General features: G+C 59.2%; 84 protein-coding genes, 3 tRNA genes and 9 pseudogenes. 41 read left to right on the top strand and 55 right to left on the bottom strand.

The features are described from left to right. Window positions 1–296, bottom strand: a pseudogene (locus AC1DW2_RS32530) (ATP-binding protein); the annotation flags it as partial. Between the two features lie 783 nt (window positions 297–1,079). On the opposite strand from AC1DW2_RS32530, the gene AC1DW2_RS32525 reads away from it, so the two are divergent. Beyond that, window positions 1,080–1,502: a hypothetical protein gene (locus AC1DW2_RS32525; protein WP_080586612.1), complete on the top strand. Its 423-nt coding sequence runs from the start codon at window positions 1,080–1,082 to the stop codon at window positions 1,500–1,502. 364 nt (window positions 1,503–1,866) lie between these two features. Here the strand turns inward: AC1DW2_RS32525 and AC1DW2_RS32520 are convergent, their stop codons facing one another. Then, window positions 1,867–2,082: a hypothetical protein gene (locus AC1DW2_RS32520; protein WP_477007993.1), complete on the bottom strand. Its 216-nt coding sequence runs from the start codon at window positions 2,080–2,082 to the stop codon at window positions 1,867–1,869. A 191-nt stretch (window positions 2,083–2,273) separates the two neighbouring features. Between AC1DW2_RS32520 and AC1DW2_RS32515 the strand changes: the two genes are divergently transcribed. After that, window positions 2,274–2,561 carry a PilZ domain-containing protein gene (locus AC1DW2_RS32515; RefSeq protein ID WP_477007997.1) on the top strand — a complete coding sequence of 96 codons (288 nt, stop codon included), beginning with the start codon at window positions 2,274–2,276 and terminating at the stop codon, window positions 2,559–2,561. Between the two features lie 624 nt (window positions 2,562–3,185). Here the strand turns inward: AC1DW2_RS32515 and AC1DW2_RS32510 are convergent. Then, the gene (locus AC1DW2_RS32510) at window positions 3,186–3,563 is read right to left on the bottom strand and encodes a hypothetical protein (RefSeq protein ID WP_477007992.1); all 378 of its coding nucleotides are present in this window, start codon (window positions 3,561–3,563) and stop codon (window positions 3,186–3,188) included. Window positions 3,564–3,937: 374 nt separating this feature from the next. Between AC1DW2_RS32510 and AC1DW2_RS32505 the strand changes: the two genes are divergently transcribed. After that, the gene (locus AC1DW2_RS32505) at window positions 3,938–5,740 is read left to right on the top strand and encodes a flavin-containing monooxygenase (protein ID WP_477007991.1); all 1,803 of its coding nucleotides are present in this window, start codon (window positions 3,938–3,940) and stop codon (window positions 5,738–5,740) included. Between the two features lie 226 nt (window positions 5,741–5,966). On the opposite strand, the gene AC1DW2_RS32500 is transcribed toward AC1DW2_RS32505, so the two are convergent. Together AC1DW2_RS32500 and AC1DW2_RS32495 are read right to left on the bottom strand one after the other, a co-directional pair. After that, complete coding sequence (locus AC1DW2_RS32500; protein WP_477007990.1) at window positions 5,967–6,170, bottom strand: TOBE domain-containing protein; 204 nt, start codon at window positions 6,168–6,170, stop codon at window positions 5,967–5,969. A gap of 106 nt (window positions 6,171–6,276) precedes the next feature. Beyond that, window positions 6,277–6,482 (bottom strand): annotated as a pseudogene (locus AC1DW2_RS32495) (TerC family protein); the annotation flags it as partial. Window positions 6,483–6,519: 37 nt separating this feature from the next. Between AC1DW2_RS32495 and AC1DW2_RS32490 the strand changes: the two are divergent. Further along, on the top strand, window positions 6,520–6,921 hold the full coding sequence (locus tag AC1DW2_RS32490) for a hypothetical protein (RefSeq protein ID WP_477007989.1): 402 nt from the start codon (window positions 6,520–6,522) through the stop codon (window positions 6,919–6,921). Here AC1DW2_RS32490 and AC1DW2_RS32485 read toward each other — a convergent pair. Both AC1DW2_RS32485 and AC1DW2_RS32480 read right to left on the bottom strand, forming a co-directional pair. After that, the gene (locus AC1DW2_RS32485; RefSeq protein ID WP_477007988.1) at window positions 6,881–7,708 is read right to left on the bottom strand and encodes a universal stress protein; all 828 of its coding nucleotides are present in this window, start codon (window positions 7,706–7,708) and stop codon (window positions 6,881–6,883) included. The two genes, AC1DW2_RS32490 and AC1DW2_RS32485, sit on opposite strands and share 41 nt — an antisense overlap. Window positions 7,709–7,912: 204 nt before the next feature. After that, window positions 7,913–8,104, bottom strand: coding sequence for a hypothetical protein (locus tag AC1DW2_RS32480; protein WP_477007987.1), 192 nt, complete (start codon window positions 8,102–8,104; stop codon window positions 7,913–7,915). Between the two features lie 295 nt (window positions 8,105–8,399). Between AC1DW2_RS32480 and AC1DW2_RS32475 the strand changes: the two genes are divergently transcribed. The 3 genes and pseudogenes from AC1DW2_RS32475 (at window position 8,400) to AC1DW2_RS32465 (ending at window position 10,823) form a co-directional block, all read left to right on the top strand. After that, window positions 8,400–8,918, top strand: coding sequence for an Hsp20/alpha crystallin family protein (locus tag AC1DW2_RS32475; protein ID WP_085400515.1), 519 nt, complete (start codon window positions 8,400–8,402; stop codon window positions 8,916–8,918). Window positions 8,919–9,242: 324 nt separating this feature from the next. After that, a pseudogene (locus tag AC1DW2_RS32470) lies at window positions 9,243–9,650 on the top strand (helix-turn-helix domain-containing protein); the annotation flags it as partial. A 189-nt stretch (window positions 9,651–9,839) separates the two neighbouring features. Then, window positions 9,840–10,823, top strand: coding sequence for a zinc-dependent alcohol dehydrogenase family protein (locus AC1DW2_RS32465; protein WP_477007986.1), 984 nt, complete (start codon window positions 9,840–9,842; stop codon window positions 10,821–10,823). Window positions 10,824–10,832: 9 nt separating this feature from the next. Here AC1DW2_RS32465 and AC1DW2_RS32460 read toward each other — a convergent pair whose 3' ends face one another. Beyond that, on the bottom strand, window positions 10,833–12,662 hold the full coding sequence (locus tag AC1DW2_RS32460; protein WP_477007985.1) for a PHA/PHB synthase family protein: 1,830 nt from the start codon (window positions 12,660–12,662) through the stop codon (window positions 10,833–10,835). Here AC1DW2_RS32460 and AC1DW2_RS32455 point away from each other — a divergent pair. Further along, window positions 12,628–12,987 carry a cation-transporting P-type ATPase gene (locus AC1DW2_RS32455; RefSeq protein WP_477007984.1) on the top strand — a complete coding sequence of 120 codons (360 nt, stop codon included), beginning with the start codon at window positions 12,628–12,630 and terminating at the stop codon, window positions 12,985–12,987. The two genes, AC1DW2_RS32460 and AC1DW2_RS32455, sit on opposite strands and share 35 nt — an antisense overlap. Window positions 12,988–13,807: 820 nt before the next feature. Here the strand turns inward: AC1DW2_RS32455 and phbB are convergent. Further along, window positions 13,808–14,533 (bottom strand): acetoacetyl-CoA reductase, encoded by a 726-nt coding sequence (gene phbB, locus AC1DW2_RS32450; RefSeq protein ID WP_477007983.1) that lies wholly within the window; start codon window positions 14,531–14,533, stop codon window positions 13,808–13,810. 123 nt (window positions 14,534–14,656) lie between these two features. Between phbB and AC1DW2_RS32445 the strand changes: the two genes are divergently transcribed. From AC1DW2_RS32445 to AC1DW2_RS32425, 5 genes and pseudogenes are all read left to right on the top strand, one after another. Next, window positions 14,657–15,490, top strand: a complete 834-nt coding sequence (locus AC1DW2_RS32445; RefSeq protein ID WP_354239253.1) for a universal stress protein — start codon at window positions 14,657–14,659, stop codon at window positions 15,488–15,490. Window positions 15,491–15,543: 53 nt separating this feature from the next. Further along, window positions 15,544–15,840 (top strand): c-type cytochrome, encoded by a 297-nt coding sequence (locus AC1DW2_RS32440; protein WP_166106037.1) that lies wholly within the window; start codon window positions 15,544–15,546, stop codon window positions 15,838–15,840. A 209-nt stretch (window positions 15,841–16,049) separates the two neighbouring features. Then, the gene (locus AC1DW2_RS32435) at window positions 16,050–16,361 is read left to right on the top strand and encodes a c-type cytochrome (RefSeq protein WP_063982735.1); all 312 of its coding nucleotides are present in this window, start codon (window positions 16,050–16,052) and stop codon (window positions 16,359–16,361) included. 193 nt (window positions 16,362–16,554) lie between these two features. Further along, window positions 16,555–17,073 (top strand): annotated as a pseudogene (locus tag AC1DW2_RS32430) (efflux RND transporter permease subunit); the annotation flags it as partial. After that, window positions 17,070–17,381 (top strand): DUF3240 family protein, encoded by a 312-nt coding sequence (locus AC1DW2_RS32425; protein WP_085400502.1) that lies wholly within the window; start codon window positions 17,070–17,072, stop codon window positions 17,379–17,381. The pseudogene AC1DW2_RS32430 and the gene AC1DW2_RS32425, both read left to right, overlap by 4 nt. An 18-nt stretch (window positions 17,382–17,399) precedes the next feature. Here AC1DW2_RS32425 and AC1DW2_RS32420 read toward each other — a convergent pair whose 3' ends face one another. From AC1DW2_RS32420 to AC1DW2_RS32410, 3 genes are all read right to left on the bottom strand, one after another. Then, entirely contained in the window at window positions 17,400–19,688 is a 2,289-nt protein-coding gene (locus tag AC1DW2_RS32420) for a heavy metal translocating P-type ATPase (protein WP_208070084.1), read from the bottom strand. 256 nt (window positions 19,689–19,944) lie between these two features. Next, window positions 19,945–20,295, bottom strand: coding sequence for a c-type cytochrome (locus AC1DW2_RS32415; RefSeq protein WP_414643298.1), 351 nt, complete (start codon window positions 20,293–20,295; stop codon window positions 19,945–19,947). A gap of 26 nt (window positions 20,296–20,321) precedes the next feature. Beyond that, window positions 20,322–20,600 (bottom strand): hypothetical protein, encoded by a 279-nt coding sequence (locus AC1DW2_RS32410; protein WP_354113104.1) that lies wholly within the window; start codon window positions 20,598–20,600, stop codon window positions 20,322–20,324. Between the two features lie 155 nt (window positions 20,601–20,755). Between AC1DW2_RS32410 and AC1DW2_RS32405 the strand changes: the two genes are divergently transcribed. Further along, window positions 20,756–21,208, top strand: coding sequence for a pyridoxamine 5'-phosphate oxidase family protein (locus tag AC1DW2_RS32405; RefSeq protein ID WP_028153137.1), 453 nt, complete (start codon window positions 20,756–20,758; stop codon window positions 21,206–21,208). 150 nt (window positions 21,209–21,358) lie between these two features. Further along, window positions 21,359–21,715, top strand: a complete 357-nt coding sequence (locus AC1DW2_RS32400; RefSeq protein WP_038944690.1) for a c-type cytochrome — start codon at window positions 21,359–21,361, stop codon at window positions 21,713–21,715. A gap of 38 nt (window positions 21,716–21,753) precedes the next feature. Here the strand turns inward: AC1DW2_RS32400 and AC1DW2_RS32395 are convergent, their stop codons facing one another. After that, entirely contained in the window at window positions 21,754–22,476 is a 723-nt protein-coding gene (locus AC1DW2_RS32395; RefSeq protein WP_477007982.1) for a c-type cytochrome, read from the bottom strand. 599 nt (window positions 22,477–23,075) lie between these two features. Between AC1DW2_RS32395 and AC1DW2_RS32390 the strand changes: the two genes are divergently transcribed. Further along, window positions 23,076–23,354, top strand: a complete 279-nt coding sequence (locus AC1DW2_RS32390; RefSeq protein WP_028153140.1) for a hypothetical protein — start codon at window positions 23,076–23,078, stop codon at window positions 23,352–23,354. Between the two features lie 229 nt (window positions 23,355–23,583). On the opposite strand, the gene AC1DW2_RS32385 is transcribed toward AC1DW2_RS32390, so the two are convergent. The 3 genes from AC1DW2_RS32385 to AC1DW2_RS32375 form a co-directional block, all read right to left on the bottom strand. Then, window positions 23,584–23,790, bottom strand: a complete 207-nt coding sequence (locus tag AC1DW2_RS32385) for a hypothetical protein (RefSeq protein ID WP_085400494.1) — start codon at window positions 23,788–23,790, stop codon at window positions 23,584–23,586. A 102-nt stretch (window positions 23,791–23,892) separates the two neighbouring features. After that, window positions 23,893–24,456 carry a hemerythrin domain-containing protein gene (locus tag AC1DW2_RS32380; RefSeq protein ID WP_477007981.1) on the bottom strand — a complete coding sequence of 188 codons (564 nt, stop codon included), beginning with the start codon at window positions 24,454–24,456 and terminating at the stop codon, window positions 23,893–23,895. Between the two features lie 188 nt (window positions 24,457–24,644). Next, window positions 24,645–25,697, bottom strand: a complete 1,053-nt coding sequence (locus AC1DW2_RS32375; protein WP_477007980.1) for a medium chain dehydrogenase/reductase family protein — start codon at window positions 25,695–25,697, stop codon at window positions 24,645–24,647. 309 nt (window positions 25,698–26,006) lie between these two features. Here AC1DW2_RS32375 and AC1DW2_RS32370 point away from each other — a divergent pair, with 309 nt between their 5' ends. Beyond that, window positions 26,007–26,411 carry an EF-hand domain-containing protein gene (locus AC1DW2_RS32370; RefSeq protein ID WP_477007979.1) on the top strand — a complete coding sequence of 135 codons (405 nt, stop codon included), beginning with the start codon at window positions 26,007–26,009 and terminating at the stop codon, window positions 26,409–26,411. Between the two features lie 637 nt (window positions 26,412–27,048). Here the strand turns inward: AC1DW2_RS32370 and AC1DW2_RS32365 are convergent. The 7 genes from AC1DW2_RS32365 to AC1DW2_RS32335 all read right to left on the bottom strand — a co-directional run bounded on the left by AC1DW2_RS32365 (window position 27,049) and on the right by AC1DW2_RS32335 (window position 33,076). Further along, window positions 27,049–28,287: an efflux RND transporter periplasmic adaptor subunit gene (locus AC1DW2_RS32365; RefSeq protein WP_477007978.1), complete on the bottom strand. Its 1,239-nt coding sequence runs from the start codon at window positions 28,285–28,287 to the stop codon at window positions 27,049–27,051. A 2-nt stretch (window positions 28,288–28,289) separates the two neighbouring features. Then, window positions 28,290–30,290 (bottom strand): ABC transporter permease, encoded by a 2,001-nt coding sequence (locus AC1DW2_RS32360; RefSeq protein ID WP_477007977.1) that lies wholly within the window; start codon window positions 30,288–30,290, stop codon window positions 28,290–28,292. Next, complete coding sequence (locus AC1DW2_RS32355) at window positions 30,179–30,652, bottom strand: hypothetical protein (RefSeq protein WP_477007976.1); 474 nt, start codon at window positions 30,650–30,652, stop codon at window positions 30,179–30,181. Before AC1DW2_RS32355 ends, AC1DW2_RS32360 begins: the two co-directional genes overlap by 112 nt. 4 nt (window positions 30,653–30,656) lie before the next feature. Then, window positions 30,657–31,364, bottom strand: coding sequence for an ABC transporter ATP-binding protein (locus tag AC1DW2_RS32350; RefSeq protein ID WP_477007975.1), 708 nt, complete (start codon window positions 31,362–31,364; stop codon window positions 30,657–30,659). 47 nt (window positions 31,365–31,411) lie between these two features. After that, on the bottom strand, window positions 31,412–32,086 hold the full coding sequence (locus AC1DW2_RS32345; RefSeq protein ID WP_477007974.1) for a methyltransferase family protein: 675 nt from the start codon (window positions 32,084–32,086) through the stop codon (window positions 31,412–31,414). Then, the gene (locus tag AC1DW2_RS32340; protein ID WP_477007973.1) at window positions 32,086–32,340 is read right to left on the bottom strand and encodes a DUF2933 domain-containing protein; all 255 of its coding nucleotides are present in this window, start codon (window positions 32,338–32,340) and stop codon (window positions 32,086–32,088) included. Before AC1DW2_RS32340 ends, AC1DW2_RS32345 begins: the two co-directional genes overlap by 1 nt. A 76-nt stretch (window positions 32,341–32,416) precedes the next feature. Further along, window positions 32,417–33,076, bottom strand: a complete 660-nt coding sequence (locus tag AC1DW2_RS32335) for a Spy/CpxP family protein refolding chaperone (RefSeq protein ID WP_477007972.1) — start codon at window positions 33,074–33,076, stop codon at window positions 32,417–32,419. 358 nt (window positions 33,077–33,434) lie between these two features. Between AC1DW2_RS32335 and AC1DW2_RS32330 the strand changes: the two genes are divergently transcribed. Continuing rightward, window positions 33,435–34,823: a hypothetical protein gene (locus AC1DW2_RS32330; RefSeq protein WP_477007971.1), complete on the top strand. Its 1,389-nt coding sequence runs from the start codon at window positions 33,435–33,437 to the stop codon at window positions 34,821–34,823. A gap of 744 nt (window positions 34,824–35,567) precedes the next feature. Here AC1DW2_RS32330 and AC1DW2_RS32325 read toward each other — a convergent pair. Continuing rightward, complete coding sequence (locus AC1DW2_RS32325; protein ID WP_477007970.1) at window positions 35,568–36,791, bottom strand: OpgC family protein; 1,224 nt, start codon at window positions 36,789–36,791, stop codon at window positions 35,568–35,570. An 844-nt stretch (window positions 36,792–37,635) separates the two neighbouring features. On the opposite strand from AC1DW2_RS32325, the gene AC1DW2_RS32320 reads away from it, so the two are divergent. Further along, on the top strand, window positions 37,636–38,613 hold the full coding sequence (locus AC1DW2_RS32320) for an AraC family transcriptional regulator (protein WP_477007969.1): 978 nt from the start codon (window positions 37,636–37,638) through the stop codon (window positions 38,611–38,613). A 770-nt stretch (window positions 38,614–39,383) separates the two neighbouring features. Here AC1DW2_RS32320 and AC1DW2_RS32315 read toward each other — a convergent pair. Together AC1DW2_RS32315 and AC1DW2_RS32310 are read right to left on the bottom strand one after the other, a co-directional pair. Next, window positions 39,384–40,202, bottom strand: coding sequence for a BA14K family protein (locus AC1DW2_RS32315; RefSeq protein ID WP_477007968.1), 819 nt, complete (start codon window positions 40,200–40,202; stop codon window positions 39,384–39,386). A 110-nt stretch (window positions 40,203–40,312) separates the two neighbouring features. Then, window positions 40,313–41,248, bottom strand: coding sequence for a class I SAM-dependent methyltransferase (locus AC1DW2_RS32310; RefSeq protein ID WP_477007967.1), 936 nt, complete (start codon window positions 41,246–41,248; stop codon window positions 40,313–40,315). Window positions 41,249–42,356: 1,108 nt separating this feature from the next. Here AC1DW2_RS32310 and AC1DW2_RS32305 point away from each other — a divergent pair. The 4 genes and pseudogenes from AC1DW2_RS32305 to AC1DW2_RS32290 form a co-directional block, all read left to right on the top strand. Continuing rightward, window positions 42,357–43,370 carry a helix-turn-helix transcriptional regulator gene (locus tag AC1DW2_RS32305; protein WP_081369135.1) on the top strand — a complete coding sequence of 338 codons (1,014 nt, stop codon included), beginning with the start codon at window positions 42,357–42,359 and terminating at the stop codon, window positions 43,368–43,370. A gap of 169 nt (window positions 43,371–43,539) precedes the next feature. Next, window positions 43,540–43,890 carry a hypothetical protein gene (locus AC1DW2_RS32300; protein WP_166344282.1) on the top strand — a complete coding sequence of 117 codons (351 nt, stop codon included), beginning with the start codon at window positions 43,540–43,542 and terminating at the stop codon, window positions 43,888–43,890. 199 nt (window positions 43,891–44,089) lie between these two features. Then, a complete protein-coding gene (locus AC1DW2_RS32295; protein ID WP_477007966.1) occupies window positions 44,090–44,503 on the top strand; it encodes a hypothetical protein in 414 nt (137 codons plus the stop codon). A 1,064-nt stretch (window positions 44,504–45,567) separates the two neighbouring features. Then, window positions 45,568–45,748, top strand: a pseudogene (locus AC1DW2_RS32290) (transposase); the annotation flags it as partial. Window positions 45,749–45,761: 13 nt separating this feature from the next. Here the strand turns inward: AC1DW2_RS32290 and AC1DW2_RS32285 are convergent. The 5 genes and pseudogenes from AC1DW2_RS32285 to AC1DW2_RS32265 all read right to left on the bottom strand — a co-directional run bounded on the left by AC1DW2_RS32285 (window position 45,762) and on the right by AC1DW2_RS32265 (window position 49,610). Then, window positions 45,762–46,331 (bottom strand): TetR/AcrR family transcriptional regulator, encoded by a 570-nt coding sequence (locus AC1DW2_RS32285; protein ID WP_477007965.1) that lies wholly within the window; start codon window positions 46,329–46,331, stop codon window positions 45,762–45,764. Window positions 46,332–46,637: 306 nt separating this feature from the next. Next, entirely contained in the window at window positions 46,638–47,474 is an 837-nt protein-coding gene (locus tag AC1DW2_RS32280) for an enoyl-CoA hydratase/isomerase family protein (RefSeq protein ID WP_477007964.1), read from the bottom strand. A 189-nt stretch (window positions 47,475–47,663) separates the two neighbouring features. Further along, window positions 47,664–47,836: pseudogene (locus tag AC1DW2_RS32275) on the bottom strand (transposase); the annotation flags it as partial. A gap of 203 nt (window positions 47,837–48,039) precedes the next feature. After that, on the bottom strand, window positions 48,040–48,867 hold the full coding sequence (locus AC1DW2_RS32270; RefSeq protein WP_477007963.1) for an alpha/beta fold hydrolase: 828 nt from the start codon (window positions 48,865–48,867) through the stop codon (window positions 48,040–48,042). 125 nt (window positions 48,868–48,992) lie between these two features. Then, complete coding sequence (locus AC1DW2_RS32265) at window positions 48,993–49,610, bottom strand: glutathione S-transferase family protein (RefSeq protein WP_477007962.1); 618 nt, start codon at window positions 49,608–49,610, stop codon at window positions 48,993–48,995. Between the two features lie 321 nt (window positions 49,611–49,931). Here AC1DW2_RS32265 and AC1DW2_RS32260 point away from each other — a divergent pair, with 321 nt between their 5' ends. The 5 genes from AC1DW2_RS32260 to AC1DW2_RS32240 are packed head-to-tail and all read left to right on the top strand — an operon-like array spanning window position 49,932 to window position 54,732. Further along, the gene (locus AC1DW2_RS32260) at window positions 49,932–51,107 is read left to right on the top strand and encodes a branched-chain amino acid ABC transporter substrate-binding protein (protein WP_477007961.1); all 1,176 of its coding nucleotides are present in this window, start codon (window positions 49,932–49,934) and stop codon (window positions 51,105–51,107) included. A gap of 60 nt (window positions 51,108–51,167) precedes the next feature. Next, entirely contained in the window at window positions 51,168–52,079 is a 912-nt protein-coding gene (locus AC1DW2_RS32255; RefSeq protein ID WP_477007960.1) for a branched-chain amino acid ABC transporter permease, read from the top strand. Between the two features lie 3 nt (window positions 52,080–52,082). After that, complete coding sequence (locus AC1DW2_RS32250; RefSeq protein WP_477007959.1) at window positions 52,083–53,243, top strand: branched-chain amino acid ABC transporter permease; 1,161 nt, start codon at window positions 52,083–52,085, stop codon at window positions 53,241–53,243. Further along, a complete protein-coding gene (locus AC1DW2_RS32245) occupies window positions 53,240–54,016 on the top strand; it encodes an ABC transporter ATP-binding protein (protein WP_477007958.1) in 777 nt (258 codons plus the stop codon). The genes AC1DW2_RS32250 and AC1DW2_RS32245 overlap by 4 nt, the downstream gene beginning before the upstream one ends. Further along, window positions 54,013–54,732 carry an ABC transporter ATP-binding protein gene (locus AC1DW2_RS32240; RefSeq protein WP_477007957.1) on the top strand — a complete coding sequence of 240 codons (720 nt, stop codon included), beginning with the start codon at window positions 54,013–54,015 and terminating at the stop codon, window positions 54,730–54,732. The genes AC1DW2_RS32245 and AC1DW2_RS32240 overlap by 4 nt, the downstream gene beginning before the upstream one ends. Here AC1DW2_RS32240 and AC1DW2_RS32235 read toward each other — a convergent pair. Next, on the bottom strand, window positions 54,683–55,921 hold the full coding sequence (locus AC1DW2_RS32235; protein ID WP_477007956.1) for a GlxA family transcriptional regulator: 1,239 nt from the start codon (window positions 55,919–55,921) through the stop codon (window positions 54,683–54,685). The genes AC1DW2_RS32240 and AC1DW2_RS32235 overlap by 50 nt on opposite strands. Before the next feature lie 228 nt (window positions 55,922–56,149). On the opposite strand from AC1DW2_RS32235, the gene AC1DW2_RS32230 reads away from it, so the two are divergent. Beyond that, window positions 56,150–56,545 (top strand): hypothetical protein, encoded by a 396-nt coding sequence (locus tag AC1DW2_RS32230; RefSeq protein ID WP_477007955.1) that lies wholly within the window; start codon window positions 56,150–56,152, stop codon window positions 56,543–56,545. Between the two features lie 228 nt (window positions 56,546–56,773). Here AC1DW2_RS32230 and AC1DW2_RS32225 read toward each other — a convergent pair whose 3' ends face one another. From AC1DW2_RS32225 to AC1DW2_RS32205, 5 genes are all read right to left on the bottom strand, one after another. Further along, window positions 56,774–58,168, bottom strand: coding sequence for a M20 family metallopeptidase (locus tag AC1DW2_RS32225; RefSeq protein ID WP_477007954.1), 1,395 nt, complete (start codon window positions 58,166–58,168; stop codon window positions 56,774–56,776). A gap of 34 nt (window positions 58,169–58,202) precedes the next feature. Beyond that, window positions 58,203–59,330 (bottom strand): ABC transporter ATP-binding protein, encoded by a 1,128-nt coding sequence (locus AC1DW2_RS32220; protein WP_477007953.1) that lies wholly within the window; start codon window positions 59,328–59,330, stop codon window positions 58,203–58,205. Continuing rightward, on the bottom strand, window positions 59,327–60,469 hold the full coding sequence (locus AC1DW2_RS32215) for a M24 family metallopeptidase (protein ID WP_477007952.1): 1,143 nt from the start codon (window positions 60,467–60,469) through the stop codon (window positions 59,327–59,329). Before AC1DW2_RS32215 ends, AC1DW2_RS32220 begins: the two co-directional genes overlap by 4 nt. A gap of 104 nt (window positions 60,470–60,573) precedes the next feature. Continuing rightward, window positions 60,574–62,370, bottom strand: a complete 1,797-nt coding sequence (locus AC1DW2_RS32210; protein WP_477007951.1) for an ABC transporter permease subunit — start codon at window positions 62,368–62,370, stop codon at window positions 60,574–60,576. 7 nt (window positions 62,371–62,377) lie between these two features. After that, window positions 62,378–63,490, bottom strand: a complete 1,113-nt coding sequence (locus tag AC1DW2_RS32205; protein ID WP_477007950.1) for an ABC transporter substrate-binding protein — start codon at window positions 63,488–63,490, stop codon at window positions 62,378–62,380. Between the two features lie 133 nt (window positions 63,491–63,623). On the opposite strand from AC1DW2_RS32205, the gene AC1DW2_RS32200 reads away from it, so the two are divergent. Then, window positions 63,624–64,106, top strand: coding sequence for an Lrp/AsnC family transcriptional regulator (locus tag AC1DW2_RS32200; protein WP_477007949.1), 483 nt, complete (start codon window positions 63,624–63,626; stop codon window positions 64,104–64,106). 26 nt (window positions 64,107–64,132) lie between these two features. On the opposite strand, the gene AC1DW2_RS32195 is transcribed toward AC1DW2_RS32200, so the two are convergent. Continuing rightward, window positions 64,133–65,329: a diaminopropionate ammonia-lyase gene (locus AC1DW2_RS32195; RefSeq protein WP_477007996.1), complete on the bottom strand. Its 1,197-nt coding sequence runs from the start codon at window positions 65,327–65,329 to the stop codon at window positions 64,133–64,135. Between the two features lie 249 nt (window positions 65,330–65,578). Here AC1DW2_RS32195 and AC1DW2_RS32190 point away from each other — a divergent pair, with 249 nt between their 5' ends. Further along, window positions 65,579–66,790: an aminotransferase class V-fold PLP-dependent enzyme gene (locus tag AC1DW2_RS32190; protein WP_477007995.1), complete on the top strand. Its 1,212-nt coding sequence runs from the start codon at window positions 65,579–65,581 to the stop codon at window positions 66,788–66,790. Between the two features lie 100 nt (window positions 66,791–66,890). Here AC1DW2_RS32190 and AC1DW2_RS32185 read toward each other — a convergent pair whose 3' ends face one another. After that, complete coding sequence (locus tag AC1DW2_RS32185) at window positions 66,891–67,286, bottom strand: thioredoxin domain-containing protein (protein WP_477007948.1); 396 nt, start codon at window positions 67,284–67,286, stop codon at window positions 66,891–66,893. A 505-nt stretch (window positions 67,287–67,791) separates the two neighbouring features. Here AC1DW2_RS32185 and AC1DW2_RS32180 point away from each other — a divergent pair. Continuing rightward, window positions 67,792–68,031: pseudogene (locus AC1DW2_RS32180) on the top strand (hypothetical protein); the annotation flags it as partial. 53 nt (window positions 68,032–68,084) lie between these two features. On the opposite strand, the gene AC1DW2_RS32175 reads toward AC1DW2_RS32180, so the two are convergent. Both AC1DW2_RS32175 and AC1DW2_RS32170 read right to left on the bottom strand, forming a co-directional pair. After that, complete coding sequence (locus AC1DW2_RS32175) at window positions 68,085–68,270, bottom strand: hypothetical protein (protein WP_477007947.1); 186 nt, start codon at window positions 68,268–68,270, stop codon at window positions 68,085–68,087. Between the two features lie 264 nt (window positions 68,271–68,534). Continuing rightward, the gene (locus AC1DW2_RS32170) at window positions 68,535–69,065 is read right to left on the bottom strand and encodes a PRC-barrel domain-containing protein (RefSeq protein ID WP_477007946.1); all 531 of its coding nucleotides are present in this window, start codon (window positions 69,063–69,065) and stop codon (window positions 68,535–68,537) included. A 2,049-nt stretch (window positions 69,066–71,114) separates the two neighbouring features. Between AC1DW2_RS32170 and parS the strand changes: the two are divergent. The 5 genes and pseudogenes from parS (at window position 71,115) to AC1DW2_RS32145 (ending at window position 73,341) form a co-directional block, all read left to right on the top strand. Then, a pseudogene (gene parS / locus AC1DW2_RS32165) lies at window positions 71,115–71,600 on the top strand (type II RES/Xre toxin-antitoxin system antitoxin). Further along, a pseudogene (locus AC1DW2_RS32160) lies at window positions 71,597–71,975 on the top strand (RES family NAD+ phosphorylase). The pseudogenes parS and AC1DW2_RS32160 overlap by 4 nt, the downstream one beginning before the upstream one ends. 338 nt (window positions 71,976–72,313) lie before the next feature. Beyond that, on the top strand, window positions 72,314–72,445 hold the full coding sequence (locus tag AC1DW2_RS32155) for a hypothetical protein (protein ID WP_477007945.1): 132 nt from the start codon (window positions 72,314–72,316) through the stop codon (window positions 72,443–72,445). Between the two features lie 272 nt (window positions 72,446–72,717). Then, the gene (locus tag AC1DW2_RS32150; RefSeq protein ID WP_477007944.1) at window positions 72,718–73,005 is read left to right on the top strand and encodes a hypothetical protein; all 288 of its coding nucleotides are present in this window, start codon (window positions 72,718–72,720) and stop codon (window positions 73,003–73,005) included. A gap of 213 nt (window positions 73,006–73,218) precedes the next feature. Beyond that, window positions 73,219–73,341, top strand: a tRNA-Arg gene (locus AC1DW2_RS32145). Window positions 73,342–73,789: 448 nt separating this feature from the next. Here the strand turns inward: AC1DW2_RS32145 and AC1DW2_RS32140 are convergent. The 8 genes from AC1DW2_RS32140 to AC1DW2_RS32105 all read right to left on the bottom strand — a co-directional run bounded on the left by AC1DW2_RS32140 (window position 73,790) and on the right by AC1DW2_RS32105 (window position 79,945). Further along, window positions 73,790–74,293 carry a hypothetical protein gene (locus tag AC1DW2_RS32140; RefSeq protein ID WP_477007943.1) on the bottom strand — a complete coding sequence of 168 codons (504 nt, stop codon included), beginning with the start codon at window positions 74,291–74,293 and terminating at the stop codon, window positions 73,790–73,792. Window positions 74,294–74,558: 265 nt separating this feature from the next. Then, on the bottom strand, window positions 74,559–75,497 hold the full coding sequence (locus tag AC1DW2_RS32135; protein ID WP_477007942.1) for an NmrA family NAD(P)-binding protein: 939 nt from the start codon (window positions 75,495–75,497) through the stop codon (window positions 74,559–74,561). 87 nt (window positions 75,498–75,584) lie between these two features. Further along, window positions 75,585–76,406, bottom strand: coding sequence for an alpha/beta fold hydrolase (locus tag AC1DW2_RS32130; protein WP_477007941.1), 822 nt, complete (start codon window positions 76,404–76,406; stop codon window positions 75,585–75,587). A 117-nt stretch (window positions 76,407–76,523) separates the two neighbouring features. Continuing rightward, window positions 76,524–77,534, bottom strand: coding sequence for a nitrilase-related carbon-nitrogen hydrolase (locus AC1DW2_RS32125; RefSeq protein WP_477007940.1), 1,011 nt, complete (start codon window positions 77,532–77,534; stop codon window positions 76,524–76,526). Window positions 77,535–77,648: 114 nt separating this feature from the next. After that, a complete protein-coding gene (locus AC1DW2_RS32120; protein WP_477007939.1) occupies window positions 77,649–78,047 on the bottom strand; it encodes a hypothetical protein in 399 nt (132 codons plus the stop codon). 162 nt (window positions 78,048–78,209) lie between these two features. Beyond that, on the bottom strand, window positions 78,210–78,584 hold the full coding sequence (locus AC1DW2_RS32115) for a hypothetical protein (RefSeq protein ID WP_027568291.1): 375 nt from the start codon (window positions 78,582–78,584) through the stop codon (window positions 78,210–78,212). A 42-nt stretch (window positions 78,585–78,626) separates the two neighbouring features. Further along, on the bottom strand, window positions 78,627–79,076 hold the full coding sequence (locus AC1DW2_RS32110; protein ID WP_477007938.1) for a hypothetical protein: 450 nt from the start codon (window positions 79,074–79,076) through the stop codon (window positions 78,627–78,629). Then, on the bottom strand, window positions 79,073–79,945 hold the full coding sequence (locus AC1DW2_RS32105) for an alpha/beta fold hydrolase (RefSeq protein WP_477007937.1): 873 nt from the start codon (window positions 79,943–79,945) through the stop codon (window positions 79,073–79,075). The genes AC1DW2_RS32110 and AC1DW2_RS32105 overlap by 4 nt, the downstream gene beginning before the upstream one ends. A gap of 147 nt (window positions 79,946–80,092) precedes the next feature. On the opposite strand from AC1DW2_RS32105, the gene AC1DW2_RS32100 reads away from it, so the two are divergent. Further along, the gene (locus AC1DW2_RS32100; RefSeq protein ID WP_477007936.1) at window positions 80,093–81,049 is read left to right on the top strand and encodes a GlxA family transcriptional regulator; all 957 of its coding nucleotides are present in this window, start codon (window positions 80,093–80,095) and stop codon (window positions 81,047–81,049) included. A 167-nt stretch (window positions 81,050–81,216) separates the two neighbouring features. Next, window positions 81,217–82,188, top strand: coding sequence for a GlxA family transcriptional regulator (locus AC1DW2_RS32095; RefSeq protein WP_477007935.1), 972 nt, complete (start codon window positions 81,217–81,219; stop codon window positions 82,186–82,188). 99 nt (window positions 82,189–82,287) lie between these two features. On the opposite strand, the gene AC1DW2_RS32090 is transcribed toward AC1DW2_RS32095, so the two are convergent. The 4 genes from AC1DW2_RS32090 to AC1DW2_RS32075 form a co-directional block, all read right to left on the bottom strand. Beyond that, the gene (locus AC1DW2_RS32090; RefSeq protein ID WP_477007994.1) at window positions 82,288–82,698 is read right to left on the bottom strand and encodes a tyrosine-type recombinase/integrase; all 411 of its coding nucleotides are present in this window, start codon (window positions 82,696–82,698) and stop codon (window positions 82,288–82,290) included. Next, window positions 82,605–83,207: a hypothetical protein gene (locus AC1DW2_RS32085; protein ID WP_477007934.1), complete on the bottom strand. Its 603-nt coding sequence runs from the start codon at window positions 83,205–83,207 to the stop codon at window positions 82,605–82,607. The genes AC1DW2_RS32090 and AC1DW2_RS32085 overlap by 94 nt, the downstream gene beginning before the upstream one ends. Window positions 83,208–83,360: 153 nt before the next feature. After that, the gene (locus AC1DW2_RS32080; RefSeq protein WP_477007933.1) at window positions 83,361–84,593 is read right to left on the bottom strand and encodes a type II toxin-antitoxin system HipA family toxin; all 1,233 of its coding nucleotides are present in this window, start codon (window positions 84,591–84,593) and stop codon (window positions 83,361–83,363) included. Beyond that, on the bottom strand, window positions 84,593–84,973 hold the full coding sequence (locus AC1DW2_RS32075) for a helix-turn-helix domain-containing protein (RefSeq protein WP_477007932.1): 381 nt from the start codon (window positions 84,971–84,973) through the stop codon (window positions 84,593–84,595). The genes AC1DW2_RS32080 and AC1DW2_RS32075 overlap by 1 nt, the downstream gene beginning before the upstream one ends. Window positions 84,974–85,328: 355 nt before the next feature. Between AC1DW2_RS32075 and AC1DW2_RS32070 the strand changes: the two genes are divergently transcribed. Continuing rightward, window positions 85,329–85,466: a hypothetical protein gene (locus tag AC1DW2_RS32070; RefSeq protein ID WP_477007931.1), complete on the top strand. Its 138-nt coding sequence runs from the start codon at window positions 85,329–85,331 to the stop codon at window positions 85,464–85,466. Between the two features lie 56 nt (window positions 85,467–85,522). Beyond that, window positions 85,523–86,935, top strand: a complete 1,413-nt coding sequence (locus AC1DW2_RS32065) for an esterase/lipase family protein (protein ID WP_477007930.1) — start codon at window positions 85,523–85,525, stop codon at window positions 86,933–86,935. 636 nt (window positions 86,936–87,571) lie between these two features. Here the strand turns inward: AC1DW2_RS32065 and AC1DW2_RS32060 are convergent. Further along, window positions 87,572–87,637: transfer RNA gene (locus AC1DW2_RS32060), tRNA-Glu, on the bottom strand. A 413-nt stretch (window positions 87,638–88,050) separates the two neighbouring features. After that, window positions 88,051–88,127, bottom strand: a tRNA-Met gene (locus AC1DW2_RS32055). Between the last annotated feature and the right edge of the window lie 412 nt (window positions 88,128–88,539).

Raw genomic sequence — 88,539 nt, 5'->3', positions numbered from 1 at the left:
GCGACGAAAGTGAGGAAAGCCGGAAACCGGGACCTCATCCCTGCCATCGCCGCATTGCACCCCTTGCTATCTTTCGCCTTTATCGCAGGGAGTTCGGACAGCGCAATCAGGACCTGCCGAATGCCCTGAACGATCTGTTGCTGCTGTTCGGCGGCGAGCTTAGCGAGACCGAGCGCCTGATTCTGTACGTCCACTTGGCGCGCGCGTCGAAGGTTAACTTCGTTGTACGCCTGAATCGAGATAGCGGGCAATAACGCGACTGCGACAAGCGCCAACAGGCGCGACAAGATGGTCATTCTCTGCCGTATTCAAATCGTCCCGGAGCTTGCTGTGCATTTCAATCCCAATGGGAATACGCTTATAGGCGTTCGTCATTCCAATCACGATCGTGAGAACCACGAGTGACCGCTCGTTGAACATGCGCGGCGGCGCGAGCTTCATCCGCGCCCGCTTTCAAATGACACATGTTGCATCTTCGCCCCTGCAATCCCGCCCTACTCGCGAGCGCCATGACATCGCGCGGTGGTACAGCCAAAATCGACAATCTTGTTACTGTTTTTTTGAGCGGGCATCGCGCATCTATCTGCCAAGACCAACGGCAACTCGGATGTAACTTCGGCCTGTGGCACGACGGTTCGAATGCGTCGGGCGCGATCGCGCCACGGCGTCGGAATATTGCGTCGGTAATTTAGATCAAACCTACTTTGCTTAAAGCACCGCCTTGCTCATGATCGCTCATGAAATGCCAGGCGATCACAGATCCGATCTGGACCGCGCCAGCGATACCGGCAAGCGCCGGTACTTCATGGCCCAACCATCCTGGAAAAGCTGGCGGTGATGGAGTTATGGTCTAACGAATCGGCGGATGTGTTTCGATAACGGAAGGAGCCGCCTGGATCGGTTCCGTTACAAGCGCTTTATCTTGTCGAAGTCTGCCTTTGACCCTCCAGGCACGATTAACCTTGGCGGTTAGGCTTACCGAGCAAGCATCTCCGCGAGAAGCTTGACGACCGATCTATGAGCCGTTGGCCAGAACCGATAGATTGCAAGGATTGAGTCGTTGCGTTCGAGTGGCGCGCGTGAGTTTTCAGCTTTCCATTTTGAAGATTTTGGCAGGGCAGCCAGACGGCCGGGGAAACCTTGAGCTTATCAAGCTGCATCTCGCGGTTTTCTATACGAGCGGCCCTGAATGGACGTTGCGTATGAAGCGTCTCGCTGAACTTGCGCCGGATCTTGATGCGTTCAGCCAAGGACTCATCACTCGTGAACGCGGCGCATGGACTATCACGAACCAAGGACGCGACTTCCTTGCCAAACTCGAGGAGGCTGCCTTGGGTGCAACGCCGGCCATACGGCCCCCCGACCCAGCCGAGCCGGTTGAGGTCGAGCAAGCCTCGCCAATAGCTCCGCCAGCGGCGGCTTCTCTGCCGAAAGTACTGGAGCGATCGCACGGGCGCCCCCAAGGCAAACACCGCAAGAACCATCGCAAACGATCGGCTTAAGTCGCGTAATTGCGCGAGTGTTGTTCGGATACCTTTGTGGGCGAACCTAAGAACCAAATCACCAGATCGGCGTTATCCCGGCACTATGGAGCCGTTTCGCGGAGGTCTAATGATGGACCCGAATCGAGCAGCTTTAGTCCTATCTGCTATCGCTCTGGCCATCGCCATTGGATCGGCAATCATGTCAGAGCGCCTCGATACTCGTACGGCCAGCAACGACGCACCTCCCGGAACGGTAGGCCTCGCTAGGCCACACCCGCCGCTGGACCGTGCGGCAGGTGAACCGATACAAACGGTAGGCGGGCCGCCTGGCGCGAGTATTCGGCAGCGTCACTGACCGAACACTGGCCACCCAGCGAGAGCGCTACCGAATCTCCTTGATGTGGCCGGTGCTGTCGACGATGAGCGACCGCTCCGTACCCTCCTTGATTGCTCGGTAGGTCTTGATCTTGCCGCTCGGGACCTCCTGAATCTGCGAATAGCCCGCGGCACGTAGCTTGGCCTCAATCTCCCCCTGCGTCAGGGCGAGCACAGGCGAGGACGCCCCCACCGTTACAACAATGGCAATGACTGATCGCATCGTTCGCCTCCTGGCTCCGCCAGAGGATGCGATGGCTCCGACCGTTTTTGGCGGCACGCACTGTCTCACTGAAGTTCGCCAATTTTCGCTAGCGATTAGTCGAGCTGCAAAGCGCGAATCGCTAACTCTTGTTAATCATTGGGGCACACGCTCTACGTCAGATATTTCATACTTCTATTTTCTTGCCGCGCATGGCCTTTGGTCGAAAAAAATCGGACCGTGTTCAATTTGCCCATCAGCACGCCGTCAGCTTGATGGCTGTGGTTGGCACTTGGAGCCGAGTCTGCGTTCTCAAAGACATTTCGGCAACGGGGGCAAAGCTAGAGGTTGAGGGCTCGACCGACGTCCTGACCTCGCGAGAGTTCTTCCTAGTTCTATCGTCAACGGGCCTCGCATTTCGTGGCTGTCAGTTGGTCTGGTTGGATGGACCAGCCGCTGGCGTGCATTTCATCCACGATAAGAGGAAGTCGGCGTCGTGAGCGCCATGCTGCAAAACATGGAGCTGATCGTCCAGCGCAGCTTGCCTACTCTTGACGTAGAGTCCCTTGAATGTTGTGAGGCCAAAGAAGCACTTTTCCGAAGCAAAGATGGCTTTGTGCTCTATCTAACAGATGGAGCCCCACCGCCTCTTGGTAGGGAGCGACTGGTCCCATTGAGTCTTCGTCAGGCACTCCTCTGGCTAAACGAAAACCAACTCTCCGAGGCTGGGTCTTTCTGGGCATAGCGGAGAGCAGCTTAGCTGCAATACCGGCAAAACCAAGTTTGCGTCTGGGCCCAACCCGCTTAAGCAGCTCGCGGAGTTGCGGATGGAGCATCCCCGCGCGAGACCGCAATCGCATTGAAACTACCCAAGCATATCATTCCTTAGCTCCCATGTTCATTGGGACGGCTAGCTTGGATCGATCGCCATCGGCGGCCACTCCGGATCCTGCCTTCAAATCACTTCCGCCGATGCTGTTGGCTTACGTTCTCAACCAGGCCCTGATCACGATCCGCCACCGGGTGCTGTTCTGGGAGCGTCTCGGACGGGTTGAGGCACGCTTATTGCTCCCTGCCCTCACGCGACGCGCATCAACTCGGCGTCACGCCAATGCTCGACCCGCCTACTTGATCGTCGCGTGCACTGTGATGACCGATGTGCCAGAAGCCTTCGGCCCCTTGCCCGTTGCTTTGATGGCAAAGGTGTCACTTCCTTTGTATCTGGCCCTCGTCCTGTACTCGTAAGTCGCAACGTCGAGCTTCTTCAGTTTGCCGTGTGCTGGCTTTTGCGAGATTTCCGAGCTACTTGCCGCGCCGCGCAACGTGATCGGGAAGATGCAACTGTCCCCAGACGCGACGCTGATGTCGCCAGTCGAGTTCTCGCCCCAATCCGCCAATTCCATTGATCTGGAACATTCCGAAGCCGCCAGGACGATAGAAACATAAGCTGGGCTGGAAGCTCCCGCGACAAGCGCCAGAGTGGCAAGGCTAGACAATCGCATCGTTGATCTCCCGGATCATGCCGCACCTTAGCGCGAATCGATGAGCAGTAGTTTCGTTGATTTCAGTGGGGGACTGGCATCGGGTTGCAGTCCGCCGAATCATGGCGGTCGTGAGCTGTCCGGGGTAGAGCGGACATGCTCTGCCCCTCCGTTACAGGAGCCTGCGGGCCAAATTCCGGACGCATGCACCGCAGCAAATAGAGCTCTTAGTCTACCCCATCGCCGGTGGGCAAAGCGGCGTTGTTGCAGGCGAGCGCTGAGAGGCACTGAAGCCGACCGGGAACCCTGCCGCGCGAGTCTGGATTCCCGCGATGGTTGGGGTAAGGTTACGCTGCCTGCGTAGAACAATTGCAAACAACACCCGGGAGGAAGTGATGCTCGACACCACACTTAGTGCGCGCGTCCAGGTTTTCCTCGACAAGTTTGAAGCTGCGCTTGCGGCCGGCGATCTCGACGCCGCCGCAGGAATGTTCGCTCCGGAATGCTACTGGCGCGACCTCGTTGCCTTCACCTGGAACATCAAGACCATGGAAGGCCGCGATCAGGTCCGCGACATGCTCGCGCATTGCCTCGCGCATGTGAAGCCGCGCAACTGGAAAATCGCCGAGGGTGAAACGCCAACCGAGGCCGGCGGCGTGACCGAATCTTGGATCACGTTCGAGACCGAGGTCGCGCGCGGATATGGACTCATCCGCCTGCAGAACGGTCAGATCTGGACTCTCTTGACAACCATGGCCGAACTGAAGGCCCATGAGGAAAAGGCTGGCTTCAGCCGACCGCTCGGCGCCAGGCATGGTGTCAATCCCGGCGCCAAGACCTGGAAGGAACTGCGTGACGAGGAAGTCGAGCAACTTGGCTTCAAGAGCCAGCCCTACGTGCTTGTCATCGGCGGCGGACAGGGCGGCATTGCGCTCGGGGCCCGACTGCGCCAACTCGGTGTGCCGACGATCATCGTCGAAAAGAACGCACGCGCCGGCGATTCCTGGCGCAACCGCTACAAGTCGCTCTGCCTGCACGACCCCGTCTGGTACGATCACTTGCCCTACATCGATTTCCCCAAGAACTGGCCTGTGTTCTCGCCCAAGGACAAAATCGGCGATTGGCTGGAAATGTACACCAAGGTCATGGAGCTGAACTACTGGTCGAACACCACGGCCAAACGCGCCAGTTGGGACGACACCAAGAAGGAATGGACCGTCATCGTCGAACGCGATGGCAAGGAGATGACTCTGCGGCCCAGGCAGCTTGTGTTCGCGACCGGCATGTCGGCCAAGCCGAACATGCCGAAAATCAAAGGCATGGAAACGTTCAAGGGCGAGCAACACCATTCCTCACGCCATCCCGGCTCCGGCGGCTACAAAGGCAAGAACAAGAAGGTGGCGGTGATCGGCTCGAACAATTCGGCCCATGACATCTGCGCTGCGCTGTACGAGGCCGGCGTCGACGTAACGATGGTGCAGCGTTCAACGACGCACATTGTGCGCTCGGATTCGCTGATGGAGAGTATCGGCGATCTTTATTCCGAACGCGCCGTCCGCGGCGGAATGACGACGGCAAAGGCCGATCTGATCTTCGCTTCACTGCCCTACCGGATCTTGAATCAGTTTCAAAAGCCGGTCTACGACAAGATCCGTCAGGACGACGCCGCTTTCTATGCCGGGCTGGAGAAGGCCGGCTTCAGGCTCGACTTCGGTGACGACGATTCCGGGCTATTCATGAAATATCTGCGCCGCGGCTCGGGCTATTACATCGACGTCGGCGCCTCACAGCTTATCATTGACGGCAAAATCAAACTGTTCGCTGGACAGGTCGAGGAAATCACGCCCAACGGCGTCAAGCTCGACAACGGCAAGGAATTGCCGGCGGACGTGATCGTCTATGCCACCGGCTACAGCTCGATGAACGGCTTTGTCGCCGATCTCGTGAGCCCGGAAATGGCCGACAAAGTCGGCAAGGTCTGGGGCCTCGGCTCGAATACGACAAAGGACCCCGGCCCATGGGAAGGTGAGCAGCGCAACATGTGGAAGCCGACGCAGCAGGAAGGCCTATGGTTCCACGGCGGCAATCTGCATCAGTCGCGACATTACTCGCAATTCCTTTCCCTGCAGTTGAAGGCGCGCTACGAGAGCATCCCGACGCCGGTCTACGGCCTGCAGACTGTCCATCACAAGGCCTGAAATTGCCGAGCGCACAGCGGGGCTCGCGGATTGCGAGCCCCATGCCATTTCCGGGTCTCCGCACTCGCCGGCGCAATGGCCGCCTTGTCAGCGCGCAGCAGAAAGGGCTCGGGAATGGTTAGGCCAAGTGCCTTCGCACTCTCCGGGTGTCATCGAAGCTGGTGACAGGGAGGTCACCGGTTCTGAGAGAATTCCCCTCGCCAGTGGAATTGACCAACTGCCGCCGTTAGGTGGCCGCCTCGGTCTGCCCGTCGAAAACATGAAGCCTAGAGGGCCGCATGGCAACGCGCAGCTTGTCGCCCACCCTCACCCTCGCGGTCGGCTCGACGCTCGCCACCATGATGCTCTCGCCGACCTTCATATCGAGCAGGATTTCCGAGCCAAGTTGCTCGACCACCTCAATCACAGCATCGAAGGACGGGGCCGCCACGAGGCGGCTCTTTCTGTTGAGAAAGACGATCCCTATCTCCGCATCATGCGTTACCGCGTTCGAATTCTGCCTGCCGACTTAGAGACACCTAGGGTGAAACAGCACCTTATATCGACGCAACCTCGATGACATCCAACATCCCGCGAAAGACCATCTCACCCGCCACATAAAGGATGACGGCTAGGCCGACGTAAGCAATCCATCGATGAGTTTATGCTCGCGTGCTGCCCCTGCCATGGCCAGAACGTTGTCGAGAGACATGGAAACGTCGGCCACGACAATCTGCCAACTCGCTTGAGCGAGTGTTTTGCGAGCTTTGCTGCCTGCAAGCAGTGCGTGCGGCGCCGGTATGTCGACCAATGGCAAAGACAAATCGGGGCGTGTTCGCATTCGATGCTCAGCTGCCACGGAGAGCGGCACGTGCTCTGCCCCAAAGACCTTCTATTTAGACACGGTTGAGAGCGCAGTTCTCAGTGGTTTGCGGGCTGAATTGAGCGCGCCGAAAGTTATTGCGGAGTTGGCCCTTCGCGACATATTGCAGCGCCACGCAATCTCGGTTGTGAACGAGGCGTCGCAGAAGTTGACGGACAGCCGCTATTGCAGAACACGACGCTTGAGACCCGAAGTCGCGGTCCCGGATGGTCCGGGCTGCCCATTCACAGCCGTGTCCCACATCGAGCTTCGCCCTTGCTCGGCCCGAGACGAGCGTTTCAATGCGACATTATCACCCAGCAAGGTGGCCGCCCGATGATAGTCTTGGTCGCGCCGCCCCAGACCCATTCGCTCAACCGATAATGACCGTAGGCCCCCATGACCAAGAGATCCGCGCCTCTAACTTTGACCTCCGCCTCAAGTATCTTTCCGACGGAACTGCCATCAATCCGCACCGTTTCGAAGCTTGCGCTAATGCCATGTTCGGCCAGATGGCGGACCACTGCCGCACCCGACTGCTGCTCCGCCAGGGTGTTGCCGTCGGTCGCTGTGATGATCTGCACATCGCGAGCACGGCGCAGCATCGACAGGGCATCGCCAACGACTCTTGCAGCCGGCGCGCTATGGTCCCAGGCAACGATAACCCGGTCGAAGTTGACAGGCAGCTCGGCGGCGAGTTCTTCCGGGCACAACAGAATCGGTCGACCTGATTGAAAAATCAATCCCTCGATGACCCTTTCCGCTTGGTCATCGTCCGGCTTGACCGGAACTATCGACAAATCCTTCTGGCGTGCGCATAGCGCAAGGTGTTTCGGAGCATCCCCCGCTCTCAAATGCGCAACCCTCTGTACGTTGCGTACCCCGACCTCGGCGACGGCGGCATCGAACGCTTTCAATAAGCCTTGCGCATCCGTAGTGTTTCTGACCTCGGCGGGGAAATCGGCCGAGATCATGACTTGCGGCCGAACAGAGACATCCTCTTCGACAGCCAGCGCAGTGATCTCGGCGTCGAAACTCGCCCCCACACTTACGCATTTCGCAATCGCTGCAATTAATCTTGGGCTTGGGTTCCCAAACAGCGGCAAAAGCATATCCTTGATAGCCATTAACGCTTCTCCGAGAATAGCCGTATTCTAGCTGATCCCAATGTAGCCTATTTGACGCAGGTCAACCCTTGCCCGACTTCGTGTATATGGTCGCCTGCGGCGAAGTCTATGCCAGCAATCGGTGCGATTTTTGAGCGCCGCCTACACAAAATCAGAACTTCACTGGGTAGCGCGAGGCGCTGACCGCACTGGAGCTACCAGTATCTATCGAGAGTCTGCAGCCCGAATTTCATGCCTCACACTCAATACCTCCTCGGAAACGCTCATTGCCTCGATGCTGCTCTCCTGGAAGCCGAAGGCGACGACCGAGTTGCGCACCTGCTGCCAGATCGCATCGAAGTTCTTCTTGGTCTCGGCGACCTCGGTCGCTTCGACCGGACCGTTGCCGGACGGCACGCAGTGTTACTGAAAGCGCTGGAAGACAGATCCATCGACCGATAGTTGCCGTCGACAGCGTCGAAGCCGGTTGCGAAGACCAACACATCGAGCTTGTGAAGCAACGCAAGCTCACTGGGTACGCTCCCGCCTCATAGGTCAACCTCGCTGACGCGCACCCTTTGCTTGCGGGCTTCCTCATCATGACCGGCCTTTCCGCCTCCAAATAACCCAGCCATTTTTGCGCTACATCAAGGCCGGCGCGAGCGGGCGGAGCACAATTTCGGATATTTCTTCAACCTGTGGGAGAGAGCAGATGAGCCTTCCGAGATTGTGGACCACCAGCCAGGAACCTGCGTTCGACCCGTTCAGGGCCATGCGACGCGAAGTGGAAGACGCGCTTCGCGCTTTCAATCAGGGTTCGTCCTCTCCCAGTATTGGGGCAGGCGAGCCGGCAATCAATGTGGCTGAAACCAAGGATGCCTTCGAAGTGACCGCCGAACTTCCCGGCGTGGACGAGAAAGATATCAAGGTCAGCCTGGACGGCAACCAGCTAGTCATCTCCGGCGAGAAAAAGGCGGAGAGCACGAAAGACGAAAAGAACTGGCATGTCGAGGAGCGCAGCTACGGCTCCTTCTATCGATCGATGTCTCTGCCTTTCGAGCCGGAAGACGGAGCCGTCGAAGCTCATTTCGACAAGGGCGTGCTGCATCTCGCTATCAACAAGCCCGCCAAGGCCGTGAAGACCACCAAGACCATCGATATCAAGACAGGAGCTCCACCGAGCGCGAACCCAGTATCGGATAAGGCCACGGCGCCCGGCAAGGCTGCCTAGTCCTGTACAGTCTTCGTAACAAACCGGAGAGCCGGACCAGACAAGCTGGTTGCGGTCTCCGGGGTTTGTCATTCCCGTTCTTCCGATGCCGTGATGAGATCCGCGGCGGGCTGCGCTGTCGGTCTGAAAGAGCCGCCTGCTGCGCTTCTACGATACGACGAGAGCTCCGATGAAAAGCCAGTTCACTCGATTGACGAGCCCGAGCAGGGGTAGTCGAGATTGCGTATTTCACGGACATCCCGGCCCCACACCGAGCCAGCGCGTAAGTCTTTCGACCAAGCCTCCCGCGACCGAGTGCAGAGTTGACGCCTCAAAGCCTTCAGCGCAACGGATCGGCTTGCCGTCGAGGCCATCATCGACACCACGGGGCGCCTGGTGAAGTGCGCGAGCCTCGAGAAGGCCGCCGGCACCGGCATCCAGGTTGCCCGCAAGCTCTGGACGATGACCGCCTCCGAGCTGCGCCACGCTGATAATCACATGCTGCTGCTCGGGCGCAAGACTGCGATGGAGCGCGTCGCCATCTCCCTGCTGGAGATGGATCGGCGCCTCGCCGTCGCCGGCATGATGGCGCTGCCGATGTGCCGCCGCGACATCGGCGACTATCTCGGCCTCACGCTCGAGACCGTGTCGCGTGCGCTGTCGCAGCTTCACGTCCAGGGCATTCTCGGCTTCTCCCGTGCCTGCCAGATCGTGCTGCGCAACCGCCAGCGCTTGCACACTCTCGACGCCTGATCACTCAAGTTACGGGCGCGGTCTATTATCCGCTGAGCGGACTGTTGCCGCTTCTCACGCCACTGGTTGCGATCGCGTCTAGAGCCTGCGGAAGCCGCCTGTTGCGCCCCCTTAGCGGACGGCGCACACTGGCACTAAATCCACCAGGTACGACTGCACGATGCATTACAAGCCGTAACGGAATGCGACATGTACGCGATGGTTCTCTCCGCCCGCGGCGCGCCGTTGACGTTCCAGCAACGACCCGACCCGATCCCCGCCCCCCGCGAGGTCCGCGTCAAGGTCAGTGCCTGCGGCGTATGCAGGACCGACCTGCACGTAGTGGATGGCGAGCTTCCCGGAATTCCCTATCCAATCATCCCGGGGCATGAAGTCGTCGGCCGAATCGATGCGATAGGCGCGGGCGTAGACGAGCTGAAGCTGGGCATGCGTGTAGGTGTTCCCTGGCTCGGCCACACCTGCGGCCAATGTTTCTATTGCCGCGCGGACAAGGAAAATCTCTGCGATCGTCCCAAATTCACCGGCTACACCCGCGACGGCGGCTTTGCTAGTCATCTCGTTGCCGATGCCAGATTTTGCTTTCCGCTTGGCGAGCGCGGCGATGACGCAGCCCTTTCGCCTCTGCTCTGCGCCGGACTAATCGGCTGGCGATCCTTGGCGATGGCAGGCGATGGCAAGACGCTCGGCATCTATGGCTTCGGCGCTGCCGGCCATATCGTGGCGCAGGTGGCGCGTGCACAGGGACGGACGGTCTACGCCTTCACCCGTGGCGGCGACCAGGACGCACAGCGACTTGCGCTTTCCCTCGGCACAGACTGGGCCGGCGCCTCGGAGGACATTCCGCCGACCGAGCTCGATGCCGCCATCATCTACGCACCGGTCGGGGCATTGGTGCCGCTTGCCTTGCGCTCGGTGCGCAAGGGCGGACGCGTTGTGTGCGCCGGCATTCACATGTCCGACATTCCGACGTTCCCCTACCATATTCTCTGGGGTGAACGACAGATCGCATCGGTTGCTAACCTGACCCGAAAGGACGGCATCGATTTCCTCGCCGCCGTGACGAAGGCCAACATTCAGACCCACACGACGATATTTCCGCTCTCCCAGGCCAATGAAGCGCTCGCCTGTCTGAGGGAAGGCAAGCTCGTTGGCGCAGCCGTTTTGCGTCCCTGACGGCCGCGTCTACTGCTCAAGCACGTAAGAGCCCGGCGCGTCATCCAAAGGCGCGCTTTTTTCTGCCGCGCCCGCCGGCAAGGAGGCCGAAACGGGCTGACCGGAATGCGCGGCGAGAAATCGCGTCCACTCGGTCCACCATGATCCCTCGTGAGACGGCGCGCGCTTGATCCATTCGTCCGGGCCGAGATAGGGATCATGAGCCTTCTTTGCGAGCACCTGGTAGCTATGCCCTTCCTCGCTTGGTGGCGCGACGATGCCGGCGTTGTGCCCGCCGCTGGTCAGGACGTAGGAGATGTCTGCATCGGCAAGAAAATTGATCTTGTAGGTCGATTTCCACGGCGCGACATGGTCGCGTAACGTGCCGACAACAAACATCGGCATGTGCAGATCCGAGAGTGAGACCGGCCTACCATTGACTTGATAGCGCCCCTCGGCGAGATCATTGTTGAGGAACAGCCGCCGCAGATAGTCGGAATGCATTTGATACGGCATACGCGTGGCATCGGCGTTCCACGACATTAGCTCACTTGGAGCGGCCCGCTCTCCGACCAGATAGTCTCGCACGACGCGCGACCAGAGCAGATCATTGGTCCGCAACATCTGAAAGGCCCCGGCCATCTGCGCCGTTCCGAGCAAACCTTGCCGCCACATCATGTCCTCCAGGAACGCGACCTGGCTTTCGTTGATGAACAAGGTAAGTTCGCCGGCTTCCGTGAAATCGGTCTGCGCCGCGAGCAGTGTCGCTGTTCGCAGGCAGTCGGGTCGCTCGCGAGCCAGCCTGGCTGCCGCAATCGACAACAGCGTGCCGCCGAGGCAATACCCCGCGGCGTGAATGGCCTGTCCAGGCCGAAGCGAGTTGATGGCGGCGATGGCAGCATCCACGCCGAACTCGCGGTAGTCTTCGAGGCTGAAATTGCGATACTCAGGCGTTGGGTTCTTCCATGAGATCATGAAGACGGTGAAACCGCTTTCGACCAGATAGCGGACGAGAGAATTGCGCGGCGACAGATCGAGAATGTAGTACTTCATGATCCAGGCAGGCACGATCAGAACGGGTTCGGGCCGCACGGTCGGCGTCGTCGGAGAATATTGGATGAGCTCGATCAGCTCGTTGCGATAGACGACTTTGCCGGGTGTGATCGCAACATCCTTACCCGCGACGTAAGTCTGATCGCTCCTCAGCCTTGCACCGGCGAGCAGAGCCTGCCAATCCTCGACAAAATTGTGCAGGCCGTAGACGAAATTGCCCCCGCCGGTCTCCATGATCTTGCGCAGAACCTCGGGATTGCTGATGGCGAAATTCGTCGGAGCCACCGTATCCAGGTATTGGCGAAGCGCGAAGTCGGCGATTGCCGCGTTCGAATGGGCCAGTCCGTGAATGCCGATCGTCGTCGAATGCCACCATTGTTGGGTCAGCAGGAAAGCCTGGGCCAGGAGATTGAAGGATGGCAGCTCCCAATCTGAGCCCGTGAAACGGCGGTCGTTCTCCGGCGGCCTGATCACGGACCAAGGCTGGAACATCGCATGCCTCGGCACCATGGCATCGACAAGATCAAACGCATTCTGGATCGCCCGGCCGGCAAGACTGGCCTGTTTACCGGGTGAGGCCAGGAGATGCAGTTGCCAGTCGGCAAAAGCCAGGGCCAGCGCTGCCGGCGAGACGCCGCCGGTAAAACGCGCCAGCGCCGCGTGGAAGGATCGGTCGATGGCATCGACGGCTGCATCGGAGCCGAACGGCTGCGCTGGCACCATTGCCTCAGTAACCGGGGGCTCGACGGGGACCTGGTCAGAATTCGAAGCTATGGGAATGCGGCCGACGGATGCTGGAGGCGGCATGGTGAACTCCTTTGGCCCCCCGCAACCTAACCATGTTGTCCGAGACCGAATTGAGCTGCATCAACTCGGAGATCGAGCTGCCTCTTACCTTCCTGACCAAGTGACCAACAGGCCGGCGAGCCCTTCGATGATCGAGCAGTCTAGCGCGGCCAAGGCTTTGGCCGCCGCCGAGTTCTGGCAGACGCCAAAGGACGCCCTCTACAGCGCGCTCGACTCCGGCCCCAATGGGCTATCCCAGGTCGAAGCGGGCCGGCGCCTCGCGATTTTCAGAGCAAACCGCGCTAGCTCCTCTCAAAGCCGATCGGTCCTGCGCAGGCTTGGCTAACGCCTTTGGAACCCGTTGATTGCGATGCTAGCTGGCTGCCGCGCTCGTATCCGGACTAAGCGGCGATGTCGGCAGTTTCGCAATCATCGCAACCGTGCGGTCCTTATCTCTCACGCTCGATATCGTTCAGGAACATCGCGCCGAGCTGACGACCGAAGCATCGCGGGAATCGGTGGCCATTCAGACCTCGTCGTTCGGAATGAAGGACATCACGCTTGAAGTGCATGTCGATCCGAAGGGGCGACCTTGCGATCGCGTTCTGAGCCTTGCACACCTCAACAGCACCTTTCAGGCAGGAGTCAGAAGTCCCCTCGATGATGCGATATGCGATACTCTCAGCGAGGGACGGCGGCAGAGATGGCTGGGTTCGTCTCTCGGAAGTGCCGTTCGATTTCGAGCGAAGGTGCCCTGCCCGTGCTGATGCGCAGAACGGCGAACACATGCTGATCGCAAAAGGAACTCCGGAATCCATCCTTGCCCGCTGCGTCGCCTCGTCAAATCGATCTGCACGCAGATCCTAGTTATTTTCTTTATCCGGTCTCGTCGGATGCCGCGGCGCGTAAATCACCCCCATATCATCCTGACCGCCACGTCTCTCGGCGCTTTCGCTGCCGGCGTGGCGCTTGTGCTCGGGCCATGGGGAGGACTGTTCGGCTTTACCGCTCCCTCCGCGGCACTGCTGGCCGCGATAATCGGTATCGAGGCCGCTTGTCTCGTACGGCGGAGATTGCCAAGCGCCTGGCGGTTTCAAATCCGTAAGGCTCGGGAGTGAACGGCTCGGGCGAGTTAGAAACTTTGAGGGTCGGGGACCTGTCCATGCTCAACTCACGTACTGGCCGCCATTGATCGACAGCGTCGACCCGGTGATGAATCCCGCCTCTTCTGCTGCCAAAAACAGGACAGCGCGCGCAATCTCTTCCGGTCGGCCGAGACGGCCGACCGGAATCTGCGGCAGGATGCTCTTCTCCAGAATATCCTGCGGCACGGCATCCAGCATCTCGGTATGGATATAGCCGGGGCAGACGGCGTTTACCGTGATTCCGAGACGCGCCGTTTCCAGCGCCAGCGCCTTGGTGAATCCAAGCTCGCCGGCTTTGGCCGCGGAGTAGTTTGTCTGGCCGAACTGGCCTTTCTGTCCGTTGATCGACGAGACATTGATGATTCGGCCATACCGTCTTGCGCGCATGCCGTCGATCACTTGTCGACACATGTTGAACACACCGTCGAGATTGGTGCGGATCACGGCATCCCATTGCGGCTGGGTCATCTTATGAAACGTGGCGTCACGAACGATGCCGGCATTGTTGACAAGAATGTCGATTGGCCCGACTGACGCCTCAACGGCCTTCACTCCGGTAGCGCAAGCGTCGAAATCACCGATATCCCATTGATGGGCTGAGATGCCTGTTCGGCTCGCGAAGGCTTTGGCGGCCTCGGCATTTCCGGCGTAGGTCGCCGCTACGAGGCAACCCTCGCCCTGAAGCGCTTGAGATATGGCGGCGCCAATGCCTCTGGTACCGCCAGTTACCAATGCCACCCGCGCCATATCTAGAACTCCCGCCCTATGGTCAAAACGATACCCGGGGCGCCGGCTACCGCTTTGACGTGCGTCAAGGCTCTCGATGTCGACCTGTGCTGCTCTTCAGCCCGATCGGAACGGGAGGCACGCATGTTCAAGGACTTACTGGTGCATATTCCTACGGAGCGCTCACCGCGGCCTGCCATCGACGCTTCTGTTTCTCTTGCAATGAGTGCTTCGGCACATCTGGATGCAATTGCAACAGGATATGCTTCGACGAACGTGCCGTTTCTTGCGGAAGGCGGCGCAGCCATCGCATCGTCCCTGCAATTCGAGTATGAACGTGCGCTGGAGCGAGCCGAGGCAGCGCTGCGCGTCTTCGAGGTCGAGGCGAAGAACGCCCTGATCAACTATGGAAGGTACGCACTGAACGGAACTCTCGCCGACGCGGTTGCGAAAGCTGGTGCAGCGGCGCGCCTCTATGATCTGACGATCGTGTCACAAGGCGACCCCGAGGGCGACACGTTTGACAACCGGCTTCCGAAGGAACTGCTCTTGCAGGCGGGTGGGCCCCTGCTGTTCATTCCCTATACTTTCCGGGGTGCGTTCAAGGCGGCACGCGTCGGCATCTGCTGGGACGGCAGCCGCCTTGCCGCCCGCGCCTTGCGGGACGCGATGCCATTTATCACCGACGCAGCCGCTCTGACGACCATCACCCTCAATGCATCCGAGGTACCGCCCGATGCATCGCCCGAACGCCTCCTGACACATCTCGCGCGGAAGGGCTTGCCGGCGAAGGCCGTATCGCTTCAGGCCGACCGTAGCGATCTGCAAGCGAGCATCCTGTCGATCGCTGCGGATGAAAGCCTCGACCTGCTGATCATGGGCGGTTACGGCCACTCTCGACTTCAGGAAACGGTATTCGGCGGGGTCACGCAGGAAATGTTCCGCAGTATGACAGTTCCAGTCATGATGTCGCACTGATGGAGCACTACGTGAGGACGCATCTCGGAACTGGACGTGCCGTGGCAGGCGCCATGCTCGTTGCGGGTTTGTTTTTCTCCCCTAACCCAACCGCAGCTTCGAGCGTCGAGCAAGGCCGACGTCTTGCGCTGCTGTATTGTGCGAAGTGCCACTCGACCGACAAGGTCAGCCCAAGCCCCCTCAAGATTGCTCCACCGTTCAGGACGTTACACGAGCGATATCCGATCGAGATGCTGCAGGAGGCCTTGGCCGAGGGCATCGTCACTGGGCATCCGGCGATGCCGGAATTTCAATTCGATTCCGACCAAGTCGGCGATTTCATGGCGTTCCTGAAGACGTTGGAGCAATGAGCTATCAGACGTGCGCGATCGAGAGAAGCCTTGGTCAAAATTGGTCGGACATCGTCCCGGGCTGCCTTGCCGTAACGCGCGGCGAGCGATCGATCAACACGCCGGTCCACGACGACGGGGCGCCGCTTATCTTTCTGCTGCTTCACGTGGAAGACGTCACCGGTCAGATTGTCCGCCGACAATAACGCTCGATCCTTGGGGACCCTCGCATGTCGAAAGCATTCAGATTGTCGTCCGCCACGATTTGCGCGCTTGCGATCGTGACACCGGCCGCAGCGGCCGACGCGGATCACGGCAAGGACATCGCAAAGCGTTGGTGCGCCGCGTGCCATCTCGTCGAAAGTGGCCAGACGAAAGCCTCCGACCAGGCGCCGCCGTTCTCCACCTTCGCGAAGATGCCCGATTTCGACCAGAACAAGCTCGCTTTCCTTCTACTCGCACCGCATCCGAACATGCCGACGCTATCGCTGAACCGGACGGAAATCGCGGATCTCGCGGACTACGTCCGCACACTCAAGTAGGGCACGGCCCACCGCCGCCGCCAAGGTTCGAAGCCCGGGTTGAGATGGGTCAATGCGGAACTTCCGATGCACGGATAGAGTCGAAAGCGTGCCGAGCGGCGCGAGCGCGCTCAGGTGCCGTTCTTCGACGACACCGGCCGGGAGAACGTCGTTGTGATTTCCCGCCGGTCTACGGCGCTGCAGCCGGACCTGTTTCCAGCAGCGCGCCGCCGCGCGGCTCTCTGTCGTGGTGCCGGTCGTCATCGGCCTGATCTTCGTGCTGCTGTTCACCACATTTGGCTCGGTGCGCCATGCCCTGCTGGTGCTGGTCAACATCCCCTTCGCGCTGATCGGCGGCGTGTTCGCGCTGGTCTCAAGCGGCGAATATCTGTCCGTTCCGGCGTCGGTCGGATCCATCGCGCTGCTCGGCATAGCCGTACTGAACGGCGTCGTGCTGGTCTCCTATTTCAACCAGCTACGCGCTCACGGCCTGAGCGAGGGTCGCATCGTCGTCGAAGGCGCCATGCGAAGACTGCGGCCCGTTCTAATGACGGCCAGCATCACGGCGCTCGGATTGATCCCGCTGTTGTTCGCCTCCGGTCCGGGATCTGAAGTGCAGCGACCGCTGGCCATCGTCGTGATCGGGGGCCTGGTCTCGTCGACAATGCTGACGCTGATTCTGCTGCCGATCCTGTATCGCCGCTACGGCGGCGCTGCGAAGGGGGCCAAATGACGAGCGTGTCCGTCTGCCTCACGCTGATCCTGCCGCGCCAGCTTCGCGACGAGCTCTTCGACTATCTCAGCGAACAGACCGATCTGGTGAGGGGTTTCACGGCCTCCGATGCTGCCGGACACGGCACCGCCGTGCGGCTCCAAAGCATGGCCGAGCGCGTCAAAGGGCACGCCAATCAGGTCATCGTATGGATTGTCCTACCACGGAACGATGCCGCGCGCCTGCTCGACCGGGTTCGGGCTTCGTTCACCGGCACCAACCTCGTCTATTGGATTCTGCCCGTGGCGGAATTCGGCACGATCGACTAACCGACATCGCCAAGCTGCTCAGTCCGCCGCCACGGCTTCGTAAATATCGTCCTCTTGGGCCGTATGCATGCGCACCAGCGTTTCGATCGCCTCGATCACACGCTGGGCATCTCGAATAAGATAGCGGTCGATCTTTTCTGACGGCAGGTCGGCCGCGATCCGTGCGAGCAACCGCGCAAGGTGCAGGATCTCACGATGCGCGCGGCTCATGGCAGAGAGGCCGTGGCGTTCGCGCAGCACCTCCGCAATTTTCGGATAGACGCTGCCCTCGTCCTCGCGCTCGTGCTTCACTACACTGCCCTGAACGAGGCGATCAGCCTCTTCGATCAAGGCCGCAGCGGCGTCTGGCGGCACATCGTCGATCGCATCGACGATCTTGCGCAGTCGGTCGAGATCCCCGAACAGCGCCTGATGGTCGTGATGCAGTGCTAGGCCCTCCTCTGCGGATATCCGGCGACCGGCGCTCCCATGGGCTGGAGTGAGCGCCCGCAGCGCATTCAGGATGACGGCAACATCGATCACCTCCTGCACGATCGCCGCCGGCACGGGATCCAGCCAGCCAACGGTAGCGGCCACCATGGCAGCTATCGACAATCCCATGCCAATAATGACGCTTTGGAGAGCGATACGCCGTGCACGCTGCGCAATTATGATCGCTTCGCCGACGCGATCAAGCCGATCGGTAAGGATGACCACATCCGCCGCCTCGGACGAGGCGCTCGCGCCGCGTGCGCCGAGCGCGACCCCGATATCGGCCACGGCCAGTGCCGGGGCGTCATTGATGCCATCACCGACCATGATGGTCGGATGCAGCCGCTGTTCAGTGCGCACCGCCTCGACCTTGTCCGAGGGAACGCGGTCAGCCAGCACGGCATCGAGGTCGAGCGCTGCTCCGATTGCCTGCGCCGCTGCGGCACGATCGCCTGTGACCATGACCATTCGTACGATGCCCGCATCGCGCAGCAGCCGGATCGCTCGCGGCGTATCAGCCCGCAGCTCGTCGGCCAGCAGCAGCGCACCGATCGGAAGGCCGTCCACGGCGACAAAGACGATCAGCGCCGAGCGCCACGATGCGCGCCGGATTGCCCGCAGCTCCCACGGCGACAGCTCGGCATGTGAGCGAAGCAACTCTCGCGAGCCCGCGGTTACCCGGCGGCCGTCGATCAGGCCGGACAAACCGGTGCCCATGGTTTCTTTGACCTGTTCGGGCGCTTTGAGCTTGAGGCCGCGATCGACGGCCGCAGAGACGACGGTCTTGGCGAGGACGTGATGCGAGGCCTGCTCAAGCGAGGCCCCAAGCGTGAGGACCTCGTCCGGATTTTCCCCCGGAGCGACTTCAACCGAAAGCAACCGCGCACCTCCAACCGTGAGAGTGCCGGTTTTGTCGAAGAGCACGGTGCGCGCACGAGCCAGCGCCTCCAGTGCCCCTCCTCCCTTGACTAAGATGCCGCGACGGGCCGCTTGCGCTACGCCGGCGATGAAGGCGACAGGTGCGGCCAGAATCAGGGGGCAAGGCGTTGCCGCCACCAGCACAGCGAGGCTGCGGGTCAAATCACCGGAGATCCACCACGCCAGGAAGGCGGTGACGAGCGTCACGGGAAGAAAGATCAGCGCATAGCGATCGGCCAACCGCACAAAGGGGGCCTTCGCAGTTTGCGCCGCCGTCACCATGCGCACAATACCAGCGTAGGTACTCTCGCCAGCCGGTGCGGTAACGGTCAACTCGAAGGTCTCACCCGCATTCAGCGAACCGGAAAGAACGGCGCTGCCGCGTGTCTTCTCGACCGGGATCGGCTCGCCCGTAACCGCGGACTCGTCGATGGTCGCCATGGCCGAACGGACGATGCCGTCGACTGGCACGATCTCGCCGGCCCGTACCAGGAGCTCTTCGCTGACCAAGACCGCCTCGATCGGAACCTCTTCGATCCGCTCGCCAGTCTTGCGATGTGCCCGGCGCGGCGCACGATCGACCAGTGACCGCAGGTCGTGCTCAGCCCGCGCGATCGCGATATCCTCCAGTACGTTGCCACCGGAATACATCAGCGCCACCACGGCGCCGGCAAGCGGCTGGCCGAGCGCCAATGCCGCGCTCATCGACAGGAGCGCAATCGCGTCCACTCCCAGTCGGCCGCCCAGCAAGTCCCTGACGATCGAGACCGCCAGTCCACCTATCACGGGTGCCGTGCCGATTGCCCATGCGAAATCGGCCAGATCAGGACGGCCGGCAGCTCGCGCAAGGATACCCGCGGTTAATCCCGCGATTGCGATTGCAACCAGAGTCCATCGTAGAACCCGCTCAAACGACATGATCTCATTCCAACACTACCTGCATCATTCTCTTCCGAAACAAGCTCCGTTGCTTGAGCAGAATCAATGACAAGTCTCGAACACTCGCCTCCAACGAACGCAGCCATTCGCAAGGCGCCGATGAGCTAGGTCAAAATCTTTCCGAGGGTTCTGGCAGATGCTCTCAAGAGGACGACCACTGGGTCTCCGGCTTCACCCAAAGATGCTGTCTATTGTCCTTGAACGAATATTTTGGTCTCCTGGAGATGCTCAGACCTCATCGCGGCGGAGATTGTTTCGGCTTAGTTGGTTCCTGAATTGACTTCATGTAGTTTAGGACAGCCTCTGCATCGTCCCTGTTGAAGCGGAAGGTCGGCATGGAGGGATGAATGCTGCTATAGCCATCCTGTAGTCGTTGCAGGAAGTCGCTGTCATAGAGTTTGGTTTCGCTGAAGCTGCGAAAGGGCGGCGCTTGCCTGTTGGGACTCGCGCCGGTCCTACCAACTGAGTGACAGCGGGCGCACAATTGTTGCAACAGCTCTTTGCCATGTTGCTGCTCCTCATCGCGCGCATGGGCGCAGGTGCTCGACCCGAGACCTATTGTCGAAAGTATCAGCAAGCATCGCATCATCGCAGTCGTTCCCGCGAAACAGTTCACCAACGCGAGGTAGCCTTGCCGTAGACGTAGAGCGCAACCAGCCCGACGGTCACCACCGTCGAGAAGATCAAGATATTTCGATCCCAATCGACTCGCTCCTTCTCGGCTCTTCTGAAAGCGAGAGCCGTGAATAGGGCTTTCAAGGCAAATCGGCGCATCGAAGCAGCCCTCCCAGTCCACACGATGTCACCGCCGTTCAAAGCCAGCTTGATGCAGCTCAAAGCATGAGGTCGGTTGGCGATGGGGCCCGCTATCGCGACAAGCATAACTGCCAAACAGCGCTCCCTCCGAGAGCGATTGGCGCAATTGCGCTCAGGCGTATGGCAGGCCCACTGCGCCTACGCTTGGCGGCCGGCTTCCTCGATACTTGACCTGCCTCAAAACGTACACGCTAGTTCGGGGCTAAACTGGTCTAAATCGGAGGCGACCAATGGACGAAACGTTCAGGCGGAAAATCCTTCGGCTTCTGGATCAGCACCGGACGACGAGGATCGCTACCCTACGATCTGACGGCTGGCCCCAGGTGACCACTGTCGGCTACGCCAATGATGGGCTCGTCATCTATTTCCTTTGCGGAGCGGACAGCCAGAAGGCAGCTAACCTGGCGAAGGACGATCGGGTCTCGCTAACGGTGGATGACGATCCCACGCAAGTGATGGACATCGTGGGCCTATCGATGGCGGCACGCGCGAAGCTCGTAACGAATCCCGCCGAATTCGAAAAAGCCTTGCGCCTCCTGATCTCGCGGTATCCGAACCAGAAGAGCCTTGATCTCCCCATGCCGAACACTTCGGAGGTCTGCGTCTTCCGCCTGACACCCACGATTGTCTCCCTGCTCGACTACTCAAAGGGATTTGGACATACCGACCTGATCGCGTGCTAAAGCGCCGCATCCTGCGCTAAGGGCGGGTGCGCTCGGTCATTCTGCTTTCTTTCGCCAGAACGGCTGATCGGCAGGCGGTTTTGGCGATGAGATGCCCGCTGGCGCTCGCGCGGTTGCTGTGAGTGCCCCAACCGCGAGTTGAGACGGAACATGTTCCGCAGCATGCGAGTCAACATCAGCCTCGTGATCCTGATCGCGCTATTAGCGTTGTTTCTCGTCCGCGTGCACAAGGCGGACGGATCTAAACTTGCTGCAGACAGCGCGTTTGAAGGACGTCGCCTCGCGGAAGCATGGTGCAAGCCGTGTCATGCAATCGAACCGCACATGCCGGGAATGTCGGATCAGGCACCGGGCTTCGCGTCAATCGCAAACAGGTATGGAACGACGGCACTTTCGCTGAAAGTGTTCCTGAAGACCAGCCACCAGAACATGCCGAACCTCGTCATCGCGCCCGATCAGGCCGACGCTCTCGCGAATTACATCCTTAGCCTAAAGACTCAAGACTAGAACGCTGATCGGCGCGACCATGACCCTAAGCTCAGATCTTAGCGAGCCCGGTCGGCTTGCACGGTCTCGAAGAACGCAACGATCGCATCGATCTGGTATTCGACGAGCTTTGGCTTAAGCATTGCCTGGTTCGGGCCTACGCGACGGTGGTTTGACGTCAATAGCTCTCGGAGATAGTTGGCTGAAAAAGATGGCCGGCTGGCAATTTCGCTGAAGCTTGGCGCGGGGACGCGAAAGGCTGGTGTTTCCCTTGAAGCATCCGAGACAATGTGACAGAGGCCGCAGGTCCCGCGAGCGAGCGCGCGACCCTGCGCGATCTGATCCGCGAACAGCTGATCGCTGAACGGCGAGTTAACCGGCACCTGGATGGTGATCGAACTGTATCCGCTGGCGCGGTGGCAGGCATTGCATCCGTTCGTGAGATCCGAGTAAGCCTTGGCGAAAGCTGCACCATCCTTCTGTTGAATCGCGCGATCCAGAGCTTGCAGCTGTTCGGTAGTTTGGGACGAGCGCAGGCCTTCGGAGGGAGTCGGCGTTGCCTTCTGCAAGCTTGCCTGGATTTGTCGAAGCTCATAATTCGCCAAGTCCCAGTTGCCTAGCTTTCCGGCCAACCATAATTTGATGTGTTGGAATTGTATCGCGATCATAAGGTCGGACAGTTGGGACGACGTGCTGCCAGCCGACAAGTTCACCTGTGCTCCCGCATTAAATTGCGGGAGCATGGCGACAATCGCGGCGACCATCAGCGTCCGAAACTTCATGCCAGCGCTCGAGATGATGAGGCGATGCATTAACCAAGGACATCGAACGATTTCCTTGTCGATCCGCTCAAGCGGAACTGATCAGACGAGCAGGTTCGTAAAGAATGGTTCGGTGATCCCAGCGACTGACGACTCTGTCCCATCAGAAGCGACGGGGGTGACAAATTCGCTCTTGCAGATCCAGCAGCGCCAGAGCTCTTGCGCCTCCTGAGCATTGACGCGTTCGTGCCACTCGAGGTGTACTAACCTGGAACCACAGCGAGGGCATTTTTCATCATGCGGTGTTGAGACCGGTGCCATATAGAACCTCCCTCGTGTCCGATGCGCAGCATGCGATCTTGGCAGTATGGCGAAATGATCTAGATCAACGATTTGCTCGTTCTTCCGGCAGCTGACGTGGAGGCGACCTTTGAGTTGCGCCTCGGCGAAATTGCGGATGATCATAGAGCCCCCTTACGGCGATTGGAGCATGCGACATCCGTTGTTGAGCTGGATCAATGCGGACCCGAGGAATTGGGGTTTGTAAGCATGCCGACCTCCTCTTCAGAAGCCCGGGGTTGATTTGCATTTCGCTCCGCGACGTCGACAGGAGAGCCACGATGTCCAGCAAAATTCATGCCGACGATCTGACCGCGGTTGTGCGCTACGCGCTCGAAACCACCCGTGCCACGATTGTCTGTCCTTTCCACGATCGGGTTATCATCCGCGTCGGCGACGATGCCGCCGAGAGCCATGCCTTTGAGCGGGCGAAAAGAATCATCAAGAGCGATGGCGAGTTCTGGGCATCGGACGTCCTCAGGGAAGAATTCGGCCGTCAACTCGGCGCCGCCACAGATGGCCGATGCCCGGAGTGCGATCGGAGAGATCCCGGCACCTGAAGACACGGCCCGGACTTGACTCGCGGTCTTCACTCACCACGGTGCCGGACGATCCAACAGACTTCGCGCTTCGCAATTCCATCTGCTCGCCCGCGCCGCCCATCCCAGCGAACAACAAAGTGGGATCGAGTCGGAGGGTTCCGCGCAAACCGTGGCCGCAACCAGCCGGATCGCCAGTGCGGTACAGGCGAGAACGAACAAGAGCGACAGCCACGATTAGATTAAATGATTAGGCTTCGACGTACGGGACGGCGAAGTTGTCGCACATTGAGGTGAACGCTTGTTTTGCTTCAGCACTCTCGAAGCAAAAATGCGTCCCTTTGTCGCCACGGTCTATCCACCAGTCGATTTGTCGTCCTCGTGCAATGCGGAACGCTTCTGCACGCAATTGATCTAATTGCCTTCCGTAGGCTCGAACAATCACACAATCTGCCATTTGGACGCTCCATCAACTAGCCAACCCCACTGGGCGTCAATTCCTTTTGGCGTTTGCCTTGAAGCATTTTGATCAGAAATCATGCGGCCCTTGACTGCACTTCTAGTGCCGTTCAGCTTCGGACTCTTGCTCCATCCGCAAGATGCGCGCTCGTAGCGCGTCGAAGGTTTCTTCAGCAGCCTCGCTAAACAGCGGATCCTCATGATTCGTTGAGGCCGAAGCGATCTCAGTCCAATCTGAAGGCTTTAGAACCCTAAGGGCGGCGGGGAAGAAATCGCGGTCTTCGATCATGATGTGACGCCGCTCGCTCTCTACGAAATCGCGAACGATGTTGTCCACATTTTGCCGAAGAATCTCCCGATCCGCCAGAACACTGTCGATCGCCTGAGCGACGCGGYGCAAACGCTGGGTCCCTTTTTGGTGCTCAAGCGTTAGATCGCCAACCCTTGCCGCCGCAGCTGGATCTCGAAGCTTTAGCTTGGCAAAGACCAATTCTTCTTGGGGATGATGATACAGCTCCGGATAGAGCTCGAAGTAGCTGATGATCGCGCGAATGACCTCATAGTCGGGGTGGCCCCCGCGATCGAAAATCTCAAGCTCGCGCTCAAGCACGGCGAGCAGCATCTCAATGTTGCGGTGTTCCCGGGATAGACGCTCAATGATCATTGCGACCTCCAATGGACCATTGAATGATGGAAGCTATCTTGAAAGCGATCCCAGTTTCTTGCGCTAGATCAAACACGGACGACCGGCCGTCGCGTCGTCTGGGACGACATACTGCTTTCTCGAGGGTCGAGGTAGCCGCGGACCGCGGCAAGACCGAATGCGCCTGACGGCACACGAGGTCTCGACGTCTACACCGTGAGCTCGCGCTCTCGTTGATGGCGCGACGGCAGATCTGGGCACAGCACGAGCTTTCCTTCCAGACCGCCCGCTTCCAGACGCCGGTGCGCCTCAGCAACTTCAGCGAAGGAGATTCGCTCGGCAACGCGTGGCTGAATGGCGCGAGCCGCCAACATTTCGAAGAGCCGCGCCAAATCTTCGCGGAACCAGGCCGGATGTCGCGCCCGCATCAAATTGATCGAGTAGAAGTAGACCCGCCTGCCGCCGGACAACCACCCCAATACATACAGGCGCGCCGTCCACGTCAAAATGCTGAACAGGCTATGGTGCGCCTGTACACCCGCCGTGTAGCCGTAGGCACAGAGCATGCCGCCCCGCTTGAGTGCCGCCAACGAGCGGCGACAGCCATCCTCTCCAATTCCGTCGAACACGACATCGAACCCGCCTGGCACGACCTTCGTAAAGTCTTCGCGCTGGTAATCGATCGGCGTGCCGCCCAGTTCGCGCACCAATGCGGCGTGATCCCCACGCGCCGTGCCCCACAGCTCAAGCCCCGCCATCCTGCCGAGCGTGAGCAGCGCCTGGCCGACAGCGCCAGCCGCGCCATGCACGAGGACGCGCTGCCCCCGCTTCACGCGGGCCGCGCGGTGTAGGAGTTGGTAGGCGGTTGTCCAGCTTAGGATCAAGGCGGCCGCCTCCGCCACGTCTACGCCTGGTGGCACGCGGGTCGCCTCCCCGGCCCGGAGGGTTCGGTAGGCGGCATTCGAGCCCACCACGGTCATGTCAGCTACTCGGTCGCCAAGCTTGAAGCCCGTCACGTCCGGTCCCAGCTGATCGATTTCCCCGACAACGTCGTAGCCCATCACGAAAGGCGGCTTGAGAGAAATCGTTTGCGGATAAAGGTGACGCCGGATCACCACATCGGTGAACACGACGCTCGACGCAAGCACGTGAACTCGCACCTCGCCTCGGCCGGCCGTTGGAAGAGGAGCGTCGACCACCTCCAACCCGTCAGGATCGCCGAAGTACCTGATCTGAATAACCCGATTGCGCAGCTCTCCCACAGCGGATTTCCTTGGCTCATGGGGTATTCCGCGGCCGCTCTGGCCGTCCTCGGTAGCGCTAAATCATCGCCCATTAGCCTGCTTTGGCATTGAGGAGGATCAATGCGTCAGCCCAGCTTTCCTTCTCGTCACTAGAACCGCTTGGTTTATACAGATTTTGCTCCTTCGCGAGCTTACCCCCCAACGAAAGCCCGCTTTGCCCTGTCGTAGTGTGTGCGGGGTGCGTAGGCGAAAGCTGGGACCAGAGGATCAATATCACTCTTGCCGAATTTAATGGAGAAAGGCCAAACGTTTCGGAGGAGGTTCGAAATGTACACGCGCGCTTTAGGACTCACGATAACTGCTCTCATCCTGACGTACGGCGTTGTCGGTGCGATTGCACAGGACCGAATGACACCCCAGCCAGATCAGCAACAAATGCAGTCCCATCCCAGCGGCCAGGCAGGCGCGAGCACGATGGGGCAAGGCGGCATGATGGGGCACGGAATGATGGAAGGACGTATGATGGGGCGCGGCATGATGGGCGGGAGCGCGATGGGATCACCTTTTATGATGCGTATGATGTTTGCTCTGATGGACGCCGATGGCGATGGGACCATCTCACTGCAGGAGTTTCAGGCAGCTCACGAACGGATTTTCAAGGCAATGGATAGCAATAAGGATGGCAAGCTGACCCTGGAGGAGATGCAAGCGTTTATGCATGGGACCAGGTGATCGGCTCCGCGCGGATGGCGCGTTGTCGCGTCCGCCATCCGCCCGAAGAAACGAGCCTTAAGCTGTCAGGTCCATGATCCGCATAATCGCGACCACATTATTGTACGCCTGTTCTTTCGTGCCTTGTTGCAGGTCCAGACAAAATTCTTCTTGCCTTAAAGGTCTTTCCCTCCGCTCAAGCCGAAGCTCCCCTTCGGTAATATGGCGGACCATAGCATTCATCATCGGGGACCCATAGTCTTCGACCGCGGCTCCACAATGATATCGCACATTCTTAAAACCTGGGATCAGGAATGGTGTCTCGCGTTCACATTCACGCACCACGACACCTGGCCAAGGGCGTCGTATCCAGCGCGCAGAGTTCGCGGTGAACGGTGGTGCGAGACCGAAAAGAGAACGGTCTCTAAGGGAGCATTCCCGCCGATAGCACCAGTGCTGCTCGGTTGCCCGTACGGTGATTTCGGCACGTCCCGCTTCAAGGGCAGCGACATTCCACGTCACCTGACGCAGCCGGGAAACAGGTGGGTCCGCACAAAGATACGACTGCCATGCACTCCCGAAGTGGGACTGCGGCTCCTTAGCGGAGTTGGGCCCATCGCCGGCGTGCGGGTCCCTCCCAACGTCCGCTTTGCGCTAGTCATGGTGCGCCTCGCTGCGCAATCCTGCTTCCGTCGGCAATTCGGTCGCTTGGATGTACGACGACGCGATCCCCCGCGGTCAGTCCAGACACCACCTCGGCGAACCGGTTATTGCGGTGACCAATATCAACTGGCTTGGCCCGCGCACGACCGTTCTCATCGGCAAAAACGGCCCACTGATCACCCTTTCGGAATAGGGCGCTTACCGGCACGGTCAGGACGTCCTGAGCGCTCCAAGTGGTCACGTGGACCGCGACACGGTAATCGTGACCTAGTTGCGACCAAGCCTGCGGCGGGTCATTGAAATCGACGGTTACCCGGACCCGCTGTTCCTCAATCCCTAGCGCCGAGACCTTCAGGAAGCCAGCGGGGTCCACACGCACGACCTTCCCCTTAATGGGCTGCCCGCCCCAGCCGTCGATTCGGACCGGCGCGCCCACCTTGATCTGGACGGCGTCCGTCGAGAGCAGGTCCGCCACCACCTCCAGATCAAGAGGATTGCCGATGTCGACGAGGGGCGTCCCAGGCAGGACCGTCGCCTCGCTGTCCTGGATGATCTTCAGCACCCTTCCGCTCGCCGGCGCGAGCACCCTGACGCAGCACGTTGGCTCCGCCGATGGGGAGGCATTGGCCGGGTCCATCAACCGCGCCGCGAGGCTGGTGCGCACCGCGCGACGCATGTCGACCTGAGCCTTGGCACTCGCCAAAGCGGCCTCGTTCGTGGCCACATCGAACTTCGCCTTGTCGAATGCTTGGGTGGAGATGGTCTGCGTCCGCGAGAGCGTCTGCGCCCGCTGGAATTCAGTCCGCGAGAAATCCAGGGCAGCTTCGATCCGCTGCACCTCGGCCTCTTGCTGCTGGATGGCGGCGTCCGCAGCCAAGACCTCGGCTTGAAGCTGGTCCCGCGACCGGACGTCGATGAAGCCGGGTAGCGTCGGCTGCATTAGGGCAATGACGGTCTGGTTGGCGACCACCTCGTCGCCGACGTGAAGCGAAGGTCCCTTCTCGCCGAGCGGATGCGAAATTCTAAGTACCTTCCCAGCGATGGGCGCCGAGACGGTGTAGATGTGGCGGACATGGGTCTTGCCGTCGTCGTCCGCCGTGACTTCGATCGGGCCCTTTGCGACGGTGGCGAGATCGACGAGAACCGGCCGGGGCCAGGCGAACCAGGCCAGCCCTCCCGCGATCGCGGCTAGGGCTGCAGCGCCGATAATACGTTTGGTCCAGTCTGCCGGCATGGCTAGTCCCTCGTCTTGAGGACCGCGACGAGGTCCAGTTTGTCGATGCGTTCGCGCATGACCGCTGCGGAAGCGATCGCAGCCAGTACCACCACGCACGTGGCGACGACATAGGTCGAATGCTCGACCACCAGCCGGACACGCATCAGCTCGCCGGCGAGGTTCGTCTTCATGACCCACGCTAGCCCGTAGCCCATCACCCAACCGGGTGGCTGGGCGACCAGCGTCAGAATGGCGAGCTCGAGCAGGAGAATTCGCAGCACCTCACCGCGAGTGAAGCCGAGCACGCGCAAGCTTGCCAGCTCCCGCGCCCGTTCTGATAGCGAGATCCGGGCGTTGTTGTAGACGACGCCGAACGCGATCACGGCGGCAAGCCCGGTGTAGATGCTCGCCATCGTCGTGACGAGCAGCGCGACGGTCTTACGGAAGTTTGCCAGCGACACGCGCTGCAGTGCCACGCCGCCGACCGTCGGCATGGACTTTACCGCCGCGTAGAAGTCCTCCTTTCTTTTCTCGTCGAGGCTGAGGTTCACGCTGTTCACGACGGGCGCCTCACGCATCAGCTTGCGGAGCGCCTCGATGTCCATCATCCCCCTGATGCCGAAGTAGTCCTTGACGGTCGCCACGATCGGAATCGTCACGGTGCGTCGGGCGCCCTCCAGCAGATCGACCTCGACGGTATCGCCGGCCCCCACCCCGAGGATGTGACCGAGCATGCTGGAGATCGCGAGACCCGTCTCCGGAAGCACGACCGGTCGAAGATCGACGTCGATGAGGCGCCGCAGATCGGCATCGGCGGGCCGGCCGCTGATCGTGATCCGCCGTTCGACGTTGCCATAACGGATCCGGACGGGCACCTCGCGGAATGGCTCGGCGGCGAGAACGCCCGGGAGCCTGTTCACTTGCTCCACCACGTTCTTGATCCGCTTCTCGGAAAAGCCGATGGTCGCGTCCTGCCGGTCAGCGAGGAAGTAGGTCACGTCGATCAGTTGCTCCATCGTGTCCCGCGTGAACAGCGAGACGACCAGGATCGCGGTGGCCAGTGCCATCCCAAGTGCCGTGAAGGCCGCCCGGACCGGATGCCGCGCGATGTTGCGGACCATCATCAACGTCGGTTGCGACACGATCTGGTCGAGCTGGATGCTCGACGGAAGCAGCCGCCGATAGACCAGAGGGGCCGGCGGTTGCATGGCGACCGCCGGCGGCAGCTTCACCACCTCGCGCAGCGCCGGCAGCGCGCCGATGGCGGCGGCGGCCGCGCTGAGGGCGCCGGCCGTGACGTACAGATCCGGCGCCTTCGCGAAAACTAGGAATGGGAAGTGAAAGAAGTCTCCGAACAGCGCGGTGATCCATAATCCGAGCCAAGTCCCGGTAACGCTGCCCAAAACGATCCCCGTCGCGACAATGAGGGCGACGAACTTGAAATAGTGCAGAACGATGCTGCTGTCGGCGTAGCCTATCGCCTTAAGAAGACCGATCTGCTCGCGCTCGAGCGCGACCAGCCGGCTCAAGGTGAGATTGACCAGGAAGGCGGAGACCAGAAGGAAGATCGGCGGCAGCGTGCGGCTCATGTTGTTGAGCATGTCGAGTTCATGATCGAGCCACGCGTGCGAGGTCTGGTCCTTCCGGCCGTGGGCCGCCTGCCCGCCGTAGGGATCGAGCAAGTCGTCGAGCCGCGAGATCACCTCGCGCTCCGAAGCGCCGGGCTGCAGCTTCACAGACACCGCGGAGAAGGCACCGTCGAGATCGTAGACGCTGGCGAGCGCCTTTTCGGACGTCCAGACGATCGCGTAGCGGCGATCGTCCGGCATAAGGTCGCCCGGTCCGACCGTGTAGACGAACTCGGGGGACAGCGCGATGCCGACGATGACGAGCTCGCGCTTCCTGCCGTTCAGGATGGCCGCGAGCCGCGCCCCCTCCGAGAAGCCGTGAGCGCGGGCGAACGGCTCGTTGACAACGACTTCCTCCGTCCGTCCCGGCTCCGGAAGCCGCCCGGACCGCATGTAGAGCCGATTGAGATGCGGCTCGTTGTTGTCGGGCAGCGAGACGAACTGCCGCTGGCGGGCTCGGAGAAGCCTGGAATGTCCAGCAGCGCCAGCTTGGCAATGCGCGCATCGACGGCGGCGACGCCGGGGATCTCGCCTATCCTGTCGGCGAGCGCCTTGGGCGCCCGCTTCGCCTGAGCGAACACGTCGCCGAAGCCGTAACGTTCATAGTACGCGATCCGCGTCTCTTCGAGAGACTGATGCGATCCGACCGCGAGCACCAGCGTCGCAACGCCCCCTCCGACGACCAGCGCGACGGCGAGCACCTGGGCCCAGAGCCGCCTGACGTCCCGAAGCAGCTTGATGTCGAGCGCAGTCATATCGTCACCAGGTGAGCTTGGCGGCTTCGCGTCGGGTCTCGTTCTTCCGGACCCGAGAAATCCCGCCGTCGGCGAAGAACAGCACCCTGTCGGCGACCTGCTGGATGCTCGCGTTGTGCGTAATGATGACGGTGGTGGTCCCGAGCTGCCGGTTGACCCCGAGCAGCGCCTCGATGACGCGAATGCCGGTCTTGGAGTCCAGCGCCCCGGTTGGCTCGTCGCAAAGCAGCACCGCGGGGCGCTTCGCGATCGCACGCGCTATGGCGACGCACTGCTGCTCGCCGCCGGATAGCTGGGCGGGAAAGTGATGCATCCGCTCTTCGAGTCCGACGAGCGCGAGGGCGTCGGCGGGTCGCATCGGGTCGTTGGCAACCTCGGTGACCAGTGCAACGTTTTCATACGCGGTGAGGCTTGGCACCAAATTGTAGAACTGGAAGAGGAAGCCGACGTGGTCGCGGCGATACATCGTGAGGTCGCGCTCCTCAAGATCCGTCAGGTCCTGATCGCGAAAGAACAGCCTGCCGCTGGTCGGCCGGTCGAGACCGCCCATGATGTTGAGCAATGTCGTCTTGCCGCTCCCCGAAGGCCCGAGCAGCACGACCACTTCCCTCTCGGCGATTTCGAGGTCGACGTTGTTGAGGGCATGCACCATCACCTCGCCCGAGCCGTAGGTCTTGGTGAGTGCCTTGGCGATGAAGACGGGCTCGCTCATCGACTTCCTTTCGAGCTAACCGTCCGACGGCATCTCCCGCGTGAAGGTCAGCCGTGACGATGGCCGCGGGAAGAGCCATGACCGAACAGTCGCCCAAGACGGGGAATGAACGCCGGTACATCTGCTGCGTACCTCGGGTAGGCCTCGCCGAACTCGGTCCGAGCCTCAAGTTCCTCGTCGCGTGCCAGCTTTACGTACATGACGTGCAACACCGGAAACATCGCGAGCGTGAGGATCGTCGGCCACTGCAGCAGGAAGCCGAACATCACCAGGATGAAACCGACGTACTGCGGGTGCCGGATGTAGCTGTATGGGCCGCTGGTCGCCAGGCGGCGGGTCTGCTGCGCGTCGTACAAAACCCTCCAGGCGGCCGAGATCAGAATGAAGCCGGCGGCGATGAAGACGAAACTTAGGATGTGGAACGGTCCCGCGTGCGGATTTGCCCTCCAGCCGAACATCACCTCCAGCAGGTGGCCAGCGTCATGCGAGAACCAGTCGACATTCGGGTAATGCGACTGCAGCCAGCCCGAAAGGAAGTAGATGGTGAGCGGAAAGCCGTACATCTCCACGAACAGCGCGACCAGAAACGCGCTGAAGGCGCCGAACGAGCGCCAGTCGTGGGAGGTCTGCGGCTTGAAGAAGCTGTAGGCAAACAGAATGAAGACCGCCGAATTGAGGATGACGAGGCTCCAGAGGCCGTACGCGGGGGCGGCATCGTGCATCAGTTGCCTCTCCCATCACTCGATCGACCGTCGCCGTGATGATGGCCGTGTCCTCCGTGCATGAAGAAGTGCATGAGTGGGCAGGCGAGGAGCGGCAGCCAGAGCAGCAACCCGAGCACGTGAGCCCTGTGTTCGGTGAACAGGAGCGCGCCGGCGATGACCAGGAATCCTACCAGGACCAAGCCGGCCTTGGCTTTGGTTGACATGCCCTCTTGAGGGCGCCCTCCGTACCCGGAATGATCCTGTACCGACATCCGCGGCTCCTGTGGTTTATAGGAGCATAGGAGCGCCGTTGCCATCATTGTTGAGGCAAATCAACGGCTCGTAGTCTCAATTGCCGTCCATCCGCATGGAGCCTATCCGACGGCTCTGCATCATCGGCATCATGCCCATCTGCGGCGCGAGCAGTTCGTCGGCAGCCTTCTGCTGCTCTTCGGAAAACGTGGCGACTAGGTCCGAAAGCGCCGACTTCATCGACCGGGTTCCTTCCAGTCGCGCCGCGAGCCACTTTTCCTGCAACGTAAGCTTTTCGAAGAGACCTGGCGACCCGGCGCTCTGTTGAGACATCATCGAGCCGCGCATGTCTCCCAGTGTCTTGGCTTTGGTCCGCAGCGCGTCGGCGAACGCGTTCCAGGCGGACTGCTGTGCGTCGGTTATCTTGAGCTCCGTCCGGAGGAACGCGATCCGGCCCTCCACGTGATCAATCGTCTCCATGCCGCCCATTCCGTCGCCGCCAGACTGCCGCATCATGCTCATCATCCGCATCATGTCGGACATGGGCATATTGCCGTCCGTCATGCTTATCATGCCGCCGCCCATGCCCTGCGAGGGGCCCGTACTGCGCGGCGTCTCCGGAGGAGCAGTCGACTTGGCCGCCGGCGCCTCTTTTTGATCCGGATGATGGGCCTGATGGTCGGCGGGTGATTGAGCGAGTGCGGGGTAGCTCAGGGCGGTAAGCAGCAGCGCTATGGTCAGCGTCGGGATTCGCATCGCCCTCTCCTTCGGGTCGGCATTTGATGCAATAATGCCGATCTGGATCGAGGCCGACTTGATGCAAGTCAACCAAGGCCGGCTGCAGGGAGCTTACAAGACATCACCACCGATCTCTTGCACGTCCGCTACGGGCCATTCGCGACATTCTAGCGGTGCGCCGACGAATTCCGGTCTACCCCGATAGGCAGACATAACGCATTCGTGAACCTCGCCACAGGGCGACCGCTGTCCTTGCGAATGAACACAAGGGACGGCAGGGGCGACCAACCCTACAGCGGGAAGACTTGCCACAGCGCCTGCCTCGGCTGCATGTCAGGACGTTCGAGGCAGCATTCCCGTTCCGGGGAGGCGCGATATGCTGCAGTTGAAAGACAAGGTCGGACGGTTCGCGACGACAGGGCGCAGCTGCCAAAACTGGAAAAAAGATCAGGAGCTGGTCATTTCGCTGCTCAACAAGATCGCCATTTCCGACGGCGGCGCCGAGAACACGCTTAAACCGCAGATGGTCGTGACCGGTTATGCCAGCGACGGCCTTTACAACTCGATTCTGTACTTCCAAAAGAAGAACTTTCCCGGCACGCCTGACGGCTATGTTCGGCCTGCCGGCCCGACATTCAGTCGGCTCGTTGAACTGTCGACAAAGGCGACTGCTAAGCCCGCCCTGCCAAAGGGCCAATGGGACGCAATCGCGACTCCTTCCGTCGATGCTGCACTTCGCAAAGGCCTCATCGACGATTCAAAGCTGGACTACGCAGAGATCGTTGACATCATCCGGGCTACCGTCGCAGACGGCATGGTCACCGCATTCGAGCTGGACGACCTGACCACCATTGCGAACACCTCCAGAACGCTCTCCCCCACCTCGAAAAAGCTCATCACGCTCTTCGTCGGAGAAGAATACAAGGAGAAGCGCGGGATCGGACCGTACGACCTCAATTCCGACCAGAAAAAACTAGCCGCGGAAATGGTCTGCGATTTCCTGAAAAACACGAGGACGACGTTCTTTCCGAAGCTCGACCCACACCGCGTCGGCATAGGTATTCTCAGGCGCATTGCGAAGCCGAGCCTCATCAATCAAGATCAGGGAAGTCTGTGCGGGCCATCCGCCCTGATGTTCGGCTACGCGTCCGACAAGCCAGGGTCTTACGCGCGGTTCGCGATCGATCTCTATCAGAAGGGGCAGGCGAACCTTGGCCGCCTGCTGATCAAGCCGGGAAAGGATGTGAGGAACTTCACGCCACCCTGGTCACTGGACCACGTCGATTGGCTGACATGCGCCTCCATACGCGATTCGGAGAACTGGTTCCTCGATTTCGACGACACAGGCAAGATCAGCGATCTTGCGGGTGTCACCCTGCCGAGCGAAATGGAGCAATGGTTTCGCAAGGCAGGATACCGGGACGTGCGGGAGAATACCAACATTTCGCGATACAACAAAGACATCGACGATGTAAACGAAGCCAACCGGCTGCTCGACAGCGGATATCGCGTATGTCTTTTCATAAGCGCCAATATGATCGACTATGACGACCAGTCCGATAGAGGCTCCGCGTTTACAATGCACTGGGTCGTGCTGCGCGAGAAGATACAAGTGATGAACGGATACGTGAAGGCGAAGGTCTTCTCATATGGCGATGGAGACTACGTGATACCGCATCCGCAGGAAAAAACCGGTGCCGTCAAGCCCCTCGCCGTTCGGGACTTCCTTATGAATTTTTATGGGTACGTTGCCGCCAAGGGGTGACCGGGGCCAGAAGCGCCGAAGGCATCATCATGCTGGTCACGCACGAGATGGCCTTCGTCCGATGTCTCGACCTGCGTCGGCTTCATGAATGCCGGCATCACGGCCGAGGATCGGCACGCCCGAGGAAACCATCCGCCAGCCGCGCAGCGAAACGGCTGAAGGTTCTTGAGCCGATTTCACGAGGCGCACCGAGGCTTGTACTCGCAGAACGCCCGGCAGTCAGGGCGCGTATGAGGTCCGCTGTGCCCCTGATAGCGGCGCAATAGCGGATCTCAGCAGAGGTCGGCTTTGGGTCATAAGCCRTCGACGACGACTACGGAGGGCGACTGCCGCTTTAGTCCCGATAGCGGACATAGTGAGTGCCCTACCCCATGCGGCAACAGCCCCTTCGAAGAAGATGGGTCACCGTCCGCGATTCGAGAGTGAAACATTTTGCCGCGGGCGTGGCGGAAGTACTGATAACTGCGGCAGGTACTTCTCCTTTCCCTGTTAATAAGCGCTACCAACTCGTTCTGGGGGAAGGACTGCGTCAGTCAGGCTCCCAACGCAACTTGAGCGGCAAGCCGGTCTCGGACGAGAGACGCTCGGCCAGTGCATGCGCCTTGTCGGCGCTGCCGAGGACAGTAGCCATGTCCGACCAGCTGATCGATGAGTGCATTGCGGTTATGAAGGCGCTCCGCACCCAGGCTCTCTTAGTCCAAGTCCGAAACGGGTCAAAAGCCGACACCGTGACCAATACGACAGCTAAGGGCCAAGAGCTTCCCTGCGCGCTCCATCCGCAACCTGCCAGCTAGAGAATACGGACCCGATCTTCTCGGTCGATTGCGTCCACCCGGGGTAATGACCGCGTCTGACGCTGATCCGGTTCAGCAGCATCGCGACGACGATCATCGCCAGGATTCCAGCAAGACTGAGCACGACCTGCATCGCAGGCCGGTCCGAAATGTCAAGCAGCGTCAGGTGGCTGGCCAGCGCCAGGAGGACGCCGAGACAGTAGATTGGCAGCGAATTCTCGCCGCAGCACCTCGCGCAGCGCATGACTGGCGTCGATAGCCCGCGCCAATCGTGAGGAACGAACCGTAGCACCACAATTGCAAGAGCCAAGAAATGCAGCAGCCGGAACGGACTGAGATTCGATTTATCCAGCGGGAAGACCAGGGTCGTCAAATTTTGCGGGACCAGCGGTTTGCCGCTGCAACTCAGCGTCAGGACCAGGCCAAAAATCAGATAGACAACAGCAAGAGTAAGCGTCGTGCGCGACGTCACCCAGGGCCAGACCCTCTCCCCTTCGATGACGCACCACGCGCCCAGCACGATCAAAAGCTGCCAAGCCAACGGGTTGAAGAACCAGGCGCCGTTGGGCCAGGCTGGAACGCTCCAGCCGAAGATGTGCACGAGCGCATAAAGCAACAGCGAAACACCAAGCGTAACGTTTGGTGCACGCAGCAGCAGCCACAACAGCGGCGCGAACAACACGTGAAAGATGACGAAAGTCGGCAAGACGTCGGTGTTGACAGGGCGATATTGCAGGATTGCGGCATGCGCAAGCGTCGCGCCCGGATGATCGAGCAGAATCCGCGTATTGCTCTCGTCGGCAAGCCGATCGCTGCCCGCGAGGTAGACGAGGACGGTGCAAGCGAGCGTGAGCAGCAGAAACGCGGCATAGATGTCCCATCCCCGCCGCAGCGAACGACCAATCATGCCGCTCCAGCCCTCGCGCTGACGTGCCCTGCCGTAGGCCAGCGCGCAGGTCACGCCCGAAATGAACATGAATATTTCGGCGGCATCGCAGAAGCCGTAGTTGCGCGGTGTCAGCCAGCTTCCGATGTTGTTGGGAACATGATCAAGAAAGATCCACCATAGCGCGAGCCCGCGACAGACATCGACGCGCAGGTCGCGGCCAGCCCCCCTGAACTCCGGCGGAGTTTCGCCGATCAATCGCTTCGAGGTGTGAGTTCGATCGTGCATCGGTTGGACCTGCCGGCGTACTCGCACATCGGTCGATGAGAGGCTCTGCTGCTCTGGGCTGGGGTGCCGAGCGGGGTATCCGACCAAACGATGCGGTTACGAGCCCGAGCTACCTGATGGTTGGAGGCTCTTTCGTTGGCCAGCCGGTGCTTTGATTGCCTGGGCCGGAAGGTTCGCCGTCCTCCCAAAACGTTTGCAATATGTCGTCGCTGGCAACCGGTATCAGAAGCTGCTTCCGCATTTCGGCGAGGCGGGCACGACAATACTCACGGTAAAACATCTCGACTAGGGTGGACATGATCGAACCCTCGCTTGATCATCACCATTGACGATAGATTTCGACCATTTCAACCGGCGGTAAATATCAACGGCGCCGGAGTAGTTTGTGTCCGACGAACTCGGATGACGACGATGTGGCCGACGAGGCGCGACACGAAATCGGTATCAGAGAACGTCTAGTGCTGCAGGACAGTCTGTCCGCGGATCGTTGAATTCCATCAATCGCGAGAGTCATAGAAGCGGAGCTTACGGGTTCACCCCGCCAAGGATATCTAAACTAGATCCGATAACGGCAATCAGAAATAGAGCCATCACGACCGCCTCCTCTTAAAGGAGATTTTTTGACGCCACGGCCTTCGCAATCACTATAGACCTAATTTCTGGCCGCTAAGTGAACGAGTTCACATCAGCATTGAACTTAGCTGAGCGAGACTAGCAGGCCAATGGCGTAGCTTCTTGGACTCTTGCGCACAGATCAAACAAGTTCGGTGCGCGAACTGCAAAATGCAGATACCGGTGAGTTTGTCGCATTTGATCCCGATGTCCAACAAGGCTGGAGGTCCCCATGTCTATGGACGCAGCCGAATTCGTATCACATCGATTCTCGACGCGGGAGTTTCCGGAGCGGATGCGAATCCCGCTATGGCGCGAGGACTTTGGGCGAGGCATAGTCCACGCTGATATTGAGCCTCTATCGAACGCACCGTTTCAGGCCTACGCAACGCTGCAAGCGATCCGAGGTTTGCGCAGGCTCGCGCTGAAAGGCTCCCCTATGCGTTTCAAGCGCTTGCAGGCGAGCATCGCTGATGGTGATGACTCGATCGGAGTCATCCTCTGTTCTCCCGGCAAAAGTCAACTATCGCAGCGCTGTCAAGAAATCGAGCTTCACGCCAGCGACGCCATCGCAATTCTGCATTCCGAACCGGTCACCGTCACCTATGTCGACGGATTGCTATTCGGTCTTGCCGTACCGCGCGACGCGCTTGCACAGCGCGTGACGAACGTCGAAAGCCGCGCCATGCGGCCGATTTCTCACCGAAGTGAAGCGCTCCGACTTCTCATGGCTTATCTCAAGTCGGCATTTACTGAGAGTGTTCTGGCCACCCCGAAGCTGCGAGATGCGGTCGTGGCTCACATCCACGATCTCCTGGCGCTCGCAATCGGCGAGTGCGCTCCCTTGGGCGAGAGCAGTGCGAGCGCTGTCGTGACTGYGCGCCACGACGCCGCCCTCGATTACATCGAGACACACTTTCAAGAACCAGGGCTCAGCGTCGAGATGGTAGCTCGTTGCCAAGGCATCTCACCTCGCTATCTGCAGCGCCTGATGGCATCATCAGGATCATCGTTCACCGGGCACGTGAATGAGTTACGCCTCCAACGAGCGCTCAAACTGCTGACCGAGCCCAGCGCCAGCGCGCGGCTAATTTCCGATATCGCCCTAGAGGTCGGCTTCTCGGATGTTTCGCATTTCAATCGCTTGTTCCGAGCTCGCTTCGGCGATTCGCCGCGTGGCGTTCGTTGCGCCCGAAGGGATCCCAGCTGATCCATCTGCCCCAGATTGGCGCGTGCGCGTGACGGTCACCAATGAAGGCCGCCAATTCGTTCGCAGCTTTTGCGCCGCACGATACTGCAGGCTGTCCTCGCCCCGGCAAAGCTGGCTGCTCTCGGGCGCGTCAATGCCCCAGAGCCGGATGCGCGCTCCGTGGATTTTAAGAGTGTCGCCGTCGATGATGCTGGCTTGGCCGATTAGGTCAACAGTGAAAGCTGCGCTCGTACACGCCACGAGCGACAACAAGGCGGCGGCGCAATATCGCAAGGCCGCTAGGCACAAATCCAAATGATCACCAGCGTTATCGGCAGGCTGATACCTAATGTGCCACCAATCAGCAACGCGAACGCAGAAAGCAAATTCCCATCAGGCTTTGCTGCTCGGTCGGACATAGCCCGTTACTCCATCGAGCTGCCCCGAGAGGAGGCTGAACGGTTATGGTTAAGGAAAGGTTAATTCGCCTTTTTTCTTAGCGAATGCTGGGGCTTATGCGGCAGCGCGATTTTCCTTATCCTCACCCCGCATCACGATCTTAAGCGTGTTGTCCGGCAATGGCCGCTGCAACGCCTTGGCCTCATCCCACGGCGCGCGCATCCAGACATCGCGTTCTTCATCGGTGGTCAGGATCAGGCCTTCGCATGGATCGACAAGACGACACGTTCGGTGACGTCGTCGGGAAGCCGCAGCAGACGAGTGAGGGCGGCTGCATCTCGCTGCCATAGCGGCAGGTCAGCTAGACTTGTTGCCGAAACACCGCCCCGCACTTATGGGCAGGAACGCCGCCGTCCGTCATAGCCGATGTAAGTCCCGGAAGCCGGATCGTAGGTCTGAAAGTGCTGGCAGCCGTAGCCCCCGCGCGGTTTGTGTTCAACGCGAGCTGATTCGCCTGGTTTAATCGCCGATTTGCTGTTCTCCGTGGCCACGTCCGGTTGACCTGCGGTCTGGGCGGGGTTCACGAAGGCGGCGTAGCTGTTTGCCCAGGCAGGCAAGGAGACACTGGGCCTCTCTTCCACAACGGCAGGTTTCTGTTCCATGGAGCGCCGCGCGTCCGCCAGTTCGGTTGCAAGCGCTTCGGCCCTGTCGTGCTCCTGCTGCAGAGACTGCCACAGTACCGCCGTCGCGCTGTCGACCGCTTGGCTGAACTGGTGCGCCTCGCCGTTGGGCATCGACAGCAGTTTCCCGACGTACCGCCATGCCTTCACAAGTTCTTTTTCGAGCGCCTCAGCCCTGGCGTGCTCTTGCTGCAGAGACTGCCGCAGTTCCGCTGTCGCGCTGTCGACCGCCTGCTTGAGCTGCGCCGCCTCGTCGCCCTTCGAGAATGGCGTCTGTTGCGCCATGACCGGCGGGACGATCGTGATGAGCTTAGATAACTCCTGCTGAGTGGCGTATCGTGCCACATAGGCGACGACGTCGGCGTTGAGACAGAACCCGATGAGTGCCGCCGCGACGAGGGTTCGGGCGATCCAGGAAATTGCAAATCCCCGCCGCGCGTGTGACGCCTCGAGGATGACGACGTTTGGTGCGGTCTTAATCGTATGGCGCATGTAAACCACCGCCGGGTTATCAGGCCATTGCTTCTTCACTTCGCCGGAAGCCTAACCCCACCCGTTGTGCGCCTCAAGTTTGGTGTTACTCCTCGGTGATAGCTCCGGTTGCCCGGCGATGCGCCGCCCCGAGCGGGAGAGGCAAGCCGCTACCGATTGCGGTGGACAACGTGCCGGACACAACGGAGGCCCCCGCGTTGACGCGCTCGCGTCGAGGTCGATGATGGGACGCTTGGTCCACTGCGGATGCGTTTCCCAGGATGGCTGATGGGCACGCAGTGCCGGGTGCGTGATTTTCGAGTTCCAATCGTACAGAGATAGTCGCGCGGCATGGCTAACCCGACCGGCGAGCGGTGCTTCTCATGCATCGCGATGAAGTCTCGCTGAAGTGCCGTGCGCCTTTCAGGGTCGAGCGACGCAGCCAGCGTTTTTGTTGGACCATAGCCAGTCACAAATATGTCCCATACCGTTTGGCCGCTCGGCATGCGGAGTACCGTGGTGCCAGGTTCAAAGGCCAGATCGAATGTATCGCCAAGCAATTCCCGAACGCGGCCTTCCCGGCCCCACGCGAATGGCGAAGGAGGAGGATTGTCAGGCGGTGGCGGCATGTATGGCCGCATTGTCTGGAATATTTCTTCAACCGCGCTGCCAGGCAGCCAAGTGACCAACCCCAGTCGCCCGCCCTTGCGCGTGACACGTGCCAACTCGGCAGCTGCAGCCTCGGGGCACGAGACAAACATGACACCGAACGTCGAAGTCACACAGTCAAAGCTTTGATCCGGAAATTCCAGCGCTTCGGCATCGCCGACCTTGAAGTCGATCTCCGGTGCAATCAGTTTCGCCGCCTCGATAACGCCTTCACCAATATCGATACCAGTCACCTTTGCGCCTCGATTAGATAACCGCCGCGCAGTCCAGCCCGTGCCTGTCGCAACGTCAAGGATGCGCTCTCCCGGTTGCGGCCAGATTCGATTCACGACGTGATCAATGGCGTCTGCTATACTTTGGCTCACGGTATCGTAGGACGCGCCGCCGGAACCCCAAGTCGCGGCGGGTTTGAGGTTATGAGCAAGAATTTGCGCCATGAAATTTACTCCTCGATCTCGATGGAATAATCAGCTCAGTCGCTTGAGCCCGGCGTGATGAGAACATTGGCACGCAAGACGAACCTCAACCACAGTTTACAAATCGGTTGCGGCACAATGTCTCAGTTCAAGGTAGACCGCCTAGCGCGATGATGAGCGCGCGTCCGAAACAGATGCATGTCCTCTGCAACTGCAACCACGGATTTTCTCGCGCCAGATAATCTCGATAGGTTCGGCCGCACGGTCCCCGCGCTTTTCGTCGCCCTCCATAGGACCCTCGACCATCCTGTCGTGTCCGTGCGATGCACGACGTGGAAGCTATCGCGTCCTGCGAGGACATCAGTTTTGACGCATCCGCTAAATTGGGTCTGGATCGCTGCTACATGCCAAATTGATTATAGCTGCGCACGCGCGCGTCATTGGTTGTGAGGGGTTCAAATCATGACGAAGCACTTTTCGAGGCGCATCATGACTGATGTGCTCGTAGTCCTAGTATCTGTAGTGATGATCACGATTGCAGTGACATTTTTGGGCGATCCCATTCGGGCCCGCATCGCTGCTTCTATCCCAACCCCATTCGATCTTGCGATGGTCAAGACACTCGCAACCGCTGAACCGAGCAAACTGAGCCTTCCGCGCGCGCAACCGAGTTGCCGGCTTCGTTCCGCTCCTCTGCAATGGAACGTAGACTGGCTTCTCCGGCCGCCCGCAGCTCGCGGATGATGTGGGCTTGCTAAAGAAGCAAGCCGTCTCGGTTGGCGGCCTTTAGGCACGACGTTTTCTTCACCTTTTGAGGAGTGACGCCAGTCGTATCGGCTGTGGATCACACATGCGCATCCTGAACGTTGCTCACGCACATTCTTCGTGCCCTTGCGGCATTTCGCGCATCATAGCAACCTCGATGCGAACCGTGTCAGCATCGAAAGCCTGACGGGAAATTCCTCATCTTTTTCTTGAGGTCCCTACCTCCATTTGTAATCCACCTCACACCTGCAGCGAAGCTGCGGTCCGATATTGTCTCAGTCTTGGCGTCATTCGAGGAATTTACAGATTTCGTTCGGGCGCTCAGTCGTTCTTGCGTGGTTGGGCACCGAAACGGGAGGCCGGCATGCCAACGTCATCTCCCCTTGTGCGATGGTCGACTGAGATGCTGCCGGAGCGAACAAGGTTCTCCACGTTCCGTGAAGAGTTTACGCGGCTGAACCTCGCCTTGGACGTGATAGATCACAGCGGCGGCCGCCCGCGTATCAATGTCACCTACTTGCCGCTCGGCCCGGTTGGCGTTTGTAGCATTGTCACCACGCCGGTGGAGTTTATCCGTCACAAACGCCACCTCAAGGATAGCCGTGACCAATTCGGACTTAACATCGTCGAAGCTGGCCCGGTCCAATTTGCAAATGCTGGCCAAGAACATGTCTATGATGCCGGCGCCGCTTGTTTGGTTGACCGGGGAAGGCTGCTGCGAGTATTTGGGTCGCGCGGCGCCAGCGTCAAATTCGTGACCGTGCCGGCTGCCGCCCTTAGGTCGCTGGTTGCACAGCCGGAAGATCTATCAGGTCGGCCGGTGCGTCCTGGACCGGCGCTTCGCCTGCTCCACCTCTACCTGCAATCGCTCGCATCCTTCAAAGAACCTCCGTCATCAAAACTCGCCTCCACCGTCGGCACACATCTCCTCGATCTTGTAGCCGCGACGCTCGGGCCGACCGTCGAAGCTGCAAACCTCGTTACGGAGCGTGGTGTGAAGGCCGCCAAGCTGCAGGCGATCCTGGCGGAGGTCGCGCAACGCTTCGGCGATCCCAATGTCGATCTGAACAATGTTGCTGGAGCGCTCGGTATGTCGCGGCGATACGTGCAAAAGTTGCTCGAAGAGACCGGAAAGTCGTTCACCGAGCACCTTGCAGCGTGTCGGCTTGAGCGTGCCTTCGCGATGTTGACTGACCCGCACCATCTGCATTTGGCCATCATCGATATCGCGTTTGCAGTCGGCTTTGGTGATGTTTCTCATTTCAATCGCTCGTTCCGCCGACACTTCGGCGAGACGCCATCAGGCGTGCGCGCCGCATCGATGGTGCGGCAGAAGTCATCCTGCGCCTCCTCACAATGCGCGGGCGAAGGCCGCTGAAAACGCGGACAGTTCGACCTCGCGGGACGGCAGGCAGCGCGCACCGGGCTACAGGGCTGAAAGAGTTCCTTCACCTTGATCTATGGAATACGCGAACTGGCCATAACCGGGACCGCATCGCGTTGAAGAATGAGACCGTCGCTGCTGGGGGCCAAACGGAGACAATCCGATGAACACTCGGACACTTGCTGCAGCGCTCGTGGGAGCAACTCTGTTCGGCCTTACCGCTGCGCAGGCCGCGCCGAAGCCCAAGGCGAAACAGGCGGGCGCGGTCACGGTCACGGTCACCGTGACGAACTCGCGCAAAGCGGATCTAGTCCAGCTGGAGGCGGCCAAGTCCGGGTCGCCAGACTGGAAGGAAGTACTCGGCCCGCTGAAATCCGGCAAGCAAGCGTCGGCTAAACTGCCACAGGCCAGCGATTGCCGCTTCGATCTGCGCGGGACGTTCGACGACGGCCAGTCGACGGATGCCTCCGGCATCAACGTCTGCGCCGATAAGACGCTCAACCTGACCGATTGACACAGGCTCTTTTATCGCGCTCCGCATCAGCACGACGTGGCAGACGGCAGGCGCAAGTGGCTCCGGAGAGAAGAGCACGTCTTTGGTGCTCTCGAGATCAGCCACTATCGACCGAAAGAGCGTCCGAACAGCGTGCGCATCGTCCATCCAAAGAATGACGAGGAAGCCTGGTGGCCGCTTTTCGATGAGACCGGCGACCTTGTTCCCGGAGCTGATGGCCGAGCTGAATGAAATCAAGCAGACGACCGTGTCCGGCCTGGTCTTTCGACGCGACCATTCGCACCGGAGGTCACCTACCCCGCTGCCATGGATCACAGCCAAGCAGGATCTTCGCTACCTGCGCGGGGTCGTGAAAAAGATCGTTCACGCTGCCGATCTTCGGGAAGAACTGTCCTTTACATCATTCCGCCACGGCGGGTTCACCGAGGGCGCCGACAGCGATCTGACGGACGCTGAGCTCAGGGCCGCGGGCCGCCATCGCTCATCGCGGCAGTTGCCGACCTATGCAAAGCGCACACGGAAACAGCTAATTTCCGGCACGAAGAAACGGCGTGAAGAAAAGTACAAAGACAGCCGGTTTGTCGGAATAGCCATGACCCGTCTGTCGGAATGACGACCGTGACAAACCCCTAAGCTATTGAAAAGTTTGGTGGGCGCACCACGGCTCGAACCTGGGAATCGGCAGCCGGACAACCACAAAGCATCGCACGGCGCTTCTGTTCCCTGCTCGATCTCACGACAACGATTAGGCGAATCCTTCATGCGCTAGGCGAACGAAAGAGAGCCCGTCCAGCCCGTCGTAGTTGCAGACACCACTTTTCAGCAAGGATTCGATTGCCGTCGGGTCGGAGATGCGTGCTACCGATTTGCTACGAGACCGTTCGCGAGTTTTCTCGCGCAGCCTAACTGCCTGATACTACGATGGAATCGTGGTAGCGGGAGACCGCTACATGGCTAAACCCACTACTGTGGAGGCGCTGTTCTCTTACCGGAGGGCAGCTTAACTCCCGACCTTGCGGCTTGATAGCCCGCCAGAAGCCGCCGTTCTTACGCGGTCCACGCACGCCAGTGCGTCGACGTATAATTCACGATTCCGACGGAGCCGCTGATTAAGAGTCAGCGACCGGTAGAGAACAATCAATGACTTACTGGTCGCACCACTGGGCTTATCTGGCCGAAACTCGGCATTCGTCGCACGATCATTGTCGCTGCACTGCCTGATATCTGAACACGCACTACTCCGACTTTGCTGGGCCAACTGGGACTACAAGGCCATGGATCGATAGGTTCAAATCGAGGACGCGCAGCCATCTCAAATTGCTATTTGAGGCGATGGCCTGAGCGCGCGGATCGGTCGGCCGATCCGTCGGCAATATGAGAACCGACGACATTGTTTGTGGATATGGGCGGAAGGTCGGGAACGTTCTGCGAACACGGCGTCCCGAACGCAGTGACTATCTCCTAAGTTGTTGATTTTTCTTGTCGTGCCAGGTGTTTCCGCCACGTTTTGTTCACGGTCGTTTCACCCCATTCGTTGCGATTTCGTTGCGGAGCTCTGAGAGAGAACGGCCGTCTCTGTTGCATGCCGCGTCTCTTGGAGGCTTGCGTTCTCTCGATGCCGGCGGACCCAACGGCAAAGATGACAAGTGGCGTTCGAAACCTGTCCGACGATGCATCAACAACCCATCACGGGCGCTCAAACATCCGCTCGACAAGCATCTCTATGCCCAGCGCTATCTCGTCGAATGTTGTTTCTCCAAGCAAGCAATTCCGCCGCGTCGCAACCCGCTCCGAAAAGACAGCCCAAAATTACCTCGCCGTCGTCACTCTCGCAGCCATCGTCTTATGGCTGCGATAAGTGCCCACACTGCCTAGAGCTCCTTGAGTGCCGTCGCGGTCTCTGAGAGGATTTCGTCGGACAGGCCCCCTTCGCCGATTGCTCGTGCCATGGCAAGGGCACCAACCAGTGCGCTGAGCACCAAGCAGGCGCGACGTCGATCGCCAGCGGCGTCCGTACCCGGCGTCAACCCGGCCAGAAGGTCGAGGTACTGCTCGACCTGGCGTCCGTAGGCCGAGCGGGTTCGATCATCCGCGCGCGAAATGCCCTCGGCCAACCCGGCCACTGCGCATCCGGCCTCAGGGTGGGCGCGGTGGGCTGGACTGAGGTAGTCGTCGACGATCGCTTCGAGCGCCAGTCTGCCACCTTGGCCGGACGTAGCCACAGTCCGCGCACTTCCCTGAGCCAAGGCGCGTTCCACCGCGGCGCCGACCAGTTCATCTCGGGATTCGAAATGACGGTAGAAGCCGCCGTGCGTCAGGCCGGCTTCCCGCATCAGCTCCGCTACTCCGACACCGTTTATGCCACTGCGGCGCATTTGAGCCGCAGCGATGTCGACGATTCGATCGTGGCTTGCCGCCTTGTCAGCTTTCGAACTACCCATGAATGGACCTCCGGCCCCGATGCGACACCAGTTATTTGGTAACGATCCAGTTCAGGCGAACGTACGCCAAGGCTTCGGCCCCCCAGCAGGGGAATCGCATGTGAAAAAACGCAAGGAACGGTCGACACTTGTGAACGATCAGCAAGAAAGGCGTCGCTCGGCTTTCGTCGTTCGATTCCGTTTTGTTCTCGATCCGATTCCGCTGCTGGTTCGTGCTGCGCGAATTTACCGCTGACTAAAGTGCAGAAGAGAATCGAGAATTTCCACATGCGATAGCCCTGCCCCCCAGGGGGGCCGATGTTGGTGTCATTGGGTTTCGGTGCTGAGATTGCCGAGGTGATAACCCATGCGTGGCTCGAAGTCAGGACCCACTTCGTCGCGCTTTTGCGCTATCCGGGCTCCCCGCTCAGGGACCGTCGGCCAAGAGAACGCGTTGAGGAAAGCGTCCTGTGTCTCCATCAGGTCCTCAGCGGACGGCAGGGTTCTACGGTTGATCAGCCGCTTGGCCTCGGCGAGCGCAGGCTTGTCGAACGACGCGATGCGCCGGGCGAGGTTGTCGACGTGGGCGTCGAGTTCATCATCGGGGAGTGCGCGGTTCACCCACCCGTAGTGCGCTGCCGTTGCTGCGTCGAAATCGTCACTGCCGAGGACGATTTCGAGTGCCCTGGCCCGTCCGACGAGAAGTGGCAGGCGCTCGGTCGCGCCACCACCAGGGAACACGCCTGCCCCGACTTCGATCTGAGCGAAGATCGCGCGCTCCAGGCTGGCAAAGCGCATATCACATGCCAGAGCAATCTCAGAACCGCCGCCGCGCGTGCGACCCCGAATCGACGCGATGGTCACGACCGGGGAGCTGGTCAACCGTGTCGTGGCATCGATGAACGTCGGCAGACCAGTCGGCCCCGGTGTCAGGGGAAAATCGGCGAACCGGGAGACGTCGTAGTGATTGACGAAGAAGTCCGGGTCAGCACTATCGAACACAACCACCCGCAAGGTGTCATCGGACTCGATGCGACCGACGATCTGCTGCAGCTCGATGAGGGTCTCCGGATTGCAAAAGTTCAGCGGCGGATTGTTGAAGGTCACCCGCCAGTATCCCGGCGCCGCCTCGGTGATCGTGAACTGGGTCAGTGGAGTACTCATCCGAAAGATTCCTTCGTTCTAGGGCGCTGAGCACCGGACGTGTCGGGTGCGCAGACCATCTGGTCGACAAAGAGGATGACAGTCATCATCCTCTTTGTCAACGACGCGACCGCATCGAGGCCACCGGGCAACTGCTACGGATCAAACGATGCGCCTCGATGTGCGACCGGATTCGGCTACCCGCTAAGGACCGTAGCGCTCCGGCAGGTCGCGCCACGGCGTGCCGGACCGCAAAACGAAGAAGATGCCGTTGAGAACCTTGCGACGTCCGGCCGTGGTCGGCCGTTCTTCCTGCCCTCGGCTCCCGGCAACAGCGGGGCGATGATCGACCACTCGGCGTCCGTCAGATCGAAGCGTGCCATCGAGGCCTCTTTTTGGAAGCCTTGAATCATTCCGCCCACTCAACAGCAAGGGGTTTGAGCACAGAACCTAGACCGGCTGACCGACACTGTGCGGAGCACCATCAGCACCAACCTCGGCGATCCTTTAATGTGAAGTCGGCGCCCCTCAAGGAGGGTATTAGGAGTTGCTCGATCGGTCGTTTGAAGGGAGTCTTTTAGGCAACTCAGGCCGACTTCGGTCGGCCATCTTCGCCCCGCATGATGGACTGAGCGAACGAGACCAGCACAGCCGCGGCTTCAGACACTTTCTCTGGAAGCAATGCATGGCCAGCACCATGAATGATTTCCAATATGGCCAAATGGCCTACGCGATCCCGCAAGAATTGCTCCTCGGGCACGGGTGCAATCTTGTCAAATTCCGGGGCGACATAAAGTACCGGGAGCTTTTTGCCTACTTCGGTCCAACTGCTGTCAGCTGTCGCAAATGTCGCCGCGAGCTGAAATTGTGAGACCTCTGTGTACCAGCCGGGCAACCATACCGAAGCATCATGCCCTGGAGCGAAGAAGTCGCGCTGCAAATAGAATAGGCGCTCCGCCTCCGGCTTGGAATTATCGGATACGACGTTCACCGAAATCAACAGTTCGGGCGAAATCGTGCTGCCGATAATGGCCGCGAGAAGTCCGACAGATTTCGTCATCGATGGCCAATGATGAGCGAGTACCCGCGCGACCCAGTTGCCGAACGCGTGGCCGACGACAACCAACGCTTCCGGCTTTTCCGGCGCGCAATCAGCTTCGATAGCAGCGACAACATCGGCGGCAAGATCGATCAATGTGATCCCTTCGGTCGGCCCTGAACTCGCGCCTATGCCGCGTGGCTGAGGTCGTAGAACGCGAAATCCCGCCGCAGCAATCATTGGCGCAATCTCATCGAAATCGCTTGCACCTCTCGCCAGCGAGGGGAGCAGGACGATACGAGGGCCCTTGCCTTCCACAAACAGCTCGACCTGACCTTCCTGGGTCGGAATCAGCTTACGCTCGGGTTTCGACATTTTTGATCCTTTCGTTTGTGACAGCCGGGATAGTGTTCTTAGATTGGCAGCTCAATTCAGTGTAGGATGCGGCGGCGCGGCCTCACCACTCGCTTGTTACTGACGTAACATCTGTCGCTTCTTATCTAAGGCTTCGGGCTATCGAAAAATCTGGTAGCGGCCAACGATGGTCGCGACTGTATCGATTGCTGCCAGCTCGACAGAGCCGGGTACTTCTCTCGCCAACCAAGCGCTGGAAACCGAAAGTCAGCGTATTCAGCAGCGATGGCCAGCGTAATGGATGGCAAGCCAAACGGCTTTTGTGAGAGTCCCTCGACTGTCGCCTCCAGTTTTGCCCAAATCATACCTGTCTTCAGGTTGAAGGCATTAATGAGAGCAATTTGCGGTGCCTCCTTGCTGGACTCGATACGCCATTGCACCAGCAGGTCGAGAAGTCCGTTGCACAGAGAGTGCTGCCGAAGCTCTTCAATTCGTCGCTCCGCCGAGGATGGAATGAGTTTCGCCCCTCCAGCCATCTGATCGAGGTACTCGATGATGACGAGGCTGTCGTAAAGCACGGTCTCGTCATCCAGAACGAGCGTTGGGAGCTGCCCAAGCGGATTGTATGCCAATAAAGCGCGGTCGGGCTTGTTTGGCGCAACGCGGGTCGGAATGGTTTCCAACCGGTCGCTTAGGCCGAGCTCGTGTGCGCTCACGGTGACTTTTCTTACGAATGGAGATGTCGATGACCAATATAGTCTCATGAAGAAAACCCCGATCGGCTGTTATCCGGAACGTTGATCGATGCTCGCCCGTGACCATTTCTCTCTAGTCTCTCTAGCGAAGGGGTCGCCGCGCTCACGCGAGGTGCAGGTTACCTGGTCGACCACCAAGGCTACTTTCGCCCGAGCGCGACAGTCTCGATAGAATTCGGAAGCCGGGGGGATATGAAAGCCTCGCCGTCGTACCTAGTGACGTCGCAATCATCCAAATTCAGGTGCGCATTCGTCCTATCGCGCTCGGTTCGGAGCTCGGTACGGTCAAAGCCGGTCAGCCAAAGCCGGTCATTACAGCGAGGTATCTGGATGCGTTTCCTAGCAAAGTGCGTCATCGCCGCGGTCATCGGCAGTTCGGGCGTGGCAATCTCTAATCGAGCGGACGCCAAGGAGACGGTTAAGATTGCATGGGTAGGGCCGTTGACGGGTGCCCTGTCGGCTTATGGCTTAGGTGGCCGTAACTCCGCCGAACTGGCAGTCCGAGCAATGAACGCGAGTCCAGAGGCCAAGTATGAGTACGAGCTTGTGGCGCTCGACGACGAATGTAAACCGAACGTCGGGGTCCAGGTTGTAACCAAGGCAGCGGTCGACAAGTCGATTATTGCGGCAATCCCGTTCTATTGCTCTTCCACCGCCATGGCCGCAATTGACATTTTCAATCGTTATAAACTGCCGATGGTTGTATGGGCCGCTGTCCTTCCAGACATTACGTACGGCAACAACTATCCCGAGATTCATCGCGTAACTGGCGCTCTGATCGGTCAGAACAAAGTCGGCGCGAAGTTCATGAAAGATGCGGGCTATAAGACCTTCGTCGCCTTTGCCGACTCGACCGACTTTGGAAAGTCCACAACGAAATACTTCAGCCTCTATACAGGCGAGGAAGGCAACCAAGTCCTTGCAGCCTTCAGCGTTCCGCCGGATCAGCAGGATCTTTCAGCTGAGCTGACAAAAGTCAAAGAGCTGAACCCTGAAGTGGTTTTCTTCGGAGGATTGGTCCCTCTCGGCGCCAGGCTGAGAACGCAAATGGAGAAGTTGGGGATCAAGGCGCAATTCGAAGGTAATTCCGCGATCATGGGTGATGCCTATATCAAGGCAGTGGGCCCAGAATTGGCAGAAGGCACTATCGCGTTCTACGACAGCCCTCCTCTGTCGCAAACGGCCGGCGGCAAGTTCTTTACAGAAAAATACGAAGCAGCTGGCTTTAAGGAGGCACCCGAGGCTTACGGCCATTTCTCTTACGCCGCGACGACGCTTGTTTTAGAGACGATCGAGAAGGTCGGGCCAACGCGAGCTGCAGTGACCGCGGAGCTTCGTAAGACAAAAGATCGCTCGTCCATCGTGGGCCCAATCACGTTCGATGATCACGGCCAAAACATAACACTTCAGACCACCAAATACATCGTCCAGGATGGCAAGTGGATCGTCTGGGAAGACAGCGAATATGCGAGCGGCAAACGAAAGCTGAAGAAACCACAGCCGTAAGCCGATGCCCGCAATAGCGCCTCGCTAATCTCCATCGCTTGAACATGGCAGCAGGATAGTATGGCCACCTGGATCCAACACATACTAAACGGCCTCATGCAAGGCACCGTCTACGGTCTTGTGGCGATGGGATTCACGATCTTCTTTGGCGTGATGAACGTAATCAAGTTCTCACATGGAGACGTCTTTACGTTCGGCGCATTTGCGGGCCTCGTTGCCGCTTGGTTCGCCGACGCAATGGGCCTGCCAGTCGTGCTTCAACTCGCATTTGGATTCACAGCTGCAATCCTATTCGCCGGTACGTTGGGAGCCCTCATTTCCCGAGCGCTAATTCTTCCCCTGCGCGATGCACCGGCTGTCAACATGCTTCTTATGACCATGATGGTGGGAACAGCAATACGCGAAAGCATTCGGTTGTTCTTTCCCAATGGGTCCAATCCGCAACGATTCCCTTCGTTGTTGCCGCCGGGTGGATTTGAGTTTCTGGGAGCTCATGTGAGATGGGACGGAATGCTCCTGATTGGTGGAGGGGTCGGATCAATCGCGCTCGTCTATCTAATTATCAATAGAACGCGGTTCGGCTTGGCGATGCGTGCGGTCGCCGAGGACTCCGAGACTGCCAGTATGATGGGAATTAATTTCGAACGTATTGCGCCTCTTACCTTCGCGCTCGGATCCATGACTGCGGGGTTCGCCGGCGTCATGTACGGACTCTACTACAGTGAGGTAAGCTACAGCATGGGCCTGTTGCTGTCTGTTATCGGCTTCTCAGCTGCAATTGTCGGGGGGTTGGGAAACATTTGGGGAGCGATACTCGGAGGGTTTCTCTTCGCTGCCCTGCAGACGCTGGTTGTCGCGGCGACGCCATCTCTCAGTGAGTACAAGAACGTAATAGGGTTCGCGGTAATGATCATGCTCATCACCTGGCGGCCAACCGGCTTATTGGCAGAGCGTACCGGCGAGCGAGTATAAACTATGTACAAATTTGGTACGGTACCGAGGCGAATTGCAGCGCTGCTGACTACGATAGTTGCGGCGACTTGCGCTTTATCGGCAGTCATTGAGCTAACAGACGAGAGGCTATTCGTTCTTGCGTTGCTGGTCGCAATCGCTGGGACGTGGCTCGCGCATCGCACGGGATTGCTCGCTACAGCCGAACTCGCTGCTAAGGAACAGCCACACTTGCTTCGTGCGGCTCTCCTGGTGTCAGCCGTTGTTCTGATCGTCGTCTTGCGTGACGATACCTTCGGGTTGCTGATGCTCGCGACCGTTCTGATCTACGTTCTCGCTTGTTTTGGTCTTACGATCCAAATGGGATTCGCTGGATTGACGAATTTTGGTGCTGCAGCATTTATGGGGGCCGGTGGCTACACAGTAGCTATGCTTGCTCGCCTCGGCGATGTTCCAGGCCTGATATCTTTGGTGTCTGCAGGTGCTGCGTCTGTCCTGATTGGCTTTGTGCTATTGGCTCCTGTTCTTCGAACTCGAGGACACTATGCGGCGCTAACCACGCTCGCGTTCAGCGTTATGTTCACCGTCTATGTGGACGCAAGTGATGTGCTCGGTGGGCCACAGGGGATTAAGCTTCCAGGACTGATACTCTTCGGTTGGGATTTTAGTCGAGACATCCAATTGGGAGCGTATACGTTCGGGTCCTACGCAAACTATGTCATTTTGACCGGCGGCTTTGTCGGATTATCCGGGCTGCTGATCGGCTTGATGAATCGATCATGGATTGGCGTGTGGCTGGATGTTGTGCGGCTAGACGAGACAGCAGCATCGATTTTTGGCTTGCGTGTCTGGTATTGGAAGCTGCTCGCCTTCACCCTGGGAAATTTCCTCTTGGGGCTCGCAGGTGCAATCTATGCGCAAATGACCGGCTTTATAGCCCCAGCGAATTTCCAGTTGGGCGACAGCCTGGCGATTGTATCAATTCTCATATTGGGAGGAGTTGGAAACATATGGGGCATCCTTCCCGCGACGCTTTTGGTCGTGCTCCTACCTGAGAAACTCCAAATTGTTCAAGAGTATCGCTTCCTCATATTCGCGTTGGTAGTGATATTCGTCCTCATCGTTCGCCCTTCTGGGATATTGCCTCGACGAATGCGGCGGTTGCAGGAAGGTGCCCCAGCATGAACGATACGATCCTAGCCACGTCTGGTCTGACCGTTCGATTTGGGGGCTTGTGTGCGCTCAACGAACTCGATGTATCCATTTCAAGGGGGGATGTGATCGGTCTTATTGGCCCTAACGGGTCGGGAAAGACCACGTTTTTCAACACCATCAGTGGGCTGGTTCGCTCGAGTTCTGGATCAATTACTTTCGAGGGTTCTGACACCACGAAAGTGAAGGTTGATCAACTCGCCTCGCGGGGCCTGGCTCGGACATTTCAGCGATCGCGGCTTTGCCTTCCACTCTCGGTCTTCGATAATGTCGCTGTTGGAGCTCAAGAACGCATCTGTAGCACGTTGTGGCACAACATTTTGCGAAGACCTGCATTTCACACGGAGCTTCGACAACTAGCGGAAGACGTCGAAGATTTGCTTTCCAACTTCGATCGTGGCCTGGCGAAGAAGATGTTTAAGCAAGCTGAAACGCTCGGGATGATTGATCGCAGACGAGTTGAGATTTGCCGAGCTCTTGTTGGCAGGCCTTCTCTGCTTCTGCTGGACGAGCCATCTGCGGGAATGACCCATGACGAAACAAACCAGCTCATGGATGAAATCTTGGCCATAAGACCAAAATTCGGAAGCCCTACGATAATCATCGTTGAGCACGAGATGGGGCTCATCGAGCGTGTAACCGACCACTGTATCGTCTTGAACTACGGTCAAAAGATTTGCGAAGGAAAGTTCAGGGAAGTGGCGGCCGATCCCGCCGTCCGACGCGCATACCTGGGGCACTCATGAACCCGATCCTCACCGTTCGCGGAGTTCACACTGCCTACGACAGCGTCGACGTTCTGACGGGTGTCGATTTGGATGTTCTGCCGGGACAGATAAGCTGCATTCTCGGTGTGAATGGAGCGGGCAAGTCGACTTTGATCAGATCAATTCTGCGGCTCACACCGCCGAGAGTCGGTACAATCACCTTCAATGGAAACAATCTCGATAGATTGAAAACCCACGAGATTGTTCGGCTCGGTATTGGATGTATACCGGAAGGTCGCCGTATCTTCGGTCGAATGACCGTTGAAGAAAATTTGCGTGTCGGGGCTTATACTGAGCGATCCAATACCAAAATTCGCGAGAGTCTGGAGCGAGTGTTTCACATATTTCCGCGGCTGAAGGAGCGCGAGAAGCAGGTTGCGGGAACACTCTCAGGCGGCGAGCAGGCAATGGTGTCGATCGGACGCGGACTGATGACGGACCCTCACATGCTCATCATCGACGAGCCGTCGCTGGGTCTCTCTCCTCTCTTTGTGCAAGAAAACTTTAACGTCATTCGCGAGATCGCAAAAGCCGGAGTCACGGTGCTCTTGGTTGAACAGAACGTAAATCAAACCCTCGCTATTGCTGACTATGGATACGTTCTACTCCAAGGCCAAGTCATCGTGAAAGGGTCGGCAGACTCCCTTAGGTCAAATCCTGAGGTTCAGCGTGCTTACTTCGGAGGGCTGCACTAGGAACCTGATGGCCACCATTATTATACGTCGCGAAGATAGATCCAGGCGACGGTTGATCCGAAAGCTTCATTCGGGTAGGTGAGCCAACAACAGAGTGAGCCAGATTAGCGTACACTGACTCTCTCGATCGCGATAAGTCCGAATCCTGATCGCCCTTTGCAACCCTTTCGTAGAGCGATGCCCATCGGGGCGAAATAACGTCGCCCACACTTACCTTTGACTGTCGTGCCTTCGTTGGCGTTGTTGCAAATTGAGTTCGAAAACATCGATTGAAGTGCGAGCTATCGGAGAATCCGGTAACCGACGCAACTTCGGTGATTGACTTCGCGGTATTCAAAAGAAGCCAATAGCCATAACCGAGTCGAAGATGACGGCAGTATTGCTGGACCGATTGCTTCATCTCCTGCTGGAACAGGCGTTCGAGCTGCCGCTTAGACGTTCCCAGAGATGATGCAAGAGCTTTAACTTTCGTCGGCCGTCCAGGATTTCTTTCTATAATCTTCAGTGCCCGGAGTACTCTCGTATCGAGTTCTGTCGTTCCGGAACTCTGCTTCAACTCGGGCGCAGGGACAGAAAGCTCTTGCGGTGCAGGCAGGTCGACGCCGATAGCGGAGTAATGACGTTCTAAGAGCCATGATCCGAGCTCCAGCGCCGCTAGCCCTCCCGCACAGCTCACTCTCCTGCCGCTCACCACCAAGTTGACGCCTGAGATTTGCTGCACCTCCGCGAAACGCGTATCTCGGTCAGTGCCGCGATACCAGTCTGTTGCGCAGGGCAGCCTATCAAAAAATCCGGCTTCGATTAACACGAACAGTCCCGAACCAGCTCCTACAAGAGTTGCGTTGTTCATATCGGCGCTGGTTAATGCTTCCAGAATTGATCTGCGATTCTCGATGGGGACCGCTGTCCTCCCGCCTATCACGAAGACGTAGTTACAGGCGCGGGCGGCGTGCAGGGGCGCGGTCGGGGGCACTTCGACACCACAGGTCGTTTGAGCTGGCTTCTGTCCTAAAACCAGATACTCAAAGTCGATCCCGACGGCGGCTGCGGGGTCGGTACAATGCTTCAAAATGTAAACCAGGGCTGAGTACGAAAACATCGTGAACCCTGGAAGGAGGATGAAGCCAACTTTCACACGCCGGCGCACCAGCTTGGTGGGTCCGGCCTTCACACCCGAAACCGGCATCATCGTGGACTCTCCTGCCATAGAAGCCGCTAATCGTAGCAGCAATGGTGTCTTCGCGTATACTCTTCGGGTGCTCGCAACCGCTTGTCGAATAGACGATTCATGTACAGCAAAAACGATGCCAAAAGGCCGGTGATTAAGGTTTCTGGCCGGTCTACCACCGCCTGAAGACAAGACGCGGTCCTGGGGCGATCCGGCAGCGGTGCTGAGACCGCGAGTGCACATCAAGTTGTGCTTAAAATCGTTGTCGTAAGCTGCCGCTGGAATTCGGTCTACGCAAAAGCGGGCATCATGGTCGAACGCCCGGGGACCGCCAAGCACACGGTAACATTGGCCTTTCAGTCGATCAACGAAGCTATTTCACGCCTTATGCACGGTAAATGGCTTGCGCTGCATCCACGCACGATTGCCGGGCATCAGCGAAAGAAAATGATGCCGGATAAGGATTTCGCCGTCTTGGAGGGGAGCGACCTTTGCGGTCCGAAACTCGAAATGCTCCGCGCCCAACTTATCGACCGGACGCCGACCGTTCGCAGCAATTCGCGCCGCAATATCGGCTGCGGGAACAGGCCTTGTAGCAGCGCCTGCTCGATTCGGTTCGAGACGGCAGCCTCAAGGCTCGGCTGAGCCGGGTCAGGCTGGCAACAATTGCAGCTCTTGCCACCAAAGCCATGATGGTCCGATGCATCACCCATGTGCATTGCCCCTTCAGCGTCCGCACTCGAAGATGGCGCTCGGCGCCGCCTTGACGGAGCTTGGCGCATCAGTCGGGAAGCGGTACTTCGAAATGCGCAAGGGCCTTCGCAGAAAAACAATCACCCGCGCCACGGCGCCAGCAAAGCGCAGCCGATCAGTTCATCCTCGTCGGACTGGAGGAAGGGTATCTGGCTCACCTAGGTCCCAATATAGCCCCGCCATGATCTCCAGAGCCTCGCGTGCGAGCCCGATCGGCAAGTGCTCGTTGGCTGCATGTTGCTGGCATCCCGGATAGGCGTGGGGCACCCATAACGTGGGCAGATTTAGCACTTTGGCAAAGATGTCGTTCGGAAGCGAACCGGCGAAATTGGGCAAGATTGCCGGCGATTTCTGCGTCGTCCGGGCGATCGAGGCTTGGGCCCACCTAGCCCAAGGATCCTCAGGATCGAGGCGCGTGGCAGGAAAAACACCGTCGTGGGGACTTGGCGTCACCTGGACCATGTCGAGGCCGGACGTCACGAGGTGCCGCCGAAGCGCCGGCAAAATGTCCTCCTGATCGACGCCGACCACGAAGCGGAGCTGGCAGCGCGCCCAGGCACTCGCGGGAATAGCGTTGACCGGCGCCTGCGGATTTCCGCAGCTCATGGCTAGAACATCAAACGAGCACCAGCCATACACCTGCTCTGCCGCAGTCAGTCCCGGCTCCCCCCAAACCGGATCGATCTCAGGTCCTCCAGGTCCCCCGTCAATCACACAATCGGCAAGCACCGGCCGGACGGACTCAGGCAGCCCACTTGGAAGCCATTCTGGAATCAGGATGCGGCCGGTCGGAGAAACGATCGTCGCCAAGGCATGCGCGAGCTGGATTGCAGGATCGGAAAGCAGACCGCCCCAATTGCCCGAGTGATACGCGCTCTCGCGCGCCTTAATTGAAATGTCGAATGTAACACATCCGCGCGAGCCCAGGAATATTGTAGGCCGATGCTCGGACAACCGCGGTCCATCGGATGCCATGAAAAGATCGGCGCTCAGGAGATTCTTGTGCGTCAAGCAAAGTTCGCGGAGGCCGGGCGAATCGACCTCTTCGCCCATCTCGATGATGTATTTGAGGTTGAATCCCAGACGACCTCTGGTCTTGAGGACAGCGCGGAGGCCGGCAATGTTGATGGCATGCTGCCCTTTGTTGTCTGCGACACCCCGGCCATACCAGCGATCATTGAGCTTTGCGAGGCGCCAAGGCGACGTTCCTGCGGCCCACGACTCGTCCATTCCTCTAACCACATCGCCGTGCCCATATCCCAGCACCGTCGGCAATGCTCCATCTTCTCTGCGCTCTGCATACAGAAAATGCGCGCCTGCAGCAGTCAAATGCTGGCAATCGCAGCCGAGCTCTTCAAGCATGCAGCGGAGTTCGTCGAGATATCCGACAATCTGAAGTGCTCGCTCCGGATTCTGACTCTCGGAAGGAATGGCGACGAGGCGCGAGAGAACGGTCTCGAAGTCTCCAGAATCGAGATGGCTGCTCGCGCGCGAGATTGCAGCGTCCCTGCACATTTCGGGCGGCTCCTCGCACGCCATCAAGGGGAGCTCAACGGGCGGCCGGAAACACGCGGGTATGCGCAGCCTCGATCTCAATGCGGACCCGCTGACCGGATTGGAACAGCGGCCGTCCTGGCTTGACCGGAATCCGCGCGGTCAGCCTCAGCTCGCCCACTTGCACCAAGACGCTCTGGTTGGTGCCCGTGTACGCGGACTCCAGCACCGTAGCCGTGGCCTCGTCATCTATCTCCAAACGGATAAATTCGGGGCGAACTGCGAGTAGCCCTCGATCCTGCTGAGAAAGCACTTGCTCGTTGCGCACATCAACCCACAGGCCGAGATCCGGTGTTCCTACTGCAACACTCTCACCAGACCGGCGTAGTTCGGCGGGCAAGAAGTTTGTCTCGCCGATGAAATCAGCGACGAAGGCCGTAGCCGGCTCCTCGTAGAGCTCCCGAGGCGATCCGAACTGCTGCAGACGACCATGCTCAAGAACGGCCACGCGATCGGCCATAGACAGGGCTTCTTCCTGATCGTGGGTGACGAAGATGATGGTGCTGCCTACCTCTTTATGGATCAGTTTGATCTCCATCTGAAGCTGCTGTCGAAGCTTGCGATCCAGCGCCCCGAGCGGCTCATCCATCAACAGGAGGGGCGGCCGGAACACCAATGCACGGGCCAGTGCGACACGTTGCTGCTGCCCTCCCGACAGCTGGCTTGGGAGCCGCGCGCCGTAACCCTCGAGTGCGACCAGCCTCAATGCCTTCGTGACCTCACGTTCGACGTCACGGCCGCTCATGCCGCGTCTGCGAAGAGGGTACGCGATGTTCTCCGCGACGGTCATGTGTGGGAACAGTGCATAGTTCTGGAACACCATTCCAAAACCGCGGCGATGTCCGGGAACATCGTTGATCCGGACGCCATCCAGCCTAATATCGCCCGAAGAAGGCGTTTCGAAGCCCGCGATCATCATGAGGAGCGTGGACTTGCCAGATCCACTGGATCCGAGCAGCGCCACGAACTCGCCAGGCCGCACTGACAACGAGACGCCATCGACTGCTTTCACCGAACCAAACATCTTGGTGATCGCGTCGACCGACACCGCGCCCCGCTTATCCTTGCTGGACACAGAAATATTAGCCGAATGATCGGCGGTCACCGCAGCTGTGATTGTCATCTTGCGTCCGTTTCGAATATCTGACGTGGCGTCTTGGTCAGTCGTTCGCCTCCGGTCCTGGTCACGACGACGGAATCGCTCATCGCCAGACCTGCGGCCGAAGTGTACATATGGAAGACCATGCCCTCCTCAACCATCCAGTCCGAGCGCGGAGTGAAGCAGCGATACAGATCACTGGTATGCTGAGAGACGAGTGGCGCCACTCCGAGCGTGTAGCCGGTGATATTGTCATAGGTGTCACGCAAACCCGCCGCCACAACACCTTCCCGCACGATGCGATCGACATCGGCAGCGAGCGCCCCAGGCCGAAGCGCAGCAATTTGCTGGTCCTGTAGTGAGATCAGGGTCTCCGCAGCCGCCCTCTGGTGATCGGTCGCCCGCCCCACGATGACAGAGCGCATGATGCGGACGGTATAGAAGTGCAGGCGAGGCAGGAGCTCGATGTGAACGATGTCACCGTCGGCCAGAGGTCGCTCTTCGAGAAATCCGTGTAGAGAGTCCCAGCCAAATCCGACATTAAGCGGACCGACGAAGCCATCGTCAAACCCGAGCTTGTAATAGGCGCTTGCAGCGGCCGCCGCGACCTCACGCTGGCTCTTTCCAGACCCGACTTCCCTCACTGTCGCTTGGAAGGCGCTGTCCAGAAGGGTACCCGCACGTCTCATGTGGGCAATCTCCTCGGCTGACTTGCAGCCTCTGAGGCTCCATGCGGAGCGTTCGAGATCGCGGACATCTGAGCCAGGCAGAAGCGCGCGGAGGCGATTGTGCCGCTGAACGGTGAACGAATTCGACTGGAATTCGACACCAATTTGCTTGTGTGCGACCTTCCGGTCGCGCAACGCATCCACCAAGGTGACCAAGGGATCATCCCAGTCACCAAAGCCGACGATATCTTCCATCCAGCTCCGCTGCTGCGCCGGCGGCATATCGAGCTTGCGAACCAGAAGGAACGGTTCGCCCGAGGCCGGCACGACGCACGCACGCCAGAGGTTCTCGGAGACGGTATAGCCCGACAACCAAGCCATCATCTCCGGTTCATCGAGAATGACGCAATCGAGGCGACGAGCCGCGACAAGCTCCTGAACCAACAGCAGCCGACGCCTGTACTCTCCGACGGAAAAAGTGAGATCGCGAATCATGTTCCAACTTTCTGCTCTTACGCTATTTGCGGACAACACCGACAAGGTCACCCCTCGGGTCTGTTGAAGGCTATGTGGCGCGTCCCAACCTCGTCATGTTCAGGTCAGATCCCAGCTCGCGTCCGGCGGCCTTCCATGGCCGCTCCGACGAAGAAACGGACGAGACAGAGCAGAACCAGCACGGCCAGGAACAAGACAGCGATCACCGCGATCTGCGGACTGATCTCAAGGCGAATATTGTCCCACATCCGCATAGGCAGCGGCGTAGCGGATGGCCCACTCAGAAAAAGGCCAAACACCACATCATCGAAGCCAACAATGAAGGCGAATATTGCCGCGCTCGCGAGCGTCGGAAACAGCAGAGGCAAAGTCACGGTCCGCAAGATCGTTATCGGGCTTGCCCCAAGACTCGACGCCGCTCGCTCAAGAGTACGATCGAAGCGCTTCAAGCCGGCTATCGTCACAACGACAGCATATGGCGTTCCGATGATCGTGTAGCTGATGGCGAACGCTAAGGGAGAGCCGATCAGCGAAGATCCCGCAAGCGCGAAGAATAGCGAGACGGCCATGACGACGTGCGGAACGATCAGTGGCGAGATCAGAAGAAGGTAGATCGGAAGTCGCCCCAAAAAACGATGACGAACCAGTGCGAATGCTGCTGGGACGCCAACGGCGACGCTCAAGAGCGCCGCCAAACCTGCCCAGCGCAAACTGAAGCTCAGCGCATCCAGCCACTGAGTGTTGCTGACCAGGCGAGAAAACCACCGGAGCGAATAGGCGGGCGGCGGAAACGTGAGATAGGGAGCGTCGCTGAACGCCAGCGGAATCACCGCCGCAAAGGGGAGGACAAGTAGGAGAAGCGCGAATCCTGCCGACGCGTACAGCAACGGCTTGCGAATGTTAGACAGGAGTTCGTGCAGGCGTAAAACGGGACCGTGCGACAGCGAGGTCAAGCGCTCTGCGAATGGTCGTCTCGCGGTGAACTGCGAGTCGAGCGCGCTCGATGCACGGATATCATCCGATCCCGGACGGTCGTCGAGTTCTTCCGCAATGCGGCGTCGAAAAATAAGAAAAATCACGACGACCGCGAGCAGAAGCAGTGAAGCTTGAGCGGCCGCTTCGCTGAAATTACCGAGGATCAAGACCCTCAGGCTGATGCCCTGCGCAATGAGATAGTCGTCCGGGCCTCCCAGAAGCTCCGGCGTGATATAGAAACCCAGGCAGGAGAGGAAGACGAGAGTACATCCGCTGACAAGCCCGGGCATCGACGCCGGTAGCGTAACACGGAGGAATGCATCCGAGGGCGGACTTCCTAAGCTCTGCGCGGCCCTGGTCAGATTAGGGTTGGCTCGTGTCAGCGCTGCATACAGGGGAAATACCATCAGCGGGAGCTGGACCTGGACCATCCCGATGTAAACGCCGGTCGAATTAAAGACCATCTGAAGCGGCTCGGAAATCGCTCCGAGTGCAAGAAGCACCTTGTTTATCGGTCCGTTTGGACTGAGCAGTACGATCCAGGCATACGTGCGAATAAGGACGCTGGTGAGGTACGGAAGCGTGACGATGAAGAGCAAGAGCGTCGCCACTCTGTCCGAACATCGAGAGATCGTGTAGGCCAGCGGATAGGCGATCACCAGACATATGACGGTAACCGTCAGGGCAAGCCTGAGCGTCTTCAGAACGATCCAGAAGAACGAGGATGAGCTCGCGATTTCGCTATAACTCTTGAGCGACCAAGCACCATCGGATTGCAGGCTCTTGAGCGCGAGCTGAGACAGCGGCATCAGATAACCGAACGAGAACAGCACCACGATCGGAAAGAGCAACAGGATGGGAGTGAGCTTGTCCCGTCCGATGGACCAGCTCCGGTTAGATGCTATGGTCACGCTGGAGTTCGACATCACCGTTTTACCGCGCCCCCGCAAGCCATCGCTCCCACTGAGCCACGGCGATTTCGTTGTTCGCGCGCTCACCGGCGGCTCGGGCGGTCCAGAATTCATAGTCCTGCACGAACTGCTGTTTGCGTGCATCCGGCGAAGTGGGCAGAAGCTTGGCGCGATCGGACGGGATTAAGTCGTAGGCGCGCGAGTTTGGCGGCGCATACAGTATGTGCTGTACGAATTTCGCCTGGTTTTCGGCGCGGGCGGAGAAGGCAAGGAATTTGAACGCGTTGTCCGCGTTTTTGGTCCCCTTCAAGACGACCCAGCAATCGTATTGCAAGATACCCTGATTCCACGTGTAGCCGATTTTCGCGCCCTGTTCGTTGGCCGCGGAAACCCGACCATTCCAGGCGCTGCCAGCTGTGATGAGCTTGTCGATGATAAGCTGAGGCGCTTCCGCCCCGTTGTTCCACCACTTCACAATATTCGGTTTAATGCGACCGAGGCTCTTGAACGCCCGATCCCAATCGATTGGATAGAGCTTCGAGGGCTCAACACCGTCCGCCATCAGGGCCGCCTCAAAGGTTCCGCCATCGGAGGCCCATGTACCGGCCATTAATGAACGTCGCCCCGCAAATTTCTGGGCATCCCATACATCAGCCCACGAGTTCGGCGCATTGGATGTAAACTTGGACGAGTCATACGCGATGAAGAGCGAATAGACGATCGCAGGCACCGTGAACTTGCCCACTTTGACAGGACTAAACGCCTCCAGGTCGGACTTCTCGAAGTAGCCGTAGTCGATCGGGACCAGCAAATTATCTCGCTCGAAGGTCGGCGCCTTACCACCCGGCAGGATCATGACGTCGTAGCGAGGTGCCCCGGCGAGAACGCTCGCCCGCGCGGCTCCCGTATCAGTGCGCGGTTGCGCTATCACCTTGATGCCGGTCTCGCGCTCGAAGGGCTCAAAGTAGGCGATCCGTTTGGCCTCGCCCCATGATCCGCCACCGTCGTAAACGACAACTTCGCCGGTACTCTTGGGAATTTGAGCGACTGCGGGAGCGGGAAACAGGGAGCGTGTCGCCGCAACGCCTCCGACCAACGCGGTGCCCTGAAGAAGTCTGCGTCTTACGATGTCCATGGCTGCCTCCCTGCCGATCTCACAAATGCTTGCTCAGGCCCTCTTCGTGCATATAATGTGACATGCCGGTGACGGAATTCGTCGTTTTGGCGCGATCGGACGCCGGATAACTGCAATCTTAAGGAATATTTAAGTGGCCAGCGCGCGAATGGATCTCGATCGCCTTGATCTCAAGTTGCTGATGCTGCTGCAGGAGAACAATCAACAGACCTCCGAAGAGCTCGCGGAACGTGTGGCCCTCTCGCCGACGTCGTGCCTGCGCCGACTACGGCGGTTGCGCGAGAATGGCGCTATCCTGTCCGACGTCTCGATCATCTCGCCGTCGGTCGCCGGGACGCGGGTGACGTCGATCGTGATGGTTGCGCTTGAACAAGAGCAACTCGACCTTCTCGATACGTTCAAGAAACGAATGAGCGCCTATCCAGAGGTCACGCAATGCTATTACGTAACCGGGTCGGCCGACTTCATACTAGTCGTCAATACTGGCTCGATGGAGGAGTATGGAGCATTCACCGAGAGAGCATTTTTCCCCGACAAGAACATCAAGTCGTTCACCACCTTCGTGGCAATGCAGACGGTTAAGTTCACTACCCGTATCAATCTCGATGTCTCATAGCGGGGATGTGCACGCTCCTGCGCTTGCTAACGGCTTCCACTCCAAACAGAAAGATCGGTGGGGCCTTCTGTCGCGAAGAGCAGGACTTTCGAGGACCGGTCGAGCGCAAGCCTTGCGCGGTCCTCATTTTCCGCCGCTCGGATGAGGCCCGCCAACCCCGCCGCGCCTGACTCTCCCACCCGAAGACGTGCATCGCCTGACGCTCCCCGGTCGAGTACACGCACTGCCTCGCCGGCTTCCTCGTCACTGACCGTTAAAAAGCCCGTGGCCATGGAATTGATGAGCGGCCAAACCATCAGGGACGGACTTTGGCACTCGAGCATTGACATGTTTGTAGGTGGTCCTGGGGGAAGACGTACCGGCGTGTCGGCACGAGCGCTCTCGTAAAGACAAGCAGACCGTTCTGGCTCAACGATCCACAGATGGGTATCGGGTCCAAACAGTTCACGCGCCCGACCATGACCGAACACGCTCGCCGCGAGACCTCCGACACCAGCCTGAACCAGGACATGGGTAAAGGGGAACCGTTGCCCCGCGATCGCTGCAACGATCTCGTCAATCAAGACGGCATATCCCTGGACCACAAAAGTACAAGCGGTGTCATCCTCGCCGGGACCAACTGTGTCCGGAACGGCGATCCAACCGTCCTGTGAAGCGGCTTTGGCGGCAGCCTCGACCGAGTCGTGATAGTCCCCTGCAACACGCACGATTGTAGCGCCGAGCCGCGTGATATGAGCGGCCCGCTCGTCAGTCACCCCTTCGTGAAGGAACACCACTGCCCGCGCTCCGATAAGCCTCGCACCAGCCGAAACGGAGCGCCCATGATTGCCGTCTGACGCGCAAGAGAACGTGAGCTCTGAGATCAATGAACGCACGCCAGGCTCCAGCAACTCTGCCGGCAAGATCGCGCGCCCCGTGCGTTTCCCGACATACGTCAGGGCAAGCTTCAGCACAGCATAAGCACCGCCGAGCCCCTTGAAACTACCGATTCCAAGGCGCTGCGTCTCGTCTTTGATCCAGACCTCGCCGAGACCCAGCCGCTCGGCCACGCCAGGCAAGGAAATCAGGGGGGTCGGAGCGTAGCGCGGACAAGCTCGAAGCAGGCGGAGAGGTTCATCACCTGCGTTTCGTTCGCACCACCAGGGAAGTTGCGTCGGGGCGGATGTCTGACTGCGCAGCAGCACCGGCCGACGGTTGGACGACTCCCCCGACGCAATCTCCATAGGCTTGATAGGTGCTCCCAAAATCACTCTCCTTGCGGGCAAGTCCGATTGGCATTGAGTTGTACTTTGCCAAGGCACAGGGCCGATTCGCGCAATTTTTGCAGCCAATCGCGAACGTTTTTTGCATAGATGGCTTCAAAATGCCGAGTTTGGTCAACGGCCGACTGATATCGTTTGAAAGATGTCTGATCGAACGCAGGTAGCTATCTGCTCGGATCGAGGTGGGACCGGAACGAGCAGGAGCGACAACTGAGGCAGTCAACGAGCAATCCGGACTTCGAGGACTTCGCTGACGTTGATGTCGAGCGTTTGCGAGGCGATACACCCGGCGCAGCAAATCGAATCCACTTCAATAATGCAGGCGCCGCGCTTATGCCCAAGCCCGTAGTTGAGGGCATGATCGAGTACCTGCAACTTGAAGCGGCAATCGGCGGCTACGAGGCAAGCACTGAAAGTGCTGCACGCCTTGAACGTGTATATGACAGCATCGCGATGCTAATCGGTTCCAAGCGGGAAGAGATCTCGCTGGCGGAGAACGCTACGCTCGCATGGCAGCGAGCCTTTTACTCGTTGCGCTTCGGCCCGGGTGACCGCATTCTCACGACCACTGCGGAATTTGCGGCCAACTATATCGCCTTCTTGCAGATGGCAAGCCGAACCGGCGCGCAGGTAGATATCATACCAGACGACGCTAACGGCGTCCTTGACCCCGATGCACTCGATCGCATGATCGATGCGCGGGTACGACTGATCGCCATTACGTGGGTACCCACAAATGGCGGTCTCGTGAATCCGGCAGAGGCCGTTGGCCGGATCGCACGTGCGCACGGCATTCCGTACCTGTTAGACGCCTGCCAAGCGGCTGGACAAATGCCGATCGACGTCTCTGCGCTCGGCTGCGATATGCTCACTGCAACGGGACGCAAGTTCCTGCGCGGTCCTCGAGGTACGGGCTTTTTGTATGTCCGACAGGACTTCCTCACAGATCTGGAACCCGCCATGATCGACCTGTTTGGAGCCTCCTTGAAAGGGCAATATCACTACGAGCTCAGGCCTGACGCCCGAAGATTTGAGACCTGGGAAGTAAATTACGCCGCTCGGCTTGGGATCGCGGTCGATTACGCACTTGAGCTCGGACTCGGCAAGATCGAACGACGTTGCCGCGCATTGTCTGACGARTTGCGCGGCGAACTATCAGAAATCCCCGGAGTGGCAGTTCATGACCTTGGGGACCGTCCCGCTTCTATCGTTTCCTTCACAACGCCTGATATGAGCGCGCGCGACGTTATGCGCTATCTCTCATCTAAGCGGATCAACGTTTCTGTATCGCCACCGACGAGCACCCCGCTCGATGCGACACGGAGAAAACTTCCAGACATCGTCCGCGCCTCGCCTCACTACTACAATACGACCGCTGAGATCCGATATCTGGCAGAAGTGCTCCGTCAGATGCCGGCATGACATTTCGGATGCCGCTAATAGAAGGAAATTGCCAATGATCACGCTGGGAGCTCTGATTTCTTTCCCCGAGAAGCAGAATTCTTTCGCCGTCAGAAAGCTGTCAATCCGCGAGGCCTCGAATGGATCGTGGCCATAGACCGCTCCGCTCCGCCTGGCGGGCGACCGCACGCATGATGCTGTTGGACTCGAAAATGCCGGCTTGTCCGTCCCCGCTGAAACCCGCGGAGACCGTCCCGAACGGCTGGGCCGCAAAGAAGGCGTCGGTCTTGTAGAGCTTGCGGCCCTTGAACCCGATGCGGCCCACCCGCTCCGCGGCTGAGCGCTCCTCTGCGGACACTTCGCTCAGCGGGCGAGCGTCAAAATCCCAAAGCCAGTCCACGAGTTCGGCGCCCGCGGCGCCCCGCACCTCCAACGCGACGCCGCCGATGCGCGCGGCGATGACCGCCTTCCAAACACGAGGATTGGGCAAGTAGGAAAAGATCCGCACCTCGGCCATAGTGCTGTCTCCGTGGTGCGCCGCTAAGCCGGTAGCGCAGTTATTCGTGAATTGGGCCGTGGAGCTGGACATGCTTGAGCCCTTATTCGATATGTTGGGGGACCAGCATGCGCGGAACGCTGCTCGACGAAGAGGGCCGAAGCGGCCAAGGGGGAAGGCAGGAGCGGCCACGCTGATGGCGCCGTTTGGCCAGAGGTATCCCTTAGCGCACCTGGCGCGGTTGTAAATAAGCGCCGAACTTTGCCTCCCCAATCGGCTTCCAACATTGACCCCACACGTGATGGGCATTCCAGTGATGGTTCAAGGAATTGGGCGGTGTTGGGCGGGGTCAACCTTCGGTGCCGATCGGGGGTCAAACCGTACGCCGAATAACAAGCATGCAGGGTGATGAAGCGACTCGACCCGTCTAAGAGTACTTTTACCTGCTCGCGGTAGCCCCTGCCCCAAGGACTATGCCCGTCTTACCGGAAAGGCGAGGGCCTGCCGATGCCGCTTTGATCGCGGCATGCCTCGCCCTGCCCGCCGCCACACGCCTACGCACGCTGACGGTCGACCGCCCAAGATCACCTTCGGCGAGATGCGCGAGATGGGCGTGCGCGGCGTCTTGATCTATTGCCATTGTGGCCATCACATCGCTCTGGACGCCGACCTTTGGCCTGACAGCGTAAGGCTCTCCGATCTCGAGCCACAGTTCGTCTGTCAGGGGTGCGAGAGCCGAGGTGCCGACGTCCGACCCAACTTCGATCGGGGCAACTCACGGCTTGCAATCACTGAGGCGGCCTCTCTGCGCTGGGAGGCTTATGTCGGAGCGCGCAGACCGGGTGAATCCAGCCACTTATTGACGGTAACCGAGTTATCGATCCGGCTGGCCATCCGTAGAAGTTCGTCGCGTCGAATGCCATGAGGCATACCCTCAGCCTGCTTGCGCAAGTCAATTGCCTCGTCCTCTAAGCGGTATTGAAATATCGATGATTGCTTGAACATGGGTGCTCCCTGTTCGGTTGGGCGGGAGCCAACTGGCGTTCTCGTCACCGATAGAAGCCATGAGCCGGACGGTGATAAAGGTTGTTAACACTTGTGGCAGACCAAGTCTGAGCAATTTTGATCATCCCCTTGGGCGCACTCGGGGACTGCCGGCGCCCATAAACGTACGAGCCGGCCAGAACGGCCCGCCAGCGTGAACCGGCGGGCCATTTGTCTCAGTAACGAGCGATCAGTAGCCGTATCAGGCGCATTCCCGCACCAAAGTTAGTACTTAAACTCCGGCATGGCCTTCAATTCGTCCTTGGTGGCGTTATACACCGCGTGATCGGGATACCAACGCCCACTGGCGCTGGTTGTGGTGGTTGTAGTGGTGGTAGTTGCGGCACCGGTGGTGGTTCGCGTGGTGCTGTCTGGAGCGGAAGTAGTTGCAGGCGCATTCCCCGGTGGGGACGTTGTTGACGCAGTTGTCGAGGTCACCGGCTGGTCAATCCACTTCAGCTTATCGAAGGCGACCGCCACGTAATGCTCGCCTAGGCCGAGAACGCCGCCCACACCCAGAATGACATTGGCCACCCTGCCTGACCTATCCAAAATCGCGTCGTGGATGGCGCCGATCTTCTCGTTTGCTTCATTGTACACATCGACGCCGGCGAGCTTGGACGCGCGCCATTCACCCTCCTTGTGTGTGGTAGCACTGGTTGCCGAGGCCGCTTGGTTTGTAGCTGTTTGAGCCGCCGCCGCGTCGGTCATCGACGCGGTGGCCAGGAAGGCTATTGCAAGATATTTGGAAATCATGATGTTCCTCCCATGTTTTTAGGGAAACAATATTGCGGTGGGAGTGGTTCCAGCGGCGGAACGGATATTTCCCTAGTGCCAGCCCCCGCCTCCGCACGCGAAGGCCGGCGCTGGACCGCGGTCGGGACGGCAAATGAAATGGCTGGTGCAAGGGCGGCGGCTATCAATCGCAAGTATCTGACTCCCAAGGCCGGAGAGGGACCAATGACCGTCAAAGGCGTGGCGTTTTAGTACGACGTGATAGGCTCGCCAGCGTGACCCGGCGGCCTTTGAATTGGCATCCCCACAAACTGAAACCTTCGCAGGTTCTGTGCATACCTATCTGTATCCGGGATTTTTGCTATCCCATCTCGGGGCTGGAATGAACACCGCCGCCGGGACAATGAATTTGAGCCCGGCGGCGTATTTGTCCTAACTCTGTTTCCTTCGCCTCCTGGCATGAGCCGTCAGCCGCTGCCGGTCACGCTTCCCGTGCAGTCGGCGCTTCATCGGTCGCGCTCGGCCAAGATGCGGCGGATCAGACTCCCGATCGCAGCTGGTCGTCAAGAGTCGGCGCGGCCTTAGTGCCTGGTGATCGGCTCAAATCTATCGAGCCTGGTTGCGCCCTCCCAAAGCTCAACCGCGTGCCCGTTTACAAGCAATTTGGTTCGCTCCCGAGCCTCCGCCTCGTCCTGCATCTCAAGGTCAATTCGAAGCGCTATGTGCCCCTCGCCATCGATTATACATGCGCGAAACTCTCGCATGATCCCGCTCCAAAACACCGCCTCGCTCCGAAGCAGGAACGAGTTTAGAGCCGATCAAAAATCACGTTACTATCGAAATTACGCCCGCAAGGGTGACGCAGCGGGCCTTTGATTGTTAGGACAGCCACGGGGGCCGCGCTACGTTCTCCGTTGTGGGCCTATGAAGTAAAGCCGCCTTAATAGCGACCTCTTGGCGCCGCGACCGTCGGCTAGGCCTCAACGCATTGAATGGCGAGATTTTCGCAGATCGAGGCGAACGCTTTCTCGGCTTGAGCATCCTCAAAGCAAAATTGCGTCCCTTTCCCGTCGCGCTGATCCAGTTGCCTTCCGCGAGCTAGAAACGCTAATCGTTTTCATTGAATGTGGCTGAACCACTTCTGGCTGCGGCACAGGCACTTTTTGCATTTGCGCCGAGCTCTTGGCGCTTGAAATTGGACAGAAGACAGGCACCGTAGCTGTCCTTTCACTGACCATCGCCTCTGTCCACGACAAATACGAGGAGTGGGTGTCCAAGGTGTCCAGTAGATTTCCACGGCCGAAGAAATCGATCCCGGACAAGTGGCCACTTCCTGTAGACACCGTTATGAGCGGTAACCTTTCCGATCGAGACAGATTGAAGACATCCACGGGCAGAGTAGCCAGAGATTGCTGCTGAGCCGGAAGTCCAGACTCATCGATGGACGTGTCTGGAGCTCTTGCTAGACAAAATGGTCCTTTCGAGCTCAGACATCACCGAACGAGTCGGATTCTGATACGACACAGTCCGGGCACATCAGGAAGATTGGAAGAACCTGCCCGGTCCGCTTGGTCCTTCGGCGCTCGCCCAGCTAAGGTGGACGGCCGAGAGTTGCCACTTGTTTGACCGCTATCAACCAACCCGAACCGGCAACAGTCCCTGCTCATTACTGTCCGGCGGTGTATAGCGGGACCTCTCGCTGCGCGCCTCGATCGAGCGGTCTTTGCCCAGCGGAGTTTGGTGTGCTCGCAAAGAAGAATCGAGTCGATTTAAGCGAACCTTGAGTCTGGCTGGCGACGCCAACCCACCAGGTGGCTACGCAGCATAGCCGACATCCCGCACCGCGAAGCCCAATGGTACGCGCTCGATCGCTTGTCTGAATGCCCCGGATCTTGGTCATAGGGGTGCGACCCAACCATATTCAGTGAGGTGGCTCGACCCGCTTCGAGGCCTTTGAGCATGCGTCCTGCCGGAGGATCCCGCGGGCACCGGCCGGAACACCGATCCGCCTTTCTTGAACGTTTGCGCCAACTGTCATAGATGGAACGACACATGGCTGGACGACTTCAAATGCGTAACCGAGAGACCGACCGGCCACAACCGATTGAGAAGACGCGGCTGGCTGCAGTCGCCAGTCTGCTTGGCGCTCCGTCTACTTTTCGAAAGGTTCCCCAAAGCCCGTTGGAGGCGCATGAGATGCTTCTGAACGGGCTGCCGTCCAGAGCACTGTTATATCTGGTCGAGAACCTGGTGTTTCTTCGCTGGGACGACTCTTTCGCCAAAGCGATTGGAATGAGCCATCGCACCTACCAACGCCATGCCTCCGCGGGAGCCAAGCCACTCAGCCCAGAGCAAAGTGGGTGAACATGGAAGCTCGCGGAAGTCCTGGCGAAAGCAACCTCCATTTTCGGTTCCATGCAGGAAGCTGAGCAATGGTTGGAACGGCCGGCTATCGGCTTGAACCAGCATAAGCCAATCGATCTGTTGGCCACACCGGCTGGTGTTGAGTTGGTGGAAGATTTTCTCGTTCGACTTGAGCACGGTGTCTACGCGTGACGCCATTGCCTGGGGCGCTCGGCGGTACCGAGCTCGTCGCTTGGCGATTGGACCAAGCGACATACGCGGCCACATGGGACAGCGGCGAAGGAGCTTTTCTGGTCGGCGGTCGCTGGAACAGCAGAGGACTTCGGGCCGTGTACTGCTCGGTAGATCCCGCTACTGCAATTCTGGAAGTTGCAGTCCACAAGGGCTTCAGGGCGCTTGACACGGTCCCCCACGTACTCACCGCTATCACGGTGGACCCGACCAGCGTGTTCGTGGTCGAGCTGGAATCTGATGTTTGTCGCGTCAGACGCAGACGGCTCCTACAAGGTGAAGTCGCAGGAGTCGTTCGCCCTCGATCCTCGCCTGCACCCGCCGGCCAGGTCGTAGCCATACATGGGGGCTATACTGGCCGTCGGATGGATAGTTGCCATGCCAAACCTGGTCATGACCCTGTCGACAGCCTGGTTCAAGGAATCTAGCGCCTGAAAGCCGTCTTGGCTTACCGATGGGACTCGGATTTTGATAGTCTTAGATGTCCGGGACTCGCAATTGACGTGAATCTGACTCCAAATCTGCTTTGCGAACTACATTGGAAAGATGGAGCTTTCCGTTCGTTCAGACTCGCAATTCGCTTTGGAGAACACCTACGGTAACGCCCGGTAACAACCTCGCGGTGGAGCAAAACCGAGCGAAACTGGCCGAGCATCGATTGGAGCTGAAGTCAGGTGGCGGAGGCCATCGACATCCTCGACTACGACGCCTCGCCCGCCGAGCGTCTCGTGCCACTCCTGATCCAGGCAAAACAGGAGCGTACGCTTCCGGTAAAGACCCTTGCTAGATTTGTCGTTTCCGTTTGATCTGGGTCTGGCCGCAAAATGGTTTTGGTGTTCAGTCCGGGGTTAGTGGTTCCCTTGGAGTCCAGTTTAGGTCAATCCGAGCCGGATAGCTGTGATCGTGTCTCCATTGGGGTCCTTTGAGGTGATCCCGCAAGCTCGTCCCTGCCCCGTGGGTTCGGCAGCTTGTTTTCCGAGTTTGTTCGTCAGGCCGGGAAAGATTGACGTCTTTTGGGCCATAAGGACGTTGAGCCCGTTAGCCAAATCTCTATCTCCCGAGCAGGAGATCTATCATTTTGAAGTCGACCCGCGACAGTCCAAGCGTACCGGTGCAGCCGAACGTCAGGTGGCGTGCGGTCTTGGAAACGGCACGGAAACTTGGTCTGCTCGGTGGCGAAAACCGTCGGATTGGCGGCCGCGTTTGCCGGGATCTGGTGGCAGCTGCGAAGAAACAATCCGGCATAACGTCCGACACCGAGCTTATCGAGTACGCGCTGGCGGAGGTAGCGCTCGAAGACGACTTCGGCACGAGACTCATCCGTCGCAAAGGCCGGGTCGCGAAAGACGTCGACCTTGAGTTTTGATCTGCTCAGTGCGCTGCGGCGGATCAAGCCACTTCGCACTTTGGACAATATAGGGAAATCAAAGCCGAATGGCGCGCCCAGTACAGTGCTGATCGTCAGGTGCGGAGAGAGTGGGACTCAGAGCCACCCCTGAAGCGAGACTAAATATCGCTGAAAAATCAGCATCTTCCGGCTAGCCGTGTGGCTAACGTGTACCGCAAACGTGTACATGGCGCAAGTTGGCTTCAGTGGCCATCCACGGTCGGACACGATAACTGAATCCTTGCCTCGCCGCGCGACGGTAGCGTTGCCCTCCGAAGGCAAAGGTCACACGTTCGAATCGTGTCGGGTGCGCCAGCTTTCCTTTGTTTTACAACGCGATATGCAGACCCAGCCTCGGACTTCAGTTCTGGTTCATTCGCGCGAGTAAGCAGTTGGGAGTAACACGCGCTTAATTTACCGCTCGCAATGCAGGTCGGTCCAGTTCACCGAGAGGAAGTTGTTCGGGCTAGGTCAGGATAGCGGGAGCTAGCGAGACATCCACAACGACCGCTTCGCGCCGATACTGTTGAAAAACGAAAACCGAACGACATCGAAACCGCGCGAATGTCCACTCTTGGCCGTCTCTAACGCTAAAGCGCTCTTCAGCGCTGGTACGAAGGCTGGTGGCCGTCTTGGTGTGAAACGATGTGGGCCCGGATCCCTGGATGCGAAATGCATCGGCGGCCCTGAGAAATTTCGTTTGTCGCCAAATAGACTTTTTCAACAATATCCGCCAGAAGCGCTCCTTCGCGGACTCACCTTATTAGCTTCCGGCGGCTGCGTTGGTCGACATTGACCGGGCCCTCAGGAGAAGCGCGAAAAGCATAAAATGTACACACAGAAGAAGGGGCACATATACGGTCGGAATGTAAAACGTGGCGCCCAGTGCCGAGGGGTGAAAGTCTTCATCAAAGAGGCCTTGGTAGAATGCAAATAGAAGATCGCCCGCTCCCCACAGGTTGAAGAGCCACAGCGCGGAGTATCCGGCCGGTCTCCGCAGGAGCATTAGGGCCACCCAAGCGAGTACGACTGCAAACAAGTCGCCGAAAGCACCGGGCGCCGCGAAGGCTCTGGGCAATGAGCCCGCGACACCAGGAACAAGAAAAGACGCGCCAACGAAGCGAAATACATTGAGATAAAGCAGCGGCGTGGCCGCGTCGGGCAATGAGCGGGATCGGACAAATGGCCAAATGTAGCGAGAGCAAACCGCTCCCCAAGCAACAAAGCTGAACGCGACGCTGATTCCGAAAATCATAAGGTCGGTCATGAGATTCATCCAATGAATGACTTCAATGTGACTAGAAAGCAACCCTGGTCCGCATCGCAAACGCGTTGAACTTCTAACCTGCATCTCCAAAGTTCGTCGCACTTAGGGGCCATATATCGACCGCCAACTTAAGCGCGACGTGATAAGGCTCATTCGTGATGAACGGCCTGGTAGAATTAGAGGCGCGAGCGTGATGGCCGCGATTCGCCTTGGCCCCGCAACCACGCTCCTTAGCGAAGCCGGACCCCTGTCTACGATGCCGTGCTTATTCAGCCGCGCTCGAAGGCGCGACCGGTGCGAACGCGTGTGCGCTCTTCTGCACGAATTCCCGAACGCTCATCGGACGCATGCCGGTCAGCCTTTCGACATCATTGCTGAACCGATCGTACCGGTTGTTCTGATGTAGTTCCGCCATGGTCGCCACGTGCGCAACGACATGAAGCGGCATTCCGAAGGTGGCGAGTTGCCCCTTCATGACCTCAAGTGGAACGTTGACGTACGAGATCGTGCGACCAAGCGCGACCGAGAACTCGCGTGCAACCGCGTCCATGTCCTGCGAAACCGGGCCGGTCAGATGGTAGGCCTGGCCGATATGCTCGGCGGGCTCACTCAAGATCTCGGCGATCACCCGAGCGACATCGGCTGCAGCGATGGCTGAGTTCTTGCCCCTACCAAAGGGCGCCATGATTTTGTCCTGCATGGAGACGGTTTTCGCGGTTTGAAGCAGTAGCCCTTCCATGAAGGCCGTTGGTCGTACTTCCACCACTGGCAGCCCGGACCAGGATAATATCTGTTCCGCCAACCAATGCTGCTTTTGCTGTGGGCTAGGGGTCGTATTGAAAATGTCCATCTCGTTGACGGTCATCTGGGAGAGATTGACGAACGCCTTTACGCCGCGGTGCTTCGCGACGACGGCGACGTTGACAGCCGCTTCGAGATAGGTCGGCGCGACCGACATTGCGAAGCAGAGACGTTCGCACCCTTCGATCGCCCGATGTACCGCCATAAGATCAAGCAGATCGCCAACCACGACTTCTGCACCGAGCGCGCGCAGCCTTGTGGCCCGCTCGTCGTCCACACGAACCTGCGCTCGTACCCGGAACCCACGGGCGAGAAGCAGCTCCGTCACGGAGCGGCCCACCGAGCCGATCCGTCCAGCCGCCCCGGTCACCAGAATCGGAAGTTCGTGTTGTGCCTTGCTCATCTTTCGCCTCACTTAGAATGAATATGCTTTGCCGCGCGACGTATCCGCTTTTGCCGCCGGTCGATCGGCGGGAGGATTTCGTCCCCGTCATCCTTTGAGGAAGGTCAGCAGGTCTGCGTTCACTTGATCGGCGTGGGTGACGCACATGCCATGTGGAGCACCGGCATATTCCTTCAGGCTCGCGTTTGGCAGGATCTTCACCGAACGCCGGGACGCGATGTCGATAGGAACGATCTGATCGTCATTACCCTGCAGCAGCAGGGTTGGGATCGTCATCTTCTTGAGATCATCCGTAAAATCGGTCTCGGAGAAGGCCTTGATGCAGTCATGCTCGCCTTGGAGGCTCCCCATCATGCCCTGAAGCCAGAAAGAGTCTATCTGGCCTTGCGAAACCTTTGCATTGGGACGGTTATAGCCAAAGAACGGCATTGCCAGTTCTTTAAAGAACCCCGCCCGATCGGCAAGCAGGCTCGCGCGCAGACCGTCGAAGACGCTCATCGGCGCGCTGTTAGGGTTGGTGTGCGTCTGCGCCATATGGGGAGGTACCGCGGAGATCAGGACTGCTTTCGATACACGCGATGTGCCATGGCGGCCCATATAGCGCGCCACCTCGCCTCCACCGGTCGAATGGCCGATCATCGTCGCACCCTTGACGTCGAGCGTCTCGAGTAGTGTGGCGAGATCGTCGGCATAGGTATCCATGTCGTTGCCGGTCCAGGTCTGATCCGATCGACCATGGCTGCGTCGATCATGAGCAATAACGCGGTAGCCGTGGTTCGCCAGGAACAGCATCTGGGCGTCCCAGGCGTCTGCGGTGAGCGGCCAGCCATGGGAGAAGGTTACGACCGGACCGGCACCCCAGTCCTTGAAGTAGATCTTCGCGCCGTCTTTCATTGTCGCGGTCGTCATGAGCTTTGATCCTTTGTGAGCAGGTTGGTGGGCTGGCGGCCTGGCGACCTTCGTCGCGTCTGCGAGCGCCGCTTTCGGGAGGCCGAGCGCGGCGACGAGACCGCCGCCGGCGTGAAGTCATGAGGTAGCTGCCATTACCAGACGCGAGTCGACTTCTTCCAGCCGATCGGCCGGGTCTAGGGATTTCAGCACTGGATGCGCGTTGCGCTCATGCACATGGGACTTCGGCGTACGGTCGATCAGGAGGCTGAGCAGTTCCGGGCGGCTGTAGTGACCGCGCGAGTCCATCAGGCGCTTGCGCTTGTCGATAGCCCAGAAATCGAGATCGGCGATGACCTCGCCTTCGCCCGATCGCAGCGGCGCGCCCATCAATGCGCCCTCTGGAGAGACGATCGCGGTGAAGCAGCCGCTAGAGATCGGCTCGATGCTGCAGCAGGTATCCTTCATGATCTGAGCTTGCTGCTCAGCGTTCAGCCAGGCGGTCGCACAGACCACGAAACACCCGGCCTCCAGTGCGTGCTGGCGAATATTGACTGAAATCTGCTCGGAGAAACCGTCACCGGCGAACGAGCCAGGATACATAGCGGAGTGAATCTGCTCGCCGTCGGCCATCAAGGCGTAGCGGGCCAGCGGGTTGTAATGCTCCCAGCAGGCCAGTTGACCGATGCGCCCTACGGCGCTGTCGACACAGCGCAGCCCGGAGCCATCGCCCTGACCCCAGACCATGCGTTCATGATAGGTCGGAGAAATCTTGCGACGGTGCTGGATGAGTGTGCCGTCGGCATCGAACAGGAGTTGCGCGTTATAGATCGTGCCGCCATCGCGCTCGTTGACGCCGACGGAGACGACCATGCCGGCTTGCTTTGCGGCCTCACCGATAGCCCTGGTGGCGTCAGACGGCACGGTCACAGCCTGATCGAGCAACTTGTAGTGCTCCGCGCCCATAAGGTAGGGCGCTTCGACGAAGGAAAAATAGGGGTAGTAAGGAATGACCGTTTCCGGGAAGGTCGCGAACTGGACGCCTTGGCGCCCAAGCTCGATGATTTTCTTGACCACTTTGCCAACAGTGCCTTCCCGGCTGTAGAGAACAGGACTGATCTGCACGGCCGCGGCTTTGACAACAGGCATCGTGGCGGGTCCTTTTTGGCGGGTTGTTGATGTAATCTTTGGTCCCCGACATGGCTTCACCATGCCCCGGTCGACCTCAATCGGTTGGCGATGGAGCCTGGAGCGCCACCAAGCTCACAACGAAACCCGCGGATCGCTTTGCGAACCCGGAGGTTCGGCGATGAGCATGGCGAGCGGCGCAAGCGGCCCGAGAGCGATCAACTCGAATTCCATCATTCCGGCGACGCCGAGTGGAAGCTTCTCCAGGAGTTCGTGCGCCTCTGCCGTGCTGGTGGCGTTCACGATGAAGATGACGCCGCGGCCCTCTGTCTGGGAGAACCACTGCTCGATTTTTCCAGCGAGATGATTGCGAACCGTGGCGCGAACCTCATGGGGGCGGACCGAGGCGATCGCCTCGGGTGTGCCCTTCGCCGTGACCGAGCCGATCGCCAGGATCTTGGTTGTCGGAGCGACAACGGCGGCGAGCGCAGGCAATATCTCGGCATGGACACGCGGATTCTTGACGTCAGGCATTTTACTGCTTGCTCTCGGCATATCGGTAGGGGGACCACGAACGACTTCGCAGTATCCGTACAAAGCGTCCGAAGCGGAGCGATCGGGTAGTCACGAAGCTACGAATGCGGTCTGACGGAGTCTGGGGCGCTACCAAGTTCCCAACGCGGTTTGCGGATCGCATCACGAACGCGGAGGCTCACCGATGAGCATGGCGAGCGGCGCAAGCGGGCCGAGAGCGATCAGCTCGAATTCCATCATGCCGGCCACGCCAAGAGGAAGCTTCTCTAGGAGTTCGTGCGCTTCCGCAGTGCTGGTCGCGTTCACGATGAAGACGACGCCGTAGCCCTCCGTCTGGAAGAACCACTGCTCGATCTTTCCAGCGAGATGATTGCGGACCGTCGCACGAACCTCATGGGGCAGGACCGGTGCGATTGCCGCGGGCGTGCCCTTGGCCGTGACCGACCCGATCGCCAGGATCTTGGTCGTCGGAACGACGACGGCGGCAAGCGCGGGCAGTATCTCGGCATGAACGCGCGGATTCTTGTTGTCGGGCATTTTGCTAATTCCTTTTGATAGATTGGTCCGGAGCGCCGCGAACTACTTCGCAGGCTCGGTCAAAAGCACGCGAAGCGGCGCGATCGGGCCGAGCGGGATGATCTGGAATTCCATCATCCCCGCCTGGCCGAAAGGAAACCTGCCCAGCAGTTCCAGAGCCTCCTTCGGATCGGTGACGTTCATCATGAACACGACACCGCTCTGGTCCTGCTTGAGGTACCATTGGTCGATTTTCCCAGCGAGATAGAGCCGTACGGTGTCCCGCACTTCAGAAGGAAGGAGCGGCTTCCACTGGTCCGGCGTCCCTTTGGCTGTGAAGGTGCCGATCGCCAGCAGCTTGGTGGTCGGCACGTCAAGGCCCGAAGATGGTGCCGACTGAGCGGACGAAGTGGCCGGGCTGATCGCTACGAACATCGCGACGAGGGCGCCGAAGCAGGCGAGCCTGGTCATGCGGGTCGCGTTCACAGCGAGCTTGTCGAGGACGCGGCTCATGACAACATCGCCTTCGCCACTTGCGCGGGCTCGTCGGCCTGCAGCCAATGACCTGCCGGTATGACGGTGAGGGACGCATTCTTGAGCTGAGACTGGCGCCGCTCGGCCATGGCGGCGGGGAAGTAAGGATCGTACCGTCCCCAGATCAGCTTGACTGGAATATCCAGCGTCTTGAGCGCCGTCAGATGCTTTGCGTTTCGGGCGTGTTCATCGAAGAATTCCGCCGCCAGCTGCACGAAAGCCGGACCGGCACCGGGCTGGACAATGAAATTGTCGCTGATCAGCGGACCGATGAACGCGCTGAAATGGGACTTTTGCGCCTCGGGCAAAGAATCCAGGAATTTCTTCTGCTGCCATCTCAGCAGCCAGCCGAATTGCTCAGGACTCTGCGCAATCGCCATGGCCAAGGACTGCATGCTCCGGGTCGCGAACAGCGTGATCATCTCGGGCCAAAGCACCGTGTCATCTTCGCTGTAGGCCGAGTTCAGCATGATCACGGAAGCGACACCGTCTGGATGCGCGAGCGCGTAGTTGAGCGTCGCCATCCCCGAGGAATCGTGAGCGACGGGGACGATCGTCCCCAGACCCAGACCCTCTACCACCGCTTCAAGGTCGCCAAGTTGCTGCTTAAAGCTATAGACGGTGCCGGCGGGCTTGTCGGAGGCGCCAAAGCCCAAAAAATCGAACGTCACCACGCGCCGCCCGCTGGCGACCAAGTGCGGAATCAGGTCGTCCCAGATGTGCAGATTGTCGGGGAAGCCGTGCATGAGCACGAAGGCCGGGCCAGAACCCGCATAATCTCGAGCGTAGACTTTTCCTTCGCCCCTAGAAATGCGATGCTCGACGAAGGCGGCGTGATCGGTAGACATGCATCATCCTTTCTTCCTCACGGAAGCGCTGACATGGGTGTCGCTTAGCGGCGAGGAGCCAGTGCGAGATTTGTTGCTCGGACTCTAGCGATTACGGCGGGGCTGACGTAGGTCGTTCTTGCCACCATTCGTGCCACAGGAGCGAAAATGCATCGGGTCGGTTTCATCGTGCCGCAACGGTTTCAGCTGATGAGCCTTGCGGCTCTGACGGCATTCGAAATCGTCAATCTGCCTCCCGCCGACCAGCGCTACGACATCCATTTGTTGTCAGAGCATGGCGGTCCGGTTCGGTCTTCGTCAGGAATGACGCTGCAAACCGAGGCGTTCGGAGATCCCGCCTTCGACACAGTTATCGTGGGTTCGATCACCGAGATGGACATGCCTTCGTCCGATGCGACCATGATCGCGTTCGTGCAGGAGGCAGCCAAAGCATCCAGGCGGATCGCCTCGATCTGCAGCGGCGCGTTTGTGCTGGCTGAAGCGGGCCTTCTGAATGGTCGACGCGCGACGATGCATTGGGCTCATGCAGATAGTTTCAGGGCTCGATTCCCGGATGTCAGGGCGGAGGAGGACCGCATCTACATCAATGACGGACCGGTCTGGACTTCGGCGGGAATGACCGCGGGGATCGACCTCGTTCTGGCGTTGATCGATAGTGATCTCGGTCCCGAAGCCGCGAAAATGGTCGCTAGGCTTCTGGTCATGAACCAGCGTCGGATGGGTGGACAAAAACAGCATTCCGCACTCCTTGATATGACGCCGAAGTCCGATCGCATCGAATTGGTCCTGGCGCACATCCGCCAAAATTTGCCGAACCCATTGACGATCGAAGAGCTTGCGGCGGTCGCCAACCTGAGCCCCCGCCAGTTCAGCCGCGCCTTTCTGGCTGAGACCGGCCAGTCACCAGCAAAAGCCGTGGAGCGGCTTCGACTGGAGGCCGCCAGGTTCATGATCGAAGAGGGGCGGCACACGGTCAATGTTGTGGCGCAGGAAACAGGTTTCGTGGACCGCGAACGCATGCGTCGCGCGTTCCTCCGGACCTTCGGCGTGCCACCGGAAATATTGCGCAGGAACGCTCGACGGGAGGCGGTGGCGGCTGCCTGACTTGGGCTATAAAAAATGTAGGCTTGAGTCTGGCTCCCAATGCGGGGCCGAACGGCGCTCTCGGCCCATCCGGCCCGTGCGTGAGCACCCGGGTTMGACAGCAGAGCATGCCTCCTGGATGATACCCGTCTGGACTATCATCCGCATTTCGGACAGTAGGAGCAGCCATGCATCGGGTAGGTCTCATTGTCCCGCACGACTTCCAGCTCTTGAGTCTTGCGCCCATGACGGCATTCGAAATGACGGGGTTCGGGCTTGCGAAGCCGCCTCCGGCCGATACCCACTATGACCTCCATCTGTTGTCAGAGCACGGCGGTCCCGTTCGATCTTCCTGTGGTTTGACCGTTGACACCGAAGCATTCGGCGATCCGGCTTTTGATACAATTATTGTCGGCGCGATCACCGCGTTCGAAATGGCCCCATCGAGCGCAAACTTGATTGCCTTCGTGCAAGAAGCTGCGAGGGCGTCGAGGCGCACCGCTTCATTTTGCAACGGGGCGTTTGTTCTCGCTGAAGCCGGACTTCTTGATGGTCGCCGTGCGACAACGCATTGGATTCAAGCGGCAAGTTTCAAGGCTCGGTTTCCGGATGTCAGGTTGGAGGAGGACCGGATCTACATCAATGACGGTCCGATCTGGACGTCGGCTGGAATGACCGCAGGAATCGACCTTGTCCTAGCGATGATCGATAAGGACCTGGGTCCCGAAGTTGCGAAAGTCGCTGCCAAGCTTATGGTCATTAATCAACGTCGGATGGGCGGACAAACACAGCATTCCGCTCTCCTCGACATGACGCCGAAATCCGATCGCATAGAATTGGTCGTGGCGTACATCCGTCAAAATCTGCGGAATCCGCTCACAATCGAGGAGCTTGCGGCCGTCGCCAACCTCAGCCCTCGTCAGTTCAGCCGCTCTTTTCTGGCCGAGACGGGTCAGCCCCCGGCGAAGGCTGTCGAGCGACTTCGGCTGGAAGCTGCCAGGTTCATGATGGAGGAAGGGCGGCACACGGTTAACGTCGTAGCGCAAGAAGCGGGTTTTGCTGACCGCGAACGCATGCGGCGGGCGTTTCTCCGGGCCTTCGGTGTGCCCCCGGAGGTGTTGCGCATGATTGCTCGACGGGAGGCGGTGGCGACTGCCTGACTTTGGGTCTGGCCGAGGTTTTCTGTCAGGATTGGCATCTACGGAGCGCATTCTCTTTGAGGATAAGTCGCCTGCAACCCCACTAAGCGCCGATTATACCTAGGCGGCCAAGCGGCGATCCTTTTCGCCGTCTTCGTGGTCGCCGTTGGATGCCTTCTTTAAGAAGCGGGCCAGCGCGGCTTTTCGTGAATCGCGGTCCAACGCGTAGGCGGTTTGCTTGAATTCGATGCCGTCAAGGAGCCCCTGAATATAGCCCGAGATGGTGTCCGCAGCCATGATGAGCGCGGTGTCAAGCGTATGGATGTACTTGCTCGTCACCGAACCTTTGGCATGACCGACCAGAGCCGCGATGGTCACCTCGGTAAAGCCGAGATCGTTGGCCATGCTCGCGAAGCTGTGACGGAGGACGTGCGGCGTCACATCGGATAGCGGGAGTCCTTGAAGATATGCTTCCAATGGCTCGGGAAACTGCCGAACGCGTTGTCCTCGCCCTGCCCCGGGAAAACAAATGTGCCGACATGGTCGGTGCGACGCTGCTCGAGATATTCGACGACAGGCAATCCTACGGGGCGGATCGATTCACCTTCCTTACTGTCCTCCAGTCGCAAACAACTCGCCTCGGTATCAGCCTCCGTCCATTTCAAGCCGATCATCTCGCTTCGCCGGGAGCCGGTCAGCGCAATCTGACGGACAATGTCCCCGATCGTGGTGTATTTCTGCTGCTTGGCGGCGTCGCGGAGCATCCGACCGAGTATTCGATACTCCGCCTCCGACAGTCGACGCTTTCGCACATTGTCCTTTGGCTTGCGGATACCATGGGCCGGGTTGCTCTCGATGATCCCTGCTTCGACGGCGTAGGTAAGGATGCCGCCGAGAAGGCCCACGGTACGCGTGGCCGTTCCAGCGCCGCCCCGGACGATGGCCTTGCCGCGCAGCTTCTTAGTCTTGACCGAAACCCGGGTCTTCCCACGTCGGCAGAAACGAGTGCACGGCGACGAGCAGCGGCCTTCCTGTTCCATTAGCGGGATTCGGCCCGACTTCGCCTGAAGTGCGTTTATGCCGACGGGGCGGACCTTCGGCGAGCGATCCTGCCCCGCAAAAATCGACAACCAACTTAAAGTTATTGGTCGTATATGACCACTTAAATCATATAAATAGTCATATATGATCAATTAAAGAGCGAGAGCAAGTTCGGACTGATCGTGGACGAAGGCGGCTTCGTAACCGCGCGATCGGGCTCCGCTTACCCCCGCCTGGCGGAGAGCCTCACGCCATCCGTCCTTCACCCGTCCAGCCGTTTCTCGGATGATCTTCTTCGCGTCCGCCTCGGCGATTTCGAAGAACTCGCAGGCCTCGAGGGCAAGCTTGATCGATCGGTCGTGCGCGCCGCCTTCCATGATTGCCGTCTCTAGATGCGCTTCGCGATCGGGCGAGGGATTCACGTCGAACATCGGCGAGAGGCGCCAACGTCCCGAACCGACGTACAGAAATCCGTGGTTCTTCAGATGATCATCTTTGTTCGAGACGAGTATGGTGAAGACCATCCGCCGATAGAGCTCTTCGAAATCCGCCTTCGGCTCTGGAGCGGACGTCCTCATGAAATCGACGATCTCCGTGTAAGAACCCAGTTCTTCGCCCGTCTTTCCGAGCGCCGTCCGTGCGGAGATGTAGGGAATGCGCGCGCGTCTGCGTCGATCGAAACGCTGGACCAGCGCGACGGGGAACGGCGTGTCGGCGAGCTCCAGCCGGACTTCGGGGATGCGTATCCCGCAAGACTTCGCGAGCTTCAGCGTCGCGACTTCGACTTGTTCGATCGGGTGCTGGTCGTGGACGGACGTGAACTTGGCGAGCCAGAGAACGTCGCCTTCGAGGACGTTGGCCTTGGGCCGAGCTCCGCCCGATGCGCCGGCGCCCGCGAGAGCGCGCATCTGCTCCGGGGCCAATTCCTTGCCTTGTTCGTAGGCGCGTGCGAGCGCCGTGATCTCCTGCAGATCGAGCAGACGCGGTACCGCCTCGTCGGCCTTCCCGGTGATGACCTTTCCATCTTCGCCGACGAAGCGCAGGGCGCCTTGCCTGCACGTGTCGTCCGACAGCGTCAGGTATTCGAACTCCGAAAGACCTTTGCCGTAGGCGCGTTCTAGAAGTCTGCGGCCCCAGCTGTCGGGCGCGGCGTCGGAAAAGACGCCAGCGAGCGCCTCACGCGCTTCCCCGGATTGCGCCGACGCGTGGTACGGCCCTCTATCGACGGGCATGTTCGGCTGAAGCGCAAAGGCGTGGGGATTGTTCGACCAGGCCGCATCGTAGGTGAAGACCGAAAACTGGCGGGGGCCGGTCCTCGTGAAGCGCAATTCGCCTACTCGTGTAAGGCCCTCGCCGAGGGCAACTCGGGCGTAGTATTCGCTCATCAGAAGGCCACACCGTTGGGATCTACGTCGCTGGGCTCGTCCTGCTCAGCCTTGTCCTCCGTCCGCTTTCGCCTTCGCAAGGAGGCCGCGAACGATCGACCGCGCTGCGGCGTCCGTTCGGAACTCAGCGCCAGACCCAGATCGTCCTTTCGGACGTCGACGAGGTCGGCCAATTTCTCGACGAGCCCGAGAGCGACGAGTACGTTTGCGAGCGTACCGACGGCGACCTTGGGATCGCCCTTCTCCAGCCTTTGGATCGTGCTGGCTGACGTACCAGCGCGCTCGGCCAAGTCGGTCACTACGATCCGCCGGCTCAGTCGGGCCGACCGCAGGTCGTGACCCAAGCGTTGGAGTGCGGCATTGGACTTTAGCGAACCCATCTAACTCTCCATATTTGATCACTTGTTGATATTTATTTATCATATATGACTAGTTAATTAACCTGCAAGGGGTTTTGAGTTCTACTGGATGCTGGTCCGGTCGCGTCTGAACTCCCTCACCGCGGCTGGGATGGTCCCCAGCGCTACCGCGGCCGATGATGTTCCCCGGGCAGGCGTACCGAGCAGCCGTCGTGCGACCATGCATATCCTCATGCCGCCCATGATCTCCCTGTACGCCGAGGACGATTGCGCATGCTGCGCCTGGCGAACCGCGTCGGGATCAGCACGTGGGACGTAAGCCCGCCATACAGTTTGCCGCCCTCGTCTCGCGCACATCAGCGGTATTGGCGACATCATGATGCTGATGGTGGTGGTGCCGCCGCCGGCAAACGTGAGAGCAAACGTGAGAAAGGTTGTTTCGCGGCCATTAAAACTCTCACAAATTTCGCCGAACGGCTTCAACCTGCTCTACCTGCGGATGTCGCAATTTTGATCACATCTGCCGGTTAGCTTCGTCCGCCGTTGTGGCGATTAGCGGGGGCAGCCTTCATGACCACTTTGCCCACTTCACCATCTGAACCAGAGATCGACGTCATTTTCGTCCATGGTCTCGGCAGCGATGCCGGCGGTTGGATCAACTCAGACACCAAATTCAACTGGCCACAGGAGCTCGGCGAAAAAGACGGGCGCCTGCGCACGTTCGCCGTCGAATACTACGCGCCGATGACGGGCCACCCTGCCGTCAGTCCGAGCTACCAAGCGCTGGCAGTCAAACTATTTGACGATCTCAAGATCAGACACGTCGGAGCTCGGCCTATCGTCTTCGTCGCGCATAGCCTCGGTGGCATCATGGTGAAGCAGCTATTGCGCCACGCAGAAGCCGCTAAGGACGACATCTTCACGCAGACACGTACAGTCATCTTCCTGTCGACACCTCATGCAGGCGCTACGATCGCGACTATCGGAAGTCATCTGGGTACAGGCGTCGGATTTCTGGGCGGCGCAGCCGCCAAGTTCCTGCCGGGTCCGATCGGAGCGATCGCCGGAGTGGCGGCGCAAGTCGCTGCGTGGTCAGTGCGGGTCAGCGATCTGACGTTGCAATTGCGGAAGGAGGAGCCCTCGCTCTTGGACCTCAATCGTTGGTATCGGACACTCACGCACATCGATACGCGGGTCTATTATGAAACGGAGGCGTTTTACCAGATACTTGTGGTTGATCCGTTGAGCGCGGATCCCGGCGTCTACCGATGCGCCCCCGTGCCCGTCGAGCACAAGGATCACATCACGATCAGCAAGCCGAAGAACGAAGACGATTACCTGTTCAAGGCGGTCGCAGCCATCGTCGAGCAAGTCCGCGAACGCGAACTCGAAGGAAAAACGTATCCGGTCTTGCGGGAGTGGGTGCACGACATTTTACGGCACACGCAATTTCGACGGTACGCCGGCATCGGAAGATTCGAAGATATACCGATCTCCGACCGCTCGGACGTAGAATTTGAGATCCGCGACCAATTTCGCGAACGGATAAAGGCAGGAATTACCTTCGACGTCGAAGCTGCCAAAAAATCCAAGTTCAACATCGATCAGTTCGCAGCCTCGCTTTTTCTGGTGCAGCAGGTACAGGACCGACTCGAATTGGTGACCGAGGATATATATCGGACCGCAGGTAGAGTTCGTTCTAGTTCCGATACAGCAACTCTGATTCCACTCTATCGTGCCGCGCGGACGTTGGATCAGGCTTTGATCGAATTTCCTTTCGAGGGTCTGCGGCAAAAACTGCAGAACGCTCACAAGATGTTGGAATTGAAGCGCGAGAAGGATCCTAGCTTGGATGAAGACGGCAAGACGCGGCAGCTGCTGAAGTGGCTGGAGGCCAACATCAGTGGGTTCATGAATGTTACCTCGAAATTGGCGGACGACCCTGCGTTCATGAAGAAGGAGGCCCCGGACGTCAGCAGGTGAGTTTAGCCCTCGATACGCCATTCGCCGGGTCGTCAAACGGCGACTTCAACATCTCGTCCAAAGTGACATCGCTGGGCGGCCACGCCGAAGCCGCGTAGCCGCGCTGTCCTCCACTAGCGATCATCATGATCGTCGGACTCATCGTGACGCGCTGTCGGGACGTTGCCGACGCCGGCGGCCATGCCGCTGGCGATCATCACCGCGAATGCCGTCGGCGGCGCGGTCGACAGCGTAAAGAACGTCGAACGCCATCCGCTAGATTTTGGGGGGATATTTGGACGGGGCTTGTACGCGATTTTCGGAACCGGCTGAAATCCGTGGCCTGGAACGGCCAGAAATGCCTTGTTTTGCAGGAGAAAGTGGTCTGGAGCGGGCGAAGGGAATCGAACCCTCGTATGCAGCTTGGGAAGACGTCAAAGAGTTCGAAACGCGATCGACAACATTCCGACTGCACGCTCCGGCTTGTGCAATTGAGTGCTTTGGTCGCGGCAAATTTGAATCTTCTCGGGCCGCACTCACGCGACCCCACACATTGGTGCCATAGCACGCTCGGCCCGCGCCGCCGAAAGATGAAGTGCCGCTATTGGGCGCCGCTAAAGTCGCTAATTGCGGAGCTAAGTGGTTGAAAATATTCGTTGGCGCTCCCTAGGGGAATCGAACCCCTGTTTCAGCCTTGAGAGGGCCAAATCGACCCGCTTGATGATCATCGTGAAGAGAGTTCGGCGATGGAGGCCTACAGATGTCAATCCCGGCTCATCTGCGCGAGCAGGCGTGACTGCACCAGTTTCGCACCAGAAACGACCACCTTGCGACTAACTCCATCTAGCTCTAGTCGAGATGCGGGTCCTGCTCTCTTCTGATGCCGAGGATTCAGCTCACCCGCACCTGTCCTAGCGCTCGATTTTGCTTGCTCCTTGATCTGCCCAAACCGGTACCGCTACGACGGCGCGGCCGCTTTCAATGGATTGCTGCTCGAACGGACGCAACAATTCGCGCTGCTCGCATTTAGAGAGTGCAGCTCTTCGCCACGGCAGATACTAGACCGGAAAGTTGGTGCGAGATGTGGTGCGAAAAATTCACCGAGAACGAACTTCGTCTTAAATCATTGATTTTATTGGTAGCGGGAGAGGGACTCGAACCCCCGACCCCAGGATTATGATTCCCGTGCTCTAACCAGCTGAGCTACCCCGCCACAGGGTCGCGAGCGGCGGAACGGCCGATCTCGCGAACGCGCGGCATATAAGGAAGGGGGCGGCGGGCTGTCAATCCGCCTTCGCTAAAGCTTCGGCGCGACAAGTCCGCTTTGGCCCGATTTCGCACCAGATTTTGCGATTTTTTTCCGGCACCAGACTCGTGGAGAGTCCCCCTTGTAAGTCGAAGCGCCGCAGGTCTGCTATTGTAGACGTTGCGGTGACGGACGGGAGCCCGCAAACCCCCAGGTCGTTGCAGGCCGTGGGTGAGAGAGGTGCCCCGTCCGTTAGTCCATTGAACCCGAACAGTCRCCTGGGCCGCAAAGTGCGAAGCCCGATTAGGCAAGGAAGGGTGACCATGGATATCATCGCGGTTGGTATCGACGTATCGAAGGACCGTCTTGACGTTGCAGT

Source organism: Bradyrhizobium sp. P3_C3 (assembly GCF_056402655.1).
This window is presented reverse-complemented; position numbering and strand designations above follow the sequence as displayed.

Bases quoted from the DNA above. Each gene is read 5' to 3' on its own strand.
- AC1DW2_RS32520 (WP_477007993.1), bottom strand. From the start codon at position 2,082: ATGCGATCAGTCATTGCCATTGTTGTAACGGTGGGGGCGTCCTCGCCT.
- AC1DW2_RS32515 (WP_477007997.1), top strand. From the start codon at position 2,274: ATGGCCTTTGGTCGAAAAAAATCGGACCGTGTTCAATTTGCCCATCAG.
- AC1DW2_RS32510 (WP_477007992.1), bottom strand. From the start codon at position 3,563: ATGCGATTGTCTAGCCTTGCCACTCTGGCGCTTGTCGCGGGAGCTTCC.
- AC1DW2_RS32505 (WP_477007991.1), top strand. From the start codon at position 3,938: ATGCTCGACACCACACTTAGTGCGCGCGTCCAGGTTTTCCTCGACAAG.
- AC1DW2_RS32490 (WP_477007989.1), top strand. From the start codon at position 6,520: ATGTCGACCAATGGCAAAGACAAATCGGGGCGTGTTCGCATTCGATGC.
- AC1DW2_RS32485 (WP_477007988.1), bottom strand. From the start codon at position 7,708: ATGGCTATCAAGGATATGCTTTTGCCGCTGTTTGGGAACCCAAGCCCA.
- AC1DW2_RS32475 (WP_085400515.1), top strand. From the start codon at position 8,400: ATGAGCCTTCCGAGATTGTGGACCACCAGCCAGGAACCTGCGTTCGAC.
- AC1DW2_RS32465 (WP_477007986.1), top strand. From the start codon at position 9,840: ATGTACGCGATGGTTCTCTCCGCCCGCGGCGCGCCGTTGACGTTCCAG.
- AC1DW2_RS32455 (WP_477007984.1), top strand. From the start codon at position 12,628: ATGGGAATGCGGCCGACGGATGCTGGAGGCGGCATGGTGAACTCCTTT.
- AC1DW2_RS32460 (WP_477007985.1), bottom strand. From the start codon at position 12,662: ATGCCGCCTCCAGCATCCGTCGGCCGCATTCCCATAGCTTCGAATTCT.
- phbB (WP_477007983.1), bottom strand. From the start codon at position 14,533: ATGGCGCGGGTGGCATTGGTAACTGGCGGTACCAGAGGCATTGGCGCC.
- AC1DW2_RS32445 (WP_354239253.1), top strand. From the start codon at position 14,657: ATGTTCAAGGACTTACTGGTGCATATTCCTACGGAGCGCTCACCGCGG.
- AC1DW2_RS32440 (WP_166106037.1), top strand. From the start codon at position 15,544: ATGCTCGTTGCGGGTTTGTTTTTCTCCCCTAACCCAACCGCAGCTTCG.
- AC1DW2_RS32435 (WP_063982735.1), top strand. From the start codon at position 16,050: ATGTCGAAAGCATTCAGATTGTCGTCCGCCACGATTTGCGCGCTTGCG.
- AC1DW2_RS32425 (WP_085400502.1), top strand. From the start codon at position 17,070: ATGACGAGCGTGTCCGTCTGCCTCACGCTGATCCTGCCGCGCCAGCTT.
- AC1DW2_RS32420 (WP_208070084.1), bottom strand. From the start codon at position 19,688: ATGTCGTTTGAGCGGGTTCTACGATGGACTCTGGTTGCAATCGCAATC.
- AC1DW2_RS32415 (WP_414643298.1), bottom strand. From the start codon at position 20,295: ATGCGATGCTTGCTGATACTTTCGACAATAGGTCTCGGGTCGAGCACC.
- AC1DW2_RS32405 (WP_028153137.1), top strand. From the start codon at position 20,756: ATGGACGAAACGTTCAGGCGGAAAATCCTTCGGCTTCTGGATCAGCAC.
- AC1DW2_RS32400 (WP_038944690.1), top strand. From the start codon at position 21,359: ATGTTCCGCAGCATGCGAGTCAACATCAGCCTCGTGATCCTGATCGCG.
- AC1DW2_RS32395 (WP_477007982.1), bottom strand. From the start codon at position 22,476: ATGAAGTTTCGGACGCTGATGGTCGCCGCGATTGTCGCCATGCTCCCG.
- AC1DW2_RS32390 (WP_028153140.1), top strand. From the start codon at position 23,076: ATGTCCAGCAAAATTCATGCCGACGATCTGACCGCGGTTGTGCGCTAC.
- AC1DW2_RS32385 (WP_085400494.1), bottom strand. From the start codon at position 23,790: ATGGCAGATTGTGTGATTGTTCGAGCCTACGGAAGGCAATTAGATCAA.
- AC1DW2_RS32370 (WP_477007979.1), top strand. From the start codon at position 26,007: ATGTACACGCGCGCTTTAGGACTCACGATAACTGCTCTCATCCTGACG.
- AC1DW2_RS32365 (WP_477007978.1), bottom strand. From the start codon at position 28,287: ATGCCGGCAGACTGGACCAAACGTATTATCGGCGCTGCAGCCCTAGCC.
- AC1DW2_RS32360 (WP_477007977.1), bottom strand. From the start codon at position 30,290: ATGCGGTCCGGGCGGCTTCCGGAGCCGGGACGGACGGAGGAAGTCGTT.
- AC1DW2_RS32355 (WP_477007976.1), bottom strand. From the start codon at position 30,652: ATGACTGCGCTCGACATCAAGCTGCTTCGGGACGTCAGGCGGCTCTGG.
- AC1DW2_RS32350 (WP_477007975.1), bottom strand. From the start codon at position 31,364: ATGAGCGAGCCCGTCTTCATCGCCAAGGCACTCACCAAGACCTACGGC.
- AC1DW2_RS32345 (WP_477007974.1), bottom strand. From the start codon at position 32,086: ATGCACGATGCCGCCCCCGCGTACGGCCTCTGGAGCCTCGTCATCCTC.
- AC1DW2_RS32340 (WP_477007973.1), bottom strand. From the start codon at position 32,340: ATGTCGGTACAGGATCATTCCGGGTACGGAGGGCGCCCTCAAGAGGGC.
- AC1DW2_RS32335 (WP_477007972.1), bottom strand. From the start codon at position 33,076: ATGCGAATCCCGACGCTGACCATAGCGCTGCTGCTTACCGCCCTGAGC.
- AC1DW2_RS32330 (WP_477007971.1), top strand. From the start codon at position 33,435: ATGCTGCAGTTGAAAGACAAGGTCGGACGGTTCGCGACGACAGGGCGC.
- AC1DW2_RS32325 (WP_477007970.1), bottom strand. From the start codon at position 36,791: ATGCACGATCGAACTCACACCTCGAAGCGATTGATCGGCGAAACTCCG.
- AC1DW2_RS32310 (WP_477007967.1), bottom strand. From the start codon at position 41,248: ATGGCGCAAATTCTTGCTCATAACCTCAAACCCGCCGCGACTTGGGGT.
- AC1DW2_RS32305 (WP_081369135.1), top strand. From the start codon at position 42,357: ATGCCAACGTCATCTCCCCTTGTGCGATGGTCGACTGAGATGCTGCCG.
- AC1DW2_RS32300 (WP_166344282.1), top strand. From the start codon at position 43,540: ATGAACACTCGGACACTTGCTGCAGCGCTCGTGGGAGCAACTCTGTTC.
- AC1DW2_RS32285 (WP_477007965.1), bottom strand. From the start codon at position 46,331: ATGGGTAGTTCGAAAGCTGACAAGGCGGCAAGCCACGATCGAATCGTC.
- AC1DW2_RS32280 (WP_477007964.1), bottom strand. From the start codon at position 47,474: ATGAGTACTCCACTGACCCAGTTCACGATCACCGAGGCGGCGCCGGGA.
- AC1DW2_RS32270 (WP_477007963.1), bottom strand. From the start codon at position 48,867: ATGTCGAAACCCGAGCGTAAGCTGATTCCGACCCAGGAAGGTCAGGTC.
- AC1DW2_RS32265 (WP_477007962.1), bottom strand. From the start codon at position 49,610: ATGAGACTATATTGGTCATCGACATCTCCATTCGTAAGAAAAGTCACC.
- AC1DW2_RS32260 (WP_477007961.1), top strand. From the start codon at position 49,932: ATGCGTTTCCTAGCAAAGTGCGTCATCGCCGCGGTCATCGGCAGTTCG.
- AC1DW2_RS32255 (WP_477007960.1), top strand. From the start codon at position 51,168: ATGGCCACCTGGATCCAACACATACTAAACGGCCTCATGCAAGGCACC.
- AC1DW2_RS32250 (WP_477007959.1), top strand. From the start codon at position 52,083: ATGTACAAATTTGGTACGGTACCGAGGCGAATTGCAGCGCTGCTGACT.
- AC1DW2_RS32245 (WP_477007958.1), top strand. From the start codon at position 53,240: ATGAACGATACGATCCTAGCCACGTCTGGTCTGACCGTTCGATTTGGG.
- AC1DW2_RS32240 (WP_477007957.1), top strand. From the start codon at position 54,013: ATGAACCCGATCCTCACCGTTCGCGGAGTTCACACTGCCTACGACAGC.
- AC1DW2_RS32235 (WP_477007956.1), bottom strand. From the start codon at position 55,921: ATGATGCCGGTTTCGGGTGTGAAGGCCGGACCCACCAAGCTGGTGCGC.
- AC1DW2_RS32225 (WP_477007954.1), bottom strand. From the start codon at position 58,168: ATGTGCAGGGACGCTGCAATCTCGCGCGCGAGCAGCCATCTCGATTCT.
- AC1DW2_RS32220 (WP_477007953.1), bottom strand. From the start codon at position 59,330: ATGACAATCACAGCTGCGGTGACCGCCGATCATTCGGCTAATATTTCT.
- AC1DW2_RS32215 (WP_477007952.1), bottom strand. From the start codon at position 60,469: ATGATTCGCGATCTCACTTTTTCCGTCGGAGAGTACAGGCGTCGGCTG.
- AC1DW2_RS32210 (WP_477007951.1), bottom strand. From the start codon at position 62,370: ATGTCGAACTCCAGCGTGACCATAGCATCTAACCGGAGCTGGTCCATC.
- AC1DW2_RS32205 (WP_477007950.1), bottom strand. From the start codon at position 63,490: ATGGACATCGTAAGACGCAGACTTCTTCAGGGCACCGCGTTGGTCGGA.
- AC1DW2_RS32195 (WP_477007996.1), bottom strand. From the start codon at position 65,329: ATGGAGATTGCGTCGGGGGAGTCGTCCAACCGTCGGCCGGTGCTGCTG.
- AC1DW2_RS32185 (WP_477007948.1), bottom strand. From the start codon at position 67,286: ATGGCCGAGGTGCGGATCTTTTCCTACTTGCCCAATCCTCGTGTTTGG.
- AC1DW2_RS32175 (WP_477007947.1), bottom strand. From the start codon at position 68,270: ATGTTCAAGCAATCATCGATATTTCAATACCGCTTAGAGGACGAGGCA.
- AC1DW2_RS32170 (WP_477007946.1), bottom strand. From the start codon at position 69,065: ATGATTTCCAAATATCTTGCAATAGCCTTCCTGGCCACCGCGTCGATG.
- AC1DW2_RS32140 (WP_477007943.1), bottom strand. From the start codon at position 74,293: ATGACCGACCTTATGATTTTCGGAATCAGCGTCGCGTTCAGCTTTGTT.
- AC1DW2_RS32135 (WP_477007942.1), bottom strand. From the start codon at position 75,497: ATGAGCAAGGCACAACACGAACTTCCGATTCTGGTGACCGGGGCGGCT.
- AC1DW2_RS32130 (WP_477007941.1), bottom strand. From the start codon at position 76,406: ATGACGACCGCGACAATGAAAGACGGCGCGAAGATCTACTTCAAGGAC.
- AC1DW2_RS32125 (WP_477007940.1), bottom strand. From the start codon at position 77,534: ATGCCTGTTGTCAAAGCCGCGGCCGTGCAGATCAGTCCTGTTCTCTAC.
- AC1DW2_RS32120 (WP_477007939.1), bottom strand. From the start codon at position 78,047: ATGCCTGACGTCAAGAATCCGCGTGTCCATGCCGAGATATTGCCTGCG.
- AC1DW2_RS32115 (WP_027568291.1), bottom strand. From the start codon at position 78,584: ATGCCCGACAACAAGAATCCGCGCGTTCATGCCGAGATACTGCCCGCG.
- AC1DW2_RS32110 (WP_477007938.1), bottom strand. From the start codon at position 79,076: ATGAGCCGCGTCCTCGACAAGCTCGCTGTGAACGCGACCCGCATGACC.
- AC1DW2_RS32105 (WP_477007937.1), bottom strand. From the start codon at position 79,945: ATGTCTACCGATCACGCCGCCTTCGTCGAGCATCGCATTTCTAGGGGC.
- AC1DW2_RS32100 (WP_477007936.1), top strand. From the start codon at position 80,093: ATGCATCGGGTCGGTTTCATCGTGCCGCAACGGTTTCAGCTGATGAGC.
- AC1DW2_RS32095 (WP_477007935.1), top strand. From the start codon at position 81,217: ATGCATCGGGTAGGTCTCATTGTCCCGCACGACTTCCAGCTCTTGAGT.
- AC1DW2_RS32085 (WP_477007934.1), bottom strand. From the start codon at position 83,207: ATGGAACAGGAAGGCCGCTGCTCGTCGCCGTGCACTCGTTTCTGCCGA.
- AC1DW2_RS32080 (WP_477007933.1), bottom strand. From the start codon at position 84,593: ATGAGCGAATACTACGCCCGAGTTGCCCTCGGCGAGGGCCTTACACGA.
- AC1DW2_RS32075 (WP_477007932.1), bottom strand. From the start codon at position 84,973: ATGGGTTCGCTAAAGTCCAATGCCGCACTCCAACGCTTGGGTCACGAC.
- AC1DW2_RS32070 (WP_477007931.1), top strand. From the start codon at position 85,329: ATGATGCTGATGGTGGTGGTGCCGCCGCCGGCAAACGTGAGAGCAAAC.
- AC1DW2_RS32065 (WP_477007930.1), top strand. From the start codon at position 85,523: ATGACCACTTTGCCCACTTCACCATCTGAACCAGAGATCGACGTCATT.